Source organism: Colwellia sp. E150_009 (assembly GCF_053543955.1).
In genome coordinates this window covers 1-115,343 of sequence record NZ_JBHFOM010000010.1, presented here as the reverse complement: position 1 = coordinate 115,343, position 115,343 = coordinate 1, and the positions used below count along the sequence as shown (strand labels likewise).

82 protein-coding genes (1 of these 82 running past the window's edge) are annotated in these 115,343 nt (G+C 36.1%); 50 read left to right on the top strand and 32 right to left on the bottom strand.

The window, feature by feature from the left end; translation table 11 throughout:
- The 6 genes from pspA to ACE1OF_RS06965 form a co-directional block, all read left to right on the top strand.
- Positions 1 to 471, top strand: the 3' portion of a protein-coding gene (gene pspA, locus ACE1OF_RS06990; RefSeq protein ID WP_448893548.1) for a phage shock protein PspA. 204 nt of this gene lie to the left of the window's left edge; only the last 471 of its 675 coding nucleotides appear in the window; its start codon lies off the left edge, out of view; the stop codon is at positions 469 to 471.
- A 39-nt stretch (positions 472 to 510) separates the two neighbouring features.
- Entirely contained in the window at positions 511 to 741 is a 231-nt protein-coding gene (locus tag ACE1OF_RS06985) for a PspC domain-containing protein (protein WP_448893547.1), read from the top strand.
- Between the two features lie 30 nt (positions 742 to 771).
- Positions 772 to 1,128, top strand: a complete 357-nt coding sequence (locus tag ACE1OF_RS06980; protein ID WP_448893546.1) for a hypothetical protein — start codon at positions 772 to 774, stop codon at positions 1,126 to 1,128.
- Positions 1,129 to 1,267: 139 nt separating this feature from the next.
- Entirely contained in the window at positions 1,268 to 1,774 is a 507-nt protein-coding gene (locus ACE1OF_RS06975; protein ID WP_448893545.1) for a copper chaperone PCu(A)C, read from the top strand.
- 8 nt (positions 1,775 to 1,782) lie between these two features.
- Entirely contained in the window at positions 1,783 to 2,784 is a 1,002-nt protein-coding gene (locus tag ACE1OF_RS06970) for a DUF2333 family protein (RefSeq protein ID WP_448893543.1), read from the top strand.
- A gap of 5 nt (positions 2,785 to 2,789) precedes the next feature.
- A complete protein-coding gene (locus ACE1OF_RS06965; RefSeq protein WP_448893542.1) occupies positions 2,790 to 3,557 on the top strand; it encodes a TIGR04219 family outer membrane beta-barrel protein in 768 nt (255 codons plus the stop codon).
- 113 nt (positions 3,558 to 3,670) lie between these two features.
- Here ACE1OF_RS06965 and ACE1OF_RS06960 read toward each other — a convergent pair whose 3' ends face one another.
- Positions 3,671 to 4,315, bottom strand: coding sequence for a lytic transglycosylase domain-containing protein (locus ACE1OF_RS06960; protein WP_448893541.1), 645 nt, complete (start codon positions 4,313 to 4,315; stop codon positions 3,671 to 3,673).
- 200 nt (positions 4,316 to 4,515) lie between these two features.
- On the opposite strand from ACE1OF_RS06960, the gene ACE1OF_RS06955 reads away from it, so the two are divergent.
- From ACE1OF_RS06955 to ACE1OF_RS06945, 3 genes are read left to right on the top strand one after another with little or no spacing between them, the layout of a single operon-like run.
- Positions 4,516 to 6,354, top strand: coding sequence for an assimilatory sulfite reductase (NADPH) flavoprotein subunit (locus ACE1OF_RS06955; protein ID WP_448893540.1), 1,839 nt, complete (start codon positions 4,516 to 4,518; stop codon positions 6,352 to 6,354).
- Complete coding sequence (gene cysI / locus ACE1OF_RS06950; protein ID WP_448893539.1) at positions 6,354 to 8,099, top strand: assimilatory sulfite reductase (NADPH) hemoprotein subunit; 1,746 nt, start codon at positions 6,354 to 6,356, stop codon at positions 8,097 to 8,099. The genes ACE1OF_RS06955 and cysI overlap by 1 nt, the downstream gene beginning before the upstream one ends.
- Complete coding sequence (locus tag ACE1OF_RS06945; RefSeq protein ID WP_448893553.1) at positions 8,092 to 8,904, top strand: phosphoadenylyl-sulfate reductase; 813 nt, start codon at positions 8,092 to 8,094, stop codon at positions 8,902 to 8,904. Before cysI ends, ACE1OF_RS06945 begins: the two co-directional genes overlap by 8 nt.
- Before the next feature lie 79 nt (positions 8,905 to 8,983).
- Here ACE1OF_RS06945 and ACE1OF_RS06940 read toward each other — a convergent pair whose 3' ends face one another.
- On the bottom strand, positions 8,984 to 9,880 hold the full coding sequence (locus tag ACE1OF_RS06940) for a TIGR03899 family protein (protein ID WP_448893538.1): 897 nt from the start codon (positions 9,878 to 9,880) through the stop codon (positions 8,984 to 8,986).
- A 265-nt stretch (positions 9,881 to 10,145) separates the two neighbouring features.
- Between ACE1OF_RS06940 and ACE1OF_RS06935 the strand changes: the two genes are divergently transcribed.
- From ACE1OF_RS06935 to ACE1OF_RS06925, 3 genes are all read left to right on the top strand, one after another.
- Complete coding sequence (locus tag ACE1OF_RS06935; protein WP_448893537.1) at positions 10,146 to 12,380, top strand: bifunctional diguanylate cyclase/phosphodiesterase; 2,235 nt, start codon at positions 10,146 to 10,148, stop codon at positions 12,378 to 12,380.
- An 807-nt stretch (positions 12,381 to 13,187) separates the two neighbouring features.
- Positions 13,188 to 14,501, top strand: a complete 1,314-nt coding sequence (locus ACE1OF_RS06930) for an ATP-binding protein (RefSeq protein ID WP_448893536.1) — start codon at positions 13,188 to 13,190, stop codon at positions 14,499 to 14,501.
- Positions 14,498 to 15,145, top strand: a complete 648-nt coding sequence (locus tag ACE1OF_RS06925) for a response regulator (RefSeq protein ID WP_448893535.1) — start codon at positions 14,498 to 14,500, stop codon at positions 15,143 to 15,145. The genes ACE1OF_RS06930 and ACE1OF_RS06925 overlap by 4 nt, the downstream gene beginning before the upstream one ends.
- Here ACE1OF_RS06925 and ACE1OF_RS06920 read toward each other — a convergent pair.
- A complete protein-coding gene (locus ACE1OF_RS06920; protein WP_448893534.1) occupies positions 15,142 to 16,326 on the bottom strand; it encodes an MFS transporter in 1,185 nt (394 codons plus the stop codon). The genes ACE1OF_RS06925 and ACE1OF_RS06920 overlap by 4 nt on opposite strands.
- 319 nt (positions 16,327 to 16,645) lie before the next feature.
- Between ACE1OF_RS06920 and fadB the strand changes: the two genes are divergently transcribed.
- Complete coding sequence (fadB, locus tag ACE1OF_RS06915; protein WP_448893533.1) at positions 16,646 to 18,817, top strand: fatty acid oxidation complex subunit alpha FadB; 2,172 nt, start codon at positions 16,646 to 16,648, stop codon at positions 18,815 to 18,817.
- A 15-nt stretch (positions 18,818 to 18,832) separates the two neighbouring features.
- Positions 18,833 to 19,993, top strand: a complete 1,161-nt coding sequence (fadA, locus tag ACE1OF_RS06910; RefSeq protein WP_448893532.1) for an acetyl-CoA C-acyltransferase FadA — start codon at positions 18,833 to 18,835, stop codon at positions 19,991 to 19,993.
- Between the two features lie 360 nt (positions 19,994 to 20,353).
- On the opposite strand, the gene ACE1OF_RS06905 is transcribed toward fadA, so the two are convergent.
- The gene (locus ACE1OF_RS06905) at positions 20,354 to 21,274 is read right to left on the bottom strand and encodes a manganese-dependent inorganic pyrophosphatase (RefSeq protein ID WP_448893531.1); all 921 of its coding nucleotides are present in this window, start codon (positions 21,272 to 21,274) and stop codon (positions 20,354 to 20,356) included.
- Positions 21,275 to 21,479: 205 nt separating this feature from the next.
- On the opposite strand from ACE1OF_RS06905, the gene ACE1OF_RS06900 reads away from it, so the two are divergent.
- Positions 21,480 to 22,697, top strand: coding sequence for an EAL and HDOD domain-containing protein (locus ACE1OF_RS06900; RefSeq protein WP_448893530.1), 1,218 nt, complete (start codon positions 21,480 to 21,482; stop codon positions 22,695 to 22,697).
- A gap of 83 nt (positions 22,698 to 22,780) precedes the next feature.
- On the opposite strand, the gene ACE1OF_RS06895 is transcribed toward ACE1OF_RS06900, so the two are convergent.
- The 6 genes from ACE1OF_RS06895 to ACE1OF_RS06870 form a co-directional block, all read right to left on the bottom strand.
- Positions 22,781 to 23,749 carry a class 1 fructose-bisphosphatase gene (locus tag ACE1OF_RS06895; RefSeq protein WP_448893529.1) on the bottom strand — a complete coding sequence of 323 codons (969 nt, stop codon included), beginning with the start codon at positions 23,747 to 23,749 and terminating at the stop codon, positions 22,781 to 22,783.
- A gap of 281 nt (positions 23,750 to 24,030) precedes the next feature.
- Positions 24,031 to 26,928 carry a TonB-dependent receptor domain-containing protein gene (locus ACE1OF_RS06890; protein ID WP_448893528.1) on the bottom strand — a complete coding sequence of 966 codons (2,898 nt, stop codon included), beginning with the start codon at positions 26,926 to 26,928 and terminating at the stop codon, positions 24,031 to 24,033.
- A 265-nt stretch (positions 26,929 to 27,193) separates the two neighbouring features.
- Entirely contained in the window at positions 27,194 to 29,785 is a 2,592-nt protein-coding gene (locus tag ACE1OF_RS06885) for a TonB-dependent receptor plug domain-containing protein (RefSeq protein WP_448893527.1), read from the bottom strand.
- A 254-nt stretch (positions 29,786 to 30,039) separates the two neighbouring features.
- Positions 30,040 to 31,077: a FecR family protein gene (locus tag ACE1OF_RS06880; RefSeq protein WP_448893526.1), complete on the bottom strand. Its 1,038-nt coding sequence runs from the start codon at positions 31,075 to 31,077 to the stop codon at positions 30,040 to 30,042.
- Complete coding sequence (locus tag ACE1OF_RS06875; RefSeq protein WP_448893525.1) at positions 31,074 to 31,649, bottom strand: RNA polymerase sigma factor; 576 nt, start codon at positions 31,647 to 31,649, stop codon at positions 31,074 to 31,076. Before ACE1OF_RS06875 ends, ACE1OF_RS06880 begins: the two co-directional genes overlap by 4 nt.
- 208 nt (positions 31,650 to 31,857) lie before the next feature.
- Positions 31,858 to 32,772: a DMT family transporter gene (locus tag ACE1OF_RS06870; RefSeq protein WP_448893524.1), complete on the bottom strand. Its 915-nt coding sequence runs from the start codon at positions 32,770 to 32,772 to the stop codon at positions 31,858 to 31,860.
- Positions 32,773 to 32,933: 161 nt separating this feature from the next.
- Between ACE1OF_RS06870 and ACE1OF_RS06865 the strand changes: the two genes are divergently transcribed.
- The 6 genes from ACE1OF_RS06865 (at position 32,934) to ACE1OF_RS06840 (ending at position 42,035) form a co-directional block, all read left to right on the top strand.
- Positions 32,934 to 34,391, top strand: a complete 1,458-nt coding sequence (locus ACE1OF_RS06865) for an aminotransferase-like domain-containing protein (protein WP_448893523.1) — start codon at positions 32,934 to 32,936, stop codon at positions 34,389 to 34,391.
- A gap of 11 nt (positions 34,392 to 34,402) precedes the next feature.
- Complete coding sequence (locus ACE1OF_RS06860) at positions 34,403 to 35,617, top strand: multidrug effflux MFS transporter (RefSeq protein WP_448893522.1); 1,215 nt, start codon at positions 34,403 to 34,405, stop codon at positions 35,615 to 35,617.
- Positions 35,617 to 36,273: an isoprenoid biosynthesis glyoxalase ElbB gene (gene elbB / locus ACE1OF_RS06855; protein WP_448893520.1), complete on the top strand. Its 657-nt coding sequence runs from the start codon at positions 35,617 to 35,619 to the stop codon at positions 36,271 to 36,273. Before ACE1OF_RS06860 ends, elbB begins: the two co-directional genes overlap by 1 nt.
- Complete coding sequence (locus ACE1OF_RS06850) at positions 36,270 to 38,219, top strand: glycoside hydrolase family 3 N-terminal domain-containing protein (protein WP_448893519.1); 1,950 nt, start codon at positions 36,270 to 36,272, stop codon at positions 38,217 to 38,219. Before elbB ends, ACE1OF_RS06850 begins: the two co-directional genes overlap by 4 nt.
- Before the next feature lie 148 nt (positions 38,220 to 38,367).
- The gene (locus ACE1OF_RS06845; protein ID WP_448893518.1) at positions 38,368 to 40,410 is read left to right on the top strand and encodes an EAL domain-containing protein; all 2,043 of its coding nucleotides are present in this window, start codon (positions 38,368 to 38,370) and stop codon (positions 40,408 to 40,410) included.
- 14 nt (positions 40,411 to 40,424) lie between these two features.
- Positions 40,425 to 42,035 (top strand): bacteriohemerythrin, encoded by a 1,611-nt coding sequence (locus tag ACE1OF_RS06840; RefSeq protein WP_448893517.1) that lies wholly within the window; start codon positions 40,425 to 40,427, stop codon positions 42,033 to 42,035.
- Between the two features lie 113 nt (positions 42,036 to 42,148).
- On the opposite strand, the gene ACE1OF_RS06835 is transcribed toward ACE1OF_RS06840, so the two are convergent.
- From ACE1OF_RS06835 to ACE1OF_RS06825, 3 genes are all read right to left on the bottom strand, one after another.
- Positions 42,149 to 42,340: a hypothetical protein gene (locus tag ACE1OF_RS06835; RefSeq protein ID WP_448893516.1), complete on the bottom strand. Its 192-nt coding sequence runs from the start codon at positions 42,338 to 42,340 to the stop codon at positions 42,149 to 42,151.
- 187 nt (positions 42,341 to 42,527) lie between these two features.
- On the bottom strand, positions 42,528 to 43,721 hold the full coding sequence (locus tag ACE1OF_RS06830; protein WP_448893515.1) for an anhydro-N-acetylmuramic acid kinase: 1,194 nt from the start codon (positions 43,719 to 43,721) through the stop codon (positions 42,528 to 42,530).
- A gap of 19 nt (positions 43,722 to 43,740) precedes the next feature.
- Positions 43,741 to 45,207, bottom strand: a complete 1,467-nt coding sequence (locus ACE1OF_RS06825) for an OapA family protein (RefSeq protein ID WP_448893514.1) — start codon at positions 45,205 to 45,207, stop codon at positions 43,741 to 43,743.
- A gap of 213 nt (positions 45,208 to 45,420) precedes the next feature.
- On the opposite strand from ACE1OF_RS06825, the gene tyrS reads away from it, so the two are divergent.
- The 10 genes from tyrS (at position 45,421) to ACE1OF_RS06775 (ending at position 57,317) form a co-directional block, all read left to right on the top strand.
- Positions 45,421 to 46,620 carry a tyrosine--tRNA ligase gene (gene tyrS / locus ACE1OF_RS06820; protein ID WP_448893513.1) on the top strand — a complete coding sequence of 400 codons (1,200 nt, stop codon included), beginning with the start codon at positions 45,421 to 45,423 and terminating at the stop codon, positions 46,618 to 46,620.
- Between the two features lie 299 nt (positions 46,621 to 46,919).
- Positions 46,920 to 49,088: a transcriptional regulator NosR gene (gene nosR / locus ACE1OF_RS06815; RefSeq protein WP_448893512.1), complete on the top strand. Its 2,169-nt coding sequence runs from the start codon at positions 46,920 to 46,922 to the stop codon at positions 49,086 to 49,088.
- 54 nt (positions 49,089 to 49,142) lie between these two features.
- Positions 49,143 to 51,041 carry a TAT-dependent nitrous-oxide reductase gene (gene nosZ, locus ACE1OF_RS06810; protein WP_448893511.1) on the top strand — a complete coding sequence of 633 codons (1,899 nt, stop codon included), beginning with the start codon at positions 49,143 to 49,145 and terminating at the stop codon, positions 51,039 to 51,041.
- Between the two features lie 225 nt (positions 51,042 to 51,266).
- Positions 51,267 to 52,655 (top strand): nitrous oxide reductase family maturation protein NosD, encoded by a 1,389-nt coding sequence (locus ACE1OF_RS06805; protein ID WP_448893510.1) that lies wholly within the window; start codon positions 51,267 to 51,269, stop codon positions 52,653 to 52,655.
- Positions 52,652 to 53,629: an ABC transporter ATP-binding protein gene (locus ACE1OF_RS06800; protein WP_448893509.1), complete on the top strand. Its 978-nt coding sequence runs from the start codon at positions 52,652 to 52,654 to the stop codon at positions 53,627 to 53,629. The genes ACE1OF_RS06805 and ACE1OF_RS06800 overlap by 4 nt, the downstream gene beginning before the upstream one ends.
- Positions 53,629 to 54,447 (top strand): ABC transporter permease, encoded by an 819-nt coding sequence (locus tag ACE1OF_RS06795; RefSeq protein WP_448893508.1) that lies wholly within the window; start codon positions 53,629 to 53,631, stop codon positions 54,445 to 54,447. The genes ACE1OF_RS06800 and ACE1OF_RS06795 overlap by 1 nt, the downstream gene beginning before the upstream one ends.
- A 391-nt stretch (positions 54,448 to 54,838) precedes the next feature.
- Positions 54,839 to 55,351 (top strand): nitrous oxide reductase accessory protein NosL, encoded by a 513-nt coding sequence (locus ACE1OF_RS06790; RefSeq protein ID WP_448893507.1) that lies wholly within the window; start codon positions 54,839 to 54,841, stop codon positions 55,349 to 55,351.
- Between the two features lie 117 nt (positions 55,352 to 55,468).
- Positions 55,469 to 56,011 (top strand): DUF4136 domain-containing protein, encoded by a 543-nt coding sequence (locus tag ACE1OF_RS06785; RefSeq protein ID WP_448893506.1) that lies wholly within the window; start codon positions 55,469 to 55,471, stop codon positions 56,009 to 56,011.
- Between the two features lie 148 nt (positions 56,012 to 56,159).
- Positions 56,160 to 56,483, top strand: coding sequence for a ribonuclease E inhibitor RraB (locus ACE1OF_RS06780; RefSeq protein ID WP_448893505.1), 324 nt, complete (start codon positions 56,160 to 56,162; stop codon positions 56,481 to 56,483).
- Between the two features lie 234 nt (positions 56,484 to 56,717).
- Positions 56,718 to 57,317, top strand: a complete 600-nt coding sequence (locus ACE1OF_RS06775; protein ID WP_448893503.1) for an outer membrane beta-barrel protein — start codon at positions 56,718 to 56,720, stop codon at positions 57,315 to 57,317.
- Positions 57,318 to 57,339: 22 nt separating this feature from the next.
- On the opposite strand, the gene ACE1OF_RS06770 is transcribed toward ACE1OF_RS06775, so the two are convergent.
- The 7 genes from ACE1OF_RS06770 to ACE1OF_RS06740 form a co-directional block, all read right to left on the bottom strand.
- Positions 57,340 to 57,978: a trimeric intracellular cation channel family protein gene (locus ACE1OF_RS06770; protein ID WP_448893502.1), complete on the bottom strand. Its 639-nt coding sequence runs from the start codon at positions 57,976 to 57,978 to the stop codon at positions 57,340 to 57,342.
- A gap of 38 nt (positions 57,979 to 58,016) precedes the next feature.
- Positions 58,017 to 58,430, bottom strand: a complete 414-nt coding sequence (locus ACE1OF_RS06765) for a rhodanese-like domain-containing protein (protein ID WP_448893500.1) — start codon at positions 58,428 to 58,430, stop codon at positions 58,017 to 58,019.
- Between the two features lie 56 nt (positions 58,431 to 58,486).
- Entirely contained in the window at positions 58,487 to 59,470 is a 984-nt protein-coding gene (locus tag ACE1OF_RS06760) for a cobalamin biosynthesis protein CobD/CbiB (protein ID WP_448893499.1), read from the bottom strand.
- A gap of 23 nt (positions 59,471 to 59,493) precedes the next feature.
- Positions 59,494 to 60,204, bottom strand: coding sequence for a 5'-methylthioadenosine/S-adenosylhomocysteine nucleosidase (gene mtnN / locus ACE1OF_RS06755; RefSeq protein WP_448893498.1), 711 nt, complete (start codon positions 60,202 to 60,204; stop codon positions 59,494 to 59,496).
- A gap of 85 nt (positions 60,205 to 60,289) precedes the next feature.
- Positions 60,290 to 60,952 (bottom strand): DUF2726 domain-containing protein, encoded by a 663-nt coding sequence (locus ACE1OF_RS06750; protein WP_448893497.1) that lies wholly within the window; start codon positions 60,950 to 60,952, stop codon positions 60,290 to 60,292.
- 213 nt (positions 60,953 to 61,165) lie between these two features.
- Positions 61,166 to 61,789 (bottom strand): dUTP diphosphatase, encoded by a 624-nt coding sequence (locus ACE1OF_RS06745; protein ID WP_448893552.1) that lies wholly within the window; start codon positions 61,787 to 61,789, stop codon positions 61,166 to 61,168.
- Positions 61,790 to 61,900: 111 nt separating this feature from the next.
- Positions 61,901 to 62,989 (bottom strand): GlxA family transcriptional regulator, encoded by a 1,089-nt coding sequence (locus ACE1OF_RS06740; RefSeq protein WP_448893496.1) that lies wholly within the window; start codon positions 62,987 to 62,989, stop codon positions 61,901 to 61,903.
- Between the two features lie 118 nt (positions 62,990 to 63,107).
- Between ACE1OF_RS06740 and ACE1OF_RS06735 the strand changes: the two genes are divergently transcribed.
- The 5 genes from ACE1OF_RS06735 to ACE1OF_RS06715 all read left to right on the top strand — a co-directional run bounded on the left by ACE1OF_RS06735 (position 63,108) and on the right by ACE1OF_RS06715 (position 71,121).
- Positions 63,108 to 65,003, top strand: coding sequence for a beta-ketoacyl synthase (locus ACE1OF_RS06735; protein WP_448893495.1), 1,896 nt, complete (start codon positions 63,108 to 63,110; stop codon positions 65,001 to 65,003).
- A gap of 59 nt (positions 65,004 to 65,062) precedes the next feature.
- Entirely contained in the window at positions 65,063 to 65,311 is a 249-nt protein-coding gene (locus tag ACE1OF_RS06730) for a DUF2164 domain-containing protein (RefSeq protein WP_448893494.1), read from the top strand.
- Between the two features lie 122 nt (positions 65,312 to 65,433).
- Positions 65,434 to 66,264 carry a hypothetical protein gene (locus ACE1OF_RS06725; RefSeq protein ID WP_448893493.1) on the top strand — a complete coding sequence of 277 codons (831 nt, stop codon included), beginning with the start codon at positions 65,434 to 65,436 and terminating at the stop codon, positions 66,262 to 66,264.
- A 100-nt stretch (positions 66,265 to 66,364) separates the two neighbouring features.
- Positions 66,365 to 68,323, top strand: a complete 1,959-nt coding sequence (locus ACE1OF_RS06720; RefSeq protein ID WP_448893492.1) for a DNA topoisomerase III — start codon at positions 66,365 to 66,367, stop codon at positions 68,321 to 68,323.
- A gap of 191 nt (positions 68,324 to 68,514) precedes the next feature.
- On the top strand, positions 68,515 to 71,121 hold the full coding sequence (locus ACE1OF_RS06715; protein WP_448893491.1) for a serine hydrolase: 2,607 nt from the start codon (positions 68,515 to 68,517) through the stop codon (positions 71,119 to 71,121).
- Between the two features lie 421 nt (positions 71,122 to 71,542).
- Here the strand turns inward: ACE1OF_RS06715 and ACE1OF_RS06710 are convergent, their stop codons facing one another.
- Complete coding sequence (locus ACE1OF_RS06710) at positions 71,543 to 72,781, bottom strand: TMEM143 family protein (RefSeq protein WP_448893490.1); 1,239 nt, start codon at positions 72,779 to 72,781, stop codon at positions 71,543 to 71,545.
- Between the two features lie 431 nt (positions 72,782 to 73,212).
- Between ACE1OF_RS06710 and ACE1OF_RS06705 the strand changes: the two genes are divergently transcribed.
- Positions 73,213 to 75,093 carry an SUMF1/EgtB/PvdO family nonheme iron enzyme gene (locus ACE1OF_RS06705; protein ID WP_448893489.1) on the top strand — a complete coding sequence of 627 codons (1,881 nt, stop codon included), beginning with the start codon at positions 73,213 to 73,215 and terminating at the stop codon, positions 75,091 to 75,093.
- 251 nt (positions 75,094 to 75,344) lie between these two features.
- On the opposite strand, the gene ACE1OF_RS06700 is transcribed toward ACE1OF_RS06705, so the two are convergent.
- Complete coding sequence (locus tag ACE1OF_RS06700) at positions 75,345 to 77,063, bottom strand: sensor domain-containing diguanylate cyclase (protein WP_448893488.1); 1,719 nt, start codon at positions 77,061 to 77,063, stop codon at positions 75,345 to 75,347.
- 569 nt (positions 77,064 to 77,632) lie between these two features.
- On the opposite strand from ACE1OF_RS06700, the gene ACE1OF_RS06695 reads away from it, so the two are divergent.
- The 5 genes from ACE1OF_RS06695 to rhaM all read left to right on the top strand — a co-directional run bounded on the left by ACE1OF_RS06695 (position 77,633) and on the right by rhaM (position 86,368).
- The gene (locus tag ACE1OF_RS06695) at positions 77,633 to 79,174 is read left to right on the top strand and encodes a rhamnogalacturonan acetylesterase (protein ID WP_448893487.1); all 1,542 of its coding nucleotides are present in this window, start codon (positions 77,633 to 77,635) and stop codon (positions 79,172 to 79,174) included.
- Positions 79,175 to 79,192: 18 nt separating this feature from the next.
- Positions 79,193 to 80,026, top strand: coding sequence for a sugar phosphate isomerase/epimerase family protein (locus tag ACE1OF_RS06690; protein ID WP_448893485.1), 834 nt, complete (start codon positions 79,193 to 79,195; stop codon positions 80,024 to 80,026).
- Positions 80,027 to 80,550: 524 nt separating this feature from the next.
- Positions 80,551 to 83,532: a TonB-dependent receptor gene (locus tag ACE1OF_RS06685; RefSeq protein WP_448893483.1), complete on the top strand. Its 2,982-nt coding sequence runs from the start codon at positions 80,551 to 80,553 to the stop codon at positions 83,530 to 83,532.
- A 134-nt stretch (positions 83,533 to 83,666) separates the two neighbouring features.
- Positions 83,667 to 85,814, top strand: a complete 2,148-nt coding sequence (locus tag ACE1OF_RS06680; protein WP_448893482.1) for a beta-galactosidase — start codon at positions 83,667 to 83,669, stop codon at positions 85,812 to 85,814.
- Between the two features lie 239 nt (positions 85,815 to 86,053).
- Positions 86,054 to 86,368 carry an L-rhamnose mutarotase gene (gene rhaM, locus ACE1OF_RS06675; protein ID WP_448893481.1) on the top strand — a complete coding sequence of 105 codons (315 nt, stop codon included), beginning with the start codon at positions 86,054 to 86,056 and terminating at the stop codon, positions 86,366 to 86,368.
- Positions 86,369 to 86,534: 166 nt separating this feature from the next.
- Here the strand turns inward: rhaM and kduI are convergent, their stop codons facing one another.
- From kduI to ACE1OF_RS06660, 3 genes are all read right to left on the bottom strand, one after another.
- Positions 86,535 to 87,377 (bottom strand): 5-dehydro-4-deoxy-D-glucuronate isomerase, encoded by an 843-nt coding sequence (gene kduI, locus ACE1OF_RS06670; protein WP_448893480.1) that lies wholly within the window; start codon positions 87,375 to 87,377, stop codon positions 86,535 to 86,537.
- 79 nt (positions 87,378 to 87,456) lie between these two features.
- On the bottom strand, positions 87,457 to 88,221 hold the full coding sequence (locus ACE1OF_RS06665) for an SDR family oxidoreductase (protein ID WP_448893479.1): 765 nt from the start codon (positions 88,219 to 88,221) through the stop codon (positions 87,457 to 87,459).
- A 249-nt stretch (positions 88,222 to 88,470) separates the two neighbouring features.
- On the bottom strand, positions 88,471 to 89,211 hold the full coding sequence (locus ACE1OF_RS06660; protein WP_448893478.1) for a DUF1961 family protein: 741 nt from the start codon (positions 89,209 to 89,211) through the stop codon (positions 88,471 to 88,473).
- A gap of 165 nt (positions 89,212 to 89,376) precedes the next feature.
- Here ACE1OF_RS06660 and ACE1OF_RS06655 point away from each other — a divergent pair, with 165 nt between their 5' ends.
- The 4 genes from ACE1OF_RS06655 (at position 89,377) to ACE1OF_RS06640 (ending at position 96,706) form a co-directional block, all read left to right on the top strand.
- The gene (locus ACE1OF_RS06655) at positions 89,377 to 92,085 is read left to right on the top strand and encodes an exo-rhamnogalacturonan lyase family protein (RefSeq protein WP_448893477.1); all 2,709 of its coding nucleotides are present in this window, start codon (positions 89,377 to 89,379) and stop codon (positions 92,083 to 92,085) included.
- 395 nt (positions 92,086 to 92,480) lie between these two features.
- The gene (gene bglB / locus ACE1OF_RS06650; protein ID WP_448893476.1) at positions 92,481 to 93,587 is read left to right on the top strand and encodes a beta-galactosidase BglB; all 1,107 of its coding nucleotides are present in this window, start codon (positions 92,481 to 92,483) and stop codon (positions 93,585 to 93,587) included.
- 159 nt (positions 93,588 to 93,746) lie between these two features.
- Positions 93,747 to 95,327: an MFS transporter gene (locus tag ACE1OF_RS06645; RefSeq protein WP_448893474.1), complete on the top strand. Its 1,581-nt coding sequence runs from the start codon at positions 93,747 to 93,749 to the stop codon at positions 95,325 to 95,327.
- Positions 95,328 to 95,329: 2 nt separating this feature from the next.
- Positions 95,330 to 96,706 carry an oligogalacturonate lyase family protein gene (locus ACE1OF_RS06640; RefSeq protein WP_448893472.1) on the top strand — a complete coding sequence of 459 codons (1,377 nt, stop codon included), beginning with the start codon at positions 95,330 to 95,332 and terminating at the stop codon, positions 96,704 to 96,706.
- A 212-nt stretch (positions 96,707 to 96,918) separates the two neighbouring features.
- Here ACE1OF_RS06640 and ACE1OF_RS06635 read toward each other — a convergent pair whose 3' ends face one another.
- Positions 96,919 to 98,181 carry a rhamnogalacturonan acetylesterase gene (locus tag ACE1OF_RS06635; protein WP_448893471.1) on the bottom strand — a complete coding sequence of 421 codons (1,263 nt, stop codon included), beginning with the start codon at positions 98,179 to 98,181 and terminating at the stop codon, positions 96,919 to 96,921.
- An 85-nt stretch (positions 98,182 to 98,266) separates the two neighbouring features.
- Positions 98,267 to 99,643, bottom strand: a complete 1,377-nt coding sequence (locus ACE1OF_RS06630; RefSeq protein WP_448893469.1) for an FGGY-family carbohydrate kinase — start codon at positions 99,641 to 99,643, stop codon at positions 98,267 to 98,269.
- A 551-nt stretch (positions 99,644 to 100,194) separates the two neighbouring features.
- Here ACE1OF_RS06630 and ACE1OF_RS06625 point away from each other — a divergent pair.
- Positions 100,195 to 102,387, top strand: coding sequence for a bifunctional rhamnulose-1-phosphate aldolase/short-chain dehydrogenase (locus ACE1OF_RS06625; RefSeq protein WP_448893467.1), 2,193 nt, complete (start codon positions 100,195 to 100,197; stop codon positions 102,385 to 102,387).
- A gap of 34 nt (positions 102,388 to 102,421) precedes the next feature.
- Positions 102,422 to 103,714: an L-rhamnose catabolism isomerase gene (gene rhaI, locus ACE1OF_RS06620; protein WP_448893466.1), complete on the top strand. Its 1,293-nt coding sequence runs from the start codon at positions 102,422 to 102,424 to the stop codon at positions 103,712 to 103,714.
- Positions 103,715 to 103,951: 237 nt separating this feature from the next.
- On the opposite strand, the gene ACE1OF_RS06615 is transcribed toward rhaI, so the two are convergent.
- Both ACE1OF_RS06615 and ACE1OF_RS06610 read right to left on the bottom strand, forming a co-directional pair.
- Entirely contained in the window at positions 103,952 to 104,737 is a 786-nt protein-coding gene (locus ACE1OF_RS06615; protein WP_448893465.1) for a DeoR/GlpR family DNA-binding transcription regulator, read from the bottom strand.
- Between the two features lie 541 nt (positions 104,738 to 105,278).
- Positions 105,279 to 107,312 carry a tetratricopeptide repeat protein gene (locus tag ACE1OF_RS06610; RefSeq protein WP_448893464.1) on the bottom strand — a complete coding sequence of 678 codons (2,034 nt, stop codon included), beginning with the start codon at positions 107,310 to 107,312 and terminating at the stop codon, positions 105,279 to 105,281.
- 311 nt (positions 107,313 to 107,623) lie between these two features.
- On the opposite strand from ACE1OF_RS06610, the gene ACE1OF_RS06605 reads away from it, so the two are divergent.
- Positions 107,624 to 109,549: a PKD domain-containing protein gene (locus ACE1OF_RS06605; RefSeq protein ID WP_448893463.1), complete on the top strand. Its 1,926-nt coding sequence runs from the start codon at positions 107,624 to 107,626 to the stop codon at positions 109,547 to 109,549.
- 164 nt (positions 109,550 to 109,713) lie between these two features.
- Here the strand turns inward: ACE1OF_RS06605 and ACE1OF_RS06600 are convergent, their stop codons facing one another.
- The 3 genes from ACE1OF_RS06600 to ACE1OF_RS06590 all read right to left on the bottom strand — a co-directional run bounded on the left by ACE1OF_RS06600 (position 109,714) and on the right by ACE1OF_RS06590 (position 114,529).
- Positions 109,714 to 110,889 (bottom strand): serine hydrolase domain-containing protein, encoded by a 1,176-nt coding sequence (locus ACE1OF_RS06600; RefSeq protein ID WP_448893462.1) that lies wholly within the window; start codon positions 110,887 to 110,889, stop codon positions 109,714 to 109,716.
- 255 nt (positions 110,890 to 111,144) lie between these two features.
- A complete protein-coding gene (locus ACE1OF_RS06595) occupies positions 111,145 to 112,335 on the bottom strand; it encodes a DUF1624 domain-containing protein (protein ID WP_448893461.1) in 1,191 nt (396 codons plus the stop codon).
- A gap of 79 nt (positions 112,336 to 112,414) precedes the next feature.
- Positions 112,415 to 114,529, bottom strand: a complete 2,115-nt coding sequence (locus ACE1OF_RS06590) for a TonB-dependent siderophore receptor (RefSeq protein WP_448893460.1) — start codon at positions 114,527 to 114,529, stop codon at positions 112,415 to 112,417.
- A 436-nt stretch (positions 114,530 to 114,965) separates the two neighbouring features.
- On the opposite strand from ACE1OF_RS06590, the gene ACE1OF_RS06585 reads away from it, so the two are divergent.
- Positions 114,966 to 115,277, top strand: coding sequence for a hypothetical protein (locus ACE1OF_RS06585; RefSeq protein WP_448893459.1), 312 nt, complete (start codon positions 114,966 to 114,968; stop codon positions 115,275 to 115,277).
- The last annotated feature ends 66 nt before the right edge of the window (positions 115,278 to 115,343 follow it).

Below are 115,343 nucleotides of genomic sequence, written 5' to 3'. Positions count from 1 at the left end.
GAACATTGGCAAAGCAAAGCGGAGTTAGCTATAACTAAAAACAGAGAAGACCTTGCAAAATCAGCCTTAACGCAAAAGCATAAGTACCAAAAAGAAGTGAAATTGCTTGAACAAGAAAACGATAAATTAGCCGATTCCATAGCAAAGGTGCAAGATGATGCTGCACGATTACAAGCGAAATTATCAGAAGCCCGACGCCGCCAAGAGTCTTATACACTTAAACAAGCATCAGCTGAAGTTAGGCTAAAAGTTAGGGAACAATCGGCCATATACAATATTGAAGAAGCCATGAGTAAGTTTGAGCGCTATCAACAAAAAATAGATGGTATTGAAGCACAAATTGAAGCGTATGATTTAGTGCAAGTGAATACACAAGGGAAGAACTTAACTGCACAATTTGATGAGCTAGAGAAAAATGACTCTATCGAGAAAGAATTAGCTCAAATTAAGCAGAAATTATCAGCAGCTTAACGCTATGTAATATAAGTAATACTAAAAAGGAAAAATAGCATGAGATATGAAAGAGAGTTTTCATCAAAGCAAAATTTAAAAGGTCGTTTGTCAAAAGATGAAGATCATAAAAAATTATCAGGTGTGTGTGCTGGTATTGCTAAGCACTTTGACCTTCCGCGTATCGTAGTGAGACTGGCTGCAATTGGCGCTTTAGTAATGTTGCCTGTTGCAACAGGGGTAGCTTATGTGGTTGCAAGTATGTTGTTGCCAGATAGTCGATATAGATAAAGTTACGCTGTTTGATGAAGGGAGAGTATAATGACATTTTTTAAATCTTTGCTATTGGCTATTTTTGCAACACTATTTTTAACTTATGTTTTAGGTGCTAGTTTTTTAGAGTTATTTGATATACATGTTTATATGGATGGGGAATCAATTGAACCATTAAAAGCAATAGGTGTGTCAGCGGTAGCTTCTGTTATTTTAGTTTTAATTGCCTTGGCTATAGTATTAAGTGTATTTGGTTCGTTGATTTTTATTGCTTTATTAATTGCAGGTTCAATAGTGATGGTAACAATTGGTGTTTTTTGGCCTGTTGTATTGATTGCTGTCATTATTTGGTTAATCACTAGAAATAAGTCAGAAATACAATATAATCGGGCTAGACAGCCTTAAGTTATCTTACGAGTACCTACCAAAAGGGAGCACTATCAAGTAATGTTATAATACTTATCAATAAAACTAAGAAAGCAGTTAAAAAATTAGCCAATACAAGTTAAACTTCAGTAATTATTAAAAGGGACGTGTACATAAGATGAAACAGATATATTTATTTTGTTTATTATTACTAAGTGTTTTTATTAGCTTTTTTGGAGAAGCAACTTCTGCAATGAAACACCAAAGTTCACAGTTGCTAGTTGAACATGCATATATTCGTGCGACCATTCCTGGTACTGTACATTCCTCGTCTTATATGGAAATAGAAAATAAAGGAAGTGACAAAGTTACGTTACTTAGTGCGTATAGTGATATATCTGAACGTATTGAAATTCATCAACATTCAATGGTTGATGGTATGATGCGTATGCGGAAAATAGATTCAATTGTGATCGAACCTCAATCGCGTGTTAAGCTGCAACCTTCTGGTTTACATCTTATGTTTTTTGATGTTAAAAAGCCGCTCTTATCTCAGCAAAAAGTTGAGATAACTTTAAATTTTTCTAATAACATGTCTGTGACGATGCTGATGCCTGTTTATAGTCCTACTGAAGAACAGGCGGCACAGAAAACTGTGCTAACAACACACGAACATCATCACTAGGAGTAAATATGCAAATGAATCTCTCAGCAAAAACCGTTGGCTATACCGCCGCAGGTATCTTCTTACTTTTTTATTTTGTTGGCGTGTATTGGAGCTTAGATGTAGAGTCCTTTGATGTAAAAGAAGAGGTTGTAAAAGCCGCAACAACAGACAAGGTTACCCCCGTTGTTGGCTATACCACTACCACAACATTGATCAAAGTAGCCTCAAGTATTTTAGATAAACCAGGGGGGTACATCTCTAATGATGCTTTACTTCCTGGCGTATTTCTAGACAATATGCCCGCATGGGAATTTGGCGTATTAGAAATGGTGCGGGATATGGCCTTAGTATTGCGTAAAGACTTTAGTCGATCGCAATCACAATCATTAGAAAATGTTCATATTCAAAAAGCACAACCTCAATTTAATATTGACAACAAAAGTTGGGCTATGCCTAGTGCTGAGTCAGAATACAGAAAAGCCATTGATAGCTTATACCTCTACAGAAATGCTTTAGTGGGTATTAATCAGGGCAAAAATGATAGTGCTCAGTTTTATGCAAGAGCAGACAATTTAACCTCATATTTAGATGAGATTCAAAAGCGTTTAGGCAGCTACTCACAAAGACTGAGTGCTAGTGTCGGCAAAGATAAAATTAATACAGATTTAGCTGGCGACAGTGTAGCAAAACAATCGACAAACGAAGGCTCTCACTCACAAGTTAGAACCAGTTGGTGGAAACTTGATGATGTTTTCTATGAGTCTCGTGGTGCTGCATGGGCGTTATTACATTTTTTAAAAGCAATAGAAATTGATTTTGATAGTGTTTTAAAAAATAAAAATGCCACAATTAGCCTACAACAAATTATTCGTGAATTAGAAGCGAGTCAGCAAACACTTTGGAGTCCGATGGTGTTAAATGGTGATGGCTTTGGTGTGTTAGCTAATCATTCTTTAGTTATGGCTAATTATATTTCGCGCGCCAATGCGGCATTAATTGATTTAAATGAATTATTAAGAAAAGGGTAATAAGAATGAAAAAAGCAATCATAGTAACAAGCTTAGCGGCAGTACTTAGTGCTAACGCGCAAGCTGATACGTTATTAGGGCTTTATGTTGGTGGACAAATTTGGGCAAATCAGGCAGAAGGTTCATTTGGTGAAGGTGAGCTTGAAAGTGAGCAAACTAGCTTTTCTTTCAAAGATGAAAATCAACGTTATTATTTTATTGCACTTGAACATCCAATCCCTTTAATTCCCAATTTGAAAATTTCATCAACAACGTTAGATACACAAGGTAGTACTGTGCTTGACCGTCAGTTTACTTTTGGTGGTAAAACGTACGACACAAATGTTAATTCCGAGTTAGATCTTAATTATATAGATTACACTTTTTATTATGAATTATTTGATAATGATTTGCTGACGGTAGATTTTGGTTTGACCGCTCGCGATGTTGATGTTCATATTAATGCGTCAGGCATTGATAATACCACGACTAGTCAGATTTCAAGTGAATTAGGTGCTTCTGGTGTTTTACCTATGTTATATCTGTCAACTATCGTGGGGTTACCATTCACAGGGTTTAATGTTTTTGCAGAAGGTAATTTTGTTTCTTATGATGACCAAACACTTTATGACTACCAAGTAGGCGTTAGCTATGAAGTGCTTGATAATTTTGCCGTTGATTTAAACGTTACCTTGGGGTATCGCAATACAAAATTAGAATTGAATGATTTAGATGATTTTTATTCTGACTTAACCTTTGATGGTGTATTCGTTGGTACAACCATTCATTTTTAATAACCTGAACTCAGTTAAATAGTATATTGAAACAATAAAATATTCACTAAATCCTAGCAGGTTATTCCTTCTAGGATTTTTTATAGCTATAAAATAATATATTGTCATCAAGATTATATTTGTTTCGCGCGTTGATAGCGTCTATGTAAAATATCAACTCGCTCTATGTAAACTTGAGTTTCTGTGAAGGGAGGAATACCGCCATATTGTTTTACAGCTCCTTCGCCAGCGTTATAAGCGGCGGCGACTAGTTTTTTGTCACCGTGATATTTTTTTAATAAATAAGCTAAATGTTTTACACCACCATTAATATTATCTTTTGCCGCAAACGTATTTTTAACGCCCAATGATTGCGCAGTATCAGGCATCAATTGCATTAGCCCTTGAGCGCCTTGTTTTGATACTGCTAGCCTATTAAAATGCGACTCTGCATGAATAATAGCACGTACAAAAGCTGCTTCAACGCTATGTGTTAAAGCGGCTTGACTAATATATTGCTTAAATTCTGATAAATACAATTTGGTATTGTACCAATCAACGGTTGAGTCGACTTTACACGCATAGCAGTCTACGATAATTTTTTTAAAGTCATATTCAAGGGGAGCAATATCTGAAAAAGAAGTGATATTATCGGAAGACATATACTTGTAGATAGTTTTTCTTTCAGCGCCATCGCTTACAATAGAGTATATAGTGCTTGTGAAAATAATTAATGTTTGTAAATAAGCAAGAACTTTAAACTTGTTAAAAATAATCACAAAGGTGTTTTCCTTCTGTTCTACTATAAGTACTTATTTTTATTAACATAGCGGGGAAATTTCTAATTGTCTAAGTTTTATTATTGATGATTAATTATCTTTATATACCCTTTTGGAATAATAAACAGCTATCTATTCTTTTTAGCTTTATCTATTTTTGTCTATCCTTTACTCATATATTGATATGGGTGAAAAATCTTATGCCACAAAAGCAGCTATCTTTACAGCAAAATTCAAATACTGGTTCAAGTTCACTTGATGCTAATCAACTTGGATTATTACAGCAAATAACGTCAAGTTATTCGCCTTTACAACTTGCATGGGCAAGCGGCTACCTTGCTGCTAAAAGTGAGTCAGGCCAAAGTGTAGCGTTACCATCTGCACCATCAGCTGTTGCGTCAAAAACGTTAACTATTTTGTATGCCTCTCAAACGGGTAATGCAAAAGGTGTTGCAAAGCAATTAGAGCAAAGTGCTAAAGCGGCTGGTATTACAGTTAACTTTAAAAATATTGCTGACTATAAAGTAAAATCACTAAAATCTGAGACACATTTACTTATCGTAACAAGTACTAATGGTGAAGGCGAGCCGCCTGATGATGCGCTTATTTTTCATGAGTTTTTGTTGAGCAAAAAAGCGCCTAAATTACCTGAATTAAATTATAGCGTATTAGCTTTAGGTGACAGTAGCTATGAGTTTTTCTGTCAAACAGGCAAAGATTTTGACGAACGCTTACAAGCATTAGGGGCAAAACAGTTAGCGCCACGTCTTGATTGTGATTTGGATTATGACAGTGAAACACTAAGCTGGACTGAATCAATGGTAGCATCATTAAAAGATGAGTTAACCCAACAAGATCCAGGTTTAGCTACCGTAATTGATTTGCCTATTACTAGTCATGCTTCAGGGGTAAGTCAGTACACTAAACAAAATCCATTAACGGCTGAATTTTCTGTTAGTCAGAAAATAACTGGTAGAGATTCCGCAAAAGATGTACGTCATATAGAAATTGACCTTGGTGATTCTGGCCTAACCTATCAAGTGGGTGATGCGCTGGGCGTATGGTTTGAAAATGATGTTGTTTTAGCGGATGAATTACTGAGTACACTTAATTTTACTGGTGATGAAGAAATCTCATTAAAAGTGAATGGTGAGCAACAAACTTTCAATCTAAAAAGTGCATTAATTAGTCAATTAGAAATCACACAAACGGCACCAGCATTTATTGAATTTTGGGCAAAACAATCTGCTAATAAAAACCTTGCTGAAATTGCCTCAGACAAGAATGTTAGCCGTGAGTTTGCAGCTAATCATCAAATTATTGATATTGTAAAACAAGCACCAGCAACGGTTGAAGCACAACCCTTTGTTGATGCACTTCGTAAAATAACGCCTCGTTTGTACTCTATTGCTTCTGCACAAGCCGAAGTGGAAGAAGAAGTTCATTTAACGTTAGGTGTTGTGAATTATGAAGTTGATGGTCAACAACGTTTTGGTGGTGCATCAAGTTATTTAGCGCATCGTCTTGAAGAAGGACAAGCGGTTAAAGTCTTTGTTGAACATAATGACAATTTCCGTTTACCTGCAAATAATGAAACCCCTGTGATTATGATAGGCCCTGGTACGGGTATTGCTCCGTTTAGAGCTTTTATGCAACAGCGTGAAGCCGACGAAGCAACGGGTGATAATTGGGTATTCTTTGGCGATCAAACCTTTACGCAAGATTTTCTCTACCAAGTTGAGTGGCAAGCTTACCTTAAATCAGGTTTATTAACTCGTTTAGACTTAGCTTTTTCAAGAGATCAAGCTGAAAAAATATATGTACAAGACAGATTAAAAGAAAATTCAGCTGAAGTGTTTAGTTGGTTAGAGCGTGGTGCTCATGTGTATGTTTGTGGTGATATGAGCCGCATGGCAAAAGATGTGGAAGCAACATTGATAGATATTATTGCCACTGAAGGCAAGTTATCAGCAGAGCAAGCACAAGAGTATTTAAAAGATTTACGTAACGCTAAGCGTTATCAGAAGGATGTTTATTAATGAGCACAAGTAATAATTCTGAACAAGTTATCGCACCTGGTCCTATCATTGTTGAAGGTAAGTTGCATGATAATGAACGTCTTAAGATAGAAAGTAACTTCTTACGCGGAACAATAGCTAAAGACTTACAAGATAAAACTACAGGTGGCATGACAGGCGATAATTTCCAATTAATCCGTTTTCATGGCATGTATCAACAAGATGATCGTGATATTCGCGCTGAACGTGCAAAACAAAAGTTAGAGCCGTTGCATACTTTAATGCTTCGTGCACGTTTACCTGGCGGCATTATTACACCTAAACAATGGTTAGGTGTTGAACAATGGGCGAGTGAATATACTATGTACGGTAGTGTACGTTTAACAACGCGACAAACATTTCAGTATCACGGTATTTTAAAGCCCAATATTAAAAAAGTGCATAAAGCGCTAAATAGTATAGGTATTGACGCTATAGGTACTGCGTCAGATATGAACCGAAACGTGTTATGTACCGCTAATCCGTATCAGTCTGAAGTACATCAAGAAGCGTATGAATGGGCAAAGAAAATTAGCGAACATTTTATGCCTAGAACGCGTGGTTATGCCGAAGTATGGCTAGACGCTGATAAAATTGACAGCACAGTTCAAGAAGAAGAGCCTATTTTAGGCAACTCATACTTGCCACGTAAATTTAAAACCACGGTTGTGATTCCACCGCTTAACGATATTGATGTGCATGGTAACGACTTAAACTTTGTTGCTATTCAAGAAAATGGCAAGTTAATAGGGTTTAATGTGTTAGTTGGTGGTGGGTTAGCTATGACTCACGGTGATAAAGCAACTTACCCTAGAAAAGCTGATGATTTTGGTTATATACCTGTAGACCAAACGCTTATTTTTGCAGAGGCGGTATTAACCACTCAACGAGATTGGGGAAATCGTGTTGATCGTAAAAATGCGAAAACAAAATATACCCTTGATCGCGTTGGTATTGACGTTTTTAAAGCCGAAGTTGAAAAACGTGCAGGCAGCAAATTTGGTGAAAGTCGACCTTATGAGTTCACAGAACGAGGCGACCGAATTGGTTGGTCAGAAGGTATTGATGGTAAACACTATTTAGCTTTATTTATTGAAAATGGTCGCGTTAAAGATTTTCCAAATAAACCACTAAAAACAGGTATGGCTGAATTAGCAAAAATTCATCAAGGTGATTTCCGTATTACCGCTAATCAAAATTTGATTGTTGCAGGCGTACCCACTGATCAAAAAGCTGAAATTGAAGCCATTGCGATTAAATATGGCTTAATGGATGCAACCGTAACCAAACAACGCAAAGACTCTATGGCTTGTGTTGCATTGCCTACGTGTCCATTAGCAATGGCAGAAGCAGAGCGTTATTTACCTGGATTAATTGATGATGTTGAAACAATTCTAGATAAAAATGGTTTGAAAGATGAGTCTATCATTTTACGCGTTACTGGTTGTCCTAATGGCTGTGGCCGAGCAATGTTGGCCGAAATGGGGCTAGTAGGTAAAGGTCCTGGTAAGTACAACATGCATTTAGGTGGCAACTTAGCGGGTACACGAATTCCTAAGCTTTATAAAGAAAACCTAGGCGAGCAAGACATTTTAAATGAAATTGATAGCTTAAGTGCACGTTGGGCTGCTGAACGTAATCAAGACGAGGGTTTTGGTGATTTCACTATTCGTGCTGGTATTGTAAAAGAAGTAATGATAAGCATAAGAGATTTTTATGATGAATAATGCTTTAACGTTGAGCAAAGCAGGTGAGTTAGCTAAAGTGAGCCAAGAAGGTACTTTACTGAACAAAGAGAAAGCGCCAATTCAAAATCGCTTTCCTGCTTCTTTACCTAAACCATGGCTTGATCAATGGAATGAGTCTTTGGAAGAGCAATCGCCTATTGCACGTATAGAATGGACAATGGAAAATTTGCCAAGTCAGTTTGTTGTGTCGTCAAGTTTTGGTATTCAGTCTGCTGTTATGTTGCATATGATGACGCAAATAGATGCCAATATTCCAGTATTGATAACTGATACTGGGCATTTGTTTCCCGAAACGTACCGTTTTATTGAACAAATGACGGAAAGATTAAAGTTAAACTTACATGTTTATAGTGCTAAAGAGAGCGCAGCATGGCAAATGGCTAAATATGGTGAGCAATGGGCGCAAGACGAGCAAGCGCTAAAAGAGTATAACCATAAAAATAAAGTTGAACCGTTAGAACGCGGATTATCTGAGCTAAACTGTGGAACTTGGTTTTCTGGTGTTCGTCGCCAACAAACAGCGCATCGCCAAGGTTTACCTGTTGTGAGTATTTTACGTGGCCGTTTTAAAGTGCACCCAATTATTGATTGGAGTAATAGAGATGTTCATCAATATTTAACAGAGCATAATTTACCTTATCATCCGTTATGGGACGAAGGCTATGTGTCTGTAGGTGATGTGCATAGTACTAAACCATTAACTTTGGGAATGGACGAAAGCGAAACACGTTTTGGCCCCGGTCAACGCGAGTGTGGTTTACATACTGATGGTGATGGAATTTAAATACAAGTGATACTTCAGGATAAGCTAGAGAATATATGTATTCTTTAATGAGTCACATTTAGGTCACATAAATTTCGGCTTATTCATTGCTTACAATGTCAAAATGATGACTGAGTTGCTGTTTTAAGGCTGCAAGGAAGTCATCATTTGATTTGTCTGTAATTAAATTTGCTAATTCAGTTCCTATTGGCGTGAACTTATAAAATTGTAATGCTATGTTGTTGTTTTTGCAGCTTAATTTTAATGGTGCATTATTGTAATAAAAGGTAAGGTTTTCACCTTTCATCATTGCACTAGATTCACTTTCTTGCTGAAAAATCAAATTGTTATCAGCCAGTGATAAAATATCGGCATAATTTAAACCAAAATGACTTAGGTTTATATATTGTTGCCTGTCTTTATTGAAAAAATTAAATAATCCTGGTTGTTGATAGCTACCAGAAAGAATACGAATATTTTTTTTGCTATGATCTTTCACAGCCAAAGAACAGGCCTTTGCTAATAGTTTAGCGTCACTAATACTCATATCACGAAAAATTTTTAATGCTTTAAGGGAATATAAACCTGGGCGAGATAGTTCACTTGCAAGTATTTTGGCCCATAAGTCTTGCATTGTATTGTTGCTGACATGATCAGCTAAAGCAATGTAACGATTAAGCCAGTCTAAATCTGGCCTTTTATCTATTTGTTTATTCTCAAAAAAGCTAAGGGTTTTCTCCATAATAGCTTCAATATTTTCTTGCTTTCGTAGTTTGGCTAACCTCTTACGCTTATTACAACGGTCTTCAATGGGCATACGTTTTTCTATTGGTAACAATGGTGCTTCAATGCCAAATAATTGTGTTATTTTGAAAAACTGTTTATGGGTAGGTGATTCTACTGACTTTTTACTTTCTTCCTCGTGTACTATCGGGAGAACTTGGCTATTGTCGTTAGCTTGGTCAATAACAATAGTTGATGTTTTTTTTGTTTTCACTTTAATCCCCAGTAGTAAAAAATAATATCAATCGATAAGGTTCAAATAAATGGCTTGTTGGTTGTTTTTAGTGATACCCCACCTAGATAATTTAATTGTATGAGTTTATTGAAAATTGTCAAAGTGACTTTTATTATGTGAAAGAAATCAGTAAAAAAGTAGCAAAAAGATTCAGTTAAGTTATAGTTATATAGTAAGTACAAATCAAAATAAAGACAAAAATTTAAATGTAATTAGTTGAAAACCTTAATTACTCGAGGATGGTATGCAAGTATCCGAAAATTCACATGATGACTTTCTATTTATTGATGACAGTGATGAAGAAGAAATTCTAGAGTGCAGCGAAACAGAAACTTGGAAAGTACTGATTGTTGATGATGATCCTGAAATTCATTCTGTTACCCAACTTGCGCTATCAGATTTAATTGTGCTAGGCAGACGCTTAGAGTATTTTCACGCATATTCTGGTCAAGAGGCCTGTCAGTTACTTAAAGACAACGCTGATATTGTACTTGTACTACTTGATGTGGTGATGGAAACCGATGATGCGGGATTAAAAGTTGTTAAATATATTCGTGAAGTATTAGAACGGCATGATATTCGCTTGGTTTTAAGAACAGGCCAACCGGGCTATGCTCCTGAAGAAAGTGTTATCAAAGAATATGATATCAATGATTACAAAACAAAAACAGAGCTAACTCGTCGAAAACTCGTGACTACTGTTTACGCGGCAATTCGTTCATACCAACAAATTGAAAGTGTTACACAAGGCCGTCAGGGATTAGAAAAAATTGTTTCAGGTGCTTCTAGCTTACTCGAACTTCATTCAATTGCTGAATACTGCCAAGGTACTTTAAAACAATTAACCTATCTATTAGATCAAGACATTAACTGCTTATTTTGTGCAAGAGGACAAGGCATTATAGAAAATGCTGACGATTTAAGCTTTTATGTTATTGCTCAGCAGGGGTTTTCTTCGCAAGCAGTTAATCAAAAGCTAGAAACGATAGAAAATGTACAAATTAGCAGTCAAGTGAAATCATGTTTTACCCAAAAAGCACATATTTATTGTGATAATTCGTTATATTTATACCTAGCACGAGGAGGTTATCGTGCCGTTATTTATCTTACGTTAACACAGTCTCTAAATGATATTCAAAAACAACTTTTAGATGTGTTTTTAACGGGTATTACTATCGGATATGAAAATGTTCATTTGTTTCAGAAGCTTAATAATGCAGCGTATAAAGATTTATTAACTAATTTACCTAACCGATTAGCATTTGTAAACATGCTTGAAACTTTTGCAAAAGACGGTTTAGACAATGACGTCGCGGCATTAATTGATTTAAAACATTTTAGTGATGTTAATGATGCATTAGGACAAGATGTTGGTAATAAGCTGCTTACTGCCGTTGCTCAGCGTTTAAATAATTTAAGTTGTAATTGTAAAATTGCTCGTGTTGGTGCTGATGTATTTGGTGTTATTGGTACCGATACCTGCCTTACTCCTGAGGTATTGATAAAGCTATTTGAACAACCATTTACAGCGGGAGAACAAAACTTACCTATTAATGCTAGTTTTGGTTTTTGTAGTAAAGAAGATGCTAATAGCAGTGGTGTAAAAGTATTAAACCAAATTAACATCGCCTTAAACTTAGCCAAGAAAAAGCGTCTTGCACATTTTGCTTATTATAACCCTGAAATGGAAGACGAAACGCAATGGCGCTTGAATATGATTAGGGAGCTACGTAATGACTTTGCTGAAAACCGTCTTGAAGTATGGTATCAACCTCAACTAGCGTTAAATTCAGGTAAAGTCATTGGTGCTGAAGCGTTATTACGTTGGCGCACAATTGAAGGTAATTTTATTTCTCCTGCGGTTTTTATTCCGTTGGCGGAATATTCGGGCTTAATTATTGAAATTGGTGATTGGGTTGTTAATCAAGCTTGCTCACAAATTAAGACGCTAGAAAAAAATGCTTTTAATAATGTTACCATCTCAGTTAATGTGTCTATACCGCAATTTAGAAATAGCAATTTTGTTGATGCCGTTTTAAATGCTATTCAAAAGTATGAAGTTTTACCTAGTAAATTAGAGTTGGAAATTACTGAAAGTATTTTAATGGACGACCCTCAAGTGGTCATAGATGCACTTGTTGAGTTAAAAAAAGTAGGTATTAGTATTGCTCTTGATGATTTTGGTACGGGTTTTTCATCAATGAGTTACTTACAAAAATTACCACTCGATCGTTTGAAAGTTGATCGTGCTTTTATCACAGATATAGCAAAAGAGGGGCAATCAATTATTGCTGAAACAATTATAAATTTAGGTAAGAAGATGAACCTAAAAGTTATTGCTGAAGGTATTGAAGAAATAACCCAACAAACACGATTAGTTGAGCTTGGCTGTGATGAAGTACAAGGCTTTTACTACGCTAAGCCTATGCCCGCGGATCAATTTTTACAGTTCCTTGAAAATAAACAGACTAAGTTATAAGTATTTTTTGCCTACTGCTTTATTATGCTTATTGTTGATCTGCTATTAGAGCAAGAAGAGCGATTATTGCTATTAGTTGCTCTATCTTCTACTTGCTCACCTAAAAAATATAATAACGTGACCATCACATAAGTCTTCAATGAACCTAGCTTGTGCCAGAGCTACCATAACCATTATGAAAATGCATATCACCATACCATATAGCACTCAAGATTCAGCTGCTTGTTCAATAATAATTTGATACTAGATCTAAAGATCAGAAGAGAATTTTATAAATAATGTTTTAAAAGGAAAATACAGCGGGAAAATAGCATGATATTTTCCCGCTGTACTGAATGATAGAACCCAAATAACTATCATTCAAAAAAGCTATCACATTTATAAGAATATAAAATCCATCATCTTCAAAAAGTGACATTAGCAGCAATTTGATCAATAGAAAGTGCAATAGTAGTGAAATAACTATCTTCAAGTCACAGTACTTTTTCTAATGCTATATTAGCCGCATAGTACAAAATGGCGGTATAGGAAAAATTCCTTTTAGTGAACGCTAAAATACCAAATAAAATTTATATTTTTATTGTTGTTAAATAAATATCTTTTTATATCAGTTGACTATTGTTTTGTATCTAAAAATGCAGAAGGCGAATATGGCACTATACGGCACTAAAATAGGAAGAATACAGAACCAAGGTATGAGATATATGATACCTATGATGCATGTAGAACTAATGAGGGGTTTTATAGAATAGTTCACTGAGAATATGTTGACAAGCGTCATACAGTATTATCTATGGAATCATGTAAATGAGCTTACGTCGTCTTATCAATATTAGAATTATTTTATCAGTGATATTGATATTAATATTTAGCGCGGGCATTGCTGTATGGCAGGCAAGAAAATCGGTAGAAAAAGAAGTAGGTTCTTCAATTCACTTAGCCGTACAAATGATCAAATTTGGTTTTAATCAACTTCCTGCTTCAAGTGAACAAAATGATGTGTGGCTACAAAAAATTGCCGATATACAACCTGTAAGACATTTAAATATTTCCATTAAAGATAATCAAAGAGAGATACAAAACAAAAAAGATTTTTACAAAAATGGTGAAAATAGCTCGGCACCTTACTGGTTTGTTAAAGCAATTATGATTGATTTTTCTACGCATAGTTACGACATTAATGTTGCAGATGGTTCAACAAAAACTATTTTTATTACGGCAAACCCAATGGACGAAATAAGCGAAGCATGGGGTGAAACAAAGGTGTTTTTTTGGTCTATCGTCTTGATGCTGTTAATTATATTTTTGACGGTTAACCTTGTTTTTAATTCAATGTTACAAGCGGTAAAAGCCATTTTGTCAGGGCTACGCCAAGTTGAAGCGGGAAATTTTGATCACGTGCTGCCTCAATTCAAAATTAGTGAATTTGACGCTATTGCAACTGAAATTAATGGTATGTCACTGGCGTTAAATACAGCACAAACAAATAATCAAGCATTAGCACGCCATACTATGCAGATTCAAGAAACAGAAAGGCAGAACATGTCTCGTGAATTACATGATGAAATGGGGCAATCATTAACGGCAATTAAAGCGATGGCTGTTACCTGTCAGCAGGCAGAAACTGATGTTAACGCCGTAACCTCTTCTATTATTGAGATTTGTGACCATTTATCTGTTGTTGTTCGTTCAATGATGAAAACATTACACCCATTGAGTTTAATGGAACTTGGTTTAGGTGCGACTTTGTTTGAGTTGGTTAGCGAATGGCAACGACGCAGTGGTGAATTACAATTTGATTTAAATTATGACGCCTCTTTAGATAACTTAAGTAACGATATAACTATTCATGTTTACCGAATTGTACAAGAGTGTTTAACCAATGTAGTACGACATGCTAACGCTTCACAAGTGGCTATTTTAGTTATTAAACGTGATGATGCAGTGTGGATTACGGTGTCAGATAATGGCCAAGGAAAGCAATTGAATTCATCAGGTTTTGGTTTGTTAGGTATGCGCGAAAGAGCTGAAAGCTTAGGAGGGCAATTCAAATTAGAGTCCGTTTGTGATGGTGGTGTTAACGTTGTTGTGCAATTACCTTACTGGGAAGATAAATCATGAATGAAAGAAAAATAAAAGTTTTATTAGTTGATGATCATACGGTTGTTAGAGCAGGGTTTAGAATGTTACTTGCTTCTCAAGACTATATTGGTGACATTGTTGATATTGAACGTGGTGAACTTGCGACCCAAGTATATCAAAGCTTTCAGCCTGATGTAGTGGTGATGGATTTGTCTATGCCTGGTATTGGTGGCCTCGAAACTATTCGACGTTTGTGTAAGCAAGACCCTAATGTACTTATTTTAGTTTATAGCATTCATGATGAAACCATATATGTTGAACGTGCTTTAAACGCTGGGGCAAAAGGTTATGTTAGCAAAAACAGCGCTGCCGAAGTATTAGCGAAAGCCGTCGCTGATATTGCTTGCGGGAAACGTTATATCGAACCAGGCTTATTACCTGAAGCCAATGATATTCGTATAACCGAAACGAAAAAACCGAAGTATTCACTTAATGTTTTATCGCCACGAGAATTCGATGTGTTTCGGCTATTATCAAAGGGCTTAAATGCACACAATGTTGCTACTGAACTCAGTCTTAGCTATAAAACAATATGTAACTATCACACACAAATCAAAAACAAGTTAAATGCCAATACCTCAGCAGATCTTGCTAATATCGCTATGGTACATAAAATTATTTAATGAAACCTAGCTGCTATACGGGTTTCCATTCCTATACTGGGTTTGTCAGGAATTAGCATTGCTAAACACAATGAACATAAGGCAAATCCTGCTCCAATATAAAAAACCCAAGCAGGTTGTAAAATCCAAAGCATACCAAGTAATGCCGGAATAACGACCGCAGCAATATGATTAATAGAAAAGCTAACTCCTGCACTGGCGGCAATATCTTCAGGTTGAGCAATTTTTTGAAAATAGGTTTTAATGGCAATGGCTAAGGCAAAAAACAAATGATCAATAACGTATAATGCTGCGGCAAGGTTGGCATCTTCAACTAAGCCATAACAAATAAAAATAATGATTAAACCAATATATTCAAATCGTAAAACAGAGCGCTCACCAATAATGCCAATTAATTTTCCTACTTTTGCCGCGAATAACCAATTAAATACATAGTTAATAAGAAACAAGGCGCTGACATCGGCAACACTATAGTGGAATTTTTCAACCATTAAAAAACCAGCAAAAACCACGAAAATCTGTCGGCGTGCGCCGCTAAAAAATGTTAATGCGTAAAATAACCAATAACGTTTTCGTAATACTATCTTTTTTGTTTGTTCTGTTTTTTCCTTAAAATGTTGAAATGATAAGGCCAAAAATAGAGTAAATAATAAACCTATACCACCAAACAAAGCATAAGTTGATTGATATGACCAACTAAAATGTTTCATTAATAGCCAAATACTAGAAAAGGCCAATAATGAAGCGATTGATTTAACTGATAGCATTTTGCCAAGAAAATGCGCAGTTTTGTCTTTGTCAATCCATTGTAACGTTAAAGACTGACTGACCGTTTCATAATAATGAAAACCAACGGACATCAATACCGTGGTGAGATATAAACCAACAACACTGGGGAAAAAACCAGTTAAAAATACCCCTAAGCTAGTGATAGCCAATGACAATAACGCTAGTCGTTGTTCTTTAATAAACAGCAAAACATAAATAACCGTAAACGCTAAAAACCCTGGCACTTCACGCAAACTTTGTAATATACCAATTTCAACACCCGTAAAACTGGCTTTTTCTATTACAAAATTATTTAACAATACCATCCAAACAGAAAAAACCAAGGGCATAGTAAATGCCATAGCAAGCAATAAGTGTTCAGGTTGATTAAAGCGTTTAAGGAATTTTATCATCAGTGTGATCGACACCTAAGGAAGAATCATGAGTGACGTATCTTACGTTAATTAATAATTTTTAACAAACTTTACCTTGTAATAAAGATCCTTGGTTAATTAAAATACCAAGTAAAAACAATTTGTTATAGTAGGTATAAAAGAATTAATACATCCAATTAAAACAGTTGTTTAAAAAAGTTTGCTATTCGTCGACTTTCAAGGCACACTCAGTCAGCTATTATTAGTTATCCATGTGTTTTAGCGTAAAATAATGACGTTAAAATTTAGATTAATCATCAAAACATCAACACCACTTATTAGGTGAAGGAGACAAAGCATGATATATCAAGGCAAGAGCCTTTCAGCCCAATTACTAGAAGACGGTATCGTAGAACTTAAGTTCGATGCTCAGGGATCAGTAAATAAATTCGATCAAGCAACATTTGAAGAATATAAAGCCGTTGTTGCTGCCATTAACAATTGTAGTGATGCTAAAGGCGTTATGGTAACGTCTGGAAAATCAACGTTTATTGTTGGTGCTGACATTACTGAGTTTTTATCTTCATTTCAGCAGCCAGAAGAAACACTAACCGCTTGGGCAAAAAGTGCCTCTGATGTGTTCGATTCATTTGAAGACATTCAATTACCGACAATAGCAGCGATTAATGGCATTGCGTTAGGTGGTGGTTGTGAAATGACATTAGTATGTGACTATCGTGTTGCAGATACTAATGCCAGTATTGGTTTACCAGAAGTGCAATTAGGTTTAATGCCAGGCTTTGGTGGTACGGTTAGGCTTCCTCGACTTATTGGTTTTGATAACGCTGCTACTTGGATGTCTACAGGTAAAACATTTAAGCCTGAAGCTGCAATGGCTCAAGGTATTTTAGATGCAGTAGTTGAGCCCGAGAATTTAAAGGCTGCTGCAATGAACATGCTTAAACTAGCTATTGATGGCAAGCTTGATTGGCGCGCGAAACGTCAACCTAAATTAGAGCCATTAAAACTTTCTCCAACAGAATTAATTATGTCATCGAACACTTGCAAAGGAATGATAGCTGCTAAAGCAGGTAAACATTATCCTGCGCCAATGGTGATGATAGACACCTTAATTGCAGCCGCTGGTTTAGATCGTACGGGTGCTATGGCTGCAGAAAATGCAGGTTTTGCAAAATTAGCAAAAACAGATGCAGCAACGGCACAAATTGGTTTGTTTATGGCAGATCAAGTGATTAAAGGCAAAGCGAAAAAAGCCACTAAGTTGGCAACCAAAGCGGTAAATAAAGCTGCTGTATTAGGCGCAGGTATTATGGGCGGTGGTATTGCATATCAATCGGCCTATAAAGGCACGCCGATTATTATGAAAGATATTAATGATCAAGCACTTGATTTAGGTTTAACAACAGCAACCGGTATTTTAGCTAAGCAAGTTGAACGCGGCCGCATGAGCGTGAAAAAAATGGCAGGTGTATTAAATAATATTACCCCCAGTTTAAGCTACGACAGTGTTAAAGATGTTGATATTGTTGTAGAAGCCGTTGTTGAAAACCCTAAAGTAAAAGGTATTGTGCTAGCAGAAGTTGAAGGTGTAATCAGTGAAGACGCTATTTTAACGTCAAACACTTCTACTATTTCAATTGATTTATTGGCACAAAGTGTAAAACGCCCTCAAAACTTTTGTGGTATGCACTTTTTTAACCCAGTAAACAAAATGCCATTAGTTGAAGTTATTCGTGGCAAGGACACATCAGATGAAACGGTAGCCTCAGTGGTTGCTTATGCAGCAAAAATGGGTAAATCACCTATTGTTGTTAATGACTGCCCAGGTTTTTATGTTAACCGTGTTTTATTCCCATACTTTGCTGGCTTTAGTCAATTAGTACTTGAAGGTGCTGATTTCACGGCAATAGATAAAGTGATGGAAAAACAATTTGGTTGGCCAATGGGTCCAGCTTATTTGCTTGATGTTGTTGGTGTTGATACCGCTGACCATTGTACGGGTGTGATGTCAGCAGGCTTCCCTACGCGTATGAATAAAATTGATAATGATCCCGTTAGTACCTTGTATGCTAATGAACGCTTTGGTCAGAAAAATGGTAAAGGTTTTTATGACCATATGAAAGACAAGCGTGGTCGCCCAATGAAGGTGCCAGCACCTGTTGCTTATGAATTACTTGCGCCACATTGTGCAGACAAGAAAGACTTCACAACGGAGGAGATTATTGCACGTATGATGATCCCTATGGTGAATGAAGTCGTTCGTTGTTTAGAAGAAGGTGTGGTTGATACTGCTGCTGAAGCAGATATGGGCTTAATCTATGGTATTGGTTTCCCTCCATTTAGAGGTGGTGCAATTCGCTATTTAGAAACACTAGGACTAGATAACTTTATTGCGATGGCAGATAAATATGCAGATTTAGGCGAAATATATCATGTAACTGATGGCCTGAGAGAAATGGCAAAATCAGGTAAATCTTACTTCACAACAGACGTTAAAACTAACGCATAACCCGAGGAGAATAAAATGAACGAAGTTGTAATAGTAGACTGCATAAGAACTCCTATGGGTCGCTCAAAGGCTGGTGTTTTTCGCAATGTACGTGCTGAGGCTTTATCAGCACATTTAATGAAAGAAATTTTAAAACGTAACCCTGAGCTAAACCCAGAAGATATCGAAGATGTTATTTGGGGTTGTGTAAAGCAAACTAAAGAACAAGGTTTTAACATTGCACGTAATGCATCATTGCTTGCAGGACTACCTAAATCTATTGGTGGTGTAACAATTAACCGTCTATGTGGTTCTTCAATGGAAGCCCTTCATCAAGCATCAACTAATATTATGTGTGGACAGGGCGATGTATTTTTAATTGGTGGTGTTGAGCATATGGGGCATGTACCTATGATGTATGACGTTGATTTTGACCCAGCATTGAATAAGCATATTGCGTTAGCGTCAGGTAATATGGGTTTGACCGCTGAATTATTAGGTAAACAACACGGTATTACTCGTGAAATGCAAGATGCCTTTGGCGCGCGCTCTCATCAAAAAGCCTATGAAGCACAATTAAATGGTCGTTGGGACAATGAAATTGTAGCCACTCAAGGGCATGATGCGTCAGGTGCTTTAACGTTAGTTGAACATGATGAAGTCATTCGTCCTGAAACTACTGCTGAAAGTTTAGCTGCTTTACGTCCAGTGTTTGATCCAGTTAATGGTACGGTAACAGCGGGAACCTCGTCTGCACTTTCTGATGGCGCTTCAGCCATGTTAGTTATGTCAGCAGCGAAAGCGAAAGCGTTAGGCTTAACGCCTCGTGCTAAAATTCGTGGTATGGGCGTTGCAGGTTGCGATCCATCAACGATGGGTTACGGTCCTGTGCCTGCTACTAAGAAAGCATTAAAACGTGCTGGCTTATCTATTGAAGATATTGAGTTATTTGAATTTAATGAGGCTTTTGCAGCACAAGCACTTTCTTGTGTAAGAGCATTAAAAGTTGAAGATAGAATGGATCAAATTAACTTAAATGGCGGCGCTATTGCATTAGGTCATCCGTTAGGTTGTTCAGGATCTCGTATCTCAGGCACGCTAATAAACTTAATGGAAGGGCAAGATGTAAATTTAGGCTTAGCTACTATGTGTATTGGATTAGGCCAAGGGATAGCAACTGTCTTCGAGCGAGTCTAATTTTTTTGCTGAAATTCTTTATTAACATGGTTGAAAGTACTCACAAATTCTTCGGGAAATAATTTGAACATCCGAAGGATGGCCTGAAAGGCGAAGTACAGGAGGTACGGAGTAATGACTAACGTCAACTTCGTGCTTTCGCCTTGTTACTAAAGTTTTCATCTGCAATATTAGAACTCTTTCTGTTAGCTATTAAGCAACTTGGCTATGCATTTCTGTTCAGGAAAAAGTGTTCCATCTATTGTAGGGGGTAATTTATTGCCCCATTATCGGACAGAAGCCCAACACTACATAGTGATGTTAAATATAAAAAAACCAGCAACTGCTGGTTTTTTTATAACTTCAATAAGAGAAGGGTGGTTAAGCAAAGGCAGCTTGTAATGGTGGAACCACTTGTTTTTTACGACTAAGTACACCATCAAGCCAAACTTTTCCGTCAGTAGTAGCTTTACCAAAAGCAGCTTGCGCTAGGTTATCATTATCACTCACAATTAGAAGCTCTGAACCTTCTTTCATGATGTCTGTTAGTAACAACATTACGGTGTGGCGGTTACCTTCTGCTTTAAGCTTGGCGATATCTGCTTCTAAATCCGCTTTCATGTCATCAAATATGGATAAATCAATGACTTCTAATTGGCCGATACCGACAAGGTTATCGTTCATATTGAAGTCTTTAAAGTCACGTAGCACTAAATCGCGTACGGGTGTTCCAACAACAGCTGATTTTACTTTAAACATTTCCATGCCTAAATCGGTAGGGTTTTCAATACCGGCAATTTCAGCTAAAGCTTCAACACATTTTATATCGGCAGTAGTACAGGTTGGTGATTTAAAAATAACAGTGTCGCTTAAAATTGCGCACATCATTGCACCAGCGATATTTTTTGGAATTTCAACGTTGTGAAAGTCATACATCATTTTAATAATGGTGTTAGTACAGCCTACTGGGCGAACCCAAATCTCTAAAGGAGTAGAGTTGGTAATATCCCCCAACTTGTGATGGTCAATAATTCCTAATAGTGTTGCTTCATCTAAGTCATCAGGTCCTTGCGTGCGTTCTGAGTGATCAACAATATAAAGGCTTTCACCAGCATAACTGGTTTTTAGTATCGGTTGATCAAAGCCAAATTTATCAAGAATAAATAGGGTTTCAGGGCTGAGTTCCCCTAAACGAGCAGGTACTGTTTCTTCACCTAGGGTAGTTTTCAAATACGATAATGCGATAGCTGAACAGATAGAATCTGAATCAGGTATCTTGTGACCAACAACGTAATGTGGCATAAAAAGAGCTCTCTTAAAATTTTGCTTAAAATATTGGCAATATTCTAACAAAGTCTTTTTTATTTGGGTATAAAATTGCCTATAAAACATTGGACGAAAAATGAGAATTTTTTATATAAGCATAGTAAGAGACAAATTATAATTGATTTAATTGGCAATTATTCTATAGTGAAAGTAGGTGCTTTAACGTTTAGAGGTGAGTCATTTGTATTCATATATTGCTAGGCAACCGATACTGAACATTAAGCAAGAAACCGTGGCTTATGAATTGTTGTTTCGTGATGGGAAATCTAATTCTTTTCCTTGTATTAATCCAGATCAAGCAACATCAAAAATTATTATTGATAATCAACTGACGTTAGGTGTGGAAGAAGTGACGGGTAATTTCCCAGCCTATGTAAATTTTCATGGCGATGCCTTAGTACATCTTCTTCCTAATTTCTTCGATCCCAAGAAAATCGTGGTAGAAATTCTAGAAGATGTCATCATTACCGACAAACTCTTAACGGCATGCGCGTTATTAAAACAAAAAGGGTATACGCTTGCTTTGGATGATTATGACTTTGATCCTAAGTGGGATGTTTTTTTCCCTTATATAGATATTATTAAGGTTGATGTACTTTCTCTTACTATACTTGAGATTAGTCGTTCTTTATTTAGATTAGAAAATTATAAGTTTACGTTGCTTGCGGAAAAAGTTGAAAGCCAACAAGTATTTCAACAATTAAAAACACTTGGTTTTACTTTGTTTCAAGGCTACTTCTTTGCTAAACCTGAGATACTTAAGAAGAAAAATATTCTTTCTTCAAAAAAATATATCTTGGATTTAATGGAGCATATTAATTGTACGGAATTTGATTTTGCTGCTATCAGTGAGATCTTTAGTCAAGATGTAGGACTTACCTATAAACTATTGCGTTTTATTAATAGCCCCGGTTATGGACCAAGTAAAGAAATATGTTCTTTAAAACATGCGCTGATATATATTGGTAACCTTGAGTTGAAAAAGTTTATTGCATTACTCATGCTTGCTGATTTAGCAGAAGAGAAGCCAGATCAAATTATAATAACTTCACTAATTAGAGCAAAATTCTGTGAAAAAATAGCGAGTATTAAAAAGGCTGGTCATAACCCCCCAACTGCTTTTTTAACAGGGATGCTATCTAATATAGATGGGGTATTAGATCAAAGTATTGTTGAGGTCATGGATCTTTTACCTATACATAAAGAAATTAAAACGGCATTGGTTGAAAAAAATAATGACTTGGCTAGTTATTTGTCACTTTCTTTGGCTTTAGAGCAAGGACTGTGGCAACAAGCTAAGCAGCAATCCGTAGCATTAGGTATTGATGAAAAAGACTGCTTGAATGCATACCAAGAATCTATTGTTTGGTCAGATGCTATGCTTGCGGTTACATGCTAACAGTTATTGTACGTTATAGAATAGATAAAAAACACCTTAATATTATGTGTGCTAAGGTGTTTTAGTTTTGTGCGTTATTTATTTTATTTATAGTAACTTAGGCAAGTTTCTACTTCGTTTTTAGACCCCATAATGACTTCTACACGTTGATGAATGCTGCTGGGTTCTATATCCATAATACGACCCGTACTCGTCATGGCTAGGCCTCCTGCTTGTTCAATAAGGAATGCCATAGGGTTTGCTTCATACATTAACCGTAATTTATATGGTTGCTCTGGATTTTTAGTGTCTGTTGGGTAAGTAAAAATACCACCACGACATAGTACACGATGAATGTCACCTACCATGGCAGCAATCCAGCGCATATTAAAGTTTTTATCTCGAGAACCTGTTTCGCCAGCAAGTAAATCATTAATGTAATTTTGCATGGGTTCTTGCCAAAAACGTTGGTTAGACATGTTAATAGCAAATTCTTGCGTATCTTTTGGTACTTGCACACCACGTTTTACCATAAGAAAACCGCCATGGGTTCTATCAAGTACATAAAAGTGTGTACCACTGCCTGTGGTCATCACTAACATAGTCGCAGGACCATATAAAACATAACCAGCACAAACCTGTTTATCACCTGACTGTTTGAACATATCAGGATTGCTGGCGTCCATATGTTCAGGGGCTTCGTGAATTGAAAAAATGGTACCAATCAGTGAGTTAATGTCAATATTTGAACTACCATCTAAAGGATCAAAAGAAACGATGTATTTACCTACAGCATTACCCGCAACAGAGCTGTCTTCTTCTTCAGATGAAATTGCTTTAACAAACCCTGATTCAAGTAAAATATCTTTGAATAGTTCATTGGCAACTACATCTAACTTCTTCTGAATTTCGCCTTGAATGTTTTCATCTAACGTTGATCCCATCAAACCACTCAAATGAGCTTGGCTGACACGGAATGAGATCTCTTTAGTTGCGGCTAAAATAGTTTTAATTAGTGAAATAAGATCTAAAGGAACATTGTCTTGGCGTAAAGCTGGTGAGAGTCGTTGCATTGGGTTACCTAATAGCGTTAAGTTATATTTATAAAAGATACAGGGATGATAATTGTTAATTTCAATTTAATTATAACAAGTTTCACTTTGCTTTCTAAAGTATTAACTTAACTTTATTATGCGTTTATTAATTAACCATTTCTAATGTACTGATTTCGCAGTGAATATTGACAATTAATTAACCTGTATTTGAAGAGATATATAATTAAGATATTGATTTGTAGTTAATAAATAAATAGGGAACTGATTGTTTAATAGATTGGTAATTTTAGAAATATCAACTAAAAATCCCATCCCATGCTAAGGTAATAATGCCCTCCGTTGTAACCTGTTGGGGAATTTATAGGGTAGATAGCACCTAAGAATCCTGGCATACGGCCTTTACTATTTTCATCAGGATAGACATCAAATATGTTTTTAGCACCCAAAGCGACAACTAAATTATCTGTAACATGATAAGAAACTTCAGCATCAGTGATAATAATAGGGTCAACTTTTTCAATCAATGACACATCGTTAAATTGTGCATTGTAAAAACTCCCATAATAATTAAGGCGAATCGATGCGCTAACAGCTTCTTTAGTGTATCCGTATGTTAATACACCACGGTTTTTTGGAATGCCATCTTCTCGTTCTTTACGTACATTACTGTTTGATATTGGGCTCTTAGGGTTAGTGACTTCTAATTCGGTGTTGGTATAGTTAAACGCTAATGAGAGCATATTATTACCCCCAGCAAACTCAAACGGTAAACTAGTCACTAAATCAATACCTTGAGTAATTGAATTAAAATCGTTAGCATAATATTGTATATTTGCTACGTTTGAGTTTATGCCTGAAGCAGCTAATAAAGGTGCATCACTTGCGGTGATTTCACTGGTAAATAGTGATAGACGATCTTTAACGTTTATATAAAAATAATCTAAGGTAACATTAACTATTCCTATTTCTGATAATATTCCAAAACTCACGCTGGTGGCTTTTTCCGATTCAAGCCCTCCACCTGAACGGGCAGTAGCGATAGGGCTTAAAGCACTAACTAATTGTGAGCTTTGCTGAGCAACGATACCATTTACAATAGAATTTGAAGTAGAAATACGTTGAAGCGTTGATTGACCAACGGTAGGCGCTCTGAATCCGCTACTGAGTGTTGAACGTATGGCAACATTGTCGGTTATTTGTAAACGTGCAGATAGTTTACCATCAAAAGTATTGCCTATATTGCTAATATCTTCATGTCTCATGGCAAGTGAAACAGAGAGAAACTCTGTAATGTCACCTTCTATGTCTATATAGACAGCATCAGATGTACGATTATTTTTATCGGCAGTCTCGGAAGAGAATCCAGGGAAACCATTTGCACCAATAGCTTCGCCGTTGCTAATAAAAGCTCCAGCTTCATAAGAGGCGCTATCTCCAGCTTTAATTTCAAATTGCTCAAAGTGGTTTTGGTAACCAAAGGCAACATTCAATTCTGACTCAAAACCAACGTCGATAGGGTACGTGAAATCAGCATTGAATAAACGCTCGGTTTGTATCTGAGAGCCTAAATCAAAATCGTTAGGTGAAAGCTCACCAAATGATGCATTAACACTATTACTTAACTCATAACCAACATGGTTCTTACCAATTACCAAACTAATATCGTAAGTTAATTCAGCTTTGTTATTAGTTAATGCACCTCGCAATCCAGTTGCGATACTAGTATCGATTATTCTTCCTCCGAGCCTCGGGGTAAATCCCCCAGGAAATTGTTCATTAAAAGAAAAACAGTTAGGATTGGTGGAAACGTCTTTTAAGGTTTCAATATCATCTAAACTGCCTGGTACAGTTGGCGTTGGACAGTTACCTGTATTATCATTAGTCATGTCAAAGAAAAGACGAGTACCATTATTTGGATTAATAAATACACCCGCGCGGGTATTTGGGTGCCGATAAAAAAAGCTACTATCTATGTCGCGCCTTGCCCAGTTGCCAAACATATACAGTTGCTTATAGCTGTTACTACTTCCCAGATCCATTTCTAAATTACCCAAAAGCTTAATATTATTGGTTATATTTGGATCTCCCCAAATAACAACAGGGTTTTGTATATCTTCTATACTAACCCCACTATCAATTAAACTCTGCACTGCTGGGTCTTGAATACCACGAGAGGTTGCATCACTTTCTGAGAATTCAAATGAAAAATTCGCTGAGCCACTATCACTAATTTCAGTTCCCATAATGCCAGATAGCTCAAACTTAGTGCCATCACCTTCAAAGTATTGACCTGTTCGCATTTCTATTCTATCGATTAATGAGCTGTTTTCTAATCTAAAATTAATCACGCCTGCTATTGCATCTGAACCATATTGTGCGGCAGCTCCATCACGTAAAACTTCGATATTCTTAAGTGAAATTCTAGGAATTGGTTCCAGATCAACCCCGTGGGCACCTATATTTACTCCTGATACGTATTCATAAATAGCACCGCTACGATGACGTCTTTTGCCATTCACTAATATTAACATGCTATCAGTAGGTAAGCCTCTAAGGCTTGCTGGTCTTATTAGCGTGCCTGCATCACTGATCGCTTCCTGGCTGACATTATATGAAGGAATAACATTTGACAGTGTGGATAGCATATCGTTATTTCCACGAGCGTTTATATCTTGTTTATGGATAATATCTAGTGGCGCCAATGCATCACTTGGTGATCGGTTTATCCGGCGAGAGCCGATTATTTGAATACGTTCAGGTTCAATTGCTTTGCTTGCTATTTTTTCTTTATTTTTGATGGATTCGGTGGGCTTAGGGGCTGGTGAAGTTTTACTGGCAGCGAGGTCTTCTGAGTTATTATCTTTCAATATAGATGACACAACAATGACACGTTTTTCGGTTGCTATGGCACTTAAGGGAGTATTTACAAGAAGTATTGCTAAAGCATCTGAAAGTGAATAATTTCCCACTACTGGGTTTGTAACAATAACGACAGAATCATCAAACGGATATAAAAGTGAATATCCAGATATCTCGGCTAGTTTATCAAAAGCAGCTCCCGCGTCCATTGCTGGTAAATTAAAGCGATAATGTTTGGTAGTTTGGCACAACAAAGGGTTGGCAAATAATAAAAAGGCAAAGAGAATATAAAATTTAATGCGTTTCCCTTTTCTATGGTTCAGTAGGAGATTAAACACTTAATTTATACCTATACCTATGACAGTTTAATTGTACGTAACAGAGAGCTAACCAACAGATATTTTATGACCATAATTTAAGTTGAATTTTCAATTATACCCTCTTATTTTTATTTTGTAATGATTTTTAAGTTGCGAGTGAATACTCAGGTATTCAAAGGCAAAAGTTGTCAGAAATGATTATGCCCAAAAGGTAAAAACCCCAGAAAACAGGGGTTTTAGTAGGATATTTACATGGTAAGAGGTTTAATTTAGTGAAACATTATTAAAAGTCATATGTTGCTTTTAAATAATAAAAGCCACCATTAAAACCAAAAGGTGAAGTCTCATAATACTGACCACCCCAGCTATTGTTATCAGAACCTGTTTGCTCTGCAAAATCAAGTCGACTTGGGTATTCATCAAATATATTTTGTGCACCTACGCTGATTTTTAGGTTTTCCATGGCATGATATGTCACTTCTACATCCACAGTAACTTCTGCATCAGCATTAATTTCTGTACCAGGCTCGTCAGGCGTACCAATCCAATCTACGTGAACACCTTGATATTCGCCATAATAGTTTACACGCGTAAACATGCTAAAGTCATCCCAGTTTTGCGCCCAAGTGAATGTACCGCGATGATTTGGTAAATCATTCTCTAAACGAGAGACTTTACCAGCACCTGTAATGTCAGGAGTAAAGTCGTCAACAGTGGTTTTATTATAGTTATAAGCAAGGCTAAAGGTTGTATCACCAGCGAGTATAGCTGTTGAATAGTTAGCGACAAAATCGAAACCTTCCGTTGTTGTATCAAAGTCATTAGTAAAAAAGCTTACTTGTTGAATTGAATCTACGTTAGGAACGCCATCTGCTTTTAATATGGCTTTGTCTTCTGCTGATAAATCAAGCTTAGCAGATTGAGAAACACGATCGGTTACTTCAATATTGTAGTAATCAAGAGTGAAATGGAAATCGTTTACTGACCAAACGGCACCAAATGCCATACTTTTAGATTCTTCAGGTGTTAGCTCGTTAGCTCCTAACTGAACGGCTACCGCATTTGTCGGTGGTAATAATGCTGAATCAACTAACACACCGCCATCTAAATTGGTTTGAACATTTGCATAGTTTGCTTGACCAACTGTAGGAGCACGAAAGCCAGTACTGACCGAGCCACGTAATGAGAAGTCATCAGTGACATTATATTGTGCCGTAACCTTAAAGTTAGTGGTATCACCAAATGAGCTATAGTCTTCATAACGGATTGCATAACCCATTAAGAAATCTTCGGTAAACTGTGCTTCAACATCAACATAAAATGCATAGTTTTGACGAGAAAATTTACCTGCCGCTGACGGTTTAAAACCAGGGAAACCATTTGAGCCAATACCAAAGCCTTGATCTGTATAAGGCCCTGCAATGAACGAAGCTTCTTCACCGGCAATCACTTCAAAGGATTCAGTATGGTACTCGTAACCTCCAGCAATAATTAACGGCATTTCAAGGCCCACATCCAGCTCTTTAACTAAATCAATGTTAAAGAATTTCTCAAGTTGAATATGTTTACCCGGTGCAAAGTCACGAGGACTATCTTTGCCTAAAGAACCATTAATGGTATCAAAAATAATGTAGCTAGATTCATTTCGTCCCACTGAGCCACTCACGTCATACGAGAAAGTATCATCGATTTGACCTCGAGTACCCATGGTTAGCCCAGTATCAACTATGTTGCCACCAAAGTTAGGTGTGAAACCACCAGGTAATATTTCATTAAAGGCAAAACAATTGTCATTATTGGCAACGTTATTAATATAATCGTCTTGTGTTAAGACATTATTAGTAGTGATATTAACAGGTGAACAGCTTTCACCAGTACCTAAACCATCAAGATCGGCAATTAATAAATTACTTACACCGTCATCATCTGTGTCACCATTACTATATACGCCGCCACGCGTGTGCGGATTACGGTAATAGAAGCCGCCACGTACATCACGTTCTGAAAAGTTACCAAACATGTAAGCTTCACGATCGTTACCTAAATCTAAACCGAAATTACCAAAAATAGTAATATCGTCATTTACTTCTGGAGATCCCCAAACTTGTGTTAAAGGAGATACTGCGGTATTTCTTCCTGCTATCAGCGTTTTAGCATCAGAACGTTGTTCGCTGCGACTTGTTGCATCAGAGTTCTTGTATTGAAAACTAATATTAGCGAAGCCATCGGGGGTCAGTGCCATACCGATATTACCAGAAAACTCAGTTGTATCGCCATCGCCTTCATAATAAGAACCATGTTTTACAGTAAATGATCCACCCTCAGCATCATCTTTTAATACAAAGTTCATGACACCAGCTATCGCATCAGAGCCGTATTGTGCTGCTGCACCATCACGTAATACTTCAACTTGTTTTAATGCAGAGCTAGGGATAACTGAAATATCAGGACCTTGAGCACCATCGTTAATGCCGCCACCGAGTAAGGCAATAACTGAAGCACGATGACGACGCTTTCCGTTAACAAGTATTAAAGTACTGTCTGATGATAGACCACGAAGGTTAGCAGGTCGCACTAAGCTTGCGGCATCAGAAATAGGGTTAGTATGAACGTTGAATGAAGGAACCGTTCCTTTTAGTACCTCCAACATATCGGTATTGCCTGATTTTTCTAATTCTTCCGCGCCAATCAAATCAATAGGTACTGGTGAATCATCAACAGAGCGTGGTGCGCCACGTGAGCCTACCACGGCTATGCGTTCAACCGCTTCTTCTTTAACTTTGCCTGAATTACTTTCTGCAGCATATGAGGGGGCTGTTCCTAATGCTACACCCACAGCTAGGGCTAACGTAGTAGTACGAAATTTTATAGACATGTTATTTCCTTCCTAATGGTAATCTAGTTTTATAATTATTTTGTGCTGTTGCTATTTTATTTTTCTGCAACATACACTAAAGAGCGGAAGGAATAGTAAAGCCGTAAAAAAATTTAATTTTTATTTTAATAAAAATTTTGACATTGAGAATAGTGGGGCGTTAGAGGCTTTAACATTTATAGTTCATGATAAAGCCTTAAAGGAGATTTATAACTTATTACGTTGATATTGTTAAATAAGTTCAGGTTGGGCTGTTAGATTTTTTTGGTAAGCAAAATTTTATTTGAGCCAAGCCGTTGAGATTCCATCCCAAAAGAAAGTTCAATTGCTTCAATTAATGCTTCGCTGTCTTTTAAATCAAAGCGGCCACTTATTGGAATCTGGTGCAATGAAGGACCTTTTAACACAATTTGTACATCAATATAGCGATTAATCTCTTCGACTACATTAAATAATTCTTCGTTATCAAAAATTAACTTTCCATCAAGCCATGAAAGTTCTCGTTTTATATTATCTGGTTTAATGTGAGTTAATTTGGGGGCTTGATTATTGCCTACAATAACTTTTTCACCTTTTACAATATAAATATCATCTTTTTGCGTGGCTAAAGTATTTAGTTTTTTGATATTGGTTAATTCAGTGTTTAGAGCAACTTTTGACATTTTAACTTTACCGTCAGTTACAGTCACTTGAACATTTTTAGATGCTAAATGCACAACGAATTCAGTACCAATTGCTTGAACAAGGCGGTCACCAGCATAGACAATAAATGGTCGACTAGGATCATGAGCAACTTCAAATAAAGCCTCCCCTTTAATTAACTTAACCATTCTTTTGTTATCGGTAAATTCAGTTTCAATACGGCTATTGGTGTTTAAATGTATAATTGAACCATCGTCAAAAGTTGTACTCATCTGCTGACCTATTAACGTAGCATATGAATTTCTTTGAATATTTTCAGGCATTGCGAACCAAATAAAAAGAGCAATAAAACTTATACTGGCAGCTAAGGCAAAAGGTTCAAAGATTGGTTTTAAAACAGGCCATAAAGAAACTTTTTTTGATGTTTTTTCATCACCAATATTAGCAAACACTTCGTCCATACCATCCCAGATATCAGCCATAGCATTTAATGCGACAGGATGTCTTTTATCTGCCAATAACCAAGATTTTAAATCTTTTCTTGATTGATCTGATAAATTTCCATTGTCTAGTTTTACCAACCACATTGATGCTTCGTCATCAATCGTATTTGTTGTATGCAGTGGAACTACTTTGTTGTTAGCATTCATCTTGTACGCTCTTCACTTGATTGGTTTAGATGTATTGGAAGTTTATGTTCATTAACTTCATATCCTTGAGCACAAAGCGATTGTTTGCATTGTTTTAATCCTGCCGCAATGTATTTTTCAACGGAGCTCACAGATACATCCATTTTTTTTGCAATTTCTTTATGACTTAAACAATAGAGTTTGCGTAAAAGTATCGCGCGGCGATGTTTTTCAGGTAATGCCCCTAACACTTTACTAAAACGTTCAAACTTAAGTTTTTGATATAATTCTTTTTCTACAGTATTTTCAACATCATCTTCTAATAAGGCTTCATCTAATTCAGTATGTATTTCTTTTGACTGTTGCATTAATTTTTTCAGTACTAAGTTTCTTGAAACAACAAACAAGTATCCTTTTGGTGAACTAATTTCTTGTTTATTATCTGAGCGTAAAGCCCTTATAAACGTTTCTTGTAAAATATCATCAACATCTTGTTGTTTAACGCTCATCTTCATAATCGAACGCACTAGGCCGTCTCTGCATGATTGAAAAGCGGTTAACACTTTATTGTTCGATTGTTTATTTGTAGACATATAATGTTTCCAATAACACACTATTCTCTTAAAGAGCTTGCTTGTGGTTTAATCCATAACTATTTTATATAAAAAAACCGTAGAATAGTTTTTTATTTTCTATTGCAGACATCTTCTTTGGCTGCAATGTTTGCTATTGATTCGTTATTGTTTTTATACCACAGGCAAGTATTTGGATTTTATCGTCTATCAAAATATACCATTATCATTAAACTTTTATTGTTTGTTTGACGTTAAATAGCCGTTGTAATGTTTCTGTTTTGGTGAGTACTACTAAATTACCTAATAATACAAAACTTAACCCAATAACCGTGTATTCACTCCAAATAAACCCTTCAACAATGGTTGAAATTAATACGGCAATAGCTGGAAAAATGATATTTGCGTACGAAGTTTTGTGCGAGCCAATACGTGTCATTAAACTAAGGTAACAACCAAAAGCGATCACTGAACCAAAAAGTGATAAATAGATTAATGAAGTTAAATAAGCAGGTTCAAATGAAAAAGTGAACTGTTTACCTTGTACTACTACGGCTAAGCCAGTGAAAATAGCACCATACAGCATCCCCCATGCATTGGCTTGAACAATAGGAACATTTTTTTTCTGATTTTTGATAGAGAGCATATTGCCCATTGAAGCAGAAAAAGTGCCTAATAAACAAAAACCTAACCCCAAAAAGGTTGTTGCACCCAATTCTATATCTGTTAGCTGAGGCCAAAATAATGTCACAATACCAAATAAACCGAAAGTACCGCCAAAATAAACTTGTTTAGTTATATGTGTTTTAAAAAAAACCTTTGCGTTAATAATGTTCATTAGCATTAAGGTTGAAAATGCAATGCAGGTTAATGCTGAATTAATGTGTTGTTGCGCGTTATAAAGCAATAAATAATTCATACCAAACAAGCAAACACCAAAAGCAGCAAACAGCATATGTTGTTTCAAAGAAAAAAGCATGGGTAAGCGTTTTGCTTTGGCAAAAACAAATAAAATAATTGCAGCAAGCAGAAAACGATAAGATACCGAAGCTTCTGGAGCAACATCGCCCAGCTGGTAATTAATGGCAATCCAAGTTGATCCCCAAATAAGTACGGTAATTAGATATAGAAAACTATTACTCATTGTTTTTCCTTTGCTGCTGGTAGTCACATTTAACAGCCCTATGTCATTTTGTTGTGTAATTTCCAAATAGAGAATGACAGTATAGTGATTATTTGTTCTAATAACATATACAAAATATTAAAAATGGAACCTATACAGTTTATTTTCTGAAGGTCTATATCATGCAATTACTGGATAAATCATCAACTGCTTTTTTATATCAACAAGTTATCGATTTTATTGGCTACCAACAAAAAACAGGTGCTTTATTACCTGGTGATAAATTGCCGAGTTTACGTAAGTTAAGTCGTCAGTTTGAAATTAGTGTACCAACGGTAAAGCAAGCATACATTGAATTAGAACGACAAGGCCGTATTTGCGCTAGACCTCAATCAGGGTATTATTTAACGGCACAGCAAGCGCGTACTCTACAGCCTAGACCTAAAAAATGGTCTCATTGTACACCGACAACTGTGCAATGTCGTAATATGATTGAACAGGTTTATCAGGCAGTTCATATGCCAGATACTGTCGCTTTAGGTATTTCAAACCCTATTCTAGCCAATCCGCCAGATAAAACATTGGCAAGATTAATGCGTTCTGTGATTTCTAAAGTCGCTGAAAAAGCTGTTAGTTACGGGCCCGTGACAGGCGATTGTAAACTACGTATGCAGTTAGCGCTTCGTTATCAAGAACAAGGAGTGGCTATTAATCCTGATGATATAGTGATTACTAATGGTGCACAAGAAGCCTTGTCTATTGCGTTACAGTGTGTCGCTAAAAGTGGTGATGTTATTGCCGTAGAGTCGCCTTGCTTTTTTGGCATTATAGAGCTTATTGAAACCTTAGGTATGCAAGCGTTAGAAATTTACACTTGCACCGAAGACGGTGTTTGTTTAGATGATTTAACTAAAGCAATAAAAGAGCATCCAATCAAGGCGTGTTTATTCTCTTCAGCAATAAATAACCCTTTGGGTTCAATGAAAACAGATACCCAACGACAAGCAATGGTTAGTTTGCTTGAGCAACAAGGGATTCCGTTAATAGAAGATGATGTATACAGCGAATTGTATTTTACTGATCGCAAGCCTAAACCAGCGCAACTATATTCAAAAAATGGCTTGGTTATGACGTGTTCATCATTTTCTAAAACGGCAGCACCAGGCTATCGAATTGGTTGGTTGTTGCCAGGGAAATTTGAAGAGCAAGCTAAACGTACAAAGCGTGCTCAATCATGCTCTACACCGTTGTTACAGCAATGGACATTAAATGAATACATTCAAAGTGGCGACTATGATCGCCACTTAAGTGTGCTCCGTAAAAAATTAATTTATAACTGTGAACGTATGCGTGCCTTAATTGCTGAAAGCTTTCCTAATGAGGTCTGTATTTCTAAACCTGAAGGGGGAAGCGTGCTGTGGATTAGGTGCCAGTCGCACGTTAATACCAGTGAATTTTTTCAAGAAGCATTGGAACTAGGGGTTAGCTTTGCCCCCGGTATGATCTTTTCACCTTCAGCAAAGTATGCCAATTTTATGCGAGTTAGTTTTGGTGTGCAGTGGAATACACAAGTAGAAAACGCCGTGAAAGCATTAGGTAAATTAGTGTTTGAATATACATATAAACAATTACAGCCATAGAATGAAATACCATGAAGTTAGAAAATTCGAAACAAGTATCACTTAAATTAATATTACCTTTACTCGCTTCAATAATGGCATTATCACCGTTAGCGATTGATATGTATTTACCAGCCATGCCTATTTTGTCAGAGTATTTAAACACTGATATGCCAATGATACAAAATTCACTCAGTATTTATTTATTGGGATTTGCGTTGGGATTAATTATATTTGGCCCTATGGCTGATAATAGTTCACGTAGAAAAATGGTGTTATTTGGCGTAGGTGGCTTTTTAATTACGAGCTTACTATTACCTTTTGTGACTAATATAGAGCAGTTTTTGTCACTACGCTTTATACAAGCTTTTATTAGTAGTGCAGCAACCGTTGTAGTACCAGGTACCATTCGTGAATATTATCAAAAAGATACAGCAAAAGGTTTGTCGTATGTGTCAATGATTATGATGCTTGCTCCTATGATAGCACCGAGTATTGGTAGCCTTTTATTAGTGGTACACAGTTGGCAGTTAATTTTCTATGTTTTAGTTTTATATAGCGCAGTCGTTTTATTACTTGTTATGCGTTATTTACCTGATGTTGCACGAAGTGAAATGAAAAAAAACAATCAAGTAAACTTTTTGGGGCGTTACAAAATTGTGTTTTCAAATAATGAAGCTCGTCTAGATATTATCAGTTCAATGATGGTTTCGTTGGCTTTTTTTGCTTATATTACTGCTATTTCTTTTGTTTATATAACGGTTTATCAAGTCACAGAAGTTAGTTTTAGTATACTTTTTGCCATTAACGTTTTTGGGTTAATGACAGCGCATTTCATTAATACCCGTTTAGTTGTGCGAAAAGGTTCAAGGAAAATGTTGTGGTATGGCTTAATTCTGTCTGTTATTACGTCTGCCAGTTTGTTTTTGGTAAATTTAGCCTCAATGCCCTTAGTTTATACTGTATTGTCCATATTACCATTGATGGGGAGTATTTCAATGGTTGCCGTTAATGCTGATGCTTTAGTACTAACAAAATTTCCAGAACAATCAGGTACTGCGACAGCGGTTATTGGTACGTTACGTTTTGGTATTGGGGCACTAGCAGGCCCTATCATGGCCTATTTTTACGATGGTAGTGCACTGCCATTTGCAGGATTGATGTTTTTTTCTGTATTGTTGGTGTTACTATGTCAATTGATAAACTGGCTTAATGGGAAGGGGACTATGACCCCTAAGGAAACATAATGAAAAAAGTCGCTGTAATATTAAGTGGTTGTGGTGTTTATGACGGAAGTGAAATTCATGAATCGGTATTAACTTTGCTAGCTATTGAGCAAAATGGTGCCAGTTATCGTTGTTTCGCACCAAATATTGAGCAACACCATGTAATTAATCACTTAACAGGTGAGGCTAGTGAAGGTGAACATCGTAATGTTTTAGTTGAATCTGCTCGTATTGCTCGTGGTGATATAGAAGATTTAGCCGAACTTCAAGTAGAAGAATTTGACGCCTTGATTGTTCCCGGTGGTTTTGGTGCGGCAAAAAACTTATGTAATTTTGCTTTAGATAGCGATAATTATAATGTAAATGATCAAGTACTAACGGCTTGTCAGGGGTTTGCTAAAGCAGATAAACCTGCAGGTTATATGTGTATTGCACCTGCCATGTTGCCACTTATCTACGCAAAAGGTGTGCAAGGTACTATTGGTACAGATGCTGGTACAGCATCATTAATTGAAGCTAAAGGCTTGATACATCATAATTGTAATGTGGATGATATTGTCATTGACCATGCCCACAAATTAGTAACTACGCCAGCCTATATGCTTGCAACCTCGTTAAATGAAGCAGCCTTAGGTATTAATAAATTAGTTAAAAGTGTGTTGGCTTTAACCCAATGATCCTAAATTTTTTGAACAACGGCATTTTTTTTGTCGTTGTTTTCTTTTTAACCTTAACTCAGCCTAATGCCTATGCTAGCAATGATGTGTCGAATAGTTCTATGAAAAAAACTTCTGAATTTACATTTCACCTTTCTGAATTTGAAAGAAACGTTGCAGCAAAAATGGCACTCGATATTCGTTATTTTTGTTCAGAAAAATTAACTAACAAAACTGAAAAATGTTTACAACCCGTCACTAAACTACCAGTAGAATTAGCTAACATGATTACTAATACTGGCATTGGTAGTGTTGTACTTTTTGCTGAAAACTTGGCATCAACTAAACAAATTATTCAATTAACTCATGACCTACAAAAATCTGCTTTAGCGTCTGAATCAGGGCAAGCGTTAATTATTTCTATTGATCAAGAAGGTGGCAGGGTAGTACGTTTACCTCAAGCCACATCATTTTCAGGCAATATGGCCATAGGTGCTACTTACCATACAAAAGGAATACAGTTTGCAGTAGATACAAGCACCGTTATCGCAAAAGAATTAATCTTGCTAGGCATTAATAATAATTATGCTCCGGTGGTTGATGTAAATACCAATGCAGATAACCCTGTGATTAATACGCGTTCTTATGGTGAAGATCCACAGCGTGTTGCCGACCTAGGCGTTGCGGCTGTTAATGGTTTTCAACAACAAGGCGTTATGGCAACGTTAAAGCACTTTCCAGGGCATGGCGATACTCATATTGATAGTCATCTTGGTTTACCGTTAGTTGCACATGATTTAGCCACAATAGAGAAAAATGATTTAGTACCATTTCAAAGGGCTATCAAAGAAAGTTCGCCAGCAATGATCATGACGGCACATATTCAATATCCTGCTTTAGATGATTCGACAATTGAAAATAATAAAGGTGAAAAGATCCTTCGACCAGCAACTATGTCGCGAAAGATTTTAACGGATTTATTAAGACATAAAATGGGGTTTGATGGTTTGATTGTTACGGATGCACTCGATATGGCGGGTATTGCCCATTATTTTGATGAAGTAACGGCGGTTGCTGAAACATTTATTGCAGGTGCAGATATAGCTGTTATGCCTTTTAAAATAAGAACAAATGACGATATTGAAAAGTTTTATTTATTAATTAAAGCTGTTGCGGAAAAATTATCACAAAGTGTTGGTAAACATGGATTTTCAATAGAAGAAATTACGCAATCTAACGTGAGAATTAATCAATTTAAAGCAAAGTATATACGTTTGCCCACACGTTCTGTAGCAGAACAAATAGTGGTTGCCGAGAAAGAAATAGCACAGTCACAATATTTGAAACTTGAACAGGCCTTAGCTGATAGCTCGGTTGTACTATTAACTAATAAGTTAAATGAATTTCCCCTTGAAGCTGTAAATATTACCCGCATACACTTATTTGTTTTGAACTGGCAAGAGTTTGGTGCTTTGAAAAATGCCATTTTATTTCATTGGCAAAGATTGGGTTTATTAGCACCGAAAATTAGTGCAACAGTAGTGGCTGAAGCCGATGCGCAAATACAAATTCAGCAGGGAGAAAAATTAGCAAAAGCAGACTTACTTATTGCAACCGTAGACACTAAAATAGCGAGTGTGGTTGATATTGGCGGCGCAGAAGATATTTTAACACAAGTCTATTTATCAACTGAACAAGATAAAGTAAGTTATCAACAACTACTTAGCCTTCAACTTCAACAAGCGAAGCAAAGAAAAATACCCAGTGTTTTAGTGGCTAAAGGATCACCCTATTTACTAACGCCTTATAATGATATGACTGATGCAATACTGGTTACTTTTGATGATCGAATATATAAGAAAGAGGCTAAAATATCCTATAGTCCAGGTTATCAAACAAGTATTGCTATTGTATTTGGTCAGCAAAACCCACAAGGACAGCTACCCGTCAATTTACATAGAAAATAACCATAGTAAGTGTATGGTTTTACTGAGTTAACATTTTACAAAATGTACATTATTCTGATTATTTACTACACTAAATTTATATAAAGTTAGTTAAGAGTATTTCGCATTTCTTTTGATGTTGGTTAAAATAAATTAAGGAAAATGGCTTATGAATACTGTAAATAAGACGTTAATTCACGGAGGAATCACCACCGGCGTTTTAATACTAGATCATAACTTAACATTAATTGATGTTAATGAACCATATCTCATGATGACTGGTTGTAATAAGGATGAGATACTAGGCACTTCAATAGATAAAGTTGATGTTGATTTAGCTGAGAAAATTGCTGAAAATAAAGATGATACTGCATTTGGCTATTTTCATTCAGTTATAAAAAATAAAAGGGTGAAACAGCTTCCTGTTGAAGTTTGCTTTTTTTCTCAATATGTAGAAACTAAAAAACAAACATTATTGTTTATTAAAAAAGTAAGTTATGAAAATATAACTCAATATAACCTTTCAATTATTGAACAAATTTTTGACCACACTAATGAAGCTATTATTGTAACGGATAATCAAGGATATATACAAACGGTCAATAAAAGTTTCTCCAATATAACCGGCTATACACAAGCCGAAGTGGCAGGCAAAACTCCAGCCATACTTAATTCGGGTAAACAAAATAAGACTTTTTATCAACAGTTTTGGAAAAAACTAGTCACTCAAGGTTGTTGGCAAGGTGAGATTTGGAATAAACGAAAAAATGGTCAAATTTATCCTCAGTGGTCAAATATTAGTAGTATTAAAGATAACGTAGGGAATATCTCAAATTATATATGTCAGTTTTCTGATATAACTAATCGAAAAAAATCAGAAGAAGAACTACATTATCATACTTATCATGATGTTTTGACTAGTTTACCCAATAGACATTTATTATTTGAAAAGCTTGAATACTTAACTGAGCACCATAATGAAAAGCCAACCTATTTTTGTGTATTTTTTTGTGATTTAGATCGATTTAAATTCATTAATGATTCATTAGGGCATGAAGTGGGAGATGAATTATTAAAGAGTGTTGCACATAGGTTAAATGATAGGTTACGAGATAATGATATTGTAGCAAGAAGTGGTGTTGATGAATTTATTATTGTTATTGAAGGAAAAAAAATAACAAAAAATTTAGATAAGATTTCTAAACAAATACTGTCATTCTTTGCAACTCCTTTTAAAACAAAATTTGGTGCATTTAAAATAACGGCCAGTATTGGCGTCAGTCAATTTCCTACAGATTCAACTGATATTAAAGAACTCGTTACTTTTGCTGATGTAGCCATGTTGAAAGTAAAAGAGTCTGGAGGGAATCACTACTTGTTTTTTGATACCAAAGAAAAAGAGTTAATAAAGCGGCGATTAGAGCTTGATGGTGAAATTAATGAAGCCATTGAGAAGCAACAATTTGAAGTATGGTATCAGCCTCAGGTTAATGGTAAAACTCATGAGGTGTATGGTATTGAGTGTTTAATTCGTTGGAGACATCCTGAACAAGGAATTATTCCACCTAACTTGTTTATTCCTATTGCAGAAGCCAATGGCACAATTAAAGAATTGGGTTACTTTGTTTTAAAAAGTGCATGTAAGCAATTAAAAATATGGCGAGATAGTGAGGTATTTATTGGCACTATGGCGATAAATATCTCGTTAAAGCAGTTTGATCGAAATGACCTTTTCTCTCAGGTAGAACGTACATTAATAGAAGAAAATATTCCTGGCAATGCTATTGAACTTGAAGTAACCGAATCTATTTTTTCTGAAAATAATAATCATCATATTCCTGTTTTACGCGCATTAAGACAATTAGGTGTTAAAGTGGCTATTGATGATTTTGGTACGGGATATTCTTCTTTACAACGTTTGAAAAGGTTGCCAATTGATAATGTAAAAATTGATAAATGTTTTGTTGATAATATTGAGCATAACAAGCATGATGCTGCTATTGTTAAAGCAATAATACTGTTATCTAAAACATTTGATATTGAGTTAATTGCTGAAGGGATTGAAACACAAGAACAAGCTGATAAGCTATGCAAGTTAGGTTGTTATAACCAACAAGGTTACTTATATAGTAAACCGCTTAATGCAAAGAACTTTGAGCAATGGATTATTGGCTTTAAACAAAGAAACAGAAATGTAAACCTGCAGCAATAAAAGGAGGATTGTCCGTGAGCCCAGATAAGGTATTTAACCATACCGATGTAGTTATGGTTTACCAAGACCGAGAAGTTGTTGAACCCACCATAAAACAAATTATGGAGCTAGGGCTAGACTTTAAAGCATATAAACATAACCCTAAAATAATGCATGATATGGCAAAGATGGAACCTAATGTTTTGCTATTATCTTCAAACGATGTAAAAAACACAATACAGTATTATATCGATTATTTGGAAGAATATGAGCAAAATATTGCCCCGCATAGTGCCGTATTGCTGATTAATAATAGGGAAACACTTAATGCCTATTTAGCTTGTGAAAATGGGTTGTTTGATAATTACGTTATTATCAATCCCTTAAATGAGCCTTATCGACTAAAGCTTGTTCTGTTACAAGAATTACATATAATAGAAAGTCACAAAAATAATAGTTTAGATTTGTTAATATCCGAAGGCGAAGATCAACTTGCCTCATGCATTGAGCATGGTGTTGCACTTAAAAAATCTTTTATACATAAAGTAAATCAATGTGGAGAAAGCCTACTTTCGGTTACAAATCATTCTTTTGAAAATATAGCTGATATGGAGGCTAAAGAGGTTTTACAAAACTTAATTGGTCTTTCTATTGACGAAATGAATGATAATGTTTCAGCAGATATTCAAAATATTTTAGCGCAATTAAATCAATTAAAGCTAAATCATGACTCAATAAAAGAAACGGTTGAAAAACAAAATACGCAGAATAAAAAAACTGCGATTGGGGTTAATACTAAGTTATTAACTTCTGACGTAGAAGATGATACACAGTTTAAATCCTCTCGCTATAAAGTGTTAATTGCAGAGCCCTCAAATTTATTTACACGTGTCATTGAAGAGATATTTTCTGAAACTGTTTTTAAGTATTTGCTAGTGAATGATGGGAAGTCAGCATTGTCACAAATAACACAATTTAAGCCCGATGTTATATTACTTGCATACGATTTACCTAAAATTAATGGTCTTGAGGTTACCAAGATTATCCGCAGAGAGGGGAATAAAGTACCGGTCATTGCTTATGCCCATCTTCGTGATAAATACGTCCTTAGAGAATGGAGTCAACAGGGGTTGAGTAACTATTTAATTAAACCTTTGAAGAAAAGTGCTATTTTGGCTAATGTAAATCATGCGGTGAAAAATCCAGATGAAATAGTTACTTTTGATGAAAGCTCTATACAAACTGAAATTCATTGGGAGCCAGAATACTCTGTTGGAAATGTCGATATGGATAATCAACATAAAGAACTGTTTGAGAGCATCAATGAGTTTTTTCGACAAGACAATAAACAGTCTGCCATTATTTTGTTTGAAAGCTTATCATCTTATATTGATTTACATTTTGAGTCAGAAGAAAACTTGTTAAGACAAATTAACTATCCGCTAACTGATGAACATATTAAAGAACATGAAGAATTAAGACATAATTTTAATGCACTGAGAAAAAGGCTTGATCATTATGATGTTGATATACAGCATAAAATCGGTATGTTTCTTTATAATTGGATGGCAAATCATATTGTGAAATCTGATATGGAATATAAAGCTTATGCGCTTTCAATAGAAGAAGAAAGCTTTAGCCAATAAAGCTTTATCCAATAAAATAATGATGGTAATGTTGGGCAATATGCGAGAATAAAAAACCCATAAATAGTTATGGGTTTTGGGCTGCGTTTGATAAATAAGTGGTTATGAACGGTTTAATAATAAGTATCTTGTTTATTATGCACTTGTGGGTCTTCTATGATATCTTCAAATTCAACCTCAAAATTATTGTTGTTACAAGTATCTGCCATATAAATTTTGCGTGTTGAACCGTCAATCCAAGTAACAGTACCACTGCCTTTTCTACTTCCGCATTTCATACCGATGTGAATATCTTTGAATTCCATAGTTTCTCCTTATCATTTATTACCAATGATGCAAATACTTAGATTAAATAATAAACAAATAGTTCAATGTCTTTAAATTTAACATCAAAGAGGTAGAACTATTGTATGAAAATTAATTCAGCATTGCTGTTTTTTTATTCATAGAATGATTTAGTATAGAGATAAAATTGATATTTGCTAGTAACTATTAGGGTAAAAACTCAGTGCCAAGGGTGCAACCTCTGCTAGCCCCTGTTACTGCAGGCATATTGCTTAAGAACTTTTTGTCATAAGCGAATGCTAGCCAAGCAAAGGCAATTGCTTCTAACTGATCTGCATCTATATCTTTATGATTAGTAAGAAAAAGTTCGTACTTAGACGTTTGCTTTTTTAACTGTTGATTTAGTTGGTTTTTTAAATCTTTGTTATGAGTACCACCACCACATAGGTATACTTTAGCGGTGTTTTTACTACTCAATTGATGTTGTTTAATGGCATTAACTATCGTCACTGCAGTAAATGCAGTCAGCGTTGCTTGTACGTCTTTATTGCTTATTTGTGCATGCTTGGTTAAGTATTGTTGTAGCCAAGCTAAATGGAAATACTCTCTTCCTGTGCTTTTAGGGGGGGGAAGTTTGAAATAATTGTCTGATAATAATTCATGTAGTAATTCTTTGTTAATTACACCTGTAGCAGCCCATTCGCCATTTTTATCATATTTAAATTCACTGTCAGGGTTGTGTAATTGAAACCAATCATCCATTAATGCATTGCCAGGACCAGTATCATAGCCAAGTACTTTTGATGTGTTGCTTGCTGGTAAAAAAGTCAGGTTAGCAATTCCCCCTATGTTTACTACAAAAGCATCAGAAGAGTATTTATCAGAGGTACACGTTTGCAGGTTTTCACTATGCTTAGTTTCACGAAAAATAGTTTGATGAAATGCAGGAACTAATGGAGCACCTTGTCCACCTAATGCCATATCTTTACGTCGAAATTGGCCAATTACGCGGATATTCGTTAAGGTTGCTAACGTTTGACAGCAACTAATTTGTAAAGTAAAGGCATCAGTTTGTAGCGGTCTATGTCGAATGGTTTGCCCGTGATTACCTATAGCTATAATATCAGAATGTGTTAATTTTTGTTGTGCTAAAAAATTATTAATTGCTTGGGCGAAAAGTTTAGCCAATGCAACATCTAGGGTAAAAGCTCGATCAATTTCATTGTTATCAGGCGTATACAGAGACTTAATTTGCTCTGCTATTTCGTTACTATAAGGGTGATAATAGCTGGCGTGGTGTTTTAGCTTATGTTGACTATTAAAAGACACTAAAGCTAAATCGATACCATCGGCACTGGTACCTGACATTAATCCTATATAATATTTTAGCTCATGATTCATTTTAATTACCTGATTTTATTTAATCACTGTTGTGCGGTACGTTTTTTCCATCAGTAGACATAGACAGTATAGTATGTTTTGCATTATTTATTGCTTGCAAACGCTCTGCTGCAAGTGCGGTAAATTCGGCCTTATATTTTTTATTTATGGGTTTAGCGTCAGGTAATTTTACCGTTCTAGGATTGCGGTGCACACCATTAAGCAAAAACTCATAATGTAGGTGTGGACCAGCGGCTAGACCTGTTGAGCCAACATTACCAATGAGTTGACCTTGTTTGACGCGTTGACCCTTTTTAACTGCACGCTTTGAAAAGTGCAAATACTTAGTGACTATACCATTTCCGTGTTGAATAAATACATAATTGCCATTGTATTTATTATAGGTTGAGTGAGTTACCTTACCATTACCAGCAGCAACAACGGGTGTGCCTGTTTTAGCCGCATAATCAACACCTCTATGAGCCTTCCAGCGCTTTTGTACTGGGTGAAAACGCTTACGCTTAAAACTAGAACTGATGTATTTAAAATTAACAGGGGCGCGTAAAAAAGCTTTACGCATACTTTTACCATCAGGTGTATAGTATTCACTGTCAGTAAAACGTATCGCTTGGAAAGAATCATCTTGATTAATAAACTCTGCCGCTAAAATGTTACCGCTACCAATGTAGTCACCATCAACAAACTTTTCTTCGAAAATAATATGGAAACTATCACCAGCACGTATATCCAAGGCAAAATCAATATCCCAGCCAAAAATATTGGCGAGTTCTATAATTTGTCTGTCGGTTAATCCAGATTCAGAGCCAGCATTCCAAAAGTTAGTGCTGATTGTACCGTGGGCAAATTTTTCACGAATTTCAACATTTTTACTTTCTTTGTATGACTGATATGTGTCACCCACTAAATTGATGTAGAGCGTATCTACTTTTGATAATGGGTATTCTAGTGCTGTTATTCTTTTTTCGTCGTTTGTGGCAATCCGCAGTGTATCGCCGACATTCATTTTAAGGAGTAGTTTACTGTCTTTACCTTCAGCACTACTGATGGCATAAGTTTCTTGAGCACTAAAACCTAAACGTTTAAATATTCGTGCGAGTGAGTCACCATTGCGCACCGTGACACTTTGCCATGAAATGTTACTTTGCTGTGCTGAGTTTACTGTGGTCGTAATCTCAGTATCATCTGCGTTTTGGCTGTCGCTTGGTGAGGGTATGTCAATTTCAATGGGAATAGTTGAAGGGGTATCGGTTGTCTCTCCGGGCATTGCAACTTGATAACGCTTGCCAACTTCGAAACCTTGAGTGTTTGTATTTTTAACAGTTAGTTCTTGCCCTGTGGGCAATAAAACTAATATTAACGCCAGTGCGCTGATACCAATAATAAAAGCTCTATGTCGTTTGGGAAGTGTTTGGAAAGCTTTATATAGGCTTTGAATGATGCGGTGCACGTTTTTTAATTGACGCTGTATTATTTGTTTATTATTCACGGAGATATTTGTTTAATTAATATTGAAAAGGGGTAATAAGTACGAAAATACAATAACTACTGTTGTTATTTGTGAGCCACTATAGCAAAGTTTTTATCAATGTTTGTATAAAAACTTTGTAAAATAAAGTACACAATAGCATTTATACTTTTATGTAACCGCTAAAATGAGTAGAATTCAGTTATTGAAATAAATATCACTATGGAACTAAAAATGACCGATGTTAGTCAAGCGTTTGCTGAATTAAAACGTGGTGCGGAAGAAATATTACTAGAAGAAGAATTATTAGACAAATTAAAAACGGGTAAACCTTTAAAAATTAAGGCTGGTTTTGATCCTACAGCGCCAGATTTACATCTTGGTCATACTGTATTAATTAATAAGTTACGTCAATTTCAATTACAAGGTCATGAAATTATTTTCTTGATTGGTGATTTTACTGGCATGATTGGCGATCCAAGTGGTAAAAATGTGACACGTAAACCACTCACCAAAGAAGAAGTACTCGCCAACGCAGAAACTTATAAGGAGCAAGTATTTAAAATTTTAGATCCAGCTAAAACTATCGTAGCCTTTAACTCCACTTGGATGGAAAAGCTAGGTGCTGCTGGTATGTTAAAACTTGCTTCACGTCAAACGGTTGCTCGTATGATGGAACGTGATGACTTTAAAAAACGTTATGCCAGTGGTCAAGCTATTGCCATACACGAATTTATGTACCCGTTAGTACAAGGTTGGGATTCCGTCGCGCTTGAATCAGATGTTGAACTGGGTGGTACAGATCAAAAGTTTAACTTATTAATGGGGCGTGAATTACAAAAATCAGAGGGTCAACGCCCACAAACTGTGTTAATGATGCCTTTACTTGAAGGTTTAGACGGCGTACAAAAAATGTCTAAATCGTTAGGTAACTATATTGGTATAACTGATAGTCCGTCTGATATGTTTGGTAAGATCATGTCTATATCAGATGTATTGATGTGGCGCTATTATGAATTACTAAGCTTTAAACCCTTAGCTGAAATTGAAGCGTACAAAACAGACATTGAACAAGGAAAGAATCCGCGTGATGTAAAAATTGATTTAGCGAAAGAGTTAATTGCTCGCTTTCATGATGAAGCTGCAGCAACAGCTGCACACCAAGAGTTTATCAATCGTTTCCAAAAAGGGGCAATGCCTGATGAAATGCCAGAGCTTGAACTTGTTCCTGAAGGCGGAGAAATTGCCATTGCAAACTTACTGAAAGAGGCTGATTTAGTCGGTAGTACATCAGATGCTTATCGTATGATTAAACAAGGTGCGGCTAAACTTGATGGCGAAAAAATTACTGATAGAAACTTGGTAATTACTCGCGGTAGTAACGCGGTTTATCAAGTTGGTAAACGCAAGTTTGCGCGAGTAACGGTTAAATAATGGTTTAAATACTAATATAAATAGGTTACAAGATATGCCATACGTTAATATTTAGTAACCTATTTTATACTCATTTCATCATCATGTTGTTGTCTACACATCTGTCTAGAATTAGTGAACTAAAATTACTAATCTCTTAAAAGGACTAATAAAAGTTTTTCTTTAGTCTTATCAAACACCCTCTACAAATTTTTTGATCTAAATCATAACGATTATTTACTAATAAAGTAGACTGTGGCATATTGTCGCAGTGGTGCTTTATTACCATTTGCTGTTTTGTATTAAGAATAGGATGCTTGATGTTATTCAGTCCCGTTAAAAATATATTGAAAAAGATCTTTATTCTTTTAGGTCCAGTATTCTTTTTGTCTCTAGCTGTCATCTTTCCTGCGCAGGCATTATTTGTTAGCCCGCCTAAAGATCCAATGCCTTTAATTAAAGAAATTTTCCCCGAACAAACAAGAATTTCTGAAAAAATGGCTGCTAAGGAAGGTGAACCGTTAATTTGGACTGTTTTTGGTCAAGATCAAAACCAAAAAGAAGTTGTTTTGGGCTATGCTTTTGAAACCAATGATTTAGAGAAAATCCCCGCTTATTCTGGCGAGCCAGTCAACATGCTTGTGGCCATTAACACAAAAGGTGTTTATTTAGGAGCCAAAGTACTTGAACATCATGAACCTATTATTTTAGCGGGAATTCCTGAGTCTAAACTACACAAATTTGCAGAACAATATGATGGCTTAACAGTAAAAGATAGGCTAAAAGTTGGTGGAAACAAAACAGAAGGCGTTATTCACATTGACGGCTTGTCAGGTGCTACTGTTACCGTGATGGTGATGAATGTTGCTATTGTTAAATCAGCCATACAAGTGGCACGTTCTTTAGGCATTGTTAAAACTGGGCAAGAAGCTATTCAACCTATGGGTACTATATACCCTGATGTGTTTGAAAAGGCAGATTGGTTAACATTGCTTGGCAATGGTGCTATTCGCAAGCTGTATCTTAATAGAGAAACGGTTGATGAAGCTTTTGTTGGTACAGAAGCTGAGCATATAAATGAAGCCAGCCCAGAGCAAAAGAAAGAAATGTTTGCTGAAATTTACTTTGCACAAGTGGATATTCCTTCGATAGGACGAAATTTACTTGGTGACAGTGAATATGAATATTTAATGTCTACCCTAAAACCAGGTGAACATGCACTTATATTAATGGGACAAGGTTATTCATATAAAGGCTCTGGGTATGTTAGAGGCGGGATATTTGACCGTATTCAAGTTTTACAAAATGGTGATGCTTTTGCCTTTAGAGATTTAGATCATACCAGAATCACCGATCTTGCAATGGATAACTTGCCAGAATTTGAAGAAAAATCAATTTTTACCATTCGTGCTCATCATGATTTTAATCCTGCATCTGACTGGCAATTAGAATTATTAGTTCGTCGTCAAACAGGGCCTTTAGACAGTATTTTTACAAGTTTTAAAGCTGATTATCACACGCTAGATCAATATGTAGATCGTCCGCCATTGATTTTACCTGAGCCAGAGTTGTCGTTAACACAGCAAGTGTGGAAAGAGAAAAATACTGAAGTTGTTATTTTAATTATTTTATTGGGTATTGTAGTGATGAGTTTGTTCTTCCAAGACATACTCGTACGCCACCCAACTTTTATGCATAATTTCCGTCATTGCTTCCTAATTGTTACTGTAGTCTTTATTGGCTGGTCGTGGGGAGGACAATTATCAGTAGTGAATGTATTTACTTTCTTACAAGCCTTTATGTCAGACTTTTCTTGGGACCTCTTCCTGCTTGACCCGATTATCTTTATTTTATGGGGTGCTGCTGCTGTAACTATGATTCTATGGGGGCGTGCAGTTTATTGTGGATGGTTATGCCCATTTGGTGCGCTACAAGAGCTGATAAATATCTTTGCTCGTTATATCAAAATTCCCCAGTTTGAACTGCCTTGGGCTGTGCATGAGCGTTTATGGGCAATTAAATACTTAATTTTATTAGCATTGTTTGGTCTATCAATGGAGTCGCTAGCCCTGGCAGAACAATTTGCTGAGATTGAACCTTTTAAAACAACGTTTTTGCTGAAGTTTGATCGTGAATGGCCTTTTATTATATATGCTGTAGCTTTACTCGTTATCAATGTATTTAATCGTAAGTTCTTTTGTCGCTATTTATGCCCACTAGGCGCAGCGTTATCAACCAGTAACAGTATTCGTTTATTTAGTTGGTTACGTCGTCGTCCAGAATGTGGTCAGCCTTGTAAAACTTGTGCAAAAGAGTGTGAAATTCAAGCAATTAACCCTGATGGTGTAATCAATATGAGAGAGTGTCATTACTGTCTTGATTGTCAGGTAACGTATTTTAATGAAGAAAAGTGCCCACCACTGAAAAAGTTGGCGCGGAAAAAAGCAAAATATAAAGAAACAGAAATAAACGTAAAAGAAGTCGCATAAATTTTATTTATCAAAACAAATTAATATTAAAAGTAAGCACAACGGAGATAAGCAATGAGTAATGAAGAGAACAAAAATAATGACGTCGCATTAGATAATGCAGACCGCCGAAAATTTTTCGGAAAAACAGCACTCATTGGTGCTGGAGTTGTTGCTGCGCCAATGACAGCAGCTATGTTTGCTGCAACGGCTAAGGCACAAGCGAAAGAAGCTGCAATGAGCCCTGTTGTTCACCCAGGTGAACTAGATGAATACTATGGCTTCTGGTCTGGTGGTCATTCAGGCGAAGTACGTATTATGGGTATACCTTCAATGCGTGAGTTAATGCGTATTCCAATGTTTAATATCGATTCCGCCACAGGTTGGGGCTTAACGAATGAAAGTAAGCACATCAGAGGCGATGGTGATCACTTCTTAGCGGGTGACTCTCATCATCCTCATATGTCAATGACTGATGGTAGCTATAATGGTAAATATGTATTTATCAACGATAAGGCTAATAGTCGCGTAGGTCGTATTCGTTGCGACATCATGAAAACAGACAAAATATTAACTGTACCTAATGTACAGGCTGTACATGGTTTACGTGTCCAAAAAGCACCTTATACCAAATATGTTGTTTGTAATGGTGAATTTGAAATTCCAATGAATAACGATGGTAAAGCTGGTATGAAAGATGTTAGCACCTACCGTTCGTTATATAATGTGATTGATGCAGAAACCATGGAAATGGCTTTCCAAGTGATGGTAGACGGTAACTTAGATAACACTGACGCAGATTTTGATGGTAAATATTTTGCTTCAACTTGCTATAACGCAGAAATGGGAATGAACTTAGGTGAAATGATTTCATCAGAGCGTGATCATGTAGTGATCTTTAGTTTAGCCGCTTGTGAAGCTGCATTAAAAGCAGGTAAATTCAAAACATATAACGGTAATAATGTTCCAGTATTAGACGGTCGTAAAGGCTCTGATTTAACACGTTATATTCCTGTTCCTAAATCACCTCACGGTTTAAATACTTCACCAGAAGGTAAGTACTTCGTAGCAAATGGTAAATTATCACCTACAGTGAGCGTTATTTCTATTGCCAAATTAGATGACTTGTTTGCAAATAAAATTAAACCGCGTGATGCTATCGTCGCTGAACCAGAATTAGGTTTAGGGCCGCTTCACACGTCTTTTGACGGCCGTGGTGATGCTTACACTACGTTATTCTTAGATAGCCAAGTGGTTAAATGGAATATTGAAGATGCAATAAAAGCCTATAATGGTGAAAAGGTTAATTATGTTCGTCAAAAATTAGATGTTAACTATCAACCAGGCCATAACCATACATCGCAAGGTGAAACGAGAGATGCAGATGGTAAATGGTTAGTTGTATTATGTAAGTTCTCTAAAGATAGATTCTTAAATGTTGGCCCATTGAAACCAGAAAATGATCAGTTAATTGATATTTCTGGAGATGAAATGAAGCTTGTTCATGATGGACCTACTTTTGCTGAACCACATGATTGTATTATGGTTCACCGTAGTAAAGTTAAACCTAAAAAAATATGGACACGTGATGACCCGTTTTTTGCCCCTACAGTAGCAATGGCGAAAAAAGATGGTGTTGACTTGATGACTGACAATAAAGTTATTCGTGATAAGAAAGACCCTAAAAAAGTACGAGTATACATGACATCAGTTGCACCAACCTATGGTTTAGAATCATTTGATGTGAACCTAGGTGATGAAGTGACTGTTGTGGTAACTAACCTTGACCAAGTTGAAGATGTAACACATGGTTTCTGTATGACTAACCACGGTGTTCAAATGGAGATTAGCCCACAAGCAACATCGTCAATTACTTTCACTGCCGACAAACCAGGTGTTCAATGGTATTACTGTAACTGGTTCTGTCATGCTTTACACATGGAAATGCGCGGTCGTATGTTTGTTCATGCATAAAATTCAGTGCCATTGGAATTTTTAAATTAACTTAGCTTGATTTAGCATAGAAACATAAAGCAATGAGAATCTTTAAAGCTCAATATCGCAAGGTGTTGAGCTTTATTTTTATATTTTGAAAGTGTTTTTATCGTTATAATTAAGTAACTTTTTACTTAAGATCAACAGACATATAGTTTAAAATGTTATGCTGTTATTCTTTTAGAACTTAGTGATGAATTTCTCTTGTTACGTTTGAATAAAAAACACCCCCTAATATTGATTTTACTCGTTTTTTTGAGTGGCTTTAGCCAACTCATTTTTGCTGAGCAATTTTCAGTGTCTGTTACTGATGATCTACAAAAAGTGCTTAATGCAAGCCAAGATGGCGATACTGTGACATTAACTGCAGGTAAGTATATTGGTAATTTTGTTATTGAAAAGCAAATTACCCTGCGTGGTGAGAATGGCAGCATTATAGATGCGCAAGGAGAGGGACATGCACTTACTCTCAAGAACTCTTTTATTACAATAGATAATCTTAATATTATCAATTGGGGTCATGATCTTACCGAGCAAACATCAGGTATATATTCTAATGAAAAAGTTGGTGTCAGTTCAGACAAGAAAAAAGCGGAAGGAATAGTAATTAAAAATACTGTTTTGTCTGGCGATGGTTTTGGTATTTGGCTTAATAATATTACCAAAGCAAAAGTATTTAATAATAAAGTGCAAGGAAACTTAACACTTCGTTCTGCAGATAGAGGCAATGGTATCCAGTTATCTAACGTGACCCATAGTCATGTATTTAATAATGAAACCTATAAAACACGTGATGGTATTTATGTTATCTCTAGCCAGAATAATTTGATAGAAAATAATACCATGCATGATTTAAGGTATGGTATTCATTATATGTATTCCTATGATAATACAGTAAAAAATAATACAGCATACAATACTCGTGCGGGTTATGCCCTTATGAGTTCTCGGCGTTTAACCATTACAGGTAACAAAACAACAGACAGTGAAGACTACGGCTTTTTATTAAACTTTATTACAGAGTCTACTTTTAGTAATAACTATATTAAAAATGTATGGACCAAGTCTGAAAATAAAGTGTTAGGGCGTGATGGTAAAGGCTTATTTGTTTATAACTCAGGTTATAATACTGTTGAAAGTAATATTATCGACACAGCTGAAATTGGTATTCACCTAACTGCTGGCTCAGAAAATATTAAAATTTATGGTAACAACTTTATTAACAACCCAACACAAGTAAAATATGTTTCAAATAAAAAACAGGAATGGAGTAAAGATGGCCGAGGAAATTATTGGAGTAACTATCTTGGTTGGGACATGAATAACGACGGCATTGGCGATGCTATTTTTGAACCGAATGATGGTATTGATAAACTAGTTTGGCAATACCCAGAGATGAAAATGATTATGGATAGTCCTGCCATTTTGATCCTACGCTGGATACAAAAACAGTTTCCAGTATTAAAACCGCCAGGTGTGAAAGATAGCTTCCCGTTGATGGCTCCTTTTAACTCTATACACAATACGGAAGAAACACCAATCTTACAAATTAGCCACATAAAGACAATGTCTGTGCAGGAAGAAGAATTATGAATACCCCGTTAGTTTCCTTAATTGAGGCTGGAAAAACGTACGGTCAATTAGACGCTTTAAGCGCAATGACTATGTCGTTAAATGAAGGCGAAGTACTTGGTTTGTTTGGTCATAATGGTGCAGGTAAAACTACCATGATGAAGCTTATTTTAGGTGTTATTTCACCTAGTCGAGGCAAAGTGGAAGTGATGGGCATGGCTCCTGACTCAAAAGAAGCGTGGAACTGTCGTAGTAAAGTAGGTTATTTACCTGAGAATGTAAGTTTTTATGAACAATTAACAGGTTTAGAAGTACTTACTTACTTTGTTAAATTGAAGGGTTTTTCTAAAGCCGCAGGGAAGAAACTGGCTGTTGATTTATTGGAACAAGTAGGTATTACTCATGCGATGAATCGTCAAGTGAAAACGTATTCAAAAGGCATGCGTCAGCGCCTTGGTTTAGCACAGGCGTTTATTGGAGAACCCAAGTTATTATTACTTGATGAACCCACTGTGGGTCTTGACCCTATTGCCACACGAGACTTTTATAAAACTGTGGATCAACTCAAATCTAATGGTTCAAGCGTTATTTTGTGTTCTCATGTGTTGCCTGGTGTTGAGCAACATATTGATAGAGCAATGATTTTATCTACAGGTAAATTATTAGCGATGGGCACTTTAAGTGAACTACGTCAACAAGCAGCTTTACCTGTTGTGATTAAACCTCTTTCCTTCAAAAAAGGAGGCTTGAATGGCACAGTAACTCAAGACGCAATACTAAATAGTTTTATCACTGGTACTTGTCCTAATACATTGTTAGTGCCAGAAAATGAAAAACTTGCGGTCTTAAAACAATTACTTAGTTTGAATGATCTTGACGATATTCAGGTTGAATCTGCGAATTTAGAACAAGTTTACCAGCACTTTCTTTCAGCGCATGAACTTTCCGAACAACAGCTTTCTGGAAACAATAAGACTAACGGAGGGCAAGGTTAATGCATCAAATATTTACCGTAGCAAATAAAGAATTTCACGATGGACTCAGAAATCGTTGGTTGGTTTCCATAACACTTATTTTCGCGCTACTTTCTATAGGGCTAACTTATTTTGGTGCGGCTGCGTCAGGAGCTGTTGGTGTTGCATCTTTATCAACCACGGTTGCTAGTTTAGCTAGCCTAGCTGTTTTTTTGATCCCACTTATTGCGCTATTACTTAGCTATGATAGTTTTGTTGGAGAACAAGAAAGCGGTACATTATTATTGTTATTAACGTATCCCTTAAGTAAAAGCCAGTTGCTGTTAGGCAAATTTATTGGGCAGGGTGGAATTATCGCGCTTGCGACGTTATTAGGGTTTGGTGCATCGGCTGTTGTTTTATATATGCAAATTGGCGATACCGCTATTTTAAGCACGTTCGGTATTTTTATTATTAGTGCTATTTTATTGGGATTAAGCTTCACTGCTATCGCTTATTTAATTAGTTTGTCGGTAAGCGAAAAGTCAAAAGCAGCAGGGTTTGCATTAATTACTTGGTTCTTGTTTGCTTTGGCATTTGACCTTGCTTTACTCGCTTTACTTGTTGGAGTTGAAGAAGGGGTTACTCAACAAGGACTAACACAATTAATGATGTTAAACCCTGCAGACATTTTTCGACTTGTTAACTTTGCTGGATTAGACAGTAGTGATGTAAATGGCGCTTTATCAGTTGCTATTAATGCTAGCCTATCACAAATGCAGCTATTTTCTGCATTAGTCGCTTGGGTTGTTTTACCATTGACATTAGCTATTTTTATTTTTAAGAAAAAGAAACTTTAACTAAGGTTTAATACCAATTTGATTAAATTTCTTCCCAACTCAGAGCTTCATTAGCGAGCTTAGAACAAGGAAAATTGAGTAAACATAGTTATTCTATATTTCTTCAATTTTGTGATGTTATCAGTTTGCTAATGAGCTCCCAAAGGGCGAGTACCTAATAAAAAGTAAAGGCTTATATGCAGCGCTATTGATTTTGACAAGGGAATGACCATTCTCTTCAATCAATGCCTTGCCTACATGGATGTAGGTACTTAGGTTATGTTTGGAACGTATAACCTGTGCCTCTAAGCCTTTTAATTCTCGCTGAGTGAGAAAGAACTTAATCAACTTGGTATAATGCCATTGTATTTGGCTTACCGATAAACTACCAAAATTTATGAGAAAATTTACTATGAAACTAAACAAGTTATTGGCGATAATTGCCACGCTGACAATTACAGCTACTTCTGTTATATCTTGCTCTGATAATAGCGAGCAACAAAAAGTAATTCATCAGGCAGTTGCGATGGAATCAAGTGATGAATGTCATTTGTGTGGTATGTTAATTACCCGATTTGATGGGCCTAAAGGTGAGGTTTTTCGTAAAGAGCAGGGCGATCAAGTATACAAATTTTGTTCAACGCGAGATATGTTTAGCTATTATTTAGATCCAGAAAATCAACGTAATGTATCGCAAATGTTAGTACACGACATGAGTAAAATGCCGTGGGGCAGCGACAGTATAGATGATAAGTATTTTATTGATGCAAAAACAGCATGGTACGTTATGGGATCAGAAAAAACAGGGGCAATGGGAGCAACGTTAGCAAGTTTTAGTCAACAAGCAGATGCTCAAGCTTTTGCAAAAGAGTTTGGCGGTAAAGTCATTAGTTTTAAAGACATCAACCTCGATACTTTAATGTAGAAAGCCTGCTAGCTTAACTTAAGAAGTTTTCTTTGTGTTTTTTAAGTTGCTTCTTTATAGTTGCCAGAGAACTTGCTAGGCTAGAGCAAGTTCTTTATTTTCTAGCTTTTATTTAGCATGCTCAAAAACATTATTATTCCAACACTCTTTTTGATGCTTAGCGCTTGTTCAAGTATTAAAAAAGCAGGCGTTGTATACCAAGATAGTTTTGGTTTTTCCGCTGTAAAAAGCTATAGCCTCTATGATCGTAACTCACCATTTAGTGAAACACAAAGCTTGTTAGACACGCGTCGTAATGCCATTGAAATTGCGATTGAACGTACCATGGCGAGTAAAAAATTTAATTATCAATCACCCGATAAGGCCGATGTGATAGTATCCTATTATGTGTTTAATGGTAAATGGCATGAATATGCTAATTATAATAAAATGGTACGCTTTTGTACGCAATGTTTACGAGCGACTACGTGGAGAACTGAGCAGCAATACGTAGCCATTAGTCAGGGGAGTTTAGTGGTTGATTTAATCGATCCTAAACAAAATCGTTCTGTTTGGCGTAGTGTTCATCCGCTGGGTTTAAAAACAAAAGAAAACAGTGCTGACACTAATGATAGAATTAAACTGGCAGTTTCAACAATGTTGGCACAATACCCATCATAGTTAGAGCGCTATTTTTGCTAAAAACGTTATACTGGTTACTAAGTTTAAAAAACTATTTTTTAAAACTATTCAAGCGAATGCTCACTGTTTATAATGCTGCTATTCGTTAACATCAATTGTCTCAATGTCTGAAAAGTAGAATAAAATCATGAATTTCCCGAACGATGAAACAGGTCAAGTATTAGCAGAAATGCACCAAGCAGGCATAAATCTTAGTGTGACGCACCAAGTGGTTTTTTTTCATTTATTTGAAAAAGAAGCACAAGCACAAGCAATGGCCGATTTTATTAAAGACAATATGAAAGATGTCAGTGTTAGAGTACACCCTGATGAAACCCCTAATGTATGGGATGTAGATTGTACTATAACCATAGTGCCAAGTTATGAGGTTGTAAGTAAACAAGAAGCAGATTTTGAACAGTTAGCGACTAAATTCTCTGGTTACAATGATGGTTGGGGAATTGAAGCGTAAATCTCAATCTACTGCAATTAAAAAGCCTGGTAAAATGGGAGCTGAACAGTTTATTTATAGCAAAAAACTCAATTTAATTACCCTAAATAACACCTGCGTACCACAAAACTAATTTACAAAAATTTACATTTTCCCACATTTAACTAACAGATATGTTTTATTCCATAACCCATAATAAACACTTAGTTATTATATTTATTTTTAATATCAAATCTTTTTATAAGGAGTAATTCTATGAAGCTATTAAATTCAGCTTTGACCACTCTATTGTCTTTATCATTGATTAGTACGGCAGTATATTGTGAAGAAAGTAAACACACTGTAGGTTTAGTTGCGGGCATTGCTAGCGGTGAGTATAAAAACTCAAGTAAAGATGGTGATGGATTTATTCAATCTTACCTTTTTTATAACTATCAAGTGATTGATAATTTTTCAGTGGAAATTGGCTACAATGGCGCAACCGAATATGACAGTTGGGATTGCAAAGAAGATCATAATGATAATTGGACTTGCAGTTGGAGTGATAATAATAAAATTTTCAATATGGATGTAGATGACTTTGAGCTTGACGGTTTGGTTGCTGCTATAAAGGGAAATATCGTTATATCAAAACGTAATAGTTTGTATGGAAAAATTGGCGCCCAGTATTATGATTTTGAATTTACTGGTAATGATCATTATATTGAAGGCGATAGTGGTACGGGTTTGTTTTTAGAGGCTGGTTGGCAATATGTATGGGACTTAGGCATAGGCATGAATGTAGGAGTGCGATACCAAGATATGGGAGATTTAACCTTAACCTCATCGAATGTTGGTATTAGTTATTCTTTTTAACCTCAAAAATCAGTCTAGAGGGCTAGGGGAAGGTATCTTTATCTGTTTTATCAATGATATCAAACGCAGGTAATGATACTCGCCAATAAATTGCCGCTAACCTTAATAATAAAGCTCCCAAAATTGCAACAATGGTTGCTTCATTGTCTGACCAACCAAGTAAGTTAAATGTCACAAATAGACTACCACCAAGCATGGCTGCTAATGCATAGATCTCTTTGCTTAAGATCATTGGAATTACATTGCATAAAACATCGCGAATCATACCGCCTGCAACACCTGTAATAGTGCCCATAACAATAGCAACAGGGTAAGGAGCGCCAAGTGCAATTGACTTTTGAGTACCTAAAACGGCAAAAAGAGCCAGCCCTAAAGCATCCGCAATAAGTAAAAACCGTTTTGGAATTCGCTTAGGTTGACGAATAAAAATAATAGTAATGAGTGCGGTGGCTAATATAACGTAAAGATAATAGGGTTTAACAACCCAAAAAACAGGGGTTTGTAGAATAGTGTCACGAATAGTTCCCCCTCCAACGGCAGTTACGCATGCTAGTACAACAACACCAAAGGGATCGAGTTTATATCTGCCAGCCATTAATGCACCTGACAGAGCAAATACGATAATACCAAAAATATCTAAGTAGTAAATAAGCTCTGTCATGTGGTTATTGGTGCGTTATCTGTAAGTATAAACAAATATTAAGGTTGTTGAGTTACAACGGGTAATTTTGCTTCAAGCCAACCATTCATATCACCCGTTAAGTGCTTTAGATTAGTAAAACCATTGGCACTTAATATTTCTTCAGCGAAAGCTGCGCGACGACCTGAACGACAATATACAACCACATTGCTATTTTTGTATTGAGCTAGTTGTGAAAGGTTTTCTTCAATAGTGTTATGGCTAATATTAATGGCGCCAGCAATATGGCCTTCGTTGTACTCGGCTGGTGAGCGTACATCGAGTAGTACAATGCTATTACTCGGTGCTTTAACCGCCGACAAAAATGCTTGTTGCGATATTTCAGGTATTTCGCTCGCAAGTACAGCAGAGATAAAAAGGCTGGATGCTAAGGTGATGCTTTTTAAAATACTAAATGGAGTAACTTTAGACATAGTGTGTATTCCTAGGAGTGATTTGTTTGTGTTATGTTTGTTAAATTTAACTGCGTCTATGTATTAACAGCAATAAATTCTATTGCGGCAGCAAGCAAGATCATAAAAAATAAACTGATATAAATAATACCATGAATTTTTTTATGTGCACGTATAATGTCTGTGGCTTGTGGTTGTCTTGCTAAGTCGTTGAAGCTAGTTTTTCTTAATTTTTCTTTAGGATGTTGTTGATCATCATATAATGCAACCCCACCAAGTTTTACTGCCAAATTGAGTGCTAATAATATTAATGCAATATTATTATTAAGTTTGAAAAAGTACGGGTGACTCAAGCGCCAATAAAGAGTGGCGTTTTTCCCTATACTTGTTAATAACAATATTAATGAAAATACTCTGACAGGTAGCCATTGAATAAGGTTTACTAGGCGTTTACTGTAAAATCCAAAGTTGTGATACTTTATTAGCTTACTGTTCCAACAGTAATGCATTTCTAGTAGTAATCGAAAACAAATTGCACTTAATGAGCCAAATAGCATAAAAATAAATGCCACGGTGTAACCTTGTTGTAAGGTACGTAATAACTGCATTTCAATGTTTGCCTTACTTAAGCCGACTGCAGACAAAGATTCTGTTTCTCTTAGCATCCAAGGTTTAAGCGTTTGTTTGGCTAAATAATTTTGTTTAGTTGTTAATGCTTGCGTAATAATATTACTTGCTTGTGTAATACCAAATGTACCTAAGGCAACATAAAGTAATATTGCTTGCCATAAAAAATTAACCTCAACTAAAATGTCAAACATCCACAGTATAATGGAAATAGGTAATAGTGTGATGACAATAGCAACTAAACCAGCAATTGATTGTTGTTTTGGACTATTCTGAGATTTATTAACTTTATCGCTGAGTTTTTGACAATAAAATTGAAAAAACCGTAAAGGTTCATGAAAAATAAAATGACTAATAATCGCTTTGATTAATATTACTATCAGTAATATGAGGAGTTGGTTGCTAAAAGTAGAAAGCGCTGTAAAGTCAGTCATTTTGTATTTCTATCATCAATAGATTATTTAAGTATTTGGCCTTTAAGTGCATCAAGCATATTAACAACTAATTGTGATGAATTAATAGAGGCAGTTTCTAAGTATTCATCGAAAGAGGCCGGAGACTCTTTTCCTGCAATATCAGACAGTGAACGAATGATAACAAAAGGTTTCTTAAATTGATGACAAGTTTGAGCAATTGCGGCACCTTCCATTTCTACAGCTGCCATTGTTGGAAAATTGGCGCGCGCTTTGGCAATATCATCGTCTTTCGTCATAAAAGTGTCACCCGTGGTGATTAAGCCGACTATGGTTTGAATATCATCAAGTTGTTCAATACCCTTTTGAGCTGCTGTAATTAAAGTTTTGTCAGAAACGTAGGCGGCAGGATTAGCGGGTAATTGACCTATTTCATAACCAAAGGCGGTTACATCAACATCGTGATAGCGTACCTCGGAACTTACTACAATATCGCCAACTTTTAATGAAGTGTCAAAGCCACCAGCAGAGCCAGTGTTCACAATGTAGTCAGGATTAAATTTATCAATAAGAATTGCGGTAGCGAGTGCTGCCGCTACTTTACCAATACCTGATTGTACAATAACCACATCATTGTTATTTATCTGTCCTTGATGAAACGTATAACCTGCGTGGTTACTGGTTTCACAATGTGTTAATTTTGCTTTTAAAATAGCAACTTCTGGCTCCATTGCTCCAATAATACCTGCTTTCATGATTTTCTCTTTAACGTCATAATTGACCAAAGAGTATAACTTGGCTAGTAAAAAAAAGTTAGTCAATATTCATGTGATGGCATTATTAATGTGGTAGTGCTGCTATATTTTGTTTCGATATCTGTTCAGATAAGTGACCAGATAATTGTGGTGACAATTCAGCTTGTGCAGCAGTTGGGCTTAAAACGCCTGTTTTTTTAGAGCGGGCTCTAATCATAGGTGCAGGAATCACTTTTCCTTTAACTTTAGGAGCAGGTATTTTGTTACCTAATAGACGTGAATTGATACAAGCACGAATTTCATCTAGGGTGTAATTCGCTTTTACTTTTATTCGTAAATGAGGCACCGAGGCAGCTTCAAGTGCGCCACTGACAAACCAGTCTTTTTTTACTTTGTAACCGCGGCCTTGTGTGTCTACTAAATCAACAACGCCTAATAATTTCATTGTGTTGCGTTCACAAATGACAAAATCTAAGTATTTTCCTTCAGCATTTGCTGCAGCATTTTGACTTGCGCGACTAGAAACACCTTGACGAATAGTCACGATGTCAGACAACTTTACCCGGTTAATAACGCGATAGTTTGATCCCATCGCTTGTTCAAGTAAATTCAGAAAGTTTTTTTCTGCGGGAGTAAAAACAGAGGTTTTAGGGTCAAAAGGAAAGGGAAAACTATTATCATTTAAGCGACTTGCTAAGACACCAACAATGACAATCAGGCTAATTAAAGCAAATAAAATAATTTCCATAACATCTCCAACACTTCAAATTATTGACGCTTGATTCCTAAAAAAAAATAAAGCGATTACTTAATACTGATTAAGCATAATTTGTGCCAAAGAGATTAATTTGATGGTTTTGGTTTTAACAAAAAGTAGTACAGCTAATTTGGTTAGTATTTTTCCATCGGGTTAATTGTTTTATACCTAACAATTAACCCGCCACTAACTTGCCACTATTGGTTATGCGCTTGGATATTTTGCTTCTAATGCCGCATATAGTTGTTGCTGAAAATCATCGGCACTGGCATCAAGTGTTTTAACTAATTTGGCTAACACTTCATTGTCTTCCTCACCATGCCATACTTTAATATAGCTACCTTCTTTATAGCCATGATCTTGACGGAAAAAGTTTAAGGTATTTTTACCCACGTATTGGCGGAATAATTCATCTAAATCCATATTCATTAAAGACATGCAGTCAGCTAATGCTTTTGCATCAAATGATTTTTTGGTTACTGCGCCAGAGGCTAAATTTTCTAAGGCAATTTTAAAATCATTTTCTCCTGTACCTTGATGCAGTTCTTTGGCAAGCTTGCTTGAAATGTACTCAACATTTTCACCTGTCATTAAGCGTAAGCTTAGACCAAAATGAAAAATATCTACTAATTCAAGCTGTACCTGAGGTATGTCAATTTCTTGATGCTTCCACCACTTCCAGCCGTGGTGATCTAACATTTCGGCACATTCAACCCAAATAGCGCGATACCATTCGTAACCGTTACTTCGCCATGTTTCACTAACACGCGAGTTCATTGCATCTTGCATGGTTAACATTTGATTGATTTGTTTTTGTGCTACCGACAAGGCAGTAGATAAATGTTCGCTCATTATGTTCTCTGATAATTTAATTTAGACGGGGTTATTTTGCCTAACCTAGGCTAGTCTGACAAGTATTTGCTGATATTTTGGTGATTTTTACTTTTGACTAAACAATTTTTTACGTACCATGGCACGATAATCTTTGGGTGTTAACGATAAATTTTTCTTGAATAAACGAGTAAGATGCCCCTGATCTTGGTAGCCGACATGGTAGGCAATTTCTTGTATCGATAAATTACTTGATGCTAACAAATCTTTTGCGGTTTCTATTCTTAATTGTTGCCAATATTCGGTTGCGCGAATGCCTGTCGCTTTTTTAAAACGGCGTGAGAATGATCGCTGGCTTAAGTTAAATTGCTTGGCTACTTCAAGTAAACTAGTAGTACTACTTAAATTTGTGTGTAACCAAAACTGAATTTGCGCAATTAATTCATCTGCATGCCTATCCACCGCGCCTTCTAAATAGCGTTGTTCTTCGTAAGGCTTTCTAATTTCATGAGAAAAATTACGCTCAACATTTTGTGCCGCTGCTTGGCCATAGGTTTGACTAATAAGATGCACAATAATATCAGCTAAGGCATTTAAACTTGCGGCACAATAAATACGTTCAGATTGAGTAATGAAAAAATCAGGTTTGATCTCTACTTTTGGGTAATCGCGTTTAAATTGTTCAACATAGTGCCAATGTGTGGTTGCGCTGTGATAATCGAGTAAACCAGATTCTGCCAGAAAACAAACCCCCGTCCCTACAGCCAGTAATGTTGAGCCACGCTGCCAACAGTAATTTAGCCAAGAAATGAGTTTTTGATGCTGTTTCAATATCGGCCTTGGGTTTCTCCATAGGCTAGGAATTAAAATAATGTCAGGTCTGTACACTTCATTTGTAGTGCTGCTTTCAATTTTTGAGTCGTGATTGAATGTAATATTTTCTAAGGTAATATCAGGTAAAAGTTGAATGCCAGCCCGAGAGGTAACTGCTTTGTCTTCTTGGCTAATTAAGTGTGTTGTTAGTTTAGGGGCAGACTTATCGTAACGTCGACCAAAAGCCTCACCTGCTAATAACATTTCTAGCGGTAAGGTTAAGCCTGTTGCTAATATTTGCTGATAGATCACTAACCCCACTTTTAACTGATTAGTTTCCACACTGTTTTTTTCATCTATTGACATATATTTTATTAAATTCATTATTTCGGCCATTATGGCATATTTTTTGGCTGTAATTGCTTATTATTTTGTTTTTCTTAACGATAAACTAGCATTATTAGAATTTGATAAATTGTTTATCGTAAAGTTAGGTATTTAAATGAAAGCACTACCTGTAGTTATTGGCATGGGGGGAATTAACGCCTCTGGTCGAACATCATTTCATCAAGGTTTCCGCCGTATTGTTATAGATAAAATTAATGCAGAAGCACGTGAAGAGACCTTTGTCGGTTTAGCTAGCTTAATGAAGTTAGTTTCGTATCAGCAAGGTGAGTTGGTGGATCAGCAGGGTAATGTGATTGCTGCTAATGAAGTAGAAGCTAAGTTAGGGCAACAGATCCTTGATGGTACCTTGATTCGCAAAATAGAAAAGAATCATTTTGATCCAGATGCTACCCATTGGCATCAAAAAATGCATGTGCAACCTATTGATAAGCACATATCTTTTGAACTTAGGGCAAAAGAATTACCTCATCCTTTACCTCATGCTTGGCAAGTTACTGATATTGGTGAAGGTAAAGTACAGGTTGAAATTCCTGAGCACTTAACTATAACTCATGATGCCTACCGCGATAATCCAATTAAGGCGGCGGGACAAATGCCAACAGGTTTTGAGCCAAGCACACTTTATAATAGCCGATATCAACCACGCGGTTTACAGGCCACTATTTTTGCTGCCACTGATGCCATTCGCTCTACAGGCATAGAGTGGGATGCGATTTTAGATAAAATTAGCCCAGATCAAGTCGGTACCTATTCAGCGTCTGTTGTGGGGCAAATGCAACAAGAAGGGCTGGGTGGTTTATTAAAAAGTAGGCTTTCTGGCACAAGGGTAAGCACTAAGCAGTTAGCGTTAGGCTTAAATACAATGTCAACTGATTTTGTTAATGCTTATGTTACAGGCAATGTTGGCACAACCTTTTCTTCGTCAGGCGCTTGTGCCACCTTTCTTTATAATTTACGTTCTGCTGTTCAAGATATACAAGCGGGTCGAATTCGTGTTGCTGTTGTAGGTAGTGCAGAAGCACCTATTACACCTGAAGTTATTGAAGGCTTTGGTAACATGAGCGCATTAGCTAATGAAGAGGGATTGAAAAAATTAGACCGTAGTAATACAGCAGATCACCGCCGGACAAGTCGTCCGTTTGGTGAAAACTGTGGCTTTACTATTGGTGAAGGCGCTCAGTTTGTTGTATTAATGGATGATGCTCTTGTACTTGAAATGGGTGCCAAGGTTATGGCATCTGTTGCCGATGTGTTTGTTAATGCTGATGGGTACAAAAAGTCGATTACTGCTCCTGGTCCTGGTAACTACATTACGATGGCGAAATCGGTTGCGTTAGCTCAAAATATTGTAGGTAAAGAATCATTAAAAGAGCGCAGTTTTATTTTAGCGCATGGCTCAAGTACCCCACAAAACCGTGTAACAGAATCATTAATCTATGATCGTATTGCATCGAGTTTTGATATTACTAATTGGCCAGTTGCGGCACCTAAAGCGTTTGTTGGACATACAATTGGCCCAGCGAGTGGTGATCAAATGGCAATGGCGCTGGGAATTTTTAATGACAATATTATGCCAGGTGTAACTACTATTGATAAAGTTGCTGATGATGTTTACAACGAGCGCTTAAATATTGCGACAGAACATTGGCATTGTGGTGATATGGATGTTGCCTTTATTAATTCAAAAGGTTTTGGCGGTAATAACGCCACGGCTACGGTAATGTCACCTAAAATAACGCTGGCCATGATAAGTAAACGCTATGGTGAACAAGCCATGATTGAATACCAAGAAAAACTATCATTGGTTGAGCAAGCGCAAAACGTTTATCGTCAACGTGCTAACCAAGGTGAGTTTGATCTTATTTATAAATTTGGTGAAGGCTTACTAGATGAAAATATGATTGAAATTAATAATGACAGTTTACGTTTTGCTGAATTTAAACATAAGATTGTTTTACCTACTGAAAATCCCTTTGCTGATATGGTTTAATCAAATAACCAATGTGTGATTTTCTTGATGGAAAATAACTTAATCAACTTGGTATATGTATGTCTAAAATTGAATTTTCTAAAGAGCAACGTGAGAGTATGGTTTACAAATTACAAACCTACTTCAACAGAGAATTAGAGCAAGAACTTGAGCAGTTTGACGCAGAGTTTCTGCTCGATTTCTTTGCTGAGCAGATTGGTGCCTATTTTTATAACCGCGGACTTCACGATGCTCGTGCAATTTTTGAGTCGAGAATAGAATCTATAGACGATGAAATTTATGCCAACGAAAAAGAAATTTTGAATTAGTTCCATATTCTTATTTATTCTACTATCTGGTGTAACATGCATTTAGTTCTTATAAGACATTGAACTTATTGTTTTTAGTTGTGTCTATTGTGCATGAACATTAAAAGGAAGAGACAAGGTTTGTGCCAGCGGTATTAGTAATAAAAGGAAATGTTATTGACCAGCCAACACTAGCGTTGGCTAAGAAAGGTAATTTTTCGATGAAAAAGCATTTTTTGTTTTTCTCGATATTAATACACTTTTTTCTTGCTTTGTTACTGTTTTTAATTGCTGAATCAGAAAAGCCTAAACCTAATAACGTCACCACCAAAACAATTAAAAGTTACTTATATAAAGCACCATCTAAGCCCGTGAGTGTTGTTCCTATCACGGTAAAAAAAATACCTAAAACAGTAGAGAAATTACCTAATAAAATTGAAGCTAGCCCCCAAAAAAATGAAGATGTGACGGTAAAAACTAATGTTACTTTACAAAATCAATCAGAAAACCATCAACAAAAACAGTTACCTGTTGTTAAGCAAGAAAAACATAGCTTATCATCGAATATAAAAAAGAAAAACACTATGAATACCCCTAGCAAAGCAGGGTTTTCAAGTTTCAAACAATTAGAAAGTTTACGAAAGTCGATTAAAGAAAAGGTGATGGCAGAAGGCGTAGCAGCACATCAAAAATTTAGATCACCTTCAATTATGCATGGTGCTCAAATGCCAGTTACACGTTCGAATCAGCCATTAACTTTGGAAGAAGTCCACGAAAAAAACACCCTGAAAATGTCAGACAATATATCAATAACTAAACATGATAACGGCACCTGTATAATAGAGAGGGAACAATTTTTAGGTAGCCCCGTAGAAGGTTCTACATCAGCTTTTGCTTGTGGGGAAAGTAAATTTGATAAAAGCTTTCGTGAACATATGCGAAAAGTACAAAATAAAATAATGCCTAAAAGGTAGCTAACGCTATACAGTGGTTTTGATAAAAGCAAAAAATACTGTACATAAAAACAGTTTTTGCGCTATATTATAAATTATCATTTAATAGAACACTTTTTGATTGAAATTATATATTGCAGAAAAGCCCAGTTTAGGTCGAGCCATTGCCGCAGCATTACCTAAACCTCATAAAAACCATAAAACTCACATTGAAGTTGCTAATGGTGACGTGGTTAGTTGGTGTGTAGGGCATATTTTAGCGCAGGCTGATCCTCAAGATTATGATGAACGCTTTAAAAAGTGGTCTATGGAAACTTTGCCTATGTTACCTCAGCAATGGAAGTTGATACCTATTGCTCGTACTCGTGCTCAGCTAACGGCGTTGCGTCATCTTGTTAAACAAGCTGATATCATTATCCATGCGGGTGATCCAGACCGTGAAGGTCAATTGTTAGTTGATGAGGTTATTGATTATTTTAATGTTTCTACTGCTAAAAAGGCCGCAGTGAAACGGTTGCTGATTAGTGATTTGAATTTACCTGCAGTTAAACGTTCTCTAAACTCACTTAAAAATAATCAAGATTTTATGCCCTTGTCAATCTCTGCATTGGCACGTTCAAGAGCTGATTGGCTGTATGGGCTCAATTTAACGCGAGCATACACCTTACAAGGACAAAAACAAGGCTATAACAGTGTATTGTCAGTAGGACGAGTACAAACACCACTATTGGGTTTAGTGGTAAGACGCGAACAAGCGATAGCTAATTTTGTATCGAAACCGTTTTATCAGGTGCTAGCTCATTTAAGTCTTAGTCAAAACCAAATTAATGACAACGAGTGCTTTACTGCTAAATGGCAGCCTAGTGATTCTTGCCAGCCATATTGTGATGAAGAAGGGCGTGTTTTGGTTAAAGCCTTAGCTGAAAACGTGGTGGGCAGAATTAAAGACCAACCTGCTATTGTAGAAGATATTAGTATTGAGCAAAAACAGCAAAATCAGCCTTTGGCATTTAACTTATCTAGCTTACAAATTTCAGCTGCTAAGCAATTTTCAATGAATGCTAAATTAGTACTTGATGTATGTCAGGCTCTTTATGAAAAACATAAGCTGATTACTTATCCTCGGTCAGATTGCCGTCATTTACCTAAAGAGCAATTGAAGCAAGCCCCCGCCATTATAAGTATGTTAGCAGGCACTAAGTTACCCTGTAATGAACAAGCAAAAAATGCTGATCCGTCTATTCGGAGTTACGTTTGGAATGATAAAAAAATCACGGCTCATCATGCGATTATTCCCACTGAAAAATCGCCTAATAATATTAATTTAAATCCATTTGAAAAGAATATCTACTTGCTGATAACTCGTCAATATCTAGCGCAGTTTTATCCTGTTTATAAATATCAACAAACCAAATTAACGGTAAAGATTGCAGGAGGATTATTCACCACAAATGCTAAGGTTGAACAACAAAAAGGTTGGAAGGTACTTTTTCCTAGCAATGATAAAGCAGCGCTACAAGAGAATAAGCAACTGCCAATTTTAGAAAAAGGGCAACATTTACATTGTTTGCAAGGGGAGTTAATTGAAAAACATACATCACCACCCGAATCATTTACTGATGCAACATTGTTAGCCGCTATGACGGGAATTGCACGTTTTGTTAGTGATGAAAACATAAGAAAAGTGTTAAGAGATACCGATGGATTGGGTACAGATGCAACTCGTGCTGGTATTATCGATTTACTTTTTAAGCGTAATTTTTTACAGCGACAAGGAAAAAAAATAGTTGCTACCGATATTGGCGTTGCACTCATTAATGCCTTACCTGTAAAAGCAACACTGCCAGATATGACTGCGCAGTGGGAGTCGATGTTAACGGCAATCTCTGAAAAAAATGCTAACTACGTCAGTTTTATGAATCCTTTAATCACTACTATTACCGAGATGATTTCAGAAGCTAGTCAACAGCCTTTTACTGGTTTACCTAAAGTAGATTTTAAACCAAGAAAAGTAAGAAAAATAAAAAAAAGATTTACTAAAAAAGCAACAGGGAATGTGAACAGTAGAATACAAGCATGAGAATAATTCTTGAAAGTTCGCATCCTTAGTCAACAGTTCATGATAATTAAATTGAATGACGTGGCAAGATGCTAACAAAATTTCACATTAAATAAACATGATCAACACATTAACATCACAGATTATAACTGTCAGTCTATATAACATAATGTCAACTTTCATTGAGGTAAAGCGACTTAGGAACATATGTGATGAAAAAATTGATTGTACTAGTTTTAATGGCAACAACGATATTACTTTCTGCCTGTGGTAGTTCAGATAAAGATAAAATAACGAAAATAGATGAAGTGCCACAATCTGTTTTTAGCGATTACAATGGTGTTTGGGAGCTTAAAGGTACAGGTGATGTTTGGGTGATTAATGATGAAAAGCTAACAACTTATAATTTTAATAGCTTTGGTTGTATTAAGAACTTGGATATAGAGCTTACAGATATTGAAGAAGCGGTTAATTATTTATCGATTAATGAAGAAAGTACGGAAATTACTTTTGATAATTTAGGCTCTAGCAAAGAGTCTTATCAATTGATTGAGCAAATTCCCAAAAGCTGTAAAACAGACAATTTATTAGCACAAACTGATTTGGCTACTAACTTCGAGTTTCTTTGGCATACCATGAACGACTACTACGCATTCTTTGAATTACGTGATATTGATTGGCAAGGTGTATATGAAGAGTATCGTCCTCAAGTTACATCGACAACAACCAAACATCAATTTTTTGAAATGATGGAAGAGATTTTTAGTCAATTTGGTGATGGTCATTTAAGCTTGTCTGATGGTGAAGAATATGAAAGTGATGGTACCGCATTTAACGGATTTATCCTTGAAGTGTTACGTAGTGAACTTGTTGATGCCGAAGATGACTTTGAAGAGGCATGGCGTAATCTTAAAACGTATAATGACCATGTATTAACAACGTTATTACAAGAGCATAAATTATACAGTCATGAAGAGAGTGATGCTATTCGTTGGGGAAAACTGTCAGACAATATAGGCTACATTCGAGTTGACCGCGTACAAAATATTAATGTTAAAGGCGAACAAGAAGAAGCTGATAATTTTTTAGAACAGTTAACGCTTATCAGTCAAGATTTGATAGATACCGATACTATCATGCAGATAGCCTTAGCTGATATCGGTACTAGTGACGCTCTCATTATAGATTTACGTTTTAATGGTGGGGGGTATGATAATGTGTCACTTAAAATAGCGAGTTATTTTAGTCATTCAGCGCAAATTATAGGCACAAAAAAAACGCGTAATAAGTATTTCGAAAGTGCTGAATACCCACTCAATATTGCTAAGTCACCTATTGAAGCATATACCAAGCCTATTTATGTTATTACTGGGCGCTCAACGGGTAGTGGCGGTGAAGTGCTTTCTATGGCGTTAAAGGCGTTACCGCAAACCACCTTAATTGGCGAAGCAACTAATGGTAGTGTTTCTGATATTTTAGAACATTCGCTACCCAATGGTTGGGTTTTATCACTCAGCCATGAAGTATATACAGACGTAGAAGGTACAAATATAGAAAGTATTGGTGTGACACCTGATGTGGAAATGCCCGTATACGCTTCACAAGATTTAATGTATGTTTCTAACACACCTATTGATTATATTTTACAAAAAATTGGCGCTCCATCTTATACCACACCAAGCATATCAGAGGTTGAAGAAGCATTTGAACAACACTTTATACCGACTAATATCCCAGGTATTGCCATTGCCGTCATTAAAGATGATAAAATTGTATATCAAAAATCTTATGGCTTCGCCAACATAGCGCAAGAAATTGAAGTTTCCATGGATACGCCTTTTAATGTGGGATCAATAAGTAAAACAATTTTAGCCACGGGAATTATGCAAAAAGTTGAACAAGGAGCCATCAGTTTAGCTGATGAACTTACTACGATGAATTTATCGTTTGATCCGAACAATCCATTAAACCAAAACAGTGGGATTACTTTGCGCCATTTAGTGACCCATACCTCAGGTATTCGAGATAGTGATGGTTATGGTTGTAGTTACTTTGTTCATGAAAGTGGCGTGGCTTTCTCTCGACCGTTTTGTGATGAAGATTGCCCTGAAAATGCAACAACAGATCCTACAACTTTCTTTGCCAATGATTACTTTAATGAAAATGGTCGCTATGTGATGGACGGTATTTATAATACTGATGAAGATGGTTTACCTGATATAACCCATGAATACAGTAATGTTGCTTCAGGGCTTGCTGGTTATGCCGTTGAGCAAAAATTGAATGTTGATTTTGCAAATTCAATGAAACAGACTATTTTCATGCCATTAAATATGATTAATACCTCGTGGCGATATACTCAGTTAAGTGAAACTAATCCTAAGGCAGTTCAATATACACTTGATGAAGACTTAGAGCCTATCGAAGTACCTGAATTTAGCTACCCAACGTTTTACGATGGTGATTTAAATACAAGTGCAAATGATTTAGCTAAATTTTTAATCACTATTATTAATGGCGGTGAATATCAAGGTAACCGTATTTTAAATCAAGAAACGGTTGATACAATGTTATCGTCTCAAACCGATGTACTAAATCAGCGTGACGTGCAAGGGGTATTTTGGTATTGGAATGGTGCATTTATTGGGCATGGCGGCGGCGATCCAGGAACGAATGCACTAATGCAATACAACACAGTCACTAAAACAGGTATTATTGTACTGATGAATGGTGAAGATGGTTATTTGGGAAATGAGGAGGCGGGCGAAAAATTATTGCCTTTAATATCTACACTTTACCGGTATGGTTTAGGGCAATAATCAAGCATCAAAGAAAACTGAACATCCTAATTAATGGCTCTTACTTAGAGCCTACAAAGTATATTAAACCACCAAAAATAAAAGAATTGCTAGCATTCTTTTATTTTAACTTCAATTAGTTGGTTGATTACAAAATAGTTAAGTAACCTGAGCTCGGTTTAAGATATTGTTAACCTGTTGAAAAATAGATATTAAATTTTTGGTCCACTTCTAGCTTGATAGTTTTACTTAATTCAAGGCAAATTTACGCGTCAATAGCTGGCCTATTGCAAGTGAATTTAACGCCGAAGTTAGTAAAAATAGCTGCTAGAAGAACATTTATTAAGCCGAGCTCAGGTTAAGTACACATATTTTATACCTAAACCACCTCAAGATGCAGAAACGAGTATCTTGAGGTGGCTTTGGGATATATTGAGATAATTTACTGGCTATATTGAAAAAGCGAATCCCAGCGCTTATCTAGGTGTTGTTTGGCTTGAGCCAAAGAAATAGCTTGATAAATATCGCCTTTAAACGTAACTAACTGCATACGTTCAAGTTTTTCTATTGCATCAGATATTTCAAAATCAAGGTGACAGTTATATTTGCTCATAAACCAAGCCTCAATTTTTTCATCTAGCGCAGACTTGCTTAAGCCTTCTTCACTGTTCAGTAAGAAGGTGTACGCTAGTAATACTTCTTTAAAGTCTTCTTCTTCTGCCGCATCAATTAAGGTATGGAAAACACCTGCGTTATTATCTAAACTTTTAAAGTAAAGGTTATCTGATAATGCTTTCATAAATTTTATTTTTCTATTTTTAAATTTACTCCACTCTTTAAAAACAAAACCAGAAAAAATGGCTATGCCTAATCCCAAAGAAATAAAGTGTTGCTGTGTCATAGCAACAGATTCAGAGCGCCAACCAAGCCAAAATGCTATTAAAGCCCATAGAATTAAAAGAGACGCCCCTAGTTTTGTTACTAAAACTACCGTACCTCCTACCATGGCAGATGCACCAATGATTGCTTTATCGATTGGCCGCATTCTTACTTCACTATTAGGAAAGAGCATTTCTAAATCAGCTTTTGGTACGTTTTGAAATAGTTTGATTATTGTTGAACTAGGCTCATATCCAAAAGGTTGTTTCTTTTTTTGTGCAAAGTAAGCTTTATCTTTGAAGGTAATATATACGGCCACGCGATCATAGTTGGTAAAGTTGATGGTTTGCTTACGCAACCCCCATAATGAGGTAATGGTTTCGCTTAATTGTGATTCGCCTCGGCGATAAAAAACGACTTGTTCAAAATCATCAAATTCAACTTCGAGCCTAACTTTGAATAACGACTCTTCGGTGAGTGCTTCTTTTAAGTCTTGTTCAGTAACTTTCTCAAAGTTAGCGGCATTTAGAATTTTTGAAAAATTATCTGCAAAGGCTGCTTGGCACTGCTCTTGTTCTGCTAAACTTAACGTTTCTAACTGCTTTGTGTCTGAATTAGGGTCAAAAGGGGCATAGTTATTTTTTAGTGACTCTAATAATTCATGATAGTCAAAATGCATAACACTGGAAAGTAGCTGACAGAACTGTTGAAAAGAAAGTGTTGTACTTTCATTCATTAATTCTTGTGAGCACATTTCTACAATATCTTGTTTTCTATAAGGTATAAATCGTTCGTTAGGCATATTAATCAGTTTTTTTATCGTTAAATAATGAGAGTTTAAGGTAATTATCAGCATAGAGAAATAAAAATCGTGAATAGTAAACTCACTTAAAACGAAACATGCTTGTTAAATCTATGTGTAAATAGTGTGAACTTGAATAGACTTCTACTATTTCATCTATGCGATGTTAAAATATTCTTTAAAGTCTATTTTTACTAATAGCCCTTTTAATAAAGGGCGATTAAATCAAAAAGAGTACAAATATATTCTACAAGTGCATAACAAATCGATGGTTTGTCCGATTATCGCTTGCGATTTATCCTGTGAGGAAATATGATTGAGTTAATTAAAACTATATCAATGATAAGTTGAAATAAATCTTTAAATGAAATGGCTGTAAATAGGGTATTGCTTTAAAGATAAAATTTTAAATTGTTCGGGAAATATTAAACATGCGCTTGGCTTTACTTGCTCTAACAGTTAGTTGTCTATCATACGGAACTGTCGCTTATGCTACTAACCCCATTTCTGACAAATCAGTCAATGGTTTAGAAATTCAATTAAATGCTAAAGAGGTTGAATATAATAATTTTATCTCTTCCTTGAGCGAGTTAAATCAAAAGGTTACTAATGGGCAAGAAAAACTTAGTTTGTTACGTGATCAAGGGGCTAAATTGCAAAGTGCCAGAGCACAAGCATTACTTAATATGAATGAGCGATACGAAGCAATGGTTGATAACCCCGAAGAGGATATTGCTCAAGCACAAAATGCCTATCGTCAGGCTATTCTGGATCAAAAGCGTAATAAAGAAGAAATTAAAAAAAGTATTCAGTTACAAGAAGAATTAAAAGCTCAACTTGCTCAAGCCAATTTAGATCGTTTTACTTTAGCCAATGCTAGAGAAGCGTTAATTGAAGAAATTCGTATTGCGCGTGTGAAACGTTTACGTAATGAATTTGAGAAGCAAGATGAATTAAACGTAACGCAAATGGTAACTTGTGATGCCAAAGAAACATTAAAACAATGTATTTCACGTAGCAACCAATTAGCAAAGCAAAAAGCATCTAAAGAGTTTATTGATAATTTATATGCATCGGCAACAGAATCCGAACTAATTAATAATTATAAAAATGAATCTGCCGCACAAGTACGTTTATTAAAGCATAAAGTCATTTCAGGTGAGTTTAGTGGTCAGGGTGACTACAATACCTCAATTACTGTTAACTTACAGGGCTCTTTACCTAACATTGAAGCGTGTAAATTATTAAATTTGTCTGCTCGCTATTGTAGTTATGATACTGATCATACGCCATTATCCGCAATCGTTGGTGATGATTCAGTTGATAATATCACTTCTGATGATGATTCGGTTTTATATGAATTAACACTTCGCTCTGATCAATATGATGATGAAGTTTTTATTGATGGTGTTAGCTACGGCTCAACTAAAATTTCAGTTATGCTAAGTGCTGGCATGCATGATATTACCATTAGTAAGCCAGGATACCTTGATTACAATGATCAATTACGTTTAGTAAAAAATACAACAATCAAGGCAGAATTAGTCAAAGCCTCCATTAACTTTGCCAATGGCGAAAAGATTCAAGATATTTTGCCAGGTGATGAATTAGGCCCTGAATTAATAGGTATACCCGCGGGGCGATTCAAAATTGGTGATATGAAAGGTGCGGGTTTGTCTAACGAAAAACCAGCCCGAGCTGAAGAAATATTAAAAGCATTTGCTATTGGCCAAAGTCAAGTAACCGTAGGTGATTTTAAACACTTTGTTAAAAGCACTAATTATGTTACCGAAGCGGAAAGTGAAAATGGTTGTGCGGCTTACGTGGATGGCGAACCAAAATATAACAGTGTGTTAAATTGGCGTAATCCAGGTTTTAAACAAACAGATGAACACCCTGTGGTATGCGTTAGTGATAAAGACAGCAAAAAATATTTAGCTTGGCTTACTAAACAAACTGAACGTAATTATCGTTTACCTAATGAGTTAGAATGGGAATATGTTGCGCGTGCAGGCAGCATTGATAATTACTGGTGGGGGAACGATATTGGTAATGCTAAAGCAAATTGTGCCTACTGCGGCAGTAAGTGGTCAAATCGTAGTACTGCCCCTGTAGCTTCATTTAGACCTAATAAATTTGGTTTGTATGATACGGTTGGTAACGTGTGGGAATTAACCAATGGTAATAAGGTAGTTGCTCGTGGCGGTGCTTGGAACTTTGCTCCTAAACTAGCTCGTACCTCTGTGCGATTAGAATTATCTACAGGCTTTCGTTCTAACTACTTAGGCTTTAGGGTATTACGCGAAAATTAAAGTAAACATTACGCGACTTTATTAGCAATACTTTAAATAAAAAAGGAACTATATGTTCCTTTTTTATTGCCTTCAATTTTTTATTCCCACTTCAGATCTTCAATAGCAAGCTTAGAACAAGCAAAATTGATAAGGCTTATATGCCGCATTATTGATTTTAACAAGGGAACAACCATTCTCTTCAATCGATGCCTGTCTCTAAGTCTTTTAATTCTCGCTGAGTGGGAAATAGCTTAATGAACTGGTATTCGCTACTCTGTAAATAACTTAGACTGGTTTCTACCGTTGTTTTTTGCTTTATATAGTGCTTTGTCAGCTTGCTTTATCCCTTCTTCTAGATTGGATTTTTGAGTATCAATTTCGGCAATACCTGCGCTAATGGTGAAATTTAACGTATCTTGTTCAATTTTAAATGCTGTATTTTCTAATTCCGTTCTAATACGTTCAGCCAGTTTAAGGGCATTGTTTAGCTGTGTATTTGGCATTAAAATAATGAATTCTTCACCGCCATAGCGTGCAAAAAGATCTTGATTACGAGACTTTGCTTTAATCACATCAGCAACGTGTTTAATGGCTTTATCTCCTGTGCTGTGCCCATATGTATCATTAATCTTTTTAAAGTTATCTATGTCTATAAGGCTAACCGAAATAGGCTGCTGGGCTAGTGTAGCTTGTTGTAACAGCTTATGTGCAGCATGACTAAAGTAACGGCGATTAAACAACTGGGTTAACGGGTCAGTTGAGGCTTGTATTTGAAGCTCAGCCTGGGTGGTTTTGAGTTTTTCTAATATTTTAATGCGGTAGGCAATAATCAGCGATAGAACTAATCCTTCAAGTACAATACCAATGCCAACACCATGACTATTAATATAATTAAACTCAGCTTGTCCTTTATAAAATAAAACGGCTAAGACGCTAAAAACTACAAATAAGCCATGACCCAATAAAAAGAAAAGCGCAACAGCTTGTTTTCGAATAAGCATTGATAAAGTAACACAAAGGCTAACAAGCATCATGATTGCCGCTAAGGTACTGGCATATTTCAGCGCGGTTAATACATCAAACAAACCATAAACAAAATCAATGACCAATAAAATTAGCATGAAAGCTAATGCTCTATGTTCAATTGGGTATTTTTTCTTGGTTTCAAAAATGTGCATCATGAAAAGCAATAAAAATATGGGCATAGCAATTAACGAAAGATGCCATCGTAATGTGATGTGACCGTATATGTTAAAAAGATCTGCCAGTAGCCCATAAGAGAGTGCAATCCAAAAACCACCAGTGATAAGGTAGCAAGCGTAAAAAAGATGCTCTTTTAAGCGAGATGTAAAAAACAACAAAAGGTTATAAATAATAAGCGATAGGAGCATACCAACAGCTAGTGCAATATCAGTATATTGGCCTAATAATATTCTTTTTGATTGGTTTTCATCGTAAAAATTAAGCGCAAACCATTGATGTGAAAAAACGAGGCTTTTTACAAATAGCGTTTTTTGCTGCTGAGGAGGAAGAATAACATCAAATATTGCACTACCACGGTACATCCATTGCTGAGTAGCTTTATCGTCCATATTAAGTATGCGCTCACGTACTAGCTTGCCGTTGACAACTTCATAGAGTTCTACGGCCCTGTTGTGATAAGCGTAAGGATGATGAAGGTAAATGGTTAGTGGTGTTTTATTTGTATTTTTTAGCTCTATTTTTGACCAAGTTGCTTTTGCTGCTGTTCCTAACGATAGAGCATTAGGCGTAAGAGTAAAGTTTTGATGTTGCACTTTGTCGAATGGCATATCTTCATTCTGGTCGACAAAATAGCCCATTTCAAAATGTTCAAGCTTTACAGTATCGCTATTCATTAATTGCGTCGGAATTGATTTCTGTAGATTTTTTGCATGGGCGATTGACAAAAACGAGAAACACAAAAATAGCAAAGAAAAAATAAAGGTGCTTGGTTTAATACGGATCATTAATTATCTTCTGTTGCGGATAAGCACGTAGTTTTTTAATCTGAAATTTATCCTAACCGATTGGTTAACCAAAAAGTACTTTTATTATTGGTGACTTTTTTGTCCACTCAGCGTTGATTACAAATATTCTTGATAATAACACCCTGAGAAATAGTATCCCATCTTTCTGTACTAGGGGACTATATTTATGATAAATAAAATAATCCATCATTGAATTAAAAGGTTTCAAAAAATAGCGTTCATATATTAAATCAGTAAGCTCATGATTGTACTTTGAGCTTACCGTTAAATACTCTAAAAGTTCAATTTATAACAATCTTGTCGTAGCTTATATAGAAGCAAAAACTTTTGAATTATCATATTCAATCATATACAATCACATCCACTCATTTTGAGCTGTAATAATCTTTTTATCAAACTATTACTTTCCAAAGTCATAGTTTATCAATTGGTGCAAAGACCAGATAATGTAGCGCCATAAAATATTGTAAAACTATAAAAATAATTTTTACTAAATAACCACCGTGAACATGGAAACATCTTGCGTTGGTGATATTGGGGATAATTTCATGAAACGATATATTTCAACATTAGCAGTACTGTCTTTATCACTATTGACACTGTTAAATGTAAGTTATGCGTCAGATAAACTTCTACAACCAAAAACAATTTTTGTTGCCGGTGACTCAACAGCTGCTACTTATAATAAACCTAACCATCAAGGTTGGGCAGGTATTTTTCAAAGTTTTTTTGATGAAAAACATACCAAAATAGATAACCGCGCACGTGGTGGCCGTAGTAGCCGTACATTTATTGCTGAAGGTTTATGGCAAAAATTAATTGACGATGTTCAAGCTGGCGATATTGTTTTTATTCAGTTTGGCCATAATGACTCAAGTCCGATTAATGATGATCGTCGTGCTCGTGGCACTATTCCTGGCATTGGCGATGAAAGTGTTGATATTCACAATTTACTCACCGATAAAGACGAAACTATTTATAGCTTTGGTCATTACATTCGTAAAATGGTTAGTGATGTAAAAGCCAAAAATGCCACACCTATTTTAATGTCGTTAACGGCAAGAAAGTTATGGAAAAATCATCGAATTGAACGTGGTTCTGGTCAGTACGGTGCTTGGATGTATCAATTAGCATGGGAATTAGACACAGCTTTTATTGATTTAACTAACCCTGTAGCGGATCAACTCGAAGCACTTGGTCAAGAAAAAACCGCGCAAATGTATACCAAAGATTATGTTCACTTTAATTCGTTAGGGGCTGAATTGCATGCCTCAACTATTGTAGCTGCGTTAAAAGGTTTAAAGCCAACTATCGATCCCACATTTTATTCTGAAAAAGGTAAAAATGTAAAAAGTAACGATTGGACTTGGCTACGCCTGCCTATTGTTCATGATGTTAATTTACCGAGTGTGTTTATGGTGGGTGACTCCACCGTTCGCAATGGTGCTGGTGACGGTGCAAATGGTCAATGGGGTTGGGGCTCGTTTTTAGGCAATCACCTTAATACAAAAAAAGTCAACTTAGTGAATCGAGCCATTGGTGGATTTAGCAGCCGTACCTTTATTACCGGAGGCCATTGGCAAAGAGCATTAAATATGATGAAACCGGGTGACTATGTTTTAATTCAATTTGGCCATAATGATGCCGCCGCACTTAATGATGATAAACGTGCTAGAGGTACTATTAAAGGCACAGGTTATGACGTTGAAGTGATCGATAACTTATTAACCGGTAAAACAGAAACAGTATATAGTTATGGTGGTTATTTACGTAAAATGATCGGTGAAGCGCGAGCCGCCGGTGTTACCCCTATTATTTGTTCACCCGTGCCAAGAAAAATCTGGCAAGAAAACGCTGATTTTATTGCTCTATCAGACGATAGTTATCCGCAATGGGCACAACAAGTTGCGCGTCAAAGCCAAAGCTTATTTATCGACTTAAATACGTTAATTGCAGATAAATATAACCGTTTAGGTAAAGAAAAAGTTAACCTACTCTTTGGCGATAAACATACCCATACCAGTGAAGAAGGGGCAAAATTAACCGCCTCAACTATTGCCCAAGAATTACAATATATACTTTCAAATTAACATGACAGGATCATACAAATGATAAATATCGGTTTAAGAGCACATGACTATGGTCAAGGTACGCCTGATGAAATAGCCAAAAAATTAGGTGCTTACGGTGTTAATTGTATTCAATTAGCCTTGGCAAAATCATTTCCATTTATCAAAGAGGAACCAGGTCAATTAAGCCCTGGTTTAGGAAATACCATACGTGATGCCTTTGCAAAGCAGGGGATAAATATTGCGGTATTGGGTTGCTATATTAACCCTATACACCCTGATCCTATTTTAAAAGAACAATCTCTACAGCGTTTTGAAGAACATCTACGTTTTGCTCGTGATTTTGGTTGCGCTATTGTGGGGACTGAAACCGGCTCTCGTAATGCCGATTGTACTTTTCACCCTGATAGCCAAGGTGAAGAGGCTTTTTTAGAGTTAGTGGCGGCAGTTAAACGCTTATCTAAAACTGCTGAAAAATATGGCACAATTGTTGGTATTGAAGGGGTTGCTCATCATCATACCATTCATACTTATGAAAAAATGGTGAGAATGCTTGAACTAGTTGGTTCACCTAATGTACAAGTTATTTATGATCCAGTTAATTTCTTCCCATTAGATGAATGTGAACAGCAAGAGAAACTGATGGATGATGCCTTTACTTTGTTTGGTGACCGTATTGTAGCTATTCATAGTAAAGATTTTGTTATTAATGATGGTTTAAAAGAAGGAGACTTACCCTCTGGAACGGGGGTTATGGCACATAGCCATTTAATTAAGCATTTGATAGAGAAAAAACCGTATATTCAAGTAATTTTAGAAAATACCAATATTGATAATGTTGAACAAGTCATATCTGTACTTAAAAATACTTAATAGTTAAATTAAGATTTTAGCTTACTAATTTAACTGATAGCCAATAAGTTTCTTACATCTTTGGCGATAACTTTTCTCGTTATTGCCAAAAATCTATTATCTTTACCCACCCATTCTCTATTTTCCCGTATTACATCATTTCATCTATTAAGGTTTTAAAGAGTTAAAAATAATTTCACTGACTACTTTTTCGTGTGTTTTATGAGTTGCAGTTTTAAATAAGTTGTTCTTTAATTATACTGTTTGTTTTTTTATCTTTAAATACAAGGTGTTGTGTTTTTTTTCTTTGCTGTTGCTATTTTTATTTCTTTCGTATGATAAGTACGTTATGAATATTATTTTTGACTATGTGTGATTATTGTTGATTGAAAATGACTAAAAGTTGTTGACGCTCTAAATTTATCTGTTTAGTATGTTTTTGCACTTTATTACTAAGTAAAACTTGTACGTTCTCGCGTAAGGTGAGTAATAAAATAGTAAAAACAAAAATATATAGATACTTATAAAGTACTTCGGGGAATTAAATGTCTGACAATAACAACATCTTAAATACTAGTGGAACAACTGTTGCACCTCAATTCAAACATAAAATTTTAGCAAAACATATTGCGTCAGTATTCGTTGCAGGGGCTATATTAACAGCTCCTTCCACGTTTGCTGCTCAGCAGCTTCAAGAAACTGACATAGAAGTGAAAAAAGTCGCTAAAAACAAAAAAGAAGCTTCTAAAAAAGGTGAAGAAGTAGAGGTTATTGCGGTTTATGGTATGCGATCAAGTTTACGAAGCGCTATAGATCGTAAAAAAGAAGCGGGAACAGCCATGGACTCTATCGTCGCTGAAGATATCAGTGATTTTCCTGATAAAAATATTGGTGAAGCTTTACAACGAGTAACAGGTGTTCAACTTGGTCGTGAATTTGGTGAAGGTACAGCAGTTAGTATTCGTGGTGTCGAACCACAACTGGTTAATGTTGAAGTTAATGGTGTTAGTGCCGTAGGTGCATCAGATCCGTTTGCAAGTTCAGGTCGTTCAGTCGATTTTGCTAGTATGTCATCAGATCTTGTTAAAGCATTAGATGTTATTAAAGGTGCCGAAGCGCGCTTAACCGAAGGTGGTATTGGCGGCACAATTAAAGTTATCACACGTAAACCAAATGATTTTGAAGAGAACTTTTTACAAGTTAGTGGTGAAAATCAATACAATGATTTAACAGAAAAAAATAATCAAAAAGCTAACTTTATTGGCGTATACAAACTTAATAATGATTTTGGCGCTATGCTAAATATATCGGTAAGTAATAAGGACTCTACTTACCACGCACTAAAAAATACAGAATGGGTAAGACAAGCAGATTACGACGGCTCGACTGAAAAAACCTTTGTGTCTCCTGATTATGCCGATATAAGCAATGTAGTTGGTTGTTCTGATAGTGCATGCGAAGAGCAATGGTATGATTTTAGAGCACGTATTCCACGTAATAGTGTTTGGAACCGTGATGAAGACCGTATCAGTGCTAACGGTATGTTACAGTACAATGTTTCTGAAGATTTATCGACATATGTTGGTTATACCTATACGAGCCGTAATTTTGAACAAGTAGATTCTAATTTACAATTAGAAGTAGCTTCAGAAAGTAACTTACAAAGTGATGGCTTTGTTGTTGGAAAAAATCATAACGCTTCTCAATATATAACACGCGAAGCAACTATGGTAAATCGCTCTATTCACAACGATTGGAAATTGAAAACGACTATTTTAGATGCAGGTTTTACTCTCGATAAAGATGTATGGACACTAGAAGGTACGGTAGGTTATACAACACAAACGCAGAAAATTGATCAAATTGAATCTCGTGTGAATGCTAACAAAGTAGCGGGCGTGACGGTTGAGTTTGCTGACAATGGCGCCCCAATATATGACCTGGCAACAAATGGTGGCTATAGAAATAACGAGCCTACCCAAGTATTTGATTCAAACGATGCAAGTGCTTATTGGTATTATTCTCGTGTTTACAATAAGCCAATTGCTCAAGACAATGATCAATTAATGGGTAAGTTAGATTTTACTTACCGTTTAGATAACGACATTTTTACTAATATTCGCGCAGGTGTTCGCTTAAGCTCTGAGTATCAAGATCATAGTCAATATGACCGCCGTATTACTCGAGTGATTGGCTCAGATGAATGGACAGGAGAAGATCAAACACGACTCATTACAGATAACTCTTATAATATAGATAACTATTTTGGTAGCTACGATGTTGGAGTTCCTGTTACACAAGGTTGGTTGGCATTAAAACCACTTGATTTTTATAATGATTTCATGTCAGTAAATGCAGGTAATATCACTGAAGCAGAATTAGAAATGACTCAGGCAGCTTACTACGAGGTAGAGACTAAAACACAAGCTGTATATCTTCAAACTGACTTTGATACCGAAATTGCTGGAATACCTTTTTGGGGGAATTTAGGTGTTCGTTATGTACAGAGTGATGTTGATACAACAGGGAATGCGATTGTTCAGGTACAAATTGATGATCCTGACGGCACTCCAGATCCAGTTGACGGTACAATACCTAATACAATCGATCCAGATCATCCATTAGCATTTAACGATATATCTACGCTTTCACATGATTATAGTGAAATTTTACCTAGTGTTAACATGAACTTTGGTTTGATTGAAGATGAACTGATTCTTTATGTTGGCGTTGGAAAGGTGATGGCTCATCCTAAAGCAAAAGATTTAAATATTGCTGCTAGTTGTACAATACGTTTAGATACAGAGTCTATGAACCAAGGCCGTACTAACACTTGTAGTGCTGGTAACCCTAGACTTGAACCGTATGTTGCTAATCAATTTGATTTAGCTTTGAATTGGTATGTTAATAAAGACACCATGTTATCAGCTGCGTATTTTACGAAAGAAATGGATACTTGGACAATTGATAAAACAACTCAATATGCTCAAGATTTTTTCAATGATGGTACTTTATATGATGTAGACCAAAAACTTAATGGATCTGGTGCAAAAACAGAAGGAATTGAGTTTTCAGGATCTACTTTCTTCTCATTTTTGCCTGAACCATTCAACAACATGGGGATTAATGCGAATTATACTTACATGGATTCTAAAGATGTTGGTTTATTTAACCAATTAACGAATGAAGAGCTAGAATTTCCATCTCAATCTAAAAATAGTTACAACGTTACTTGGTTCTATGAAACAAAACCTATCAGTTTTAAATTAGCTTATAACTATCGTGATAGTTACTTAACATCTCCATCTGACCGAGGAGGTAACCCAGTGTATGTTGACGATGCAGGTTTTCTGGATGCGAAGTTAGTATATAGACCACAAAGTGGTGTATTAGAAAACTTTAAGTTTCATATCGATGCTCGTAACCTTTTAGAGGAAGGTAATATTTATCAAAATGGTCCAGGTCGCATTAGTGAGATCCGCTATTCTGGTAGAGAATTTTCAATAGGTTTTACTTATAAAATGTAACTATTGTGAATAACTGTTCATAAATAATATTGCCAGTCAGTTAACCTGACTGGCATTTTTAATGAAGGGGGTTTACTTATTTTTTAAATGTTCGGTAGGTTAAAGCCTCAATAAATATACTATCTGGAGAATATATGAAATTCACACGTCGTAATGCTATTAAAATAGCTGGGGCTGGAGTTAGTGTAGGCTTAGCGGGGTGTTCAGGTTTATTATCTTCCAATCAAACAGATCAAACTATTGCTAATAAACCCATACGCAACAAAAAATATCGCGTAAAAAAACTGTATCACGGTGTTGCCTATTATCCTGAACTTTGGCCACTTGAAAACATTGACCAAGATATTATTGAGATGAAAAAGGTAGGCATTAATGTAGTTCGCATGGCCGAGTTTGCTTGGGCAACCATGGAATCAAATGAAGGCAAAATTGACCTTAACTTATTTAAAATGGTGATGGATAAAATGCATCAAGCTAATATTGATGTTATTTTATGTACCCCCACAGCAACCCCGCCTATTTGGTTAACTCATAATCATCCTGAACGTTGCCACAAAAATGCTGATGGTGAAATAATGAGTCATGGTGCACGTCAACATGCAAGTTACGAACATCCTGATGTACGCAAAGCCAGTTTTACTATTATTAATGCCATGGCTAAAGAACTAGGTGGGCACCCTGCATTAATCGCTTGGCAGTTAGATAATGAAATGAAAGCCCATGTTGCGGAAGATTTTAGCGATGCGGCAGTAAACAATTGGCACCAGTGGTTAAAACAACGTTTTGGTACCATTAAAAGGCTTAACATGGCGTGGGGCACAAAAATATGGAGCCAACACTATCAAAAGTTTGATCAAGTACCCGCACCAGTAAAAACACCATTTTTACATAGTGCCTCGCTAAGTACCGCTTATAAAATGTTTTGCCGAGAAAGTGTTGCTGACTTTATGAAAGCACAACGTGATGTTATTTGTCGACATTCTGTTTGTCCTATAACCCATAACGATAACCCTGCATTTAACATTCATCACGAACGCTCAATGCAAGCATTAGACTTTGCTTCATACGATGCTTATCCAACAGATCAACAATGGCAAGCACTAGTGTTTCGTTCTGACTTGTACCGAGCCGCAATTCCTGGGCGCGCCTTTTGGTTAATGGAAACCAGTGTTTCTCATAATGGTTGGTTGGGTAATCATCAACCACCACATTCACCAAGTTTTTTAAACGCTGAAGCAATATTAGCATATTCTTTAGGCGGCGAAGCTTTTTGTTATTGGTTATGGCGTCAGCAACGTACTGGTGCCGAATTAGCACATAGTGCGGTAATGAGTGCTTGGAATACCCCCAGCATTGGTTACAACGAAGTTAAAAAACTCAATGTAGAACGAAAAAAGCTTGAACCCATACTTATTAATACTCAAGTTTTAACGCCTGAAATTGCGGTAACTTATTCAGATCATGCGCGCGCCATGATTGAAACTGAGGAGCTTGATAAACGGAAAGATTTTCCTAAACGTTATCGTGGCGTTATTGAAATGTGGCATGCTAAATTAATGAATTTAGGCTATCACCGCGAAGTACGCTTTGAAAATGCCGAACTCGACGGTTTAAAAGTATTAATAACACCAGCTATGCCTTATGTTAGTGCTGAATTTATTACACGAGCATTAGCTTTTGTTGAGCAAGGCGGCACATGGATAGCTGGGCCTGTTACTGGAACACGCGGTAAAGAGCATAATGTACCCACAACAGCAGGGTTAGGGTTACTAGATAAATTAGCTGGCGTAGAAACAAAATTTGTTGTGCCGTTAACACATACGGGGGCGCAAGGCACGGCCTTTGGTATTACAACTGAGTTAAGTGGTTGGTGTGCTGCAATGACTGCAAAAGTAGGTACTAAGGTTATTGGTAGCATTGATTCAGGCGTAGCCAAAGATAATGCTTTTATTACCGAACGTAATATTGGTAAAGGTCGTGTTGTGATTTTAGGTGTTCAACCTTTTGGTGATAAAGCTGATGAATTTTTATCTACAATGATTTCGCATTATGCGGACAAAGCGGGAGTTACAGAGCGTTATCAAGTAACTAAAGGCACTATTGTTGCGCCAAGAATAAATGAGCAAGGGGATAAATTTTGGGTTGCTATTAATATGGACGGGCAAGGTGGGCAACTGATTTTACCCAAAGGTGCTGTTGATGCTAGGAATAATCGAGTTATTGAAGACCATAGCTTAAATTTGTCACCTTATGAGTGGCGAGCCATTTACCTTAACATTTAGTTAGTACCAGTTTTATTAATTAAGTGATCTATTTTATACGTAGAAAAATTGCCAAGGATAAGGTGGTTTATTTCAATAACTACTTGTTCTAATTATTAAATAAATAACGATGTGGTGGGGGATTTTAGTAAGTAGAAATGATCACATAGTTAGTGAGATTAATGGTAAAACTATCAGGACTATTGAATACTTAGTCGATGTTCAATAGTCCCTAACACATTCTTAGATTGGAAATAATTATGGAAAAAATAGCTTTTGTTATGCAATTGAACGCTGGTTGTGAAACCGAATATGAAAAACGTCATGATGAAATTTGGCCAGAGTTAGTTGGTGAATTAATTAAAGCAGGAATTGAAGACTATTCAATATTCTTACATCCTGAAACATTACAACTATTTGCTGTTTTATGGCGCAAACCTGATCATACAATGGACGATTTACCACTTACCCAAGTCATGCAACAGTGGTGGGAGTATATGGGAGATATCATGCAAAGTAACCCTGATAACAGCCCTGTAGTGACCCCATTAACAAAGGTGTTTCATTTAGCTTAATCATTTTTAAGTTTACTGTATAGTTATAAACTACCTAGCATTATTGATTCTGCTAGCCTACTTGAAAAAATCCAATGATTGTAGTCATTGGATTTTATTTACTAAAAAACAAATAGTTTAGGTTTAACGGCACTGTATTATTAGTTAGTGCTATGATTTAATGAAGCTATCTCAGTTCGCTTGGCTGATATTTATCCATATCATTATAATCAAGGTTTTCACCAGCCATTCCCCAAATAAAGCTATAGTTTTGTGTTCCTGAGCCTGAGTGAATTGACCAAGGTGGTGATATTACTGCTTGTTCATTATGAACCCAGATATGGCGAGTTTCTTGGGGCTCTCCCATAAAATGGCACACTGCTTGTTCTTCAGGTATTTCAAAATAAAAATAAACTTCATTACGCCTATCGTGTTGGTGTGCAGGCATAGTATTCCAAACACTACCTGTTTTTAATTCAGTTAAGCCCATTTGTAATTGACAAGTATCGACAACACTATTAATCAACATTTGGTTAATATCACGTTCGTTTGATGTTTCTATACTACCCATATGTAATGTGTTGGCACCTGCTAAGGTAACTAACTTATTAGGATGTTTTGCGTGAGCAGGTGTAGAATTTAGGTAAAAACGAGCGGGATTTGAGCTATCGACACTTTTAAAAATAACATTCTTGGTTCCCTTACCCAAATATAGTGCATCCTTATGCCCTAGTTCGAAAGTTTCTTCGTCGGTAGTTACTGTCCCCGCTTGACCAACATTAATAATACCTAACTCACGGTTGTTTAAAAATGAATCAGCTTTTAATGCTTCAACGGTTTCTAATGTTAGGGGGTTATTTATCGGAACGGCTCCCCCAGTCATGAAGCGTTCATAGTGGGAATAAACCCAAGAAATTTTGTCATTTTGCATTAAGTTTTCAATAAGAAATTCGTTTCTCAATTGTGATGTATTAAAGCTCTTTACTTCATTAGGCCCTACGGCATAACGATTTTCAAATTCAGTTGTCATAGTTAACTCTCTATATTCTATATTTTTAAATGATTTTATCTTTAATTATGGGCTGTATTTTTAGGGGAGACCATGTGATTTAACGCGCTAACCAGCCACCATCTACAGCTAAAATATGACCATTTGTGTAGTTACTTGCTTGTGATGCTAAATATACAGCGGCGCCTTGTAAGTCAGAGGCTTCTCCCCAAGCACCTGCTGGAATGCGTTTTTCAATTTCAGAATTGCGTGTTTTGTCATCTTGCAACGCTTGAGTATTGTCTGTGCGAAAATATCCAGGAGCAATGGCGTTTACTTGTATATTATGGTGTGCCCACTCGTTTGCAAGGGCCTTGGTTAAACCTGCAATAGCATGTTTACTTGCTGTGTAGGCAGGAACTGTCATTCCGCCAGTGAAAGATAACATTGATGCTATATTAATAATTTTACCACTTTTTTGTGCTATCATTTGAGGCGCAAAAGCTTGCGCCAATAAAAAACTAGCATCAAGATTTACTTTCATGACGTTTTGCCATTCGTTATATGGATATTCAACAGCTGGGCTTCTAAAAATAGTACCTCCCACGTTAACAAGAATATCGATTATGCGCTCATTACTTAGTATTTTAGTCGTAAGGTTGTTAATACTTTTTTCATCTCCAAGGTTTGCTTGGATGTCAATTGCTGTTCCACCATTGCTCTGTATTTCTTTAACTGTTTCACTACAACCATTTTCTCGACTGCTGCTACAAATTACATAAGCTCCAGCTTGTGCCAAGCCAATAGCAATGGCTTGGCCTAGACCTCTACTAGCGCCTGTCACTAGTGCTTTTTTCCCATTAAGTTTAAATCGCTCTAATATCATAATGTTTTCCTTTAATTTTCAAGTATTCGAGCTTATCATACCTAATGTTAAATCATATGCAATCATTATACTTCAATAGTAATCATTAAATTTAAATGTTACTAATTCCTGCATTTCGGTTACTTTCATAAAATAACAATGTAAATGTGGTACCGTATAGAGGAATTAATGTTAGTAGCTTAGATAACAAGTTGATTAAATTTAGAATTATTCAGCACATTTTATATTCGATACAAGTTAGTATTACATTTATTCTTCTTTTAATTGCCATGTTTTAAAGTTTCGGTATTGAAATTTTGTCCATTTCATTTGGCGAAAACCTATTTTTCCGCCGCTCAACGCTTTACCAGTGTCAACTTTTTCTATCACTGGGGTATTATCTTTATAATCAATAATCTTTCGTTCATCGATAAACATGACTATATGGTTGTTGTTTTTAACTAAGCGTACTTTGTGTGGCTGTTGTGACAAAGTAGGAATACCTTCTTTACCTTGCTGTAATAAGGTGAAAGTATTATTTTTACGCAAGTTTGCGTGGCCTCTATTCGGATTATGAGCTGCGTTGGTGTAATAAGAAATATGATAACTATTAATATCGCCTAAGGTATATTGATCAAAAGTACCATCGCGTTTGGTTAAGTTATTTGAAAAAATATTTTCGCCTGCGATGCCTTGCGCGGCAAAAAAGACAATCACTAGACCAGCATCAAACTTTAAATTTTGCACTTCCCATTCTGCAATAAAACTATTTGGAAATTCTATTGGACACCAAAAGACATGGTGCATTTCTTCATTAGGTGAATACATTTGCAACCAACCGTTGTTAAAGGTGATTTTGCCAGGACCTTCCATTTTCCAGTTGTTGACACTATCAGGCGTTGATAATTGGCTTTGATAGATCAGCTTTCCTTTATGAATAGTGCCTAGAGCAAGGTTTGAAAGTAATAAGCTGCTAGTTAAAATAAGTGTTTTTATAGAAGGATTTAACATAGAGTAACTTTGAGATTGATTTTGACTGATTATGATTGTAAGGTAAATATCATCTAAATACTATACTTCCTTCTCTCTTATGTCTTGAACATAAATGAGAGGGAAGGCAAACACAGTAAATTTATTAAATTCTTTAAAAACAAATGATTAAAAAGCAGGGGTAATATGAACAGACGTGATTTTATTAAAAAAAGTGCAATGATAGCATCAATTCCATTAGGAACATCACTTGTTAATACAGCACAAGCAAAAAGCCCAGGAATAACAATTCCAGCGATAGTGCCCCGTCAATCTGGTTATTTGTCTTGGTTAGAAAAACAAAATCCTGAAATTTCTCTTGGTACAACGTGGGGGCAACCTTGGGCACAAGGTATTTTAAATGCTAAGCAAGCGTTAAGGTTAACTAGTCAAACAGGAAAAAATATTCCGATGCAGAGTTGGCCAACTGCTTATTGGCCTGACGGTTCAATAAAATGGACAGCGCATGCTGTTCCCGCTAATGTTAATTTAGGTGAGCAATTTAAAGTAGAGAAAGGTCAACCTAGTACAGCCAAGAAGTCTGTTATTGTGATTGATACTGATGAGCAGATAACGGTTGATACTGGTGTTATTAATTGTACTCTATTAAAAACTGGCCAGCATATTATTGAACGTTTATCGCGTAATGGTAAAACAATCGCAAAAAATGCGAGGCTGGTCGGTTTACGCCAAGATAGAGCGGAAAGTGAACCTGAAAATCCTGCCAATATTGAGCAATTTAAATCAAAGTTAAAAAAGTTAACTATTGAGCAAAAAGGCCCTATTAAAGCGGTTATAAGAATTGAAGGAACCCATCAGACTTCATCACAGCGAGAATGGTTACCTTTTACGCTACGCTTAACATTTTATGCGGATGACTCAAATATTAAAATTAGTCATACTTTTATTTATGATGGCGATGATCAAACTGATTTTATTAAAGGTTTAGGGCTGCGTTTCAATGTTGTACAAAACGATGAATTATATAATCGCCATGTTCGTATAGTGGGGGAAAATCATGGTTTATGGGGGGAATCACCACAAGGCATTACTGGTCTTCGTCGAGATCCTGGCCAAGCAGTTAAAGATGCTCAAATTGCAGGAATTGCGACCCCCCCTTTGAATACTTGGGACGAGCGAGTCAGTAGTCGCATGCATTGGATCCCTGTTTGGAATGACTTTAGTTTATTGCAGTTATCAGCGAATGGCTTTAGCATTAAAAAACGTACTAAAGCTGGCCATGCATGGATTGATTCTGACCAAGGTCATCGAGCAAGTGGTGTAACGTATTTAGGTGGCGTTTCGGGGGGCATTTTATTTGGTATGCGTGATTTTTGGCAATTGCACCCTGTACAAGTCGATATTCGTGATGCTGGCCAGCCTTTATCTGAAGCCACCTTATGGTTTTGGTCACCAGAAGCGCCAGTAATGGACGTACGTTTTTACCATGACGGTTTAGGGCAAGAAACGTATGATCAACAATTAGATGCACTTAATATAACCTATGAAGATTATGAACCAGGTATGGGCAGTGCCTATGGGGTTGCACGTACTACCGATATTTCTTTAAATGTATTAGATAAAACCCCCACAAGAGAAGAAATTGTCCAACTTGCCGATATTATTCGTAAACCACCGCAGGTGATTGCTGCACCAGAAGACTTTTTAGCATCAGGAGTATTTGCGTCTCTATTTAGTTTACCTGATCGTTCGACACCGAAAAAACGTGAAATAGAAAAGCGTCTTGCTTGGCAGGTAGAGTTTTATCGTCAGCAAGTTGACCAACATCACTGGTACGGTTTTTGGAATTATGGCGATATTATGCACACCTATGATGCGGACCGTCATGTTTGGCGTTACGATATAGGAGGTTATGCTTGGGACAACTCTGAATTATCACCTGATTTATGGTTATGGTTATCTTTTTTAAGAACGGGTGACGCCAATACTTTCCGTTTAGCTGAAAATATGACACGGCATAATAGAGATGTGGATATTTATCATGCAGGAAAATATAAAGGCTTTGGCTCTCGTCATAATGTGCAACATTGGGGTTGTAGTGCTAAACAATTACGCATTAGTACTGCTGCTTATCGTCGTTTTCATTATTATTTAACAGCAGATGAACGTACTGGTGACGTGCTAAGTGAAGTTGCTAATGCTGATGAAGCATTGGCTTCATTAAATGCAACTCGAAAAGTAGCGCGGGTTAATCCTCTACCAGGTAAATCGACTATGGGCGTTGGAACCGATTTCGGCTCAGCTGCTGCTAATTGGTTAACTGCATGGGAAAGAACGGGTAATAAACAATATAAACACTATCTAGAAAATGCCATGAAAGTGATTGGCGCTCATCCAAATGGTTTTTTTGCTGGTGCATTTGGTTATGAGCCTAGAACAAAAACTTTATTACCTTACCCAGAAGCTAAACCAACTATTTCACACTTAAATTCAGTTTTTGGATTAATTGAGATTTGTGCGGAACTTAATCAATTAATTGATGTGCCTGAATTCAAAGCTGCATGGCTACGTTATGGTCGTTTTTACAGTGCCAGTAAAGCGGAGCAACAAGCAGAGTTAGGAGTGTCATTTCGTAATAATAGCTTAACTGTTGCTCATTCTCGCTTAACGGCATATGTTGCTAAGCAAGTTGATGATCATGACTTAGCTAAACGTGCATGGCAAGAATTTAGCAAAGAGTGGGGAGGTAAAAGATCTATTGGTACTCAATTGATTACAGGGCCAGCGGTATTAAATCCTATTGACGAAGCGAGTTGGCTTTCAACTAATGATGCTGCACAGTGGGGCTTAGCTGCTATTCAAAATTTAGCGTTGGTAGGTGACGCATTAGATTAAGGCCTATTTATGGTTTAATTGTGGTATTCGCTCAAAATCAATCATTATATTGCATTTGTGTTCATTTTGTCATAGAGTATTGAACACTTCGATTAAGCCTGTAGTTGATAGATTGGTTGCTTAATAATAATTGCTTAAGTAAGCGTAAAACCGAATGATTTTTAAATCAGAAAAAATACCACCTAGAACTATTAGATAATTAGTCGCTAAGGTGAAAAATGCCCTCAGTTGTCACGACTCGTTGAGGGAACTATTTATTACCTATTAAGGTTTAATAAAGCGTACATTTATTTTTGTTAAGGCTGTAACTTAGTAAACCCTAATAATGTTTTACTATTGCTTAATTGCCTTAGTAGTTTTTAAACGTTTGTAACTTATTTAAAAAAGGATAAAAAATGCCTGCTATTGCCCACGATATAGCTTATTCAACCATTCGCAACAATATCGACAAACTTATCGATAACCTTGTGAATATCACCGATGATACTGGTGAATTCTTATTAAAATTAGATGATGGTCGCGTAATTGATACTAAAGGCTGGAATGACTGGGAATGGACTCACGGTATTGGCCTTTACGGTTTATTAAAGTATTGGGACATTACTGGTGATGATGTTGCCAAAGAAATTATTGAAAAGTGGTTTCATGATCGTTTTGCTGAAGGTACACCAACGAAAAATGTAAATACGGTATCACCATTTTTAACACTAGCTTATATGCAAGAGCGTACTGGCGATCGTAGCTATTTACCTTATTTAGATACTTGGGCTGAGTGGATCATGCGTGACATGCCACGTACGGATGAAATGGGTATTCAACACGAAGTATTCAACTCTTTTAATTACCAACAGTTATGGGACGATACACTTATGATGAGTGTACTGCCATTAGCTAAAATTGGTTTATTGCTTGATCGCCCTCATTATGTTGAAGAAGCTAAGCGTCAGTTTATGTTACATATCAAATATTTAACAGATCGTAAAACTGGTTTATGGTTCCACGGTTGGACGTTTGACGGTCATCACAACTTTGCTGATGCGTTATGGGCACGTGGTAACTGTTGGGTTACGATTGCTATTCCTGAGTTTATTGAATTATTAGACCTAGATGAAAAAGACGCAACTCGCATGTTTTTAATTGAAACGCTTGAGTCTCAAGTAAAAGCTCTTGTGAAAACACAGCATGAAGATGGTTTATGGCATACCTTGTTAGATGATCCTGATTCATATCTTGAAGCGTCAGCAGCAGCAGGCTTTGCTTACGGTATTTTAAAAGCGGTGCGTAAAGGTTATATCGATAACAGTTATGAACAATATGCGATTAAAGCCATTAAAGCGGTTTTAGAAAAAATTGATGATAAAGGCGAGCTACAGCAAGTATCTTTTGGTACGCCAGTCTTTGATGATTTACAAGGTTATCGTGATATTCCGTTAACATCGATGCCATATGGTCAATCAATGGCGATATTAGCGTTAATTGAATATATGAATCGTTATATTTAATTTTGACTCAGTCTCAATGGTTATTTAGCTTTGGTTATGTCAGCTGGCATAACAATGGCTAAATAACCATTTTTTGTATAAGTCAAAGCGAAAATTATAAAAATAAAACTGTACATAAATAATAAAAAATAACGAATTAAGATAATAAAGAGGCTTTAAATGAAAGAGCGTAAAATTGGTTTATTAAATTATACTGCTTATGGTCTGGGAGATGTACTTGGTGCTGGTTCAATGGCTGTGATCAGTACTTGGGTGTTATTTTTCTATACAACTTACTGTAACTTAGGGCCTTTACAAGCTGGTATTATCTTTGCTTCAGCACGTATTCTTGATGCTGTAGCTAGTCCGCTCATTGGTTATTTATCTGATCATGCTGACTCTACTCGCTTGGGTCGACGATTTGGTCGTCGAGGTGTTTTCTTATTAATTGCTATTCCGTTATTACCAAGCTTTGGTTTAATGTGGGTGAGTGATCAACACTTCTTATACTATTTATTTACTTATATTTTCTTTGAATTAGTATATGCCTCTGTATTAATACCTTATGAAACATTAGCAGCAGAAATGACTGATGATTTTCGTAAAAAAGGGATGTTTGCGGGTGCCCGTATTTTAGTTGGACACTTATCGGCAATTGCAGCAACTATTTTACCCGCTTGGATAGTGGCTGTTTTAGGTGGCGCAGATTCACCCGATACTTTTTTATATATGGGGGGCATATTCTCTGTTGCTTTTATGATTGTAGTGGCAATCGTATATTTTAATACATGGGAACGAAAAAAATCTGAGGAAGAGTTAGCCGTTCAAATGGCTAATAAATTCTCTATTGGTGAAATTTTTGTAAAACTTTACCAAGGTTTAGGTTCCACATTTAAAATTCGTGCATTCCGTTTACATTTAGGTATGTATCTTGGTGGTTATATTAGCCAAGATGTATTTAATGCAGCATTTACCTACTTTGCTGTGTTTGCACTTGGCGCTTTACTTGCTGACTCATCGCTTGATCCATTAAGTTTAACGTCTTATTTAATGGCCTCTATTTTTGGTGTTCAAACGCTCGCTGTAGGTGCTGTATTCGCCTGTGTTGCCTTATTACCAAAATTTTTTCCTGCACTAACTTATCGTTTTGCAGTTGTTTCTTATATTGTTGGTATTGTTGGTTTAGCGATGTTTTATTACTTTGCTCCAGAAAGTCAAACAGCTAAAATTAGCTGGTTAGCTTTATCGTTAATCTTTGCAGGTATTGGTCGCGGAATATTAAATTATATCCCTTGGAATACATACAACTACATGGCAGATGTTGACCAAATTGTAACGGGTCAACGACGAGAAGGCAGTTTTGCTGGTGTTATGACTTTTATTCGTAAAGCGACACAAGCCAGTGCTATATTTACGGTTGGTGCAGCATTAGAAATTGGAGGTTTAGTTAAAGGCCAAAAAATTCAAAGTGACGAAGTGATGCAATCAATCGTGATGATCATGACTGCAGGGCCTATTTTGGTATTGATGTTTGGTTATTGGGTGTCAACTAAATTTCATTTAAATACTGATACGCATAAGGTATTAATGAGTGAAATTGCTCGTTTTAAAAATGGTGAACGTGAACCTTCAAGTGCTGAGAACAAAGCATTGATTCAAGATTTAACTGGTTGGGATTATGATAAGCTTTGGGGTAATAATGAATTAGGCCTAAAAGTAAAAGAACCAATTCTTTCCACTCAACCGACAGGTGAAGCTTAAGTATGAGGTTTAATAAATATTACGTATCAAGCTTGTTTTTATCGGTTCTTTTATCTAGCTGTGTCAGTGTTACTGATTCAGCTAACAGTGATACATTAAATAAAATAACCAATGAACAAAACCAAGTTATCCCGAAAGCTTGGATTGATGCTGATACGGGTCATAAAGTGGTTCGACTATCAGAAGAAGCCAGTTCACGTTCATTGTATTTTCATCAAAACTCTTATGCTGCTAGTGGCGATAAAATGGTTATTTCCGTTGATAACCCACGTGGTGTTGCGGTTGTTGACTTAAATACATTAACCGTTAAAAGATTATATGAAGACCCCAATATCGGTATTTTATTTATGGGTCCAAAAGGACGTGAGGTTTATTTAACTCATATTCCATCGATCAATGGTCAAGTAGTTCACCCACAAAATGAACTACAAACCCCAACTAAGGTGCTAGCTGTTAACATTGATACTGGTGTGATGCGCGAAGTTGCTACAGTACCCAGAGGAAAAATACATTCAATCAATAATAATGAAACTTTATTAATTGGTGCTTTTGCTGAAAAAGCTCATAGTTTAGAAACTGGGCCGCGGGATAAACGCTTTGAAGCACGCTATGAAGCGAAAGATGCTGACGGTAATCCGTTAAGTTTTGCTGATGCTAAAGAAGTACGCATGGATGAACGATTAGAAGCCCGTATTCCAATGCAAATGTTTACTGTTAATATTCAAACAGGTGAACAAAAAACAATTATGAAATCAACCGACTGGTTGAATCATATTCAGTTTTCACCAAATGATCCTGAGCAAGTAATGTATTCACATGAAGGCCCATGGCATAAAGTGGATCGTATTTGGTTAACGAATATTCATGGTAAAACACCGAAAAAAATTCATCAGCGGATGATGAATATGGAAATTGCTGGGCATGAATTCTTTGGCTTTGATGGTAAGCATATTTTTTATGACTTACAAACACCACGCGGAGAAGATTTCTGGTTAGCCAGTTATAATCTTGAAACTGGCGAACGTGTATGGCGTCATATGGAACGCGACGAATGGTCAGTACATTTTAACGTTTCTCGTGACGGCAAATGGTTTGCTGGTGATGGGGGTGATAGTGAAATGGTGGCTAAAGCCAACAATGGTAAATGGATTTACTTATTTGAATCTGAGCCCGTTAAAGATGTTGCTGGTATTCATGCTCGTAATGCTAAAGACTTAATTAAGCCTGCTGTTTTAAAGTCACATAAATTGGTGAATATGAAAAATCATGATTATCGTTTAGAGCCAAACATTACATTTACTCCTGACGGTAAATGGTTAGTATTTCGCTCGAATATGCATGGTCCAGTTCATGTTTATGCGGTTGAGTTAATGCGATAAGAGGCAAGCATTATGTCAGTGCTAGTTAAATTAGGTATTAGAGCTTAACTGCTCTAGGTGTAATTTATTTTATTATGTTTTAATTTAGTACGACTAAAGTGAAATTTAACAACTTATATCATTGAGTCTAGGTTGTTTATTTGCTGTGGATGTTGGATCTCGCATTAAATACAATTTTGATGATTTTTATTATTAATAATAAAAGTAGTTAATTAGTTTCCTGAAATAGCGACTTTTATATGGCGCATATCTGGCCATAAAGCTTGATTAAAAAGTGCTGCGTTTGTTACGTTAGGGTTTAATAAGTTAACATCAGTATCTACTAACTTGGTTAACGCGGGATAAATCACTTGTAAATTATTAGCAACCATATTGGCAATTAAGAAAGCACCTAAATGGTTATGATGAGTTTTATCTTTGCCTTGATTGGCAAAGATTTTAGGTACGTTGATTTTACTTAATGCTTGATATAACTGGCTTGTTTGCGCAGTTAAATCAATAACAGGAACTTTTTTTGCTTGAGCAATGTTACGCACTGCTTGATCATAGCCAGCATGGGTATTCACTAATTGGCCTTTTTTATCATAAATACGGCGAGCAACGGGGGTGACCAGTACAGGATAAGCGCCTTTTTGACGAACATCAGCAATAAATGCACGTAAATATTCAGGATAAGCACCATTGGCGGCTGCATAAGTTCTTGGCCATTGCTTTTTCTCATCATTATGAGCAAATTGAATCAATACAATATCGCCAGCATTGGTATGACTGAGGGTTTTATCCCAACGTAATGACGTAATAAATGACTTTAAGGTTTCACCACTACGGGCATGATTAACAATCAATCGATTGCTGATCAGTGCTGGTAAAAATTGCCCCCAACTAGCATAGTCACTCGATGTTTGATCGGTAACGGTAGAGTCACCTGCTAATAATATTTTAGCAACGTTGACGGACTCTATCTGGATATTGTTAAATTGTACTGATTGATTCGATAACGCGATAGTTAGCTTATTATCCCAATTACGAGAAACATATTCATCACCACGAATACGAACACGAGGTGTGTTTGAGTTGTCATGTTCAGATTGCGTTAATAAAGTGTTTTTAACATTAACATAAAATGAGAACTGTTGAATTTCATTGTTATTAATTGTTGAAATTGGGGTCATTACGCGTCGGTCTTCACTGAAAATCAAAAACGTGTTGTTACTTTTTTTACCTTTTACTGTCACCGTAACTTGGTAGTCGCCTTCATCCATTTTAACTGAGAAGGCATTTTCGGTGCTATTTTTGAAGTTATCAACACCAAAGCCGTTTTCATCGTTATATTGCTGGGTGTGTAATTGTGGCTTGTCGTTAAAATTAAATGTTAGCATGGAATGATTCTCTGCAATTACGCTAGTTACAGGCATTAATAAACTGGTTATTAATAAACTGGTTGAGAATTTTATTTTTTCAAATGATCTAAACATAATTTGCCTATTGTTATTGTTTTTTCGGCGATTAATTGTTACGCAGTTATTGTGCTTTAATGCTTTCAATAACCGCGTAATGTCCTTATTGATTCGCTTCAATTGCCGTTAACCATTTGGCTCTGTAGTCGTTCAGGTTAGCTAGTTGAGGTGAATGTGCGGTATCGTTAATTTCTTTTTCGCGGTTACACCAACTTTGCCAGTTAGTTAATACCCAAGCACCTTTTACGGTACTGGCATTATCCCCTGATAATACAACACGTTGCTGTGGTCTTAGTTGCGCAATAATGCTACACATTAATGGGTTTTTCTTTGACGTACTACCAAAAATAATATCGCCTTTGGCGTCAAGCTGACTCAGTTGATAATCTATCATTAACGCTAAATATAAGGTGGCTAATGCTTTGCCATTTTCAGGTGTTGCGGTGATCTTACTTTGGCTTCCTCTGAAAGGCCCACTGCCAGGTTCAAACGCAGGTAATGCAAATAGTTGTTGATCGATCAAGTCTTGAATATCAGTAATACTAACGTTATCGGTGGCATTAGCGCTGGTTTGTTGACAGATAAGTTCAAATTCACGGCCCCCCATAAAACGCGCACAAGCGATTGGTTGGTTTAACACACAAACATTAGCAAGCATGTCTTTTTTTTCATTTAAGCGTTTTATGTTACCGCCCATTGACATCGTTATAATCCATGTACCAGTACTTACTACGGTAAATTCTTGATGAATATTATTACTTAAATAACGGGCAAAACTGGCATTTGAGTCATGAATACCAGCAAAAACTTGGCAAGGTTGATTAATACCAGTAAGTGCTTGAACTTTATTTGATAACCCGCCAATAGTATCATATGCCGCAACTAATGGTGGCATTGCATGGCGAATGCCTAGTTTATCGACTAGTGATGAATAATCTTGCTGTTCAGGTAACCATAAGTCGGTATGACAGCCTAGCGAGGTAACTTCATTAACAGCTATGCCAGTAAGTTTCCAAACCCAATATTGCGGATACATGAATACGTGTTTAACGTTAGAAAATGTTTTAGGGTTATATTTTTTCAACCACCATAATTGGCGACCTAAATTTAAGCCAGCTGATAAATTAGGTGAAAATGACTGGTTAAAAGCAGGGCGGATTAGATCATATTCTGCTGATATTTGTTCAGGAGTTTCACATTCATAATCCATAACTGGCATTAACAGTTTATTTTCTTGATCAATCAATACTGCACACGCGCCATGTGTACTGATATTAATGGCTGAAATGTTAAACCTTTGGTTGGCCTTTTTTAAGGCGCTTAATAACCAGTTTTCTACACTCTCAATATCAATATAGGTATAGTCTTGCCCTTTAACTGAAGTGTTTGTTTGTGACTCAGTCCAAACGGTTTCACTTTGTTCGTTTAGCACGTAGCCTTTGATATTAGTTTTGCCAATATCGAATATAAATGTGTACATCTAATTGAGCCCCTGAGATCTCTGTTTTTTACTGTAAAGCAGATAGTTAATAAAAGTAGCATGATTTTTGTTGCTATTGATAACCTAATAAGTTGAAGAAATAAATACAACAAACTAGGTCAAATAATAAGGTTATGTAATTATCTGATTGTGTCGATATTTGGCTATCAGTAACGCTGAAAACCCCAACAAAAAAATGCTCCAATAATAAACCCATACATGCTACGTGTTTGTGTGCATAACTCGTGGCAACGTGCCGTGCTGGTTTAAGCATACTCGGTGGAGATAGACTGTATTCAAACTTTTGACTATTTATCTTTATGTGTTTTCAAATTACTATTTATGATTGTTTTTGTATAAAACTATTCAAGAAATATATGATCATTGCTAAATACAGGTAATAAAATACATAAAATTTAAATTGAATGCAAGAAAGTGATTGAAAATGATTGTTTTCGGTGTTTTAATGACGACATTAAATTAAATTAAAAATTATTTATTTAGTAATTTTTTAAAGAAATGTGTTAATGGCAAAATAGGAATATAACTAAATGTCGAGAAATAATGATAAATTTAAGCACGTTAATTATCTTTGGAATGATGAAGAAGCAAAGTCTTTAACTGGAGTAGATAGCTTAGTTTATCGCTCAAACATATTAGGTGCTGATCAGCGTATAACCAATACTGGTGGTGGTAATACTTCGGCAAAATTAATGGAAACTGATCCGTTAACGGGTGAACAAGTTGAAGTACTTTGGGTTAAAGGCTCTGGCGGTGATTTACGTACAGCAAAAGTTGAAAACTTTTCTTCTTTATATCAAGGTAAATTAAATGCCTTAGATACAACTTATCAAGCACGTGATGATAAAGGCTACAAGCAAGCAGGTGAAGATGCCATGATTGGTATGTATAAACACTGTAACTTTTGCTTGAACCCCCGAGCATCATCAATCGATACGCCTTTACATTCAATGATTGCTGATAAACACGTTGATCACTTACATCCCAATGCCGTTATAGCTATTGCTTCTTGTAAAGATCAAGAAGCACTGACTGAAAAAGTTTGGGGTGGTAAAATGGCTTATGTGCCATGGATGCGTCCAGGTTGGGAAGCTGCTAAAGTTTGTGAAGAAGCTTACGCGGTAAAACCAGAGAGTGTTGGTATTCTATTAGGTCAACATGGACACACTAACTGGGAATCGGAAAGTAAAAGTTGTTACGAAATGTCTTTATGGGTAATTGAAACAGCGGCAAGTTATATTGAAGAGCACGATAAAGGTGAAATGACGTTTGGCGGCGCTAAAGTTGAAAGCTTATCGGATGAAAAACGGACAGCATTATTAACTAAATTCTTACCTGTTGCTCGCGGTATATTATCTAATAAGGTTAAATTTATTGGTACAGTACAGTCAGATGAAACAGCATTACGTTTTGTCAACAGTGTTGATGCTCCTCGTTTAGCTAAGTTAGGCACATCATGTCCCGATCATTTCTTACGTACTAAAATCCAACCATTGTATGTTGATTTTAACCCCGCAACTGACGATTTTAACATTTTAGTAGAAAAATTAAATGCTGGTATTGAACAATACCGTATCGACTACAAAGCGTATTACGATGCTTGTAAGCGAGATGATTCACCTGCAATGCGTGATCCAAGCCCAACTGTTATCTTAATTCCAGGTGTTGGTATTATCGGTTGGGGGAAAAACAAATCTGAATCTCGTGTTACTACTGAATTCTACAATTGTGCAATTGAAGTGATGCGTGGTGCTGAAGCAATCAGTGAGTATACAGCCTTACCACAACAAGAAGCCTTTGATATAGAATACTGGGCACTTGAAGAAGCTAAATTGCAGCGTATGCCTAAAGAGGCACCATTAGCACGTGATATTGTTGTTGTGATTGGTGCTGGAGATGGCATTGGTAAAGAGACTGCATTTAGAGTTGCTAGAGAAGGTGCCCACGTAGTTTGTGCTGATTTACGTTTTGAAGCCGCACAACAAACAGCTGATGAATTAACTGCTATTTACGGCCAAGGTATTGGTGTTGCAGGTTCTGGTATTTCAGGTTGTGGTCCAGCGATTGCGCAAGCCGTTAACATTACAGAACGTGAAAGTGTTCAGAAAATGTTTGAACAAGTTGTTTTGGCATACGGTGGTATCGATAAAGTTATCGTTACAGCAGGTGTATTTTTAGCGCCAGGCCAAGCTGGTATGAGCAATGATCAACAGTTTGATGTTAGTTTTGCGGTTAATGTTAAAGGTGGTTATATTGTTGGTACTGAAGCCAATGAAATCTGGAAAGCCCAAGGTTTAAAAGGCGCTATGGTCTTAACCACTAGCGTTAATGCTGTTGTGTCTAAGAAAGGTTCATTAGCCTATGATACATCTAAAGCAGCTGCAAACCACTTAGTACGTGAATTAGCAGTCGAGCTTTCTCCTTTAGTTAATGTAAACGGTTTAGCACCAGCAACGGTGGTTAAAGGTAGTACCATGTTTCCAAGAGACCGTGTGATTGCTTCTTTAGATAAATACAATGTTGAGTTTTCTTCATCGGATTCAGATGATGAATTACGTGATAAATTAGCTTTATTCTACGCACAACGTACATTAACAAAACAACCTATTACACCAGAAGACCAAGCTGAAGCAGCTTATTTAATGGTGTCAGGCCAATTAAGCAAAACTACCGGGCAAATCATTAGTGTTGATGGTGGTTTACACGAAGCCTTCTTGCGTTAGGCTTGAAGTAATAGAATAGATGGGGATTTAAAAAATGACACAACGTATTGATAAAGCGTTAATCGCTGAACAAAATAAAAATTTAATACCTGCATTACAAGATGATTATGATGCATTAGCAAATAAATTAGCTCGTCAAGGTGTTGATATTGAAGCTATCACTGAAAAAGCTCAAACATTTCAAATTGCTATTCCTTCTTGGGGAACAGGTACTGGCGGAACGCGTTTTGCGCGTTTCCCTGGGCTTGGTGAGCCACGCAACATCTGGGAAAAGTTGGAAGATAGTGCTGTTATCAATGATTTATCACAATGTACTGAGCGTGTATCGCCGCATTTCCCTTGGGATAAAGTCGATGATTTTAGTGAGTTAAAGCAAACTTCTGATAGTTTAGGTTTAAAATGGGATTCAATTAACTCGAATACATTCCAAGACCAACCAGATCAAGAACATAGCTTTAAATATGGTAGTTTAAGTAACACTAGCCAAGAATCGCGTGATTTAGCCATTCAGCACAACTTAGATTGTATTGAATGGGGTAAAGCATTAGGTTCTAAAACGTTAACCGTTTGGGTTGGTGATGGTTCAAATCATCCAGGTCAACAACACTTTCAAAGTGCGTTTGAACGTTATTTAGAAAGCATGAAAACAATTTATGCGGGTTTACCAAGTGATTGGGAGCTGCATATTGAGCATAAAATGTTTGAACCAGCGTTTTATTCAACCATTATTCAAGATTGGGGCAGTAATATCTTAGCGGCTATGGAATTAGGTTCACAAGCTAAATCATTAGTGGATTTGGGTCACCATGCACCCAACGTAAATATTGAAATGATAGTTTCACGTTTGATCCAATTTAAAAAATTAGGTGGCTTCCACTTTAATGATTCTAAATATGGTGATGATGATTTAGACAGTGGTAGTTTACACCCATATCAGCAGTTCCTTATTTTTAATGAATTAGTTGATGCTGAGTACCGCAAGCAAGCAGGTTTTGCACCTAACTATATGTTAGATCAATCTCATAATGTAACCGATCCAATTGAAAGCTTAATGAACTCAGCAGCGAGTGTGCAACGTTCATATATTTCAGCGTTATTAGTTGATCGTACTAAGTTAACGGAATATCAAACCAACAATGATGCGTTAATGGCAAGTAATACGTTGAAAAATGCTTTCAACATAGATGTTTCACCTATTTTAGCTATGGCACGTACCAGAAAAGGTGGAGCAATAGACCCTATTGCTACATATCGTGCTGCAGATTACCGTGGATCAGTTGCTAAAATTAGACCAGCTACAGGGGGTAATGGCTCAGGTATTGTTTAACCCCTTTACAAACATAACTAGCTAATTTCCTAAATCCCTAAACAAGTTTTCGTTTAGGGATTTTTTTATGTTTAATATTTTGAAAACATCTCAAGCTGTTATGTATGTGGCCTATTTTTCTCTTATTCGGTTGAGCAGTTTTATCACATACGGTGAATATATAGAGTAATTGATGAATTGTATTTACAACAAAAATTGTTACAGGTTTAAAATGGCGTATCAATATTTAAGCGTAAATTATGGTGTAACAACAATAATTTCAAGACCTGCATCAGAATAACTATCAAGTAATCGCTTATCTGCTTTGTTGTCTGTAATTAAAATATCAACTTGATTTAATGGACAAAAAATAAAGTTGCTACGATTACCCAGCTTAGAGCTATCTGCTAAGATAATTAATTTTTCTGCTTGTTTTCTTAGTTTTTGCTCAGAACGAATTAATAAGGCATCTGATTCAGTAACACCAAAATCACTTATTCCCGGTGTTCCCATAAACATCTTACTTGCACTGTAATATTGTGTAGTATCATTATCATAAGCACTTAAGATAATACCTTGCTTACGATATATTTCACCGCCAGGCAAAGAAACTTGGTTATTACTTTGCTCAGCTAACACCTGCGCCAATACAAAAGAGTTGGTTAATATATTTAGGTTTCTATCTTGTAAAAATTCACCCATCATAAAAGTTGAACTGCCACCGTTAATGATAATGGATTCATTTTCAAGGCATAACTCTGTGGCCTTTTGTGCTATCAACCTTTTGACTTCAGTTTTAGTTTCTTTAGCAACCCAAAAAGCATCTCCTTGAATGTATTTACGGCTATTGCCATTAGTCTTAGAGGCTATTGCTTGCGCTCCACCATGAATTCTTACTAATTTTTTTTGTTTGTCTAATTTTACTAAATCACGTCTTATTGTTGCTTCCGAGCTATTTAATAATTCTGTTAGTTTAGCTACTGTTATATATTGTTTTTCATCGAGTATATCTAACAATAATTGTTGTCTTTGTATTTCTAACATGGAGTCGTCCATAAATTAGGGCTTGGCTTTATTGCTTCATTCCCATCATTTTAATTTAATCATAATTAGTAATATTTTCTCATATACTACCAAATGATTCAAAGTTAGGTATTTTGCCCTGTGGTGTTTTAAAATTAAAATTTCACATTACTCAATCACTTAGCGTAAAAGAATGTTTTTTCACCAAAAGATTAGTTAAATTAATGGTTTATACAATAATTGTACTAAATTTTTTAGCTTACTGCACGATTTTAAGCCTAATACTTATTCCTTAACCATGACTAGTGCATTTTAATTTAAGTTTTAGCAGAGTTGAGCAGTAATATTTGTTTAGGTATGTTATTTTTTCTTGTTGTACGTCGTACATGGTGACTTGGTTATATTTTATCTAAAGGTCATATATAAGTATCTAATCAATGCTTAATGGCTGCAAACTGCATTTTATTCAAAAATCAATAATTTCAGCATCTTTTATCAGTTCAATTTACAATAGTCTAGCGTGCAGTTAAAAGAGAAAGCTCAAGTATTGAGCTACAACCTGTTATTGCCAATCAGGAAGTTGTAGGTAGACAGGACACCGAGTACTTGCCAAGTGTTTATATTTATTAGCATATGCGTCTTCGCCCATATAAAAAAAACTTAACGCAATACGCGCAATGGTTGAGCTATCGAGAGTGTTATGTTGCTTCGCAAGTGATAGTAGTATTGTATTTACAGACTCATTTAAGGGGTATTGCTTGTTATCTAATATATGTTGTTTTATTTGGTAATATAACCTGAAGGCCTGATGCGATAGGTTTTGATTTCCTCGAGCATATTCTCTATCTATAATTTGTAATGCTTTTTCATAAGTTTGGATTGAAAGTTCTATGTCTCCATTGAAATGATATGCATCTGCTAGTGCCCCCCACATTTCATGAATACTCGATTCCCCAGCATTAGCAATGGATTGAAGACGATAATCTATTGCAGCCTGAAAATCGTTAGCATAATAATGTAGCATACTCATTTTTTCTAAACCTAGATAAGAGTCAGGTTGCTTTAGTAGTATTTGCTGTACATATGCTTTGGTAGGCTCTATATCACCGATACAAAAACTTAAGGTAGCCATATTTGATAGAACAAGATCATTAGGGTTAAGATTTGCTGCAACAGATGTTGCCTCAATTGCAGCTCGTTGATGTCCGAGAGTCCATTCTACTAATCCTAAAGTAAAATAACTTTTCCATAAATTAGGTGCTAATAAGGAGGCTTGCTGTAATGACTTTTTAGCAAGTTCTAATTGCTTGTTGCTCTTTCCCGTTTGTCGAAATAGCTCTAAAAGTATATTACCTTTTTCGATAAGTAGATCTACACTTTTAGGTATTTGATTTAATTGTTGCTCAACGTATGTATAGGCTTGAGTTAATCGCCCCGTTCTACGTAATAAAAAGCCATTTGCGGTTGCAACTATTGAGTTTTCTTCACCTTGTTTTGCCTCTTCACAATGTTGGCTAGCACGCGTTAGTAATGTTTTTTCATCACCAGTCCAACTTTCATATAAGTAGGTTAGACAAATCCCAGCTTTAGCCAGTGATAATGTTTCATTAATGTCTTTTGCTAAAAGAAACTTACTTTGCGCTTGTTTAATTTTGTTGAAATCACTTGATTCATCTAAGAGTGACAAACCTTCACCAATAAGTGTTAAATATTCTAAACTGGGTAGTGTTTCATTAGGTAGTTGAGTATAGCCCTTTTGAATAAGCGTATTAAGCGTATGAACAAGTTGTTTTGTATATTCCTCCCCCAATGATAACCACTCTGATTTTGTCAGTAATTCCCTGGCTAAAATCACCTTGTTTGGATATTTAAGAATAGATGACTCTACTAGCCAGAATCGCCCCAACTTAAATAACTGCATGTTGATAATCATATCTACTTGGCTTGAGCGTTCAATATTTTCTGTTTGTATGCTGTTTTCATCTAGTTTGTATATTCTAGGCACCACGTTAAAATCTTTTTTCAGCAATGCCTTAAGTTTCTCGGCCGTGGATTCTATTGATGGCGAAGATCTAAGCGCCAATGAATACTTATTAGTGGGGGGACCTAACGAAGGAATTAATGTTTGAAGTTTTATTAAGGTATTTTCATTAGACACTTTTTTTATTTGCAAAATAAAAAAAATACTTGCCCAGAAAACTAGCAAAGCGACGGTTATGGATGAGTATTTCCAATACGGGGTATATGTTGGTTTATTGGCTGTTACTTTAAGAATATCATGGCTATTGTCTTCATTATCTGCATTATTAGATGTCATATTAGCAGCTTGAAAATTGTCATTGGTAAGATAGAGGGTGTAAGCTTCAACACCTAATACATTGGCTACACGTTCTAAAGTATGTGGGGATACAGACACTTCTCTGAATACCCTATTGACAATATCCTTGGGTATTGAGTCAGTGCCTTCAATTTCTGCTATGTGTTTTGCTAAAGCTGCTTGCGTTGTAAAACCTGCATTAATAAGTGCTTTTTCAAGTTTTACTCGAGATGCTTTTACACCGCGTTTTCGACGTTTGACTGCTGTTTTATCTGTCATGGTAGTCCTTATACTCAAGCATTTTTTTGTTGTTGGCTCCTTTTAATTAGGCAACAAATAAATAGTAACTAATTATCATTCATCTTAACACCTCTTAAGTAGCTTTAATTGTCGATAAGTGTCGATGTAATAATGAAAGTAGTCTGCTAGTGTTTAATGGTTTTTATTAAAAGAAAATAATAATAAATGTGGGAACACTTTTTGTTTTACAGAGAAATTTTGTTGACTTTTTTGGTTGTATGGTTGGCACAGATAAATTTATTTTTATTACATTATTAGAATGTTGAATAGATACAATGCTAGGAGCAAACATGAATAAATTCAAAAACGTATTGTTGTTAACTTGCCTTTTTATTTTATCTGCCTGTGGAGGTGGTGGAAATGAGGGTGATGGAGGAGGTGACACATCCATACCTGCTACAAATACTCTTCCTACTATTAATGCTGGAGCTGATCAAACGATAGATGAAGGCAGTACGGTGCAACTGTCAGGAAGTGGCAATGATATTGAAGGTTCAGTAAGTTATTTATGGCAGCAGATATCGGGCACATCAGTGATGTTATCAGCCACGGAAATTAGTAACCCAACCTTTATTGCTCACCAAGTTGAAAATACAGAAGAATTAGAGTTTAGCCTCACAGTAACTGACAATGATGGCGCTAGTGTTACTGACACAGTTAATATCACGATAGATAATACTAGTAGCACAGTGGTAGACACAGAAACGCTGTTGTTTTATACGCATGGTTTAAGCTCGGTAGACCCATCCAATCCTAATTCACCAACTCTCATTGAGGCCACTGAAAACCTTGTTACAGACTCATTATTTGGTATTACTTTACCAACACAACGTGAAAGTTTAGTAAGGTCAGGAGTGTACAACGGAACCACTAAAATTATCAGTGATGTGAATAACTACGCCGTTGTTTACCCTAAAAAAAATGGGGGATTATATAAAATAAATGCACTAAAAAGTGGCTCTCATACACCAGTTCAGATTTCTAATGAAAGTTTAGCACATCAAGTGTGTGATTTGGTTGATGGTGGTGTTATATCAGACTTTGCCAATGTAGAAAAATCGCAATATGTGTATCGTTTATCTGGCATAGATGAGATCTGTGACACTACTGACGATATTTGGAAAATGGTCACTATTGACATGGACGCTACTCAATCGCCTATTATCGCTAAAACACCAGTGATTAATATTACTGATGAAAATACAGGGGAAATTTCAGGCTGGTTAGTGATTGATAATGGAATATTACAACGCTGTGATGCTAACTTTACCGATTGTAGTTTTATTGTAGCGGTTGTAGATGATGTTAGCTATAAACTAAAAATAGCAGAAAATTTTTATTTGCTTGAAATAGATAACCAATTGTTTTCATATAATATTAGCAATAATACATTATCTTCCGCTATATTTACAATTACAAATGGCACTCATATTACGGTTGCTGCAAGTGACAGTAGCATGGTTTATTTTGGCCAAGGTAACACACTCTATCAATTTCCTGCTGACGGCACTAGCGTGGCAACAGTATTAACAAGTGAAACTGATGACATCCAAATTGTTACACCGAGTGTTTCTAATATTATATATCAAGTTGGAGTTAATGGCTCAGGAAAAGAAGTCAAATCAATTCCAAAAACTGGCGGTACAGCAATAAGCCTTGCTGCTGCAACTGGTGACAATGACATTGTGCTAATGGAAGTTAATAATACTTACATTTACTACAATATTAGGAATATGGCAGTGAACCAAGGTCAAGTTAGTATAATCCCCATTCTTGCTGGCGTAGTTAATGAAACGGGGGGGAGTAAAGAAGAAACACCGACTGCTGCATGGATTGGCGCTGCTTGGGATACCAGTTTCGACACTAGCACTACTAATTCTTACGATAATAGTAAAACAGTTTTGCTTGCTGAAGGTTTTAATCTTGTTAATACGGCGGGTGGCTTTGCAGGTGCTAAGGTAACATCTGTAGATGCAATTTCGGCTGTATCAGGTTCTGTACTTGGTACATTTGAGGTTTCAAGTAATTTAACAAATATATACTGCTTAGGTTTTGGCGCTAATGTACTATGTAATGTTTCACATACAATAGACCCTGTACCACAACTACCAGAATTACCTGAACAGACAGAGATCTATTTTTTAAATACTATAACAGCAAATAGCTTAACACGTGTTACCAATTCAGATAATGAAAATGAACTGATTATGCCTTAATGGATATTTTTAAAATTTTTTCCACACTAGCAACTTACCGATGATAGGGTAGTTGCTAGTTTTTTTATGGAGCAGCAAAATAACTACCGAGCATGAAGTTTTTACTTAAGAGGGAAGACAAAAAAACAGTATAAACACCTGTTGTTAACAATGTCATTGCATGATTATAGATTTAAAATTTTATGTGTTTGTGACCAAAATTCACTAGATATTTGATTAATAACATTGGCCTCGGCATTGATAAGTATCGCAAATCCCATATCTAATTCAAGAGAGTAGCCAATATCAGCCCGAAAACCTTCTACCCAACCTGAATGATAGATAATTTTCTGCCCCTGAAGTTGATAAATACGCCACCCGTAACCGTAATGAGCATCAGTTAAATGCTCTCGCCAATATTTTCTACGTAAATCTTTTTTAGTTTTTATTCTTGGCGTTGTCACTTCACTTAACAGTGCTGGCGATAATACATCAGGGTTATGACCTAAATTTGCAATTAGCCACTTTGCTAAATCGGAAATACTTGAATTAACACCTGCAGACGGCGCAACTTTATAAAAATCAGGCTCTACATTTACAGTGCGCCAAATATATTGCTTTACTCTTTTACCTTGCTTGTCTTGTTTATTAGTTAAAATAGTTTTTCTTAAAACGTGGGGTTTAGCGGTGTTGATGTGTTGCTGAAAAGCCTTAAGGCCAATGGAGCTGTTATCCATTTTTAAAGGCGAAAATAGTCTTTCTGTCAGTAACGTGGAATAGCTTTTTTCTTGGCTAGTTTCAATGGCCGGTTGTAATAACCCGAAAGTGATATTTTGATAACCGTAACACTTTTCTGGTTGGCAAATGGGAGTAATGCGATCAAAGCGATTGATAATTTTATTCATACTCCAGTTTTCATGCAGTAAATTATCATAAGCATTAGGCATTAAACCACTGGAATGACTGAGAATGTGCTTTAATTGAATTTTTTCAGCTGCACCTTCTTTAGCCAAAGAAAAGTCAGGTACATATTTAGTAATAGGGTCTGATAAGTTAAGCACATGTTCTTGTGCGAGCATGGTAGTAATGGTTGAAGCAAAAGTTTTAGATACAGAAGCCAAGCGAAATACCGTATTGCTATCAACTTTTTGTTGTTTTGTTTTATCAATGTGGCCAAATGTTTCTAAGGAAACTACCTTATTGTTTTTTACAATGACATAAGCGCCACCTGGAATATTGTATTTTTTGAGTTCTTCGGCAACATGTATTGAAAATTCGCGATTAAAGTCCTTAAGCGTATCGGCATAAGAAAATGATATAAATAGCGTTAACAAAAAAAGACAATATACTCGGGTCAACACGAACCTCCTTTAATAAAAAAAATCGAGTCTAGCTAATTTATTGTTAAATAAATAGTGAAAAACTCATGAACGCCATTAAAATAATTTTTATTTTACCAATAAAAAAGTCTTAACAGTTACATTAAGTTTTTACTATTTTTTCTCAAACCAAATGATGTATATTGCCAGAGTTGCACTGGCAATATACTGATTACAAGCCAACAAGTAGTACATTAAACGATGCTCTTTATACACTTAAACTTGTTAATTAAATGGTTAAAAGTATTTTATCCATGCTGCTGAACTCTGTTTTTTATAATGTCCAAACGCTTTGGTTGGCCAATAAAGTAAAATAGCTAGAGCCAAGGCAATACACCACACTTGCCAAACATGGTCTACTCCCCAATACTCACCTTTTGTGTTGCCAAACAATTCTACCAAAACCCGATAACTACCTAACAAAACATATAAATGGAGTATGTAGAAAAAGAGTGGTGCGGTACCAAAATGTTCTACTACTTTGGTGAACTTATTATTTATGTTATCAAGTATTGCTAAGACGATTAAGGCAATACCTAAAGTAAACAATAAAAAGTCAAGAGAAGGCGGGTATTTAGTAAAGTTAATAAAAGACTTAAATGAAGCTATCCAGTTTTCGCCAGTAATCCAAGGCATGCTCTCACCATAAATATTAAAACCTCTTAAAAGGATTAAAAGCACTATACAAGCAAAGCCTGATAATAACAGTGTTTGAATACGCTGCTTAGTTTTAGTTGAGACTGAAAAAGTAGGGGCAATAAAATAACCAAGTAAAATAGTACCTATCCATGGCAATACAGGGTATGAAGCTTTTACGTTAAATGTATCGCTAGTAAATATGAATCCTCTGTCGTGCAAAATAGTCCACAGCGTGTAGCCAGTTTCACTGGGTTGAAAGTTAATAAACTCAAGAGTGTTGTGTCCGAAAACGATAGTAAAGCCTAGTAAACCAATAAGCCAATGAGGTAACTTAGTGAGTAATGCAAGTGTAACCATGCTTAGACCTATAGCCCACATTACCTGTAAATAAAGAGCATTGTAGTTTCCAAACCATGAAAAATTAATCAAGGAAACTTCTATCAAAATAATAAATAGACCACGTTTAAGTAAAAAACTTTGAGCTGAACGTGGCTGTTTATTGGCAGGGTGTGCATAAAGCCAAGCAGATAAGCCTGTTAAAAAAACAAATACGGGGGCGCAAAAGTGGGCGGTAATCCGTGTGAAAAACAGGCTTGTACTGGTTTCATCAATTGTTATTGGGTCGGTTACGTTGTGATGATAGAAAAAGCGTTCACGTACGTGATCTACTAACATCAGTAGCATTACCAAGCCTCTCAAAATATCGATAGAGGCAATTCGTTTTTTTATGGTATTTTGTTGTGATGCTTGATGTGATAAAGCTGGTTCTAGATTAGGTTTTGCTGTCATTTATTTTCAACCGTTTAAAAATTTGGGGGCTATTATTTAGTGCATAACGCCTTATAAATAATAGCTAAACATAAGAGAGTTAAAACTGGTACTTTGCTGTTACATTATAATTAACGGGAGTACCTGGCATAGTCCATAGCTTATGATAAGAGCTGTCGAAATACTCTTTATCAAACAAATTATTAACATCAAACTTAACACTAACTTGATCGCTTAACTCTACTGACGCCGATAAATTAACTAAAGTGTATGATGGCAATATATAATTTGGGTCAGTTGTTTCACCTAAACGATCGCCCACATAATTGACCGTAGCCCCTAAGTAGGTTTCTTTACCCATTAAGCTTGTATAATGCCTTAATGAAATATGGCCGATATGCTCCGCAACATTAATTAAACGCGAACCTTTAGGAATTGGCACGCCCCAGTCAGAATTTATTACGTCGTTAGCTGTTTTAGCATCGGTATAAGTATAGGCAAGTTCAATGCTTGTACTGGCCGTTAATTCTGAACTTAATTGAAATTCAACTCCACGGCTTTCAACTTCACCCAAAGTTGCAGAAAGTCCAGTGTCTGGCTCTGCCGTTAGCATATTGGTTTTTTCAGCGTTAAATATAGCGATGCTACCAGAGAAACGATCAGCGATACCTTGCCATTTAGCGCCTAATTCGTAGGATACTGTTTCTTCTGGTTCAAATGCATGTCTATCAGAATCAAGTCCAGAGTTTGGTCTAAACCCTTCAGCATAGCTTGTATATAAATTGATATGCTTATTTGTTTGATAAACAAAACCAACACGTGGTGTTATTTCAGTTTGTTCTTGTTTTTGAGTTAATCCACTTAACTTATTGAATATATCCTGCTTAAATTTATCTACTCTAAACCCTACTAATAATTTAGATTTTTCTGTTAAATCAATAAAATCTTGTGCGTATAACCCTAAGCCCTTTTGTTCTTCAGCTGTTTGTGTTTTAGGTAATGGGCTTGGCTGAAGTTGAGTGTAATCAGGGATTTTAGGATCAATTGAGTAGGTAGTGTCACCTGAATCCCAAGCTGTTCGCCATACTTTATAATCTGTATCTAAATCATAGTTGTAGTAATCAACCCCTATGAGTAGATTATTAGTTAAACTGCCAAGTTTGAATTCACCACTTAATTCAAAGCGAACAGACAAATCTTGTGCTTGATAATCACGTTCTCTTCTTTGCCTTGATAAAGTGTTAGGGTCTGTGTAAATCAACTGTCGGCCGCTAGAAAGTTCAGTATCTGAAGAGATTCCTTTAAATGATGATTCTCTAAAGGCAACTCCTGATAATAGGTGCCAATTGTCACTAACATGATGATTTAAAATTAATTGGTGCCCTAAAGCTTTAACTTTGTGTGCGCCATCTCTTATATCACCATAGAAATTATCAGAATCGGCCGCGTTAAAATCATTATCGAGTATAAAAATGCCACGATCTAAAGGCTTTTCCTGATCTAATACTTCCATTTCATAACTAATATTGGTGGTGTTAGAAATATTCCATAATATTGAAGGGCTTAAGTGAAAACTTTTAAGATATACATTATCACGGTAAGTATCTGAATCTTCGTAAGAACTATTTAAACGGTAAGCAACTTCATCATTAAGTCCGTTAGTGTAATCAAATTCGACTTGTTTCTTATTGAAATTCCCCAATGTTCCCTGAATATATCCTTGCTCATCAAACTGAGGTTTTTTTGTTATAATATTAATCGTTCCGCCAGGTTCACCTTGGCCGTACAATGCAGAGCCAGGGCCTTTCATTACTTCAATTGTTTCAATATTAGCTGTACTTCTATTGCCATTATAACCACGAGAGTTAAAGCCGTTAACAAGGTAACCTGTTGGGTTATTTTCGTCTCCTGAGAAACCGCGAATGGCAAAGCTATCAAACATACCACCAGAATTATTCTGCCTTATGATACTTGGCGAAAGATCTAGCGCTTCCATAAAACGGCTAATACCTTCGTTTTCTAGAGTATCAGAATTTATTCTGTCTACTGCTTGTGGTGTCTCTATTAATGGAACATTACCTCGGTACGGCTGCCACAATCTTTTCACCTCAATATGTTCTATATCATCATTAGCCTCTGGCGTTTGATTAACAATGTTTTGGGCTATTGTGTTATTAGAAATGATTAAGAGTGAATATAAAAATGATCTCTTCATGAGAATCTCTCTAGGGAATTAAATCGAAAGCGATATGTTATAACATTGCAATCGTAATTACTAAGAAAAACTTAAACTAATACAAGTAATCAAAATTTAAGTAATTTGTAGGTTTTAGATAAAAGTAACACTACTATTCTTGATTTATTGTGGGTCTATAACTCAGTAATCAAACCACTGTAGTTATTTCAAAATCTATAATTTCATTTTATACTTTTTGTTAAATTTAAAGCCAGATAAAGCAGACAGTAATTACCTTAACTTAGTTAATAGAAAAATATTAGTAGTTAATAAATTAAGGTAGTTTATGAAAACATAGTCTGTTTTATCTGGTGTTTTTAAAAACTTAATATTAATTGATCTGGTTAGTGATTGAATAACATAAACTTGTTATTATTTTGCATATATCTTAATCAATTATCTTAAGGATAAGGCATTGACAAAAATTCACCGTCACTTTACCGCAAATGATGAACAGCTAGAGCCTTTTAATTTTAAACGTGAACTTTCAATGGAATCCTATCTAGTTGAAAATGAAGGTGTGTTAGGTTTAGATAATGATGTATTCGCAAGTGATAGCGTTGAGATCATAGAAGAAGAGTTAACACTGAAACAAGGACGTTCAAGCAAAGATACTGACGGTAGAATTGATATATTAGCAACATATTCTGGTGAGTACATTGCAGTTATTGAATTGAAGCTTGGACAATGCATATTCTCTCCAGCTTTGATCACCCAATTGCATTAACTTTGATCGCTTATTCTCATTAAGCTTTGATCACTAGTATCACTTGTAAATGATCACTTTTGTGCT

Coding starts and splice junctions, on each gene's coding strand:
- ACE1OF_RS06835 (WP_448893516.1), bottom strand. CDS start 42,340: ATGGAATTCAAAGATATTCACATCGGTATGAAATGCGGAAGTAGAAAA.
- ACE1OF_RS06935 (WP_448893537.1), top strand. CDS start 10,146: ATGCAAGTATCCGAAAATTCACATGATGACTTTCTATTTATTGATGAC.
- ACE1OF_RS06625 (WP_448893467.1), top strand. CDS start 100,195: ATGTCGAGAAATAATGATAAATTTAAGCACGTTAATTATCTTTGGAAT.
- ACE1OF_RS06685 (WP_448893483.1), top strand. CDS start 80,551: ATGTCTGACAATAACAACATCTTAAATACTAGTGGAACAACTGTTGCA.
- ACE1OF_RS06775 (WP_448893503.1), top strand. CDS start 56,718: ATGAAGCTATTAAATTCAGCTTTGACCACTCTATTGTCTTTATCATTG.
- ACE1OF_RS06845 (WP_448893518.1), top strand. CDS start 38,368: ATGAATACTGTAAATAAGACGTTAATTCACGGAGGAATCACCACCGGC.
- ACE1OF_RS06895 (WP_448893529.1), bottom strand. CDS start 23,749: ATGCAACGACTCTCACCAGCTTTACGCCAAGACAATGTTCCTTTAGAT.
- nosZ (WP_448893511.1), top strand. CDS start 49,143: ATGAGTAATGAAGAGAACAAAAATAATGACGTCGCATTAGATAATGCA.
- ACE1OF_RS06590 (WP_448893460.1), bottom strand. CDS start 114,529: ATGAAGAGATCATTTTTATATTCACTCTTAATCATTTCTAATAACACA.
- ACE1OF_RS06985 (WP_448893547.1), top strand. CDS start 511: ATGAGATATGAAAGAGAGTTTTCATCAAAGCAAAATTTAAAAGGTCGT.
- ACE1OF_RS06605 (WP_448893463.1), top strand. CDS start 107,624: ATGAATAAATTCAAAAACGTATTGTTGTTAACTTGCCTTTTTATTTTA.
- ACE1OF_RS06865 (WP_448893523.1), top strand. CDS start 32,934: ATGCAATTACTGGATAAATCATCAACTGCTTTTTTATATCAACAAGTT.
- rhaM (WP_448893481.1), top strand. CDS start 86,054: ATGGAAAAAATAGCTTTTGTTATGCAATTGAACGCTGGTTGTGAAACC.
- ACE1OF_RS06750 (WP_448893497.1), bottom strand. CDS start 60,952: ATGGAAATTATTTTATTTGCTTTAATTAGCCTGATTGTCATTGTTGGT.
- ACE1OF_RS06945 (WP_448893553.1), top strand. CDS start 8,092: ATGAATAATGCTTTAACGTTGAGCAAAGCAGGTGAGTTAGCTAAAGTG.
- ACE1OF_RS06970 (WP_448893543.1), top strand. CDS start 1,783: ATGCAAATGAATCTCTCAGCAAAAACCGTTGGCTATACCGCCGCAGGT.
- ACE1OF_RS06610 (WP_448893464.1), bottom strand. CDS start 107,312: ATGACAGATAAAACAGCAGTCAAACGTCGAAAACGCGGTGTAAAAGCA.
- ACE1OF_RS06885 (WP_448893527.1), bottom strand. CDS start 29,785: ATGTCTATAAAATTTCGTACTACTACGTTAGCCCTAGCTGTGGGTGTA.
- ACE1OF_RS06920 (WP_448893534.1), bottom strand. CDS start 16,326: ATGATAAAATTCCTTAAACGCTTTAATCAACCTGAACACTTATTGCTT.
- ACE1OF_RS06710 (WP_448893490.1), bottom strand. CDS start 72,781: ATGCCTAACGAACGATTTATACCTTATAGAAAACAAGATATTGTAGAA.
- ACE1OF_RS06795 (WP_448893508.1), top strand. CDS start 53,629: ATGCATCAAATATTTACCGTAGCAAATAAAGAATTTCACGATGGACTC.
- fadA (WP_448893532.1), top strand. CDS start 18,833: ATGAACGAAGTTGTAATAGTAGACTGCATAAGAACTCCTATGGGTCGC.
- ACE1OF_RS06800 (WP_448893509.1), top strand. CDS start 52,652: ATGAATACCCCGTTAGTTTCCTTAATTGAGGCTGGAAAAACGTACGGT.
- ACE1OF_RS06785 (WP_448893506.1), top strand. CDS start 55,469: ATGCTCAAAAACATTATTATTCCAACACTCTTTTTGATGCTTAGCGCT.
- nosR (WP_448893512.1), top strand. CDS start 46,920: ATGTTATTCAGTCCCGTTAAAAATATATTGAAAAAGATCTTTATTCTT.
- ACE1OF_RS06770 (WP_448893502.1), bottom strand. CDS start 57,978: ATGACAGAGCTTATTTACTACTTAGATATTTTTGGTATTATCGTATTT.
- ACE1OF_RS06925 (WP_448893535.1), top strand. CDS start 14,498: ATGAATGAAAGAAAAATAAAAGTTTTATTAGTTGATGATCATACGGTT.
- tyrS (WP_448893513.1), top strand. CDS start 45,421: ATGACCGATGTTAGTCAAGCGTTTGCTGAATTAAAACGTGGTGCGGAA.
- bglB (WP_448893476.1), top strand. CDS start 92,481: ATGCCTGCTATTGCCCACGATATAGCTTATTCAACCATTCGCAACAAT.
- ACE1OF_RS06850 (WP_448893519.1), top strand. CDS start 36,270: ATGATCCTAAATTTTTTGAACAACGGCATTTTTTTTGTCGTTGTTTTC.
- ACE1OF_RS06740 (WP_448893496.1), bottom strand. CDS start 62,989: ATGAATTTAATAAAATATATGTCAATAGATGAAAAAAACAGTGTGGAA.
- mtnN (WP_448893498.1), bottom strand. CDS start 60,204: ATGAAAGCAGGTATTATTGGAGCAATGGAGCCAGAAGTTGCTATTTTA.
- ACE1OF_RS06975 (WP_448893545.1), top strand. CDS start 1,268: ATGAAACAGATATATTTATTTTGTTTATTATTACTAAGTGTTTTTATT.
- ACE1OF_RS06870 (WP_448893524.1), bottom strand. CDS start 32,772: ATGAGTAATAGTTTTCTATATCTAATTACCGTACTTATTTGGGGATCA.
- elbB (WP_448893520.1), top strand. CDS start 35,617: ATGAAAAAAGTCGCTGTAATATTAAGTGGTTGTGGTGTTTATGACGGA.
- kduI (WP_448893480.1), bottom strand. CDS start 87,377: ATGACAACTGAATTTGAAAATCGTTATGCCGTAGGGCCTAATGAAGTA.
- ACE1OF_RS06860 (WP_448893522.1), top strand. CDS start 34,403: ATGAAGTTAGAAAATTCGAAACAAGTATCACTTAAATTAATATTACCT.
- ACE1OF_RS06680 (WP_448893482.1), top strand. CDS start 83,667: ATGAAATTCACACGTCGTAATGCTATTAAAATAGCTGGGGCTGGAGTT.
- ACE1OF_RS06735 (WP_448893495.1), top strand. CDS start 63,108: ATGAAAGCACTACCTGTAGTTATTGGCATGGGGGGAATTAACGCCTCT.
- ACE1OF_RS06715 (WP_448893491.1), top strand. CDS start 68,515: ATGAAAAAATTGATTGTACTAGTTTTAATGGCAACAACGATATTACTT.
- ACE1OF_RS06980 (WP_448893546.1), top strand. CDS start 772: ATGACATTTTTTAAATCTTTGCTATTGGCTATTTTTGCAACACTATTT.
- ACE1OF_RS06595 (WP_448893461.1), bottom strand. CDS start 112,335: ATGACAGCAAAACCTAATCTAGAACCAGCTTTATCACATCAAGCATCA.
- ACE1OF_RS06965 (WP_448893542.1), top strand. CDS start 2,790: ATGAAAAAAGCAATCATAGTAACAAGCTTAGCGGCAGTACTTAGTGCT.
- ACE1OF_RS06765 (WP_448893500.1), bottom strand. CDS start 58,430: ATGTCTAAAGTTACTCCATTTAGTATTTTAAAAAGCATCACCTTAGCA.
- ACE1OF_RS06700 (WP_448893488.1), bottom strand. CDS start 77,063: ATGATCCGTATTAAACCAAGCACCTTTATTTTTTCTTTGCTATTTTTG.
- ACE1OF_RS06695 (WP_448893487.1), top strand. CDS start 77,633: ATGAAACGATATATTTCAACATTAGCAGTACTGTCTTTATCACTATTG.
- ACE1OF_RS06875 (WP_448893525.1), bottom strand. CDS start 31,649: ATGTCTACAAATAAACAATCGAACAATAAAGTGTTAACCGCTTTTCAA.
- ACE1OF_RS06630 (WP_448893469.1), bottom strand. CDS start 99,643: ATGTACACATTTATATTCGATATTGGCAAAACTAATATCAAAGGCTAC.
- ACE1OF_RS06640 (WP_448893472.1), top strand. CDS start 95,330: ATGAGGTTTAATAAATATTACGTATCAAGCTTGTTTTTATCGGTTCTT.
- ACE1OF_RS06790 (WP_448893507.1), top strand. CDS start 54,839: ATGAAACTAAACAAGTTATTGGCGATAATTGCCACGCTGACAATTACA.
- fadB (WP_448893533.1), top strand. CDS start 16,646: ATGATATATCAAGGCAAGAGCCTTTCAGCCCAATTACTAGAAGACGGT.
- rhaI (WP_448893466.1), top strand. CDS start 102,422: ATGACACAACGTATTGATAAAGCGTTAATCGCTGAACAAAATAAAAAT.
- ACE1OF_RS06665 (WP_448893479.1), bottom strand. CDS start 88,221: ATGATATTAGAGCGATTTAAACTTAATGGGAAAAAAGCACTAGTGACA.
- ACE1OF_RS06690 (WP_448893485.1), top strand. CDS start 79,193: ATGATAAATATCGGTTTAAGAGCACATGACTATGGTCAAGGTACGCCT.
- ACE1OF_RS06905 (WP_448893531.1), bottom strand. CDS start 21,274: ATGCCACATTACGTTGTTGGTCACAAGATACCTGATTCAGATTCTATC.
- ACE1OF_RS06660 (WP_448893478.1), bottom strand. CDS start 89,211: ATGTTAAATCCTTCTATAAAAACACTTATTTTAACTAGCAGCTTATTA.
- ACE1OF_RS06760 (WP_448893499.1), bottom strand. CDS start 59,470: ATGACTGACTTTACAGCGCTTTCTACTTTTAGCAACCAACTCCTCATA.
- ACE1OF_RS06780 (WP_448893505.1), top strand. CDS start 56,160: ATGAATTTCCCGAACGATGAAACAGGTCAAGTATTAGCAGAAATGCAC.
- ACE1OF_RS06730 (WP_448893494.1), top strand. CDS start 65,063: ATGTCTAAAATTGAATTTTCTAAAGAGCAACGTGAGAGTATGGTTTAC.
- ACE1OF_RS06615 (WP_448893465.1), bottom strand. CDS start 104,737: ATGTTAGAAATACAAAGACAACAATTATTGTTAGATATACTCGATGAA.
- ACE1OF_RS06645 (WP_448893474.1), top strand. CDS start 93,747: ATGAAAGAGCGTAAAATTGGTTTATTAAATTATACTGCTTATGGTCTG.
- ACE1OF_RS06655 (WP_448893477.1), top strand. CDS start 89,377: ATGAACAGACGTGATTTTATTAAAAAAAGTGCAATGATAGCATCAATT.
- ACE1OF_RS06830 (WP_448893515.1), bottom strand. CDS start 43,721: ATGAATCATGAGCTAAAATATTATATAGGATTAATGTCAGGTACCAGT.
- cysI (WP_448893539.1), top strand. CDS start 6,354: ATGAGCACAAGTAATAATTCTGAACAAGTTATCGCACCTGGTCCTATC.
- ACE1OF_RS06635 (WP_448893471.1), bottom strand. CDS start 98,181: ATGTTTAGATCATTTGAAAAAATAAAATTCTCAACCAGTTTATTAATA.
- ACE1OF_RS06880 (WP_448893526.1), bottom strand. CDS start 31,077: ATGAATGCTAACAACAAAGTAGTTCCACTGCATACAACAAATACGATT.
- ACE1OF_RS06930 (WP_448893536.1), top strand. CDS start 13,188: ATGAGCTTACGTCGTCTTATCAATATTAGAATTATTTTATCAGTGATA.
- ACE1OF_RS06705 (WP_448893489.1), top strand. CDS start 73,213: ATGCGCTTGGCTTTACTTGCTCTAACAGTTAGTTGTCTATCATACGGA.
- ACE1OF_RS06955 (WP_448893540.1), top strand. CDS start 4,516: ATGCCACAAAAGCAGCTATCTTTACAGCAAAATTCAAATACTGGTTCA.